Origin of the sequence: Ensifer adhaerens (assembly GCF_020035535.1) — a bacterium.
Classification (GTDB): Bacteria; Pseudomonadota; Alphaproteobacteria; order Rhizobiales; family Rhizobiaceae; genus Ensifer.
On sequence record NZ_CP083349.1, the window covers coordinates 3,271,162 to 3,383,868 of the forward strand.

At 63.5% G+C, this 112,707-nt stretch carries 109 protein-coding genes (2 of these 109 cut by a window edge); 50 read left to right on the forward strand and 59 right to left on the reverse strand.

Going from position 1 to position 112,707, the window contains the following annotated elements; all coding sequences use genetic code 11:
- Nucleotides 1–291, forward strand: the 3' portion of a protein-coding gene (gene nudI, locus LAC81_RS16055; protein ID WP_223725601.1) for a nucleoside triphosphatase NudI. It extends 147 nt beyond the left edge of the window; only the last 291 of its 438 coding nucleotides appear in the window; its start codon lies off the left edge, out of view; the stop codon is at nt 289–291.
- 67 nt (nt 292–358) lie between these two features.
- Here nudI and soxG read toward each other — a convergent pair whose 3' ends face one another.
- From soxG to LAC81_RS16075, 4 genes are read right to left on the reverse strand one after another with little or no spacing between them, the layout of a single operon-like run.
- On the reverse strand, nt 359–910 hold the full coding sequence (gene soxG / locus LAC81_RS16060; RefSeq protein WP_223725602.1) for a sarcosine oxidase subunit gamma family protein: 552 nt from the start codon (nt 908–910) through the stop codon (nt 359–361).
- Nucleotides 903–3,896 (reverse strand): sarcosine oxidase subunit alpha, encoded by a 2,994-nt coding sequence (locus tag LAC81_RS16065; protein WP_223725603.1) that lies wholly within the window; start codon nt 3,894–3,896, stop codon nt 903–905. Before LAC81_RS16065 ends, soxG begins: the two co-directional genes overlap by 8 nt.
- Nucleotides 3,893–4,228 (reverse strand): sarcosine oxidase subunit delta, encoded by a 336-nt coding sequence (locus tag LAC81_RS16070; RefSeq protein WP_034786877.1) that lies wholly within the window; start codon nt 4,226–4,228, stop codon nt 3,893–3,895. Before LAC81_RS16070 ends, LAC81_RS16065 begins: the two co-directional genes overlap by 4 nt.
- Nucleotides 4,229–4,238: 10 nt before the next feature.
- On the reverse strand, nt 4,239–5,492 hold the full coding sequence (locus LAC81_RS16075) for a sarcosine oxidase subunit beta family protein (RefSeq protein WP_113541154.1): 1,254 nt from the start codon (nt 5,490–5,492) through the stop codon (nt 4,239–4,241).
- A gap of 325 nt (nt 5,493–5,817) precedes the next feature.
- Here LAC81_RS16075 and rpsU point away from each other — a divergent pair, with 325 nt between their 5' ends.
- From rpsU to LAC81_RS16090, 3 genes are all read left to right on the forward strand, one after another.
- Nucleotides 5,818–6,030: a 30S ribosomal protein S21 gene (rpsU, locus tag LAC81_RS16080; protein ID WP_034786884.1), complete on the forward strand. Its 213-nt coding sequence runs from the start codon at nt 5,818–5,820 to the stop codon at nt 6,028–6,030.
- A gap of 366 nt (nt 6,031–6,396) precedes the next feature.
- Nucleotides 6,397–7,284 carry a tetratricopeptide repeat protein gene (locus tag LAC81_RS16085; RefSeq protein WP_113541153.1) on the forward strand — a complete coding sequence of 296 codons (888 nt, stop codon included), beginning with the start codon at nt 6,397–6,399 and terminating at the stop codon, nt 7,282–7,284.
- Between the two features lie 250 nt (nt 7,285–7,534).
- A complete protein-coding gene (locus LAC81_RS16090) occupies nt 7,535–8,011 on the forward strand; it encodes a DUF992 domain-containing protein (protein ID WP_223725604.1) in 477 nt (158 codons plus the stop codon).
- 104 nt (nt 8,012–8,115) lie between these two features.
- Here LAC81_RS16090 and LAC81_RS16095 read toward each other — a convergent pair whose 3' ends face one another.
- From LAC81_RS16095 to LAC81_RS16120, 6 genes are all read right to left on the reverse strand, one after another.
- Nucleotides 8,116–9,516, reverse strand: a complete 1,401-nt coding sequence (locus tag LAC81_RS16095; protein ID WP_223725605.1) for an NAD(P)(+) transhydrogenase (Re/Si-specific) subunit beta — start codon at nt 9,514–9,516, stop codon at nt 8,116–8,118.
- A gap of 10 nt (nt 9,517–9,526) precedes the next feature.
- Nucleotides 9,527–9,937, reverse strand: a complete 411-nt coding sequence (locus LAC81_RS16100) for an NAD(P) transhydrogenase subunit alpha (RefSeq protein WP_223725606.1) — start codon at nt 9,935–9,937, stop codon at nt 9,527–9,529.
- Complete coding sequence (locus LAC81_RS16105; RefSeq protein ID WP_223725607.1) at nt 9,937–11,082, reverse strand: Re/Si-specific NAD(P)(+) transhydrogenase subunit alpha; 1,146 nt, start codon at nt 11,080–11,082, stop codon at nt 9,937–9,939. Before LAC81_RS16105 ends, LAC81_RS16100 begins: the two co-directional genes overlap by 1 nt.
- 391 nt (nt 11,083–11,473) lie before the next feature.
- On the reverse strand, nt 11,474–11,698 hold the full coding sequence (locus LAC81_RS16110) for an aa3-type cytochrome c oxidase subunit IV (RefSeq protein WP_223725608.1): 225 nt from the start codon (nt 11,696–11,698) through the stop codon (nt 11,474–11,476).
- A gap of 234 nt (nt 11,699–11,932) precedes the next feature.
- Complete coding sequence (locus tag LAC81_RS16115) at nt 11,933–12,706, reverse strand: N-acyl amino acid synthase FeeM domain-containing protein (protein ID WP_223725609.1); 774 nt, start codon at nt 12,704–12,706, stop codon at nt 11,933–11,935.
- 229 nt (nt 12,707–12,935) lie between these two features.
- The gene (locus tag LAC81_RS16120; protein WP_223725610.1) at nt 12,936–15,245 is read right to left on the reverse strand and encodes a putative bifunctional diguanylate cyclase/phosphodiesterase; all 2,310 of its coding nucleotides are present in this window, start codon (nt 15,243–15,245) and stop codon (nt 12,936–12,938) included.
- A 431-nt stretch (nt 15,246–15,676) separates the two neighbouring features.
- On the opposite strand from LAC81_RS16120, the gene LAC81_RS16125 reads away from it, so the two are divergent.
- On the forward strand, nt 15,677–16,435 hold the full coding sequence (locus LAC81_RS16125; protein ID WP_223725611.1) for a gamma-glutamyl-gamma-aminobutyrate hydrolase family protein: 759 nt from the start codon (nt 15,677–15,679) through the stop codon (nt 16,433–16,435).
- A gap of 41 nt (nt 16,436–16,476) precedes the next feature.
- Here LAC81_RS16125 and LAC81_RS16130 read toward each other — a convergent pair whose 3' ends face one another.
- The 3 genes from LAC81_RS16130 to LAC81_RS16140 form a co-directional block, all read right to left on the reverse strand.
- Entirely contained in the window at nt 16,477–17,439 is a 963-nt protein-coding gene (locus LAC81_RS16130) for a 2-hydroxyacid dehydrogenase (RefSeq protein WP_223727842.1), read from the reverse strand.
- A 32-nt stretch (nt 17,440–17,471) separates the two neighbouring features.
- The gene (locus tag LAC81_RS16135; protein WP_057254582.1) at nt 17,472–18,494 is read right to left on the reverse strand and encodes a LacI family DNA-binding transcriptional regulator; all 1,023 of its coding nucleotides are present in this window, start codon (nt 18,492–18,494) and stop codon (nt 17,472–17,474) included.
- Between the two features lie 168 nt (nt 18,495–18,662).
- Nucleotides 18,663–19,160 carry a MarR family winged helix-turn-helix transcriptional regulator gene (locus LAC81_RS16140; protein ID WP_113541144.1) on the reverse strand — a complete coding sequence of 166 codons (498 nt, stop codon included), beginning with the start codon at nt 19,158–19,160 and terminating at the stop codon, nt 18,663–18,665.
- 114 nt (nt 19,161–19,274) lie between these two features.
- On the opposite strand from LAC81_RS16140, the gene LAC81_RS16145 reads away from it, so the two are divergent.
- The 3 genes from LAC81_RS16145 (at nt 19,275) to LAC81_RS16155 (ending at nt 22,491) form a co-directional block, all read left to right on the forward strand.
- Nucleotides 19,275–20,066 (forward strand): creatininase family protein, encoded by a 792-nt coding sequence (locus LAC81_RS16145; RefSeq protein WP_223725612.1) that lies wholly within the window; start codon nt 19,275–19,277, stop codon nt 20,064–20,066.
- A gap of 75 nt (nt 20,067–20,141) precedes the next feature.
- Nucleotides 20,142–21,545 carry a hypothetical protein gene (locus LAC81_RS16150; protein WP_223725613.1) on the forward strand — a complete coding sequence of 468 codons (1,404 nt, stop codon included), beginning with the start codon at nt 20,142–20,144 and terminating at the stop codon, nt 21,543–21,545.
- Nucleotides 21,546–21,612: 67 nt separating this feature from the next.
- Nucleotides 21,613–22,491 carry a glycosyltransferase family 2 protein gene (locus LAC81_RS16155; RefSeq protein WP_223725614.1) on the forward strand — a complete coding sequence of 293 codons (879 nt, stop codon included), beginning with the start codon at nt 21,613–21,615 and terminating at the stop codon, nt 22,489–22,491.
- 29 nt (nt 22,492–22,520) lie between these two features.
- Here the strand turns inward: LAC81_RS16155 and LAC81_RS16160 are convergent, their stop codons facing one another.
- Entirely contained in the window at nt 22,521–23,612 is a 1,092-nt protein-coding gene (locus tag LAC81_RS16160) for a glycosyltransferase family 4 protein (protein ID WP_223725615.1), read from the reverse strand.
- 188 nt (nt 23,613–23,800) lie between these two features.
- On the opposite strand from LAC81_RS16160, the gene LAC81_RS16165 reads away from it, so the two are divergent.
- From LAC81_RS16165 to cysE, 3 genes are read left to right on the forward strand one after another with little or no spacing between them, the layout of a single operon-like run.
- On the forward strand, nt 23,801–24,910 hold the full coding sequence (locus LAC81_RS16165; RefSeq protein WP_223725616.1) for a CobW family GTP-binding protein: 1,110 nt from the start codon (nt 23,801–23,803) through the stop codon (nt 24,908–24,910).
- Entirely contained in the window at nt 24,910–25,899 is a 990-nt protein-coding gene (locus tag LAC81_RS16170) for a WD40 repeat domain-containing protein (protein ID WP_113541138.1), read from the forward strand. The genes LAC81_RS16165 and LAC81_RS16170 overlap by 1 nt, the downstream gene beginning before the upstream one ends.
- Nucleotides 25,900–25,910: 11 nt before the next feature.
- A complete protein-coding gene (gene cysE / locus LAC81_RS16175; RefSeq protein WP_223725617.1) occupies nt 25,911–26,738 on the forward strand; it encodes a serine O-acetyltransferase in 828 nt (275 codons plus the stop codon).
- A 16-nt stretch (nt 26,739–26,754) separates the two neighbouring features.
- Here the strand turns inward: cysE and LAC81_RS16180 are convergent, their stop codons facing one another.
- From LAC81_RS16180 to LAC81_RS16190, 3 genes are all read right to left on the reverse strand, one after another.
- The gene (locus LAC81_RS16180) at nt 26,755–27,942 is read right to left on the reverse strand and encodes a metal transporter (RefSeq protein WP_113541136.1); all 1,188 of its coding nucleotides are present in this window, start codon (nt 27,940–27,942) and stop codon (nt 26,755–26,757) included.
- Entirely contained in the window at nt 27,939–29,066 is a 1,128-nt protein-coding gene (locus tag LAC81_RS16185) for a multicopper oxidase domain-containing protein (RefSeq protein WP_223725618.1), read from the reverse strand. Before LAC81_RS16185 ends, LAC81_RS16180 begins: the two co-directional genes overlap by 4 nt.
- 300 nt (nt 29,067–29,366) lie before the next feature.
- Nucleotides 29,367–29,813, reverse strand: coding sequence for a glyoxalase superfamily protein (locus LAC81_RS16190; RefSeq protein WP_223725619.1), 447 nt, complete (start codon nt 29,811–29,813; stop codon nt 29,367–29,369).
- A gap of 275 nt (nt 29,814–30,088) precedes the next feature.
- On the opposite strand from LAC81_RS16190, the gene LAC81_RS16195 reads away from it, so the two are divergent.
- From LAC81_RS16195 to LAC81_RS16205, 3 genes are all read left to right on the forward strand, one after another.
- On the forward strand, nt 30,089–30,724 hold the full coding sequence (locus tag LAC81_RS16195) for a LysE family translocator (RefSeq protein ID WP_223725620.1): 636 nt from the start codon (nt 30,089–30,091) through the stop codon (nt 30,722–30,724).
- A 1-nt stretch (nt 30,725) separates the two neighbouring features.
- Entirely contained in the window at nt 30,726–31,298 is a 573-nt protein-coding gene (locus LAC81_RS16200; protein ID WP_223725621.1) for a hypothetical protein, read from the forward strand.
- Between the two features lie 95 nt (nt 31,299–31,393).
- On the forward strand, nt 31,394–31,801 hold the full coding sequence (locus tag LAC81_RS16205; RefSeq protein ID WP_223725622.1) for a VOC family protein: 408 nt from the start codon (nt 31,394–31,396) through the stop codon (nt 31,799–31,801).
- A gap of 20 nt (nt 31,802–31,821) precedes the next feature.
- On the opposite strand, the gene LAC81_RS16210 is transcribed toward LAC81_RS16205, so the two are convergent.
- From LAC81_RS16210 to odc2, 3 genes are all read right to left on the reverse strand, one after another.
- On the reverse strand, nt 31,822–32,448 hold the full coding sequence (locus LAC81_RS16210; RefSeq protein ID WP_223725623.1) for a LysE family translocator: 627 nt from the start codon (nt 32,446–32,448) through the stop codon (nt 31,822–31,824).
- Nucleotides 32,449–32,644: 196 nt separating this feature from the next.
- The gene (locus tag LAC81_RS16215) at nt 32,645–33,235 is read right to left on the reverse strand and encodes a GNAT family N-acetyltransferase (RefSeq protein WP_223725624.1); all 591 of its coding nucleotides are present in this window, start codon (nt 33,233–33,235) and stop codon (nt 32,645–32,647) included.
- Between the two features lie 88 nt (nt 33,236–33,323).
- Complete coding sequence (gene odc2 / locus LAC81_RS16220) at nt 33,324–34,463, reverse strand: ornithine/lysine decarboxylase (protein ID WP_223725625.1); 1,140 nt, start codon at nt 34,461–34,463, stop codon at nt 33,324–33,326.
- Nucleotides 34,464–35,157: 694 nt separating this feature from the next.
- On the opposite strand from odc2, the gene LAC81_RS16225 reads away from it, so the two are divergent.
- From LAC81_RS16225 to LAC81_RS16235, 3 genes are all read left to right on the forward strand, one after another.
- Nucleotides 35,158–36,051 (forward strand): LysR family transcriptional regulator, encoded by an 894-nt coding sequence (locus tag LAC81_RS16225; RefSeq protein WP_113541130.1) that lies wholly within the window; start codon nt 35,158–35,160, stop codon nt 36,049–36,051.
- Nucleotides 36,052–36,177: 126 nt separating this feature from the next.
- Nucleotides 36,178–36,822 (forward strand): DUF1007 family protein, encoded by a 645-nt coding sequence (locus LAC81_RS16230; protein ID WP_223725626.1) that lies wholly within the window; start codon nt 36,178–36,180, stop codon nt 36,820–36,822.
- A complete protein-coding gene (locus LAC81_RS16235; RefSeq protein ID WP_223725627.1) occupies nt 36,816–37,856 on the forward strand; it encodes a nickel/cobalt transporter in 1,041 nt (346 codons plus the stop codon). The genes LAC81_RS16230 and LAC81_RS16235 overlap by 7 nt, the downstream gene beginning before the upstream one ends.
- A 29-nt stretch (nt 37,857–37,885) precedes the next feature.
- Here LAC81_RS16235 and LAC81_RS16240 read toward each other — a convergent pair whose 3' ends face one another.
- From LAC81_RS16240 to LAC81_RS16255, 4 genes are all read right to left on the reverse strand, one after another.
- On the reverse strand, nt 37,886–38,092 hold the full coding sequence (locus LAC81_RS16240; RefSeq protein ID WP_034786975.1) for a hypothetical protein: 207 nt from the start codon (nt 38,090–38,092) through the stop codon (nt 37,886–37,888).
- Nucleotides 38,093–38,133: 41 nt separating this feature from the next.
- A complete protein-coding gene (locus LAC81_RS16245) occupies nt 38,134–38,829 on the reverse strand; it encodes a GNAT family N-acetyltransferase (protein ID WP_223725628.1) in 696 nt (231 codons plus the stop codon).
- Nucleotides 38,830–38,950: 121 nt separating this feature from the next.
- A complete protein-coding gene (locus LAC81_RS16250) occupies nt 38,951–39,664 on the reverse strand; it encodes a tellurite resistance TerB family protein (protein WP_223725629.1) in 714 nt (237 codons plus the stop codon).
- A gap of 194 nt (nt 39,665–39,858) precedes the next feature.
- The gene (locus LAC81_RS16255) at nt 39,859–40,497 is read right to left on the reverse strand and encodes a 2-dehydro-3-deoxy-phosphogluconate aldolase (RefSeq protein WP_223725630.1); all 639 of its coding nucleotides are present in this window, start codon (nt 40,495–40,497) and stop codon (nt 39,859–39,861) included.
- A gap of 202 nt (nt 40,498–40,699) precedes the next feature.
- Here LAC81_RS16255 and LAC81_RS16260 point away from each other — a divergent pair, with 202 nt between their 5' ends.
- The 3 genes from LAC81_RS16260 (at nt 40,700) to LAC81_RS16270 (ending at nt 43,133) form a co-directional block, all read left to right on the forward strand.
- A complete protein-coding gene (locus LAC81_RS16260) occupies nt 40,700–41,173 on the forward strand; it encodes a CYTH domain-containing protein (RefSeq protein ID WP_223725631.1) in 474 nt (157 codons plus the stop codon).
- The gene (locus tag LAC81_RS16265) at nt 41,170–42,078 is read left to right on the forward strand and encodes a CHAD domain-containing protein (protein WP_223725632.1); all 909 of its coding nucleotides are present in this window, start codon (nt 41,170–41,172) and stop codon (nt 42,076–42,078) included. The genes LAC81_RS16260 and LAC81_RS16265 overlap by 4 nt, the downstream gene beginning before the upstream one ends.
- A 98-nt stretch (nt 42,079–42,176) precedes the next feature.
- Complete coding sequence (locus tag LAC81_RS16270) at nt 42,177–43,133, forward strand: rhodanese-related sulfurtransferase (protein ID WP_223725633.1); 957 nt, start codon at nt 42,177–42,179, stop codon at nt 43,131–43,133.
- Between the two features lie 244 nt (nt 43,134–43,377).
- Here LAC81_RS16270 and LAC81_RS16275 read toward each other — a convergent pair whose 3' ends face one another.
- The 4 genes from LAC81_RS16275 to LAC81_RS16290 all read right to left on the reverse strand — a co-directional run bounded on the left by LAC81_RS16275 (nt 43,378) and on the right by LAC81_RS16290 (nt 46,449).
- Nucleotides 43,378–43,785 (reverse strand): GFA family protein, encoded by a 408-nt coding sequence (locus tag LAC81_RS16275; protein ID WP_223725634.1) that lies wholly within the window; start codon nt 43,783–43,785, stop codon nt 43,378–43,380.
- 111 nt (nt 43,786–43,896) lie between these two features.
- Nucleotides 43,897–44,673 (reverse strand): MetQ/NlpA family ABC transporter substrate-binding protein, encoded by a 777-nt coding sequence (locus tag LAC81_RS16280; protein ID WP_113541121.1) that lies wholly within the window; start codon nt 44,671–44,673, stop codon nt 43,897–43,899.
- 38 nt (nt 44,674–44,711) lie between these two features.
- Nucleotides 44,712–45,377 (reverse strand): methionine ABC transporter permease, encoded by a 666-nt coding sequence (locus LAC81_RS16285; protein WP_192450810.1) that lies wholly within the window; start codon nt 45,375–45,377, stop codon nt 44,712–44,714.
- Nucleotides 45,367–46,449, reverse strand: a complete 1,083-nt coding sequence (locus LAC81_RS16290) for a methionine ABC transporter ATP-binding protein (RefSeq protein ID WP_223725635.1) — start codon at nt 46,447–46,449, stop codon at nt 45,367–45,369. The genes LAC81_RS16285 and LAC81_RS16290 overlap by 11 nt, the downstream gene beginning before the upstream one ends.
- 414 nt (nt 46,450–46,863) lie before the next feature.
- On the opposite strand from LAC81_RS16290, the gene LAC81_RS16295 reads away from it, so the two are divergent.
- The gene (locus tag LAC81_RS16295; RefSeq protein WP_223725636.1) at nt 46,864–47,736 is read left to right on the forward strand and encodes an NAD-dependent epimerase/dehydratase family protein; all 873 of its coding nucleotides are present in this window, start codon (nt 46,864–46,866) and stop codon (nt 47,734–47,736) included.
- 54 nt (nt 47,737–47,790) lie between these two features.
- Here the strand turns inward: LAC81_RS16295 and LAC81_RS16300 are convergent, their stop codons facing one another.
- From LAC81_RS16300 to xylA, 4 genes are all read right to left on the reverse strand, one after another.
- Nucleotides 47,791–49,158, reverse strand: a complete 1,368-nt coding sequence (locus tag LAC81_RS16300) for a GH1 family beta-glucosidase (protein ID WP_223725637.1) — start codon at nt 49,156–49,158, stop codon at nt 47,791–47,793.
- A gap of 149 nt (nt 49,159–49,307) precedes the next feature.
- Nucleotides 49,308–50,489 carry a Gfo/Idh/MocA family protein gene (locus LAC81_RS16305; RefSeq protein ID WP_223725638.1) on the reverse strand — a complete coding sequence of 394 codons (1,182 nt, stop codon included), beginning with the start codon at nt 50,487–50,489 and terminating at the stop codon, nt 49,308–49,310.
- A 258-nt stretch (nt 50,490–50,747) separates the two neighbouring features.
- Nucleotides 50,748–51,800: a sugar phosphate isomerase/epimerase family protein gene (locus LAC81_RS16310; RefSeq protein ID WP_223725639.1), complete on the reverse strand. Its 1,053-nt coding sequence runs from the start codon at nt 51,798–51,800 to the stop codon at nt 50,748–50,750.
- A 301-nt stretch (nt 51,801–52,101) separates the two neighbouring features.
- A complete protein-coding gene (gene xylA, locus LAC81_RS16315; protein ID WP_223725640.1) occupies nt 52,102–53,412 on the reverse strand; it encodes a xylose isomerase in 1,311 nt (436 codons plus the stop codon).
- 155 nt (nt 53,413–53,567) lie between these two features.
- Here xylA and LAC81_RS16320 point away from each other — a divergent pair, with 155 nt between their 5' ends.
- Nucleotides 53,568–53,930 (forward strand): nuclear transport factor 2 family protein, encoded by a 363-nt coding sequence (locus tag LAC81_RS16320; protein WP_223725641.1) that lies wholly within the window; start codon nt 53,568–53,570, stop codon nt 53,928–53,930.
- A 38-nt stretch (nt 53,931–53,968) separates the two neighbouring features.
- Here LAC81_RS16320 and xylB read toward each other — a convergent pair whose 3' ends face one another.
- The 5 genes from xylB to LAC81_RS16345 all read right to left on the reverse strand — a co-directional run bounded on the left by xylB (nt 53,969) and on the right by LAC81_RS16345 (nt 60,894).
- Complete coding sequence (xylB, locus tag LAC81_RS16325) at nt 53,969–55,423, reverse strand: xylulokinase (RefSeq protein ID WP_223725642.1); 1,455 nt, start codon at nt 55,421–55,423, stop codon at nt 53,969–53,971.
- Between the two features lie 61 nt (nt 55,424–55,484).
- Nucleotides 55,485–56,522, reverse strand: coding sequence for a LacI family DNA-binding transcriptional regulator (locus tag LAC81_RS16330; protein WP_223725643.1), 1,038 nt, complete (start codon nt 56,520–56,522; stop codon nt 55,485–55,487).
- A 145-nt stretch (nt 56,523–56,667) separates the two neighbouring features.
- A complete protein-coding gene (locus LAC81_RS16335) occupies nt 56,668–57,741 on the reverse strand; it encodes a metallophosphoesterase (RefSeq protein WP_223725644.1) in 1,074 nt (357 codons plus the stop codon).
- A gap of 206 nt (nt 57,742–57,947) precedes the next feature.
- The gene (locus LAC81_RS16340) at nt 57,948–59,537 is read right to left on the reverse strand and encodes a DHA2 family efflux MFS transporter permease subunit (protein ID WP_223725645.1); all 1,590 of its coding nucleotides are present in this window, start codon (nt 59,535–59,537) and stop codon (nt 57,948–57,950) included.
- 148 nt (nt 59,538–59,685) lie between these two features.
- On the reverse strand, nt 59,686–60,894 hold the full coding sequence (locus LAC81_RS16345; protein WP_223725646.1) for an HlyD family secretion protein: 1,209 nt from the start codon (nt 60,892–60,894) through the stop codon (nt 59,686–59,688).
- A gap of 158 nt (nt 60,895–61,052) precedes the next feature.
- On the opposite strand from LAC81_RS16345, the gene LAC81_RS16350 reads away from it, so the two are divergent.
- From LAC81_RS16350 to LAC81_RS16360, 3 genes are all read left to right on the forward strand, one after another.
- Nucleotides 61,053–61,751: a TetR/AcrR family transcriptional regulator gene (locus tag LAC81_RS16350; protein ID WP_223725647.1), complete on the forward strand. Its 699-nt coding sequence runs from the start codon at nt 61,053–61,055 to the stop codon at nt 61,749–61,751.
- A 111-nt stretch (nt 61,752–61,862) separates the two neighbouring features.
- Nucleotides 61,863–62,702 (forward strand): AraC family transcriptional regulator, encoded by an 840-nt coding sequence (locus LAC81_RS16355; protein WP_113536004.1) that lies wholly within the window; start codon nt 61,863–61,865, stop codon nt 62,700–62,702.
- A gap of 172 nt (nt 62,703–62,874) precedes the next feature.
- Nucleotides 62,875–63,624, forward strand: a complete 750-nt coding sequence (locus tag LAC81_RS16360) for a TerC family protein (protein ID WP_113535993.1) — start codon at nt 62,875–62,877, stop codon at nt 63,622–63,624.
- Between the two features lie 240 nt (nt 63,625–63,864).
- Here the strand turns inward: LAC81_RS16360 and LAC81_RS16365 are convergent, their stop codons facing one another.
- The gene (locus LAC81_RS16365) at nt 63,865–64,245 is read right to left on the reverse strand and encodes a VOC family protein (protein WP_223725648.1); all 381 of its coding nucleotides are present in this window, start codon (nt 64,243–64,245) and stop codon (nt 63,865–63,867) included.
- Between the two features lie 232 nt (nt 64,246–64,477).
- Entirely contained in the window at nt 64,478–64,825 is a 348-nt protein-coding gene (locus tag LAC81_RS16370) for an ArsR/SmtB family transcription factor (protein ID WP_223725649.1), read from the reverse strand.
- Between the two features lie 256 nt (nt 64,826–65,081).
- Between LAC81_RS16370 and gltX the strand changes: the two genes are divergently transcribed.
- Entirely contained in the window at nt 65,082–66,539 is a 1,458-nt protein-coding gene (gene gltX / locus LAC81_RS16375) for a glutamate--tRNA ligase (RefSeq protein WP_223725650.1), read from the forward strand.
- A 10-nt stretch (nt 66,540–66,549) separates the two neighbouring features.
- Complete coding sequence (gene lysS, locus LAC81_RS16380; protein ID WP_223725651.1) at nt 66,550–68,046, forward strand: lysine--tRNA ligase; 1,497 nt, start codon at nt 66,550–66,552, stop codon at nt 68,044–68,046.
- Between the two features lie 100 nt (nt 68,047–68,146).
- Here lysS and LAC81_RS16385 read toward each other — a convergent pair whose 3' ends face one another.
- Together LAC81_RS16385 and LAC81_RS16390 are read right to left on the reverse strand one after the other, a co-directional pair.
- Entirely contained in the window at nt 68,147–68,806 is a 660-nt protein-coding gene (locus LAC81_RS16385) for a hypothetical protein (RefSeq protein WP_223725652.1), read from the reverse strand.
- A 198-nt stretch (nt 68,807–69,004) separates the two neighbouring features.
- Nucleotides 69,005–69,322 (reverse strand): hypothetical protein, encoded by a 318-nt coding sequence (locus tag LAC81_RS16390; RefSeq protein WP_223725653.1) that lies wholly within the window; start codon nt 69,320–69,322, stop codon nt 69,005–69,007.
- Between the two features lie 208 nt (nt 69,323–69,530).
- Between LAC81_RS16390 and LAC81_RS16395 the strand changes: the two genes are divergently transcribed.
- From LAC81_RS16395 to mnhG, 11 genes are all read left to right on the forward strand, one after another.
- On the forward strand, nt 69,531–70,484 hold the full coding sequence (locus LAC81_RS16395) for a nucleoside hydrolase (protein ID WP_223725654.1): 954 nt from the start codon (nt 69,531–69,533) through the stop codon (nt 70,482–70,484).
- Between the two features lie 87 nt (nt 70,485–70,571).
- Entirely contained in the window at nt 70,572–71,582 is a 1,011-nt protein-coding gene (locus LAC81_RS16400; RefSeq protein WP_223725655.1) for a ligase-associated DNA damage response exonuclease, read from the forward strand.
- 4 nt (nt 71,583–71,586) lie between these two features.
- Entirely contained in the window at nt 71,587–73,206 is a 1,620-nt protein-coding gene (locus tag LAC81_RS16405; RefSeq protein WP_223725656.1) for a cisplatin damage response ATP-dependent DNA ligase, read from the forward strand.
- 84 nt (nt 73,207–73,290) lie between these two features.
- The gene (locus LAC81_RS16410; protein ID WP_223725657.1) at nt 73,291–73,476 is read left to right on the forward strand and encodes a DUF3008 family protein; all 186 of its coding nucleotides are present in this window, start codon (nt 73,291–73,293) and stop codon (nt 73,474–73,476) included.
- Between the two features lie 134 nt (nt 73,477–73,610).
- Nucleotides 73,611–76,250: an EAL domain-containing protein gene (locus LAC81_RS16415; protein WP_223725658.1), complete on the forward strand. Its 2,640-nt coding sequence runs from the start codon at nt 73,611–73,613 to the stop codon at nt 76,248–76,250.
- A 329-nt stretch (nt 76,251–76,579) separates the two neighbouring features.
- Nucleotides 76,580–79,480 (forward strand): monovalent cation/H+ antiporter subunit A, encoded by a 2,901-nt coding sequence (locus LAC81_RS16420; protein WP_223725659.1) that lies wholly within the window; start codon nt 76,580–76,582, stop codon nt 79,478–79,480.
- Nucleotides 79,480–79,827: a Na+/H+ antiporter subunit C gene (locus LAC81_RS16425; RefSeq protein ID WP_058326879.1), complete on the forward strand. Its 348-nt coding sequence runs from the start codon at nt 79,480–79,482 to the stop codon at nt 79,825–79,827. Before LAC81_RS16420 ends, LAC81_RS16425 begins: the two co-directional genes overlap by 1 nt.
- Nucleotides 79,820–81,436 (forward strand): monovalent cation/H+ antiporter subunit D, encoded by a 1,617-nt coding sequence (locus LAC81_RS16430; RefSeq protein ID WP_223725660.1) that lies wholly within the window; start codon nt 79,820–79,822, stop codon nt 81,434–81,436. The genes LAC81_RS16425 and LAC81_RS16430 overlap by 8 nt, the downstream gene beginning before the upstream one ends.
- A gap of 2 nt (nt 81,437–81,438) precedes the next feature.
- Complete coding sequence (locus tag LAC81_RS16435) at nt 81,439–81,924, forward strand: Na+/H+ antiporter subunit E (protein WP_223725661.1); 486 nt, start codon at nt 81,439–81,441, stop codon at nt 81,922–81,924.
- Nucleotides 81,921–82,202 (forward strand): K+/H+ antiporter subunit F, encoded by a 282-nt coding sequence (locus LAC81_RS16440; RefSeq protein WP_057254530.1) that lies wholly within the window; start codon nt 81,921–81,923, stop codon nt 82,200–82,202. The genes LAC81_RS16435 and LAC81_RS16440 overlap by 4 nt, the downstream gene beginning before the upstream one ends.
- On the forward strand, nt 82,199–82,570 hold the full coding sequence (gene mnhG / locus LAC81_RS16445) for a monovalent cation/H(+) antiporter subunit G (protein WP_223725662.1): 372 nt from the start codon (nt 82,199–82,201) through the stop codon (nt 82,568–82,570). The genes LAC81_RS16440 and mnhG overlap by 4 nt, the downstream gene beginning before the upstream one ends.
- 55 nt (nt 82,571–82,625) lie before the next feature.
- On the opposite strand, the gene cobM is transcribed toward mnhG, so the two are convergent.
- Both cobM and cbiE read right to left on the reverse strand, forming a co-directional pair.
- Nucleotides 82,626–83,387 (reverse strand): precorrin-4 C(11)-methyltransferase, encoded by a 762-nt coding sequence (gene cobM / locus LAC81_RS16450; protein ID WP_223725663.1) that lies wholly within the window; start codon nt 83,385–83,387, stop codon nt 82,626–82,628.
- A gap of 19 nt (nt 83,388–83,406) precedes the next feature.
- Nucleotides 83,407–84,648: a precorrin-6y C5,15-methyltransferase (decarboxylating) subunit CbiE gene (cbiE, locus tag LAC81_RS16455; RefSeq protein ID WP_223725664.1), complete on the reverse strand. Its 1,242-nt coding sequence runs from the start codon at nt 84,646–84,648 to the stop codon at nt 83,407–83,409.
- On the opposite strand from cbiE, the gene LAC81_RS16460 reads away from it, so the two are divergent.
- Nucleotides 84,617–85,402 (forward strand): cobalt-precorrin-6A reductase, encoded by a 786-nt coding sequence (locus LAC81_RS16460; protein ID WP_223725665.1) that lies wholly within the window; start codon nt 84,617–84,619, stop codon nt 85,400–85,402. The two genes, cbiE and LAC81_RS16460, sit on opposite strands and share 32 nt — an antisense overlap.
- On the opposite strand, the gene LAC81_RS16465 is transcribed toward LAC81_RS16460, so the two are convergent.
- The 6 genes from LAC81_RS16465 to ung form a co-directional block, all read right to left on the reverse strand.
- Nucleotides 85,381–86,145 carry a precorrin-3B C(17)-methyltransferase gene (locus LAC81_RS16465; protein WP_223725666.1) on the reverse strand — a complete coding sequence of 255 codons (765 nt, stop codon included), beginning with the start codon at nt 86,143–86,145 and terminating at the stop codon, nt 85,381–85,383. The genes LAC81_RS16460 and LAC81_RS16465 overlap by 22 nt on opposite strands.
- Nucleotides 86,142–86,879: a precorrin-2 C(20)-methyltransferase gene (locus tag LAC81_RS16470; protein ID WP_223725667.1), complete on the reverse strand. Its 738-nt coding sequence runs from the start codon at nt 86,877–86,879 to the stop codon at nt 86,142–86,144. The genes LAC81_RS16465 and LAC81_RS16470 overlap by 4 nt, the downstream gene beginning before the upstream one ends.
- On the reverse strand, nt 86,876–87,508 hold the full coding sequence (locus LAC81_RS16475; protein WP_223725668.1) for a precorrin-8X methylmutase: 633 nt from the start codon (nt 87,506–87,508) through the stop codon (nt 86,876–86,878). Before LAC81_RS16475 ends, LAC81_RS16470 begins: the two co-directional genes overlap by 4 nt.
- Nucleotides 87,509–87,510: 2 nt before the next feature.
- Nucleotides 87,511–88,878 carry a precorrin-3B synthase gene (gene cobG / locus LAC81_RS16480; RefSeq protein ID WP_223727843.1) on the reverse strand — a complete coding sequence of 456 codons (1,368 nt, stop codon included), beginning with the start codon at nt 88,876–88,878 and terminating at the stop codon, nt 87,511–87,513.
- A 170-nt stretch (nt 88,879–89,048) separates the two neighbouring features.
- A complete protein-coding gene (gene cobF, locus LAC81_RS16485) occupies nt 89,049–89,819 on the reverse strand; it encodes a precorrin-6A synthase (deacetylating) (RefSeq protein WP_223725669.1) in 771 nt (256 codons plus the stop codon).
- A gap of 101 nt (nt 89,820–89,920) precedes the next feature.
- Nucleotides 89,921–90,628 carry a uracil-DNA glycosylase gene (gene ung / locus LAC81_RS16490; RefSeq protein WP_113535971.1) on the reverse strand — a complete coding sequence of 236 codons (708 nt, stop codon included), beginning with the start codon at nt 90,626–90,628 and terminating at the stop codon, nt 89,921–89,923.
- Between the two features lie 235 nt (nt 90,629–90,863).
- Here ung and modA point away from each other — a divergent pair, with 235 nt between their 5' ends.
- The 3 genes from modA to modC all read left to right on the forward strand — a co-directional run bounded on the left by modA (nt 90,864) and on the right by modC (nt 93,593).
- Nucleotides 90,864–91,655: a molybdate ABC transporter substrate-binding protein gene (gene modA, locus LAC81_RS16495; protein ID WP_223725670.1), complete on the forward strand. Its 792-nt coding sequence runs from the start codon at nt 90,864–90,866 to the stop codon at nt 91,653–91,655.
- Nucleotides 91,656–91,821: 166 nt separating this feature from the next.
- Nucleotides 91,822–92,523 (forward strand): molybdate ABC transporter permease subunit, encoded by a 702-nt coding sequence (gene modB, locus LAC81_RS16500; protein WP_113535969.1) that lies wholly within the window; start codon nt 91,822–91,824, stop codon nt 92,521–92,523.
- Nucleotides 92,520–93,593, forward strand: coding sequence for a molybdenum ABC transporter ATP-binding protein (gene modC, locus LAC81_RS16505; protein WP_223725671.1), 1,074 nt, complete (start codon nt 92,520–92,522; stop codon nt 93,591–93,593). The genes modB and modC overlap by 4 nt, the downstream gene beginning before the upstream one ends.
- 39 nt (nt 93,594–93,632) lie before the next feature.
- Here the strand turns inward: modC and LAC81_RS16510 are convergent, their stop codons facing one another.
- Entirely contained in the window at nt 93,633–94,031 is a 399-nt protein-coding gene (locus tag LAC81_RS16510; RefSeq protein ID WP_223725672.1) for a winged helix-turn-helix domain-containing protein, read from the reverse strand.
- Nucleotides 94,032–94,216: 185 nt separating this feature from the next.
- Here LAC81_RS16510 and LAC81_RS16515 point away from each other — a divergent pair, with 185 nt between their 5' ends.
- The 6 genes from LAC81_RS16515 (at nt 94,217) to LAC81_RS16540 (ending at nt 102,225) form a co-directional block, all read left to right on the forward strand.
- Nucleotides 94,217–95,548 carry an NAD(P)/FAD-dependent oxidoreductase gene (locus tag LAC81_RS16515; protein WP_223725673.1) on the forward strand — a complete coding sequence of 444 codons (1,332 nt, stop codon included), beginning with the start codon at nt 94,217–94,219 and terminating at the stop codon, nt 95,546–95,548.
- Nucleotides 95,549–95,967: 419 nt separating this feature from the next.
- A complete protein-coding gene (locus LAC81_RS16520; protein WP_223725674.1) occupies nt 95,968–97,200 on the forward strand; it encodes a 3-methyl-2-oxobutanoate dehydrogenase (2-methylpropanoyl-transferring) subunit alpha in 1,233 nt (410 codons plus the stop codon).
- Nucleotide 97,201: 1 nt separating this feature from the next.
- On the forward strand, nt 97,202–98,215 hold the full coding sequence (locus tag LAC81_RS16525; protein ID WP_223725675.1) for an alpha-ketoacid dehydrogenase subunit beta: 1,014 nt from the start codon (nt 97,202–97,204) through the stop codon (nt 98,213–98,215).
- Between the two features lies 1 nt (nt 98,216).
- Nucleotides 98,217–99,515, forward strand: a complete 1,299-nt coding sequence (locus tag LAC81_RS16530; protein WP_223725676.1) for a dihydrolipoamide acetyltransferase family protein — start codon at nt 98,217–98,219, stop codon at nt 99,513–99,515.
- Nucleotides 99,516–99,522: 7 nt separating this feature from the next.
- Nucleotides 99,523–100,917 (forward strand): dihydrolipoyl dehydrogenase, encoded by a 1,395-nt coding sequence (gene lpdA / locus LAC81_RS16535; RefSeq protein ID WP_223725677.1) that lies wholly within the window; start codon nt 99,523–99,525, stop codon nt 100,915–100,917.
- A 126-nt stretch (nt 100,918–101,043) separates the two neighbouring features.
- Nucleotides 101,044–102,225 carry an acetyl-CoA C-acyltransferase gene (locus LAC81_RS16540; protein WP_223725678.1) on the forward strand — a complete coding sequence of 394 codons (1,182 nt, stop codon included), beginning with the start codon at nt 101,044–101,046 and terminating at the stop codon, nt 102,223–102,225.
- A 103-nt stretch (nt 102,226–102,328) separates the two neighbouring features.
- Here LAC81_RS16540 and purU read toward each other — a convergent pair whose 3' ends face one another.
- The 5 genes from purU to hmgA form a co-directional block, all read right to left on the reverse strand.
- Complete coding sequence (gene purU / locus LAC81_RS16545) at nt 102,329–103,213, reverse strand: formyltetrahydrofolate deformylase (RefSeq protein ID WP_223725679.1); 885 nt, start codon at nt 103,211–103,213, stop codon at nt 102,329–102,331.
- Nucleotides 103,214–103,378: 165 nt separating this feature from the next.
- Nucleotides 103,379–104,017 (reverse strand): maleylacetoacetate isomerase, encoded by a 639-nt coding sequence (maiA, locus tag LAC81_RS16550; protein ID WP_223725680.1) that lies wholly within the window; start codon nt 104,015–104,017, stop codon nt 103,379–103,381.
- Nucleotides 104,018–104,047: 30 nt separating this feature from the next.
- Entirely contained in the window at nt 104,048–105,064 is a 1,017-nt protein-coding gene (locus LAC81_RS16555; RefSeq protein WP_223725681.1) for a fumarylacetoacetate hydrolase family protein, read from the reverse strand.
- 55 nt (nt 105,065–105,119) lie between these two features.
- The gene (locus LAC81_RS16560) at nt 105,120–105,989 is read right to left on the reverse strand and encodes an MBL fold metallo-hydrolase (RefSeq protein ID WP_223725682.1); all 870 of its coding nucleotides are present in this window, start codon (nt 105,987–105,989) and stop codon (nt 105,120–105,122) included.
- Nucleotides 105,986–107,353, reverse strand: a complete 1,368-nt coding sequence (gene hmgA, locus LAC81_RS16565; protein ID WP_113535958.1) for a homogentisate 1,2-dioxygenase — start codon at nt 107,351–107,353, stop codon at nt 105,986–105,988. The genes LAC81_RS16560 and hmgA overlap by 4 nt, the downstream gene beginning before the upstream one ends.
- A 175-nt stretch (nt 107,354–107,528) precedes the next feature.
- Here hmgA and LAC81_RS16570 point away from each other — a divergent pair, with 175 nt between their 5' ends.
- Nucleotides 107,529–107,999 (forward strand): MarR family winged helix-turn-helix transcriptional regulator, encoded by a 471-nt coding sequence (locus tag LAC81_RS16570; protein ID WP_223725683.1) that lies wholly within the window; start codon nt 107,529–107,531, stop codon nt 107,997–107,999.
- A 4-nt stretch (nt 108,000–108,003) separates the two neighbouring features.
- Here LAC81_RS16570 and LAC81_RS16575 read toward each other — a convergent pair whose 3' ends face one another.
- A complete protein-coding gene (locus LAC81_RS16575; RefSeq protein WP_065375464.1) occupies nt 108,004–108,483 on the reverse strand; it encodes an Lrp/AsnC family transcriptional regulator in 480 nt (159 codons plus the stop codon).
- A gap of 131 nt (nt 108,484–108,614) precedes the next feature.
- Here LAC81_RS16575 and hppD point away from each other — a divergent pair, with 131 nt between their 5' ends.
- The gene (hppD, locus tag LAC81_RS16580) at nt 108,615–109,727 is read left to right on the forward strand and encodes a 4-hydroxyphenylpyruvate dioxygenase (protein WP_223725684.1); all 1,113 of its coding nucleotides are present in this window, start codon (nt 108,615–108,617) and stop codon (nt 109,725–109,727) included.
- 256 nt (nt 109,728–109,983) lie between these two features.
- On the opposite strand, the gene LAC81_RS16585 is transcribed toward hppD, so the two are convergent.
- The 3 genes in view from LAC81_RS16585 to LAC81_RS16595 are tightly spaced (at most 48 nt apart) and all read right to left on the reverse strand, a layout consistent with a single transcriptional unit that may run on beyond the window.
- On the reverse strand, nt 109,984–110,943 hold the full coding sequence (locus tag LAC81_RS16585; protein WP_223725685.1) for a glycoside hydrolase family 26 protein: 960 nt from the start codon (nt 110,941–110,943) through the stop codon (nt 109,984–109,986).
- Nucleotides 110,944–110,961: 18 nt separating this feature from the next.
- Nucleotides 110,962–111,477 carry a DUF995 domain-containing protein gene (locus LAC81_RS16590; protein ID WP_223725686.1) on the reverse strand — a complete coding sequence of 172 codons (516 nt, stop codon included), beginning with the start codon at nt 111,475–111,477 and terminating at the stop codon, nt 110,962–110,964.
- A gap of 48 nt (nt 111,478–111,525) precedes the next feature.
- Nucleotides 111,526–112,707, reverse strand: the 3' portion of a protein-coding gene (locus LAC81_RS16595) for a glycosyltransferase family 2 protein (protein WP_223725687.1). The gene runs 843 nt beyond the window's last position; 1,182 of the gene's 2,025 nt are visible here — the last part of the coding sequence; its start codon lies off the right edge, out of view; its stop codon occupies nt 111,526–111,528.

Sequence of the window (112,707 nt, forward strand, 5' to 3'; positions counted from 1 at the left end):
CTGCGCCGTGAAATACGGGAGGAACTTGGAGACCGTCTGGAGATCGCAACCATCAAGCCCTGGACCTTCCGGGACGACATCAGGACAAAGTCCTATGCCGATGGCTCAACCGAGCAGCTGCATATGATCTATCTGATTTTTGACTGCGAAGCGGAAAACCGCGAGGTCATGCTCAACGACGAGTTCGTCGAACACGCCTGGGTCGAACCCGCGCGCCTGCAGGATTACGACCTGAACGAAGCGACCCGGCGCACGCTCTGGGAAAAAGGCATCCTGTCAGCTCAGCAGTGACAGCGAGCAAGTTGAAACAGCATCTGAAAGCCGGGAAGCGCCTACGAGCACATCCCGGCTTTTTTATTCAATGCCCAGCGTCGGCAGCGCCCTCGGAAAGCAGCCCGAAGACGAAGGGCGAGAACGACCGCCAGCACTCGACCCGGAACTGATCCTCAGCCGTGCGGAAGAGGATAATCTCCGCCTTGCCGAGGATCGTGCGCGAGCAGCCACCAATCGGGAAGATCGCCAGCGACAGATCCTGCGGGCAGCCGCTGTTGATGGCGACGTCCGCGCCCGGACCGCTGACGATGATGGCGACGTTGCGATGCGAAATGTCGACCGCCGAATGCAGCGTGCCGCTCGACGCCGCGGCCGCCATAAGGTCGGCTTCGCTTTCGTCGATGACCAGCCACTCGTCCGGGCCGATCCACAGCGCATGGCGGTGGCCGGAAGAAGCCGAGGTCTTCGGCCGTGTCGGCAGCGTCACGCCGAGAGCGGCCGAGAGTGCCGGCAGCGCGTCGGCACCGGCGCGCAGCGAGATGCGGGTTGCCGCCGGCGCCGGCGTCAGGATCGCTTCGGCCGAGCCGCCGCGCGAGGTGAACGCCGCCCTGCGGCTTGCAATTGCCTGGTCAGCCATGGAGGCGGCCCCCTTCCTTGTCAAAGAACACCATGTCGCTCACTTCGACGGCGATGGTACGATCGGTCATCGGCACGTAGAGCGTCTGGCCGAGGCGCTCGCGGCCACCGGCCACCATGGCCAGCGCAATCGAGCGACCGCAGTTTGCCGACCAGTAGGACGACGTCACGTGACCGAGCATGGTCATCGGCTTCGGCTGGTTCGGGTCGGCGACGATCTGCGCGCCTTCCTCCAGCACAACCTTCGGATCCTTGGTGAGAAGGCCGACGAGCTGCTTGCGGCCGTCCTTGACGAGATCCGGACGTTTCAGGCCGCGGATGCCGACGAAGTCGGGCTTCTTCTTGGAGACGGCCCAGGAGAGGCCGGCATCGTCAGGCGTCAGCGTTCCGTCCGTGTCCTGGCCGACGATGATGTAGCCCTTCTCGGCGCGCAGCACGTGCATGGTTTCCGTGCCATAGGCGCAAGCGCCCATCGGCTCGGCCCGCGCCCAGATCGCTTCCCAGATCGCCTGGCCGTAGTCGGCCGGCACGTTGACTTCGAAGCCCAGCTCGCCGGTGAACGACATGCGGAAGAGCCGTGTCGGCACGCCGCAGATCTTGCCCTCGGCGACGCTCATGTGCGGGAAGGCTTCGTTTGAGAGGTCGATGCCTTCGACGAGCGGCGCGATGATCTCGCGCGCCTTCGGTCCCTGGACGGCGATGACCGCCCATTGCTCGGTCGTCGAGGTCAGCCAGACCTTCAGATGCGGGAACTCGGTCTGCAGATAGTCTTCCATGTGGTTCATGACGCGCGGCGCACCGCCGGTCGTCGTCGTCACGTGGAAGCGATCCTCTGCCAGGCGACCGACCACGCCGTCGTCATAGACGAAGCCGTCGTCGCGCAGCATGATGCCGTAGCGGCAGCGGCCGGGCTTCAGGTTGTCCCAGGCGTTGGTGTACATGAGATTGAGGAACTGGGCCGCATCCGGGCCGACGACCTCGATCTTGCCGAGCGTCGAGGCATCGAAGACACCCGCCACATCACGTACCGTCTTGCATTCGCGCGCGACCGCCTCGTGCATGTCTTCGCCGGCACGCGGGTAGAACCAGGCGCGCTTCCAGTTGCCGACATCCTCGAACTCGGCGCCATGCGCTTCCTCCCAGGCATGGATTGGGGTCTTGCGCGCGGGATCGAAGAGAGCGCCGCGCGAATGGTTGACGATCGTGCCGAAGGTCACCGGCGTATAGGGCTGGCGGAAGGTCGTCAGACCCACCTGCGGAATGTCCTTGCCGAGCGCTTCGGCGGCGATCGCCAGACCGTGCATGTTGGAAAGCTTGCCCTGGTCGGACGCCATGCCATTGGTGGTGAAGCGCTTGATGTGCTCGATCGAGTGCATGCCTTCGCGCACCGCGAGACGAATGTCCTTGGCACAGACGTCGTGCTGGAAGTCGATGAAGGCCTTGACGGTCGTGTCCGGACCGGCACCTTCCGCAGCGCCGATCATGCCGCCGGTCCAGCCGAAGCGGTTTTCGCCCGAAAGCGCCACCTGCGCTCCGCCTTCTGCACCGGCCGCCCGTGCGGTCAGTTCGCCGGCGGCAAGCGCCTCGTCGATCGTGGCCTGCAGATCGTCGGTGCCGTTGCAGGCGCCGATCGAAAGGCAATCCTGCAGGTAAGTGCCCGGCAGGAAGCGCTGCGTCGCCGCATCGAACTTAACCTTGCCGCGCGACTGCGAGAAGAGGTGCACCGACGGTGTCCAGCCGGCCGAGACCAAGAGCGCATCGACCGCGATCTTGCGCGCCGAGCCGCCGCCATTGCGGGCGACGCTGATCGAGTTGACCCGCAGCTTGCCGCCGGCCTTGATCACCGAATGCCCGGTCAGCACTTCGATGCCGAGCTTACGCGCTTCCGCCAGCACCGCCTCGCCCGGATTTTCGCGGCAGTCGACGATAACAGGAACCGAAACACCGGCCCGCTTCAGGTCGAAAGCCGCTTCATAGGCCGAGTCATGCGCCGTGTAGACGCCAACCTTGGAGCCGACTGCGACGCCGAAGTGATTGAGATAGGTGCGGCCGGCCGAAGCGAGCATGATGCCCGGGCGGTCGTTGTTGGCAAACACCATGTGCCGCTCGATCTGGCCGTTGGCGAGGATCACCTTCTTGGCGCGCACCTGCCAAAGCCGCTCGCGCGGCAGCGACTTGTCGAGGGCCGCCAGATGATCGGTCACGCGCTCGACGAGGCCGACGAAATTGTGGTTGTAGTAGCCGAAGCCGGTGGTGCGGGTGAGCACCGTGACGTTGTCCATGGAGGCAAGCGTCTTGGCGGTCTCCTGCGCCCAGTCCCAGCCATCCTTGCCGTCGATGGTCGTGCCGCTCTCGTGGCGAAGCGCACCACCGACTTCCGGCTGCTCGTCGCAGATGATCACCTTGGCGCCGGCCTTGGCAGCGGCAAGTGCTGCGGATAGACCGGCAACACCCGCACCGATGACAAGCACATCGCAATGCGCGTAGCGGCTGGCATAGTGATCCGGATCGGCTTCCGTCGGCGTAACGCCGAGGCCGGCAGCACGGCGGATGAAGGGTTCGTAGATCGCGTGCCAGGCGGCCTTCGGCCACATGAAGGTCTTGTAGTAGAAGCCGGCGGCGAAGAACGGTGACATCAGGTCATTGAGACCGCCGATGTCGAAGGCGAGCGACGGCCAGCGGTTCTGCGATTCCACCTTCATGCCGTCGAAGACTTCCTGCACCGTGGCGCGCACGTTCGGCTGGCGGCGGGCGGCATCCCGCGAGACGTCGAGCAGCGCGTTCGGCTCCTCGGCTCCGGCCGAAAGAATGCCGCGCGGGCGGTGGTACTTGAACGAACGGCCGACCAGATGAATGCCGTTGGCAAGCAGCGCCGAAGCGACCGTGTCGCCCTCGAGCGCCGTCAGCGTGCGGCCGTCGAAGGTGAAGCGCGCGGTCCGGGCGGGGGTCAGGCGGCCGACGCCTGGAATGCGATTGGCGCCCATCATTTCGCGGCTCCCTTATCCTGGCCGTTCTTGTCCTGCTCGCTTTGAAGAATGGTGGCGATGTCAGGCTTCGGTTCGCCAGCCTTGTAGGTGGTGTAGAAACGGTCGCTGACCGTATCGCGGGCGGCGTTGAAGAATCGGCCGCAGCCATGGATGTGGCGCCAGCGTTCGAAGATCAGACCCTTGGGGTTCTGACGCAGGAAGAAATATTCCTCAAACTGTTCGTCGGTGATGTCGGCGATGTTTTCCGGGCGGGCGATATGGGCGTCGCCGGCACCGCGGAACTCGAGCTCGGAACGCTCTTCCTCGCAATAGGGGCAGTAGATCAGAAGCATCTCGAAATCCTCAGTGCGCAACGGCGGCGGCAGCCGCTTCGTCGATGAGCCGGCCGGTGCGGAAGCGCTCCAGCGTCAGCCCTGCGGCCAGACGGTGCGGCTCGCCCTTGGCGATCAGATGGGCGAAGAGGTTCGCCGAACCCGGCGTCGCCTTGAAGCCGCCCGTACCCCAACCGGCGTTCAGGAACAGGCCGGGTACCGGCGTGACACCCTGGATCGGTGAGCGGTCCTGGGTGACGTCGACGATGCCGCCCCACTGCCGCATCATCTTCACGCGGCGGAACATCGGGAAGAGTTCGCAGATCGCATCGAGCGTATGGGTGATGATCTGCAGGCCGCCCGTCTGCGAATAGGAATTGTACTGGTCGGTGCCGGCGCCGATGACGAACTCGCCCTTGTCGGACTGCGAGATATAAGCATGCACCGAGTTCGACATGACCACGCAGGGGAAGATCGGCTTCAGCGGTTCGGAGACCAGCGCCTGCAGCGGCTGGCTCTGCAGCGGCACGCGCACATCGGCCATCTGCATCAGCACCGAAGTATGGCCGGCGGCGGAGATGCCGACCTTCTTGGCGCCGATATAGCCGCGGTTGGTGTCGACACCGACGACCCGGCCGGTTTCGTCGCGGCGAATGCCGGTCACTTCGCAGTTCTGGATGATGTGCACGCCTCGGTCGGAGGCGGCACGCGCATAGCCCCAGGCAACCGCATCGTGGCGCGCCGTGCCGCCACGGCGCTGGAGTGCCGCGCCGTTGATCGGGTAGCGCGCCGTCTTGGCGATATCGAGCGGCGGGCAATAGGCTTTGGCCTGCTCCGGCGTCAGCCACTCGTTGTCGATGCCATAGAGGCGGTTGGCATTGATGTGGCGCTTGAACGACTGCTGGTCGTGGATGTTGTGCGACAACATCATGACGCCGCGCGGCGAATACATGACATTGTAGTTCAGGTCCTGCGACAGGTTTTCCCAAAGCTTCAGCGAATGCTCGTAGATGTCCATGCTCTCTTCGTAGAGATAGTTGGACCGGATGATCGTCGTGTTGCGGCCGGTATTGCCGCCCCCGATCCATCCCTTTTCCAGCACCGCGACATTGGTGATGCCGTGTTCCTTGGCGAGATAGTAGGCAGCGCCGAGGCCGTGGCCGCCGCCGCCGATGATGATCACGTCGTATTCCTTGCGCGGCTCCGGCGAAGCCCAATGCGGGCCCCACCCCTTGTGGCCGCGCAACGCCTCGCGCGCCACGGCGAAAACTGAATATTTGCGCATCGGCCTCACTCCATGAACCCCGTTCTCATTGCCGTTAGAAATCGCAAATCCGAAGCCTGCGCAACGTTTCTTTTGCGACGCAATTGCGTGGACTTGCGCGCTGTTGCGACATGGTCGCCGATCGGTTACTTCCAGTGCGAGAACAGGCACGGCCCCGACATCCTAGGATTTTTCAGCACTTCCTCATGTCGTCACTGGACTTTTACCTGATGATCTGGTATCCGCTCCCCTAATCGTAAAGCTTCCAGCTTAGCGAATGTCATTCTTTTGCCTCCGGCACCTGACGGAGTCACAAACAACTCGAACCAAAGGAACGGGATTTCACGTGCAGGTACTTGTCCGCGATAACAATGTCGATCAGGCGCTCCGCGCTCTCAAGAAGAAGATGCAGCGCGAAGGCATTTTCCGCGAAATGAAGATGCGCGACTATTATGAAAAGCCGTCCCAGAAGCGCGCCCGCGAAAAGGCCGAAGCCGTTCGCCGCGTCCGCAAGCTGGCACGCAAGCGTGCACAGCGCGAAGGCCTCCTGGCCCGCTGATTTGTCGTTTTTTCGACGTTATCTAATGTAAGTCGTGGCGGGGGCGAAATATCGCCACCGCCTTTTTTTGGTATGGACATCTTTTCCGCCAACAGGCTAGCGTGATCGACGCTACCGGTGACGGATGGCTGGCCGGAGCGTTTGACCGGACGGTTTGCCGAGGCCCGATGAAGCCCGGCTGCGGAGCCCGCGGGGAGTTTCAGCGGCTCTACTGCATAATTCCTTGGATCGGGGTCGATTTGGGGGCAGAATTGTGCAGAAAATCAACCCGTTACAGTGACCTGAGTGCGTCCTGAAAGACGCGCGGCGCTGTAGGAACGGAAAGCCGACGGCTTTCGAGACCTTGTCGATTTGAGGGATCAACCTTTGACACTTGCTGCCATGACTGCGGACGTCTCCGGTTCTACTGTCCATGAGGCGTCTCGCCGCCACCAGCGCAAGCCAAGGCTTGCTGCCATGCTTCTCCTGGGTTCGGCCCTTCTTCTCGCAGGCTGCACGACCGACGGCCCCGACTCGATGACCAACAAGGTCGAGCGCGAACAGGGCTCGCAGGAAAACATCGCTTCGCTCTCAAGCGTGATCGCCTCGAACCCGAGCGACCCGGAAGGCTATAACGTCCGAGGTTCCGCCTATGGCCGCGCCGGCGAATATCGCCGGGCGATCGCCGATTTCGACCAGGCGATCCAGCTCAATCCGCGCTTCTACCAGGCCTATGCCAACCGGGCGCTCGTCCATCGCAACATGGGCAACACCCAGGCCGCTCTCGCCGACTACAACATGGCACTGCAGCTCAATGGCAGCTACGACGTCGCCTATATCGGCCGCGGCAACCTCTATCGCCAGGCCGGCCAGCTCGATTCCGCCTTCAACGATTTCAACAAGGCGATCCAGCTCGATACGACCGATCCCCGCGCCTACCACAATCGCGGCCTGATCTATCAGGCACGCAACCAGCACGGCCAGGCGATCGAAGATTTCTCGACGGCGATCTCGCTGTCGCCGAGCTCGCCGGAGCCCTACAACGGCCGCGGTATTTCCTACGTCGCCCAGGGCGACGACGACAACGCCTTCTCCGACTTCAACACCGCGATCAACCTCAACGGCAAGGTCGCCGAATCCTGGGCCAACCAGGCGCTGATCTACGAGCGCAAGGGCGACAAGGCCAAGGCGTCGAAGTCCTATTCGCACGCATTGCAGCTCGATCCAAAATACGAGCCGGCGCGTGCAGGCCTGGCGCGCGTCAAGGCGTCCTAACCGCCTCACCGATCATGGTTTTGGAAACGCCCGCGATTGCCTCGCGGGCGTTTTCATTTGTGCCGTTTGCCACCCTGCCCGTTCCGCCACGGCGGAACCTTCCCGGTCATCATCCGTTTGCCAAAGGCGTCACTGCCTGTTTCCATGGATCGGCTCCGAACCATGGAAAAACATGCAGCTATTCAAAGTGCTACCGCGCCTCTGGCGCGCCTTGAAGAAGGCGCAGCGCGGCAAGAACGGAGAGCAAGCAATGATCAAACGAACCCTCGTCACTGCGCTGGCACTGGCCGCGCTTGCCACGGGCCCGGCAGCCGCCGAGAACTATGTCGCGTTCGGCCGTCTCGTCTGCGGTTCGGAAGGCGGCACCGGCATGATCGTGACCTCGACCAAGAACCTGATGTGCACCTTCACGCCAACCAATGGCGGACCGAAAGCCGTCTATGCCGGCTCCATCCGAAAGATCGGCATCGACATCGGCAAGACCGGGAAGAGCACGATGGTCTGGGATGTCTTTGCCAAGACCGGAACGCCGGCCAGCGAATTCGCCCTTGCGGGCGAATACTACGGCGTCGGCGCCGATGCGAGCCTCGCGGTCGGCGGCGGTGCCAAGGTTATCGGCGGCGGCACCAACAAGGCCTTCATGCTGCAGCCGGTCAACGTCCAGGTCCAGGAGGGGCTAAACGTCGCGGTCGGCGTCGACGAACTGACGCTGGCACCGGCCGGCTAAGTCAATTCCAGGACGATGCGACAAAGCGCTTCATTGGAATACGCCCCAACGCAAAACGCCCGCCGAAAGGCGGGCGTTCCATGTCGACCAGCTCCAAGTGGCGCTTAAGCGTGCAGCGCCTTGACGATATCTTCCGTCACCTTCTTGGCGTCGCCGAGCAGCATCATCGTGCCGTCCTTGTAGAACAGCGTGTTGTCGATGCCGGCATAGCCGGAGCCAAGCGAGCGCTTGACGAAGAGGCAGGTCTTGGCCTTGTCGACGTCGAGGATCGGCATGCCATAGATCGGCGAGGACTTGTCATCGCGCGCCGCCGGGTTGGTGACGTCGTTGGCACCGATGACATAGGCGACGTCGGCCTGCGCGAACTCGGAGTTGATGTCCTCGAGTTCGAACACTTCGTCATAGGGCACATTCGCTTCCGCGAGCAGCACGTTCATGTGGCCGGGCATGCGGCCCGCGACCGGGTGGATCGCGTATTTCACCTCGACGCCCGCCGCCTTCAGCTGGTCGGCCATTTCACGCAGCGCATGCTGGGCCTGGGCGACTGCCATGCCGTAGCCCGGCACGATGATCACCTTGGAGGCGTTTGCCATCAGGAAGGCCGCGTCGTCTGCGGAACCCTGCTTGACGGTGCGCTGGACACCATCGTCGCTGCCAGCCGCCGCGGTCTCTCCGCCGAAGCCGCCGAGGATGACCGAGATGAACGAGCGGTTCATGCCCTTGCACATGATGTAGGAAAGGATCGCACCGGAGGAGCCGACGAGCGCACCGGTGATGATCAGGGCCAGGTTACCGAGCGTGAAGCCGATGCCGGCCGCAGCCCAACCCGAATAGGAGTTGAGCATCGACACCACCACCGGCATGTCCGCGCCGCCGATCGGGATGATGATCAGCACGCCAAGCGCCAGCGACAGCACGACGATCAGCCAGAACACCGTCGTGCTCTGCGTCAGCACCAGCATGATCACCAGGACGACGAGCGCGATCGCCAGGCCCGCATTGATGGCGTGACGACCCGAAAGCATGATCGGTTTGCCGGACATGCGACCATCGAGCTTCAGGAAGGCGATGACCGAGCCGGTAAAGGTGATCGCGCCGATGGCAACACCGAGCGACATTTCGACCAGCGCCTGCGCATGGATGTCGCCGACGGTGCCGATGCCGAAACTCTCGGGCGCATACATGGCGGCGGCCGCCACCATGACGGCGGCAAGACCGACCAGCGAGTGAAAGGCGGCGACGAGCTGCGGCATCGACGTCATAGCGATGCGACGGGCAATCACCGCGCCGACACCACCGCCGATCGCGAGGCCGAGCACGATCAGCATCAGGCCACCGAAGCTCGGCTTGGCGAGCAGCAGCGTCGTGACGGTGGCAATGCCCATGCCGATCATGCCGTAGGTGTTGCCCTTGCGGCTGGTGGTCGGGTGCGAGAGGCCGCGCAGCGCCATGATGAACAGGACGCCGGAGACCAGGTAGAGGAAGGCTGCGAAGTTCGCGTTCATCGGGCCGGCCTCACTTGTCTTTTTTCTTGTACATGGCGAGCATGCGCTGGGTGACAAGGAAGCCGCCGAAGATGTTGACGGAGGCAAGCACCAGCGCCACGAAGCCGAAGCCGGTCGCCAAGCCCGAGGCAGAGATGCCGACGGCGAGCAGCGCGCCGACGACGATGACCGAGGAAATCGCGTTGGTAACCGCCATCAGCGGCGTGTGCAGCGCCGGCGTCACCGACCAGACCACGTAGTAGCCGACGAAGATCGCCAGAACGAAGATCGCCAGGCGAAAGACGAAGGGATCGATCGCTCCGCCGGTGGCGCCATGGGCGATAACGCCGGCCGAATCGGGCACATATTCCGCGGCGGTGCGAACCGCTTCTACCGCCCGGTCGAGATCGGCGAGCGCCTTGTCGAGAAGTTCATTCGCCATCACTTGTCCCCCTTGCTGGCACCGAAGTTCGGATGCACGACCTCACCGCCATGGGTAAGCGCCGTCGCCTTTACGAGCTCGTCCTCCATATTGACCGCAAGCGCCTTGGTCTCCTTGGAGACCATCGTCTCCAGGAAGGTGACAAGGTTCTTGGCATAGAGGCCGGATGCGGAAGCGGCGATGCGGCCCGGTACGTTCAGATGGCCGATGACCTTGACGCCCTCGACCTCGGCAACCTTGCCGGCCTCCGCGCCCTCGACGTTGCCGCCGCGCTCAACCGCAAGGTCGACGGCGATCGAGCCCGGCTTCATGCTCTTCAGCATGTCGCAGGTAACGAGCCGCGGCGCCGGACGACCGGGGATGAGCGCCGTGGTGATGACGATGTCCTGCTTGGCGATATGCTCGGCAACGAGTGCTGCCTGTTTCGCCCGATACTCCTTGGACATTTCCTTGGCGTAGCCGCCAGCGGTTTCGGCCGCCTTGAACTCTTCGTCCTCGACAGCGATGAACTTGGCGCCAAGTGAGGCGACCTGTTCCTTGGCTGCCGGACGCACGTCCGTTGCCGAGACCACGGCACCGAGACGGCGGGCCGTCGCGATCGCCTGAAGTCCGGCAACGCCGGCACCCATGACGAAGACCTTGGCGGCAGGAACCGTACCGGCCGCCGTCATCATCATCGGCAATGCCCGATCATATTCGTAGGCCGCGTCGATCACCGCCTGATAGCCGGCGAGGTTCGCCTGGCTCGAGAGCACGTCCATCGACTGTGCACGAGTGATGCGCGGCATGAGTTCCATGGCGAAGGCGGTCAAGCCCGCCTTGGCCATCTCGGCGATTGCCGCCTCGTTGCCATAGGGATCCATGATGGCAATGACGATGGCGCCCGACTTGTAGCTACCGATTTCGGCAGTCGTCGGTCGACGGACCTTGAGCACGACATCCGCCGTCTTGGCGTCTGCGGTCGTGCCGATCCTGGCTCCGGCCTTTTCGAACTCGGCGTCCGGAATACGCGACAGAAATCCGGCGCCCGCCTCGACGACGACGTCGAAGCCGAGACCCTTCAATTTCTTCACGGCATCCGGTGATGCGGCAACGCGACCTTCGTTCGGGTCCGTTTCCTTGGCGACAAAGACGATCTCGCTCACAAGTCCCCCTCCTGGCCGCAATCGAGCCAAGGCCGGAATGCGGGCATTCTCTCCGACTGCAAAGCGGGTGGGCCTATCGGGCCGACACGCCCTCATGTGCGCGGCACACGCGTGCCCGGCGCAATCTGCTGGAGCAAGCCATCGCCTGAATGCGGGACCTTAGGCGATCCACCGGCATCGAGCCAAGATCCGGCTCTGCGGGCCTGCTGTCCACTCCTCCCTCACGCGGGTGAGGATTATCCGCCCCTGCCCTTCGATGGGCATCCGGGCTGCAAGCCATATATACGTCGAGGCCTCCAGCCGACGACATGCAGCGTCTTGCGGGCAAACGCCCGGTCGCCGAGGAAGCACGGTCAGCGCACTCCCTCAACGGTCGGTTCGGTCGCGCCGATTAGCGAAGGAAGAAGAAACCGGCGACGTTAAGCAAAACGAAGAGCACGAGCGAGGAGAAGAAGCCCATCGTCGTGAAGAAAGCGGCAGCCATGGCAATCAGCAGCGCCACGCAGAACATCGTGCCGTACTTCGATGCGCTCAGGAACATGAGGTAGGTCTTCTCGTGCTCCGGATAGTCCATCGGAGCGCCCACATCGACCGGTCCAGAATGATGCTCAGCCATCGTTCAAATTCTCCCTGAATGCCACGGCGCGAACCTTGATCGTCGCCGCCTGTAATCGAAGCATGGCTCCCGCGAAAAGTCGCGAAAACCCCTATAGCTGCCCTTACACAATGCGCGGGGTCGGTGCAACGAAAACCGGTCCTCCAGTCGTATCCGTTGGGGCGATATGTCGCGGCCGGCAGCAAGGTTGGCGCGCATACGCGCCTCACCATCACACGCCGGCGTCGACGACCATTAGCGGAAGACGGAGGTTCGATAGGAGCGACCGTAGCCGGATTGCGCCATGCGCGCGGTCGGCAGGATCGTCAGCGGCGCGAACGGGACCTCGCTGCGGTCGGCAAACATCATGCGGCGTTCGAACGGTTCGGAATCGAAGACCGGGTAGCGGTCGAGGATCGACGGCCGCTGCCCCCGCACCTGCGCCACCAGAAGCGCGCCGTCGGCGTTGTAGACACCGAGATTCTCGCGCTTGGCGACAACCGTCTCCGACGCAAAGATGCGTTTGTAGAAAGCCGCGTGGCGCGGACGGCAGGCCGTCAGGCAGCGGTCGGCAGCGAAATACTCGCAGGCCATCGCGACCGGTCGCAGCGTCAGATAGGGAAGCGCCCGCATCTCGTCGCCGATCACGTCAGGATCGACCGCCAACCGGCCGGGATCGACCAGCACCATGCCGGCATCGAGGAACGCGTCGATCTCGGGAGCGAAGATCATGCCCGACGTGCTGGCGCGATGATCCGGCGTCACATGATGAACGCGCACGGTGCTGACAAGCACTTCGTCGAGATAGAGACCGAAGACATAGGCGTGACTGTCGAAATCGAGATCGTCGATGAGCGTCGAGCCGGTCAGCTCCATCAGATTGACGGACTTGTAGGACTTGTAGCGCAGCCGCGCGATATCCTCCATATCCTCGCCGGTCTCGACCCGCCGGTATTCGACACGATCGAGCAATTGCATCAGCTTTTCAGAAAAACGCCCAGGCTCCGCCTGTTGTGCCGTCTCACCCATATTCCAAACCTCATGGTTAACAAATCGTTAACCTATTGACGGAAAATGGGGCGGCAACCGCAAAACGGAACAGTTCACCGTTAACTTTTTGTTAACCCTAAAAATTCGTAAATTTATTCGATCGACTTGGAGCTATGCGCGCCAAAGCGGGACGCATTTGCGCCACCTAATCAACGGCTTGCCGCCGGAAGGGCAGCATCAAAACAGGACGGAATCTGAGGTGTCGGCGTCAGGCGATGCGCTTGCTGCTGGGTTTTGTGCCCCGTTTTGGCACACCATTCTTGCAAAGCGTCGCAATTGCGGAAGCAGGCATGGGGGCAGCGAAGACGAACCCCTGTATCAAATCAGCACAATTATGCTCGGTGATGAGCTGTAACTGATCGGTCGTTTCGACGCCCTCGACGACGATGCGCAAGCCGAGCGCGCGGGCGAGATTTGCCGTACCGCGCAGGAGCTTGAAGCGGCGCGAGTCCTCGCGGATGTTGCGCACGAAGGAGCGATCGATCTTGATGATGTCGACCGGCAGGGCATCGAGGTAGCTGAGGCTTGAATAGCCGGTGCCAAAATCGTCGATGGCAATGGTGATGCCGAGGCCCCGCAGCTCGCGCAGGATCGCCTGCACCTTGAGCGGCTCATCCATCAGGCAGCTTTCGGTTACCTCCAGATGCAGCCGCGACGCATCAAGGCCGGTGGCCTGCAGCGCATCCGTCACCATCGTGACGATCTCGCTGCTGCGCAGGTCGAGAACCGAGAGATTGACGGAGACGGACACCTCATTCGGCCAGTCCATGCAATCCCGGCATGCGTGATCGAGCATGAAACGCGTGATCTCCGTGACCAGCCCCAACTCCTCGGCAAGCTGGATGAACACGTTCGGCGGTACGGGCCCGCGCTCCGGATGCGTCCAGCGGGCCAACGCTTCGCAGCACTCGACCCGGCCGCCGCTCGGCGCGAACATCGGTTGGTAGGAGAGTGTCAGGTTGCGGGCATTGATCGCCTCGCGCAAATCCGCCTTCAGCTTCTGACGGTCGACGTAGCGGGCATCCATCTCGACTTCGAACGCGGTGCAGCCACCCCGGTTGCGCAGCTTGGTTTCCGAAAGCGCAAGATCCGCCTTGATTTGTAGGTCTTCGAGTTTCACATCCACGTTCGGCGCGATGACGAAGCCAGCGCTCATTGTCATGTTGAAGGTGAAGCCGCCGGCAACGTAGGTGCCGCGCAGATCCGAATGGAGGCCACGCATCCGTTCTTCCAGGTCGGCCACATCGGCTGCGTTCGGAAAGAACACGACAAACTCGTCGCCCATCAGCCGCGCGGCAATCGCATCGTCGCCCACAAGCGCTTTCAGCCGGCCGGCAATCGCCTGCAGCAGCTTGTCGCCGACGATATGGCCGCGCATGTCGTTGACATGTTTGAACTCGGTGACGTCGAGAACCATCAGACCGACGAGCCGTTCCTGCTTTTCGTCGCCGCTTGCAGCGGCCACGACCAGCTCTCCGAAATAATCGCGGCTCGGCAGCTCCGTCAGCTTGTCGAACCGCACCATGTGCAGGATCTGCTTGTCCGCCTGCACACGCGCCGTCACGTCCTCGAAGATCAGCACGATATCGCCATTGTCGCGGCGGCTGGCTGAAAACTCGAGATGCAGTTCCTCGCTCACCGGGATCAACACTTGCGGGCGCTTGCCCTTGAGCAGGAGATCGAGTTGGCGCGAGATCGCCTTGGTCTTGTCGGCATCGAGCCGCATGCGCCGCGCGCCACGCCGGATCACGTCGTCAAGCAGCCAGTCCTTGAGCTCGGTCCTGTCGCCAAGCGCCAGCAACTCGCTGGCGCGCTCATTGGCCACCACCACGCGGCCGTCGCCATCCAGCATGAACAGGCCATGCGTCATGTTGTTGAGCGCGGCGTCGAACTGGCCGGCAATGGTCGCGATTTCCCGTGCGGCCAACACGTTCTCATAGAGGAAGGCGCGCACATTGTTGGCCATCATCCAGGTGGAAAGGATGAACGGCAGGATCAGCAATGCCAGCGCCAACATGAACACGTCCTGCAGCGTGATCAGGCCGATCACGATCGGCAGGCACGCCGACGAAGACAGGAGAAGTACGGCCCGCTCGGAGCCATAATTGCGCCCAACGAGCGAAATCATCGAGGCCAGCGTCACCGATATGGTGGCGAGCTCGGAAAAGGAATCCTGGCTGACGGCGATGGCATAACCGCAGGCGATGCCGCAGGTGAGCGTGACGCTGACACCGCCGACGATGTAGCGGTTCTCCCATTTTCGAACCATCGCCCGGTCGGCATTGGAGAAGTCCTGCCGGTCGAACCGCGCCATGTCGAGATTGCGCAGCGCCCAAAGCACAAAGATCACGCCGGAGCAGGCAAGGTAAAGCGGATCGCTTGTCTTCAGATAGACGAGCAGGAACGTCACGACATGCGACAACATGCCGATCAGCAACGTTTTGCGATGTTCGTAGAGCGAGCTCACGGATGACAGATACACGTCAGTCGGAAGAGCGCTCTGTCCAAGTCGCATCATGAACCAAGCTCCGGTTTACCGGATTGTTAGGGGTGATGACTTAACGAATGATTTCGTCTAACGCCCCGAAAAAAGTACCGAATCCCAGAAAAGCCACCGGGTCGTGCCGGCAGGACCGAAGAGTTCAACTCAGTAGTGCGAACCGCGCTGAACAGTACTCGGTTTCTGCAACCGAACATAGGTATCAGCACAATAAAAGGGCCCCGCTGCAACTCCAGCAATTCTACGATTGCGGCGGACGATCCCAAATTTGCGTGCGGGATGGTTACCCGAATCTAAAGAATTACCTGCAACTTCCTGCCGTTTTCTGGTCGTGTTCGCTGCCGCTCCGCCCTTGGATCGACGCAGTGATCACGTTCACTCGCTTCTCAGTTGACTTTCATCCGCAACTGAAGGCAAGGCTTTTCTGGAGCGTGTTACGGAGCCTGATGATGTCGAAGCCTGTCGTTGCCATCCCCTGCGATTTCCGCGAATTCGACGGCAATGTCTGGCATGTCGTCGCCCATCAATATGTGCGCGCCGCGGTTGAAGGCGCAGGCGTCATGCCCTTCCTCATTCCAGCGCTCGAATCCGGCAACGACGTCGACGAAATCCTCGATCGCGTCGATGGCGTGCTTGCAAGCGGCGCCCGCTCGAACGTGCACCCGTCGCTCTATGGCCAGGAGGCCAGGGACACGGATGGCCCCTTCGATCCCGGCCGCGACGCCACGAGCCTGCCGCTGATCACCCGGGCGCTGGAGCGCGGCGTGCCGTTGCTCGCCATCTGTCGCGGCATTCAGGAACTGAACGTTGCGCTCGGCGGCACGCTCGCATCCGAAATCCAGGACCAGCCTGGAATCTGGGATCATCGTAAACCCGACGTGAAGGAACTCGACGTCGCCTATGGCATCCGTCAGGACGTCATCGTCAAGGAAGGCAGCTGCCTCGCTCCGGTGCTTGGCGCCGGCCGCATCCGCGTCAACTCGCTGCATCGCCAGGCAATCGGCGCCGCAGCCCCCCGCCTCGCAGTCGAAGCTGTCGCCGATGACGGCACGATCGAAGCGGTGTCAGTGATCGGCGCCAAGGCCTTTGCCGTCGGCGTGCAATGGCATCCGGAATATTGGGTGCGAACGGACACGCCCTCGGCCAGCCTGTTCAAGGCTTTCGGCGACGCCGTGCGGACCTACGCCGCCGGCCGCTTGGCCGCCTGAGACCCTTACTGTTTCGCTGCCTAAGGTAACGACGCGAGTCGTCAGACCGCGCGACGCGTGAACGGCGTTTCCGGCACTGGCGTCAGCGCCTTCCCGGTCGCGAACCAGGCTGCGATGTTGTCGGCGACGAGATCGGCCATGGCGTTGCGTGTCACCACTGAAGCCGAGGCCACATGTGGCAGCAGCGAGACATTCGGCAGCGCCATCAGCGCATCCGGTACCTGCGGTTCGTTTTCAAAGACGTCGAGGCCCGCACCGGCAATCACCCCGCCCTGAAGCGCCGCGATCAGCGCCGGTTCGTCGACAGTGGAGCCGCGGCCGACATTGATCAGCACGCCATTGCCGCCGAGCGCCGCAAGCACCTCCGCGTTGACGGTTCGCCGCGTCGCCTCTGTTCCGGGCACGATGACAACGAGCGTATCGACTGCGGCCGCGAGGCCGGTCAGCGTCGGATGATAGACATAGGACAGGCCTTCGCGCGGACTGCGCGTGTGATAGGCAATCGAGACACCGAAGGCTTCCAGCCGTCTGGCGATCGAAAGACCGATGCGCCCGAGACCGTATAGGCCGACGCTGCGGCCACGCAGGGAAAGCGGCGACAGCGGAAACGCGCCGTCACGGCTCCAGCGCCCCTGGCGCAAGTATTCTTCTGCTCGCGGAAGCTGGCGGAGCGTGTTCAGCAGCAGGCCGATCGCAGTATCGGCCACCTCTTCAGTCAACACGTCGGGCGTATTGCTGACGGTGATGCCCTTGGCGGCGGCACGCGCGACCTCGACGCCGTCGTAGCCGACGCCGAAATTGGCGATGATCTCGAGTTGCGGCAGGACATCCATCAGCGCTCCGGGCAACCGGCCGGCAACAGCTACCGCTTTCACGTCCCGCATATCCGGCGTCACCAATACCGGGTCGGCGCTCTCGATCCTGACCACTTCGAACGCGTCAGCCAGTCGATCGATGACCCGCTGGTTGATCTTTCCGGGCACGAGAACGCGCGTGCGGTGCACAGACATGGGCAGCTCCTGTCGGGAGGAAGGTCTCAGGCGATGACGCGCAAAGGACCGGTCGATTGCCGGATGCGCATTTCCGGCTTGATCAGATGGATACCGTCGGGCTCGTGGCTACCCGAAAGCTTGTCGAGGAGCGCGCGGGCTGCACTGCGGCCGACATCGGCCTGGCCGTTCCACACGGTGGTCAGCGCCGGCGTCGCGATCGACGCCTCCTCGAGATCGTCATAGCCGGTGACCGAGATATCGACGCCGGGTACGAGGCCGGCGCGCGCGATGCCGTTCATCATGCCGATCGCCACCAGGTCGTTCCAGCAGACGACCGCGGTCGGCTTCTGTGGCAGGGAGAGCAGGTGCACTGCCGCCTCGAAGCCGCCCTGCTTCGTGCGCGGGCCGGGAATGCGCAGCTCCGGATCGACCTCGATATTGGCCTTTCGCAGCGCGTTTACATAACCCTGATAGCGATCGCGGCCGGTCGAGGTCTGGTCGGTGCCGCCAACCATAGCGATGCAACGGTGGCCAAGGCCGATCAGATGGTTGGTCGCCAGCGAAATGCCATAGGCGTCGTCGCCGCGGAAAATCGGCACGTCCACGCCCTCGATCGACCGGGCGATCAGGATCGCCGGCATGCCATTGTCCTCGGCGAGCTGGATGTCTTCCAGCGGCGTGCCGATCGCCGGCGACATGATCACGCCGTCACCGCCGAGTTGCAGCAGCGTCTCGATGAAATCGCGCTGCTTGTCGACCGAGTCGTAATGGTTGGAGAGAATGAATGTCTGCTTGTCGCGGTCGAGTTCCGCCTCGATCGCCTTCAGGATTTCCCCATAGAACGGGTTCATGATGTCGTGCACGACGACGCCGATGATGCCCGAACGGGACGTTCTGAGGCTGGCGGCGCGGCGGTTGTAGATGTAGCCGAGCGCCCGCGCCTGCTCCTTGATCTTGTCGCGGGTGACGGTCGCCACCAATGGGCTGTCACGCAGGGCCAGGGAAACCGTTGCCGTCGAAAGACCGAGTGTTTCCGCGATCGTCGAAAGCTTGACCTTTTGCGCCACGATACCCCCTGTGAGCCCTATTTTGCCCCCCGCCGCATCAGATCCGGGCGCGGGTGATGCAGCAAACCGTCCGACACCTTCGCACGCCTCAGCAGACGCACGCGTGCCATGAATTTAAATCCCTTTTAAACTGTTTAAATCGCCACGGCAATATGCGGCGAACAAGGCTCAATCCGCGGCCCGGGCGGCCTGGAGATTGCTGTCGACCGCGCGCAGCAGTTTCATCAGCGTGCGCACCTGCTTGTCGGTCAGGCCGCGTGTCGCGAGCTTTTCCGAATGCTGGCCCGCCTCTGCGATGGTCTGCAGCCGGTTGCGGCCGGGCTCGGTGAGATAAACCTTGGTGAGCCGCGCATCGTCCTCGTCCGGACGGCGCTCGAGGAAGCCCTGTGCTTCCATCCGCCCGATCGTGCGGGTCATGGTCGGCGCCTTGACCCCAAGCCTGGCCGCGAGACCACCTGCGGTCATGCCGTCGGTCTCGGCCAGCGCCAGCATCACGCCGTCCTGTCCGGCGTAGAGACCACTTTCGAGCAGATTGCGGGAGAGCACGGTGCGCATAGAGCGCGCAGCCTGGACAAGGATAGCGGGAAGATCGTGCGGCTCAATCAGGATCTCGTCCTTCTTCTTGCCGTTCTTGCCCTTCTTTTCGGCCTTGCTCTTCTTGCCCATTGGACCTCCTGCCGAATCCCCACAACGAACACTTATAACAATACAGCTTGCGATTACGAACTGTATGACTCAAATAACAATTTTACGACAATTGACGTGGAGGATCGAAGAGAAATGTCGATGCCTGAGCCGCGATGGCAGGACAATCCGACCGACCTTCCGCCCGGTGCCCGCTGCAACTGGATCGCCGTGCTCCCGCTCGGCGCCCATGAACAGCACGGACCCCATCTCCCCTTCGAAACCGATACGCTGATTGCGCAGGGCATCGTCTCCCGCACGATCGCCGCATTGCCCGCCGACCTGCCGGTAACATTCCTGCCGGTGGAACCGGTCGGCTATTCCGTCGAGCACATGGATGTCGCCGGCAGCCAGACCCTTGGCTATGACGAGGCGATCGAGCGCTGGCTCGGCATTGCCCGTGATCTTCATGGGCTGGGCATCCGCAAATTCGTGATGCTGAACGCCCATGGCGGCAACTCGCCGTTGACGACCATCGTCGCCACCGAAGCGCGTGTTTGCTTCAACATGCTGGCGGTTGCGACAAGCTGGACCCGCTTCGGCCAGCCGGAGGGCTGGATCGCACCGGAGGACAAGGCGCTGGACATCCACGGCGGCGACATCGAGACATCGGTGATGCTGGCGCTCCATCCGGACAAGGTCGAAATGGCCAAGGCCGCACACTTCTCCTCGCGCCAAGCCGAATTTGCCGCGCGCTTCAAGCATCTGCGTGCCTATGGCCCCCACGCCTTCGGCTGGAAGATGCGCGACCTGAGTAGCGATGGGGTCGCCGGCAATGCGGCCGCTGCAACGGCAGCACGCGGCGAAATCCTGATCGCCCATGCTGTCCAAGGATTTCTCGAACTTCTCGAAGACATCCGGGATTTCGATCCGGGCGACCTGGCCTGAAAAGCCGGCAAACACTTTGTTTGCGCTTTTGCGCTATCAGAACGTCTAAGCTGACAGCGTCCGACAGAGAAACCCATGGCGAAGATCATCGCGCTCGGCGCCTATTTCTACCAGGCGGTCATCGCCTTCGGCCTGCTGATCATCGTCGCCCATTGGCTGACGCCGGCGGATTACGCCAGCTATTCGCTCTTCATCTCCATCTGCCAGTTTGCCGCCATCGCCGCCTTCGAATGGGTGCGCTTCGCCTGCACCCGCTTCTATCCGGGGCCAGACCGGGAAAGTGAGGCGGCGGAACGACGGGCGATCCTGACCGAAGCCCTTGCCTGCGCCGCCCTGTGCCTGATCGCAGCGGGCGTGTCGCTGTTTTTCGGCGTGCCGCCGGTCGTGGCGCTTGTCGGCGGCCTGGTTTCGATCGCGCAAGGTGGCAGCGACCTGCATCTGACCATGCTGCGTTTCCGTCAGGATTTTCGCGCTTTCTCCGTTCTGCAGGGTTCGCGCGCCACCGTTCTGGCCGCGGGCACGCTTCTCGGCGCGCTCATCTCGCCAGGTTTCCTGTCGACCGTTACGGGTCTTCTCGCCGGCTACATCGCCTATGGGCTGCTCGCATTCCTTCTTTCCCGCCGCGCAGTCACTCGCCCTCCCGCCGCACTCGACAGTGCCCGCATCCGCAAGCATCTCGTCTATGGCAGTGTCTCGGCCGGGGCCGCCACCGCCGCCATGTTTGCGCCGCTGGCCCTGAAGGCGATCCTCACCTCGGTGCTCGGTGCGACGGGTGCTGCCGGTGCCCTCCTGGCACTCGACCTGTTGCAACGCCCGTTCGTGCTTATCGTTTCCGCGCTGCAGGCGATCCAGTATCCCGAGATCGTCGCCGCGCATGACCAGGATGAAAATCGCGCTGACCTTGCCCGCCAGCTCGGGCACTATTACGCACTGCTGACGAGTTTCGCATTGATGATGGCAGCCGGCATTTTTTCCGTCCTTCTGCCGGCCGCCTGGCTCGTCGTCAGCCCGGATCTGCAACAAGGTTTCCTCGCAACCGCGCCCGCCATCATCGTGCTTTCACTCGTTCGCACGCTGACGCAAATCATGTTGCCGACGCCGTTGCACCTGAGGCAGCGCCTTGCGCTGATCCTGCTGCTCGCCGTTGCCGACTGTGTGCTTCTGAGCCTCGGCGCGTTGGGGGCCCTCACCCTGGCCGGGGCGGACGACGCGGCACTGGCCTGGGGCAGCGCCATCGGCGCCATCCTCGCCGCCCTGGTCGGCCTGCGCCTGATGTCCTCGCTCGCCTTCGATTTTTCCTGGCCGCCTGTGCTCTTCGCCGCCGCCGGACTTGGAGCGGCCGTGCTCGCCTTCTCCCTTTCCGGCGAAAACAGCTACCTCACGATCGCTGTCGGTATTGTCGTCGGCGGTCTCCTCTGCCTGCTTGCGCTCGACCAGTTGCGACTGATGATGCGGGCGCCGAAGCCAGGCGCAGCCTAGCGAGACGCTAACAAATACTGCACGATTTTCCGGTTAGATCGCCGCCGAAACGAGCGGAGATCGTCCCATGAAAATCGTCGTCGGCATAGCGACCGCAGGCCGTCGCGAGATCCTGTCGCAGACCTTGCTGCACCTGACGCGGCAGGACCGCCGGCCCGACGCGATCTTCGTCTGCCCGAGCGCGTCCGACGATGTCGACGAAGCTTTCGCGCGCACGCTGCCAGTCCCGGTCACGATCGTTGCGGGAGAACGCGGGCTGACGAAACAACGAAACGCCATTCTCGCGTCCATCGGAACCTCCGATCTGCTCGTCTTTTTCGACGACGATTTCCTGCCGCGCAGCGATTTTCTGGCACAGGCCGAAAAGCTCTTCCGGTCGGAGCCCGATATCGTCGTCGCAACCGGCCTCGTTCTTGCCGACGGCATTCACGGCCCCGGCATATCGGTCGCGGATGGATTGGAAATCCTGCGACGCGACGGCGGGACGACGGCGGGCAGCCCGCCGACCCCGGTTTACAACGCCTACGGCTGCAACATGGTCTTCCGCTTCGGTGCCGTTCAGGCCGACGGTACGCGGTTCGACGAGCGCCTGCCGCTCTATGGCTGGCAGGAGGATGTCGATTTCTGCCGCCGCCTGAGCCAGCGTGGTCGGATCGTGAAGTCCGATGCCTTGCGCGGCGTACATCTCGGCAACAAGCGCGGCCGGACCTCCGGGCTTCGGTTCGGATACTCGCAGGTTGCCAACCCGCTCTACCTCTTCCGCAAAGGCACCGTCAGCCTGAAATGGGCGTTGCGCCTGATGGGCGGCAACATTGCCGCCAACCTCGCGGGCAGCCTCAAGCCGCAGGGCCTTGTCGACCGGCGCGGGCGCCTCAAGGGCAATGTAATCGCGTTTCTCGATCTGCTGCGCGGCCGGATGGACCCGCTGCGCATGCTGGAACTCTGAGCGTTCCCCTTGCGGTCGTCCGCACCGAACTAGGCCGCCCGGTCCGCCGCCAGCATGTTGAGCAGCACGACAGCACTTCCATCCCAGGAAAAGCGCTTGGCGTTGTCGAAACCGGCGCGCATCAGTTCGCGCCGTAAAGCCGCGTCAGCGGAAATCGTTCGCATCGCCTCGACCAGGGTGTCCGCCTTCAGCGGATCGAAGTAGTGGACCGCATCGCCGCAGGCCTCGCGCACCGGCGGGATGTCGGCGGCAAGCACCGGACAGCCTTGCGTCATCGCTTCCAGCGGCGGGATGCCGAAGCCTTCATAAAGGCTGGGAAAGACGAACGCGACGGCGCGCCGCTGCAACCCGGCGATCTCCTCGTCGGTCAGGCGTCCCGGAAAGATCAGGTTGCCCTTCGAGGTCGGCGCGATATCGCGAAACACCGTCGGATCGGTGCCGCCCACGACGACGAGCTTGTGATCGCCGCCAAGCGCCTCGAAGGCACGCACTGCAAACTCGACGTTCTTGTTGGGCTTCAGCGTGCCGACCAGCAGGAAGAACGGCGTGTCGGCAAGCCCTAGCCGTTCGATGATCCCTTCATCCGGCCGAAGCGCTGCGAAATGGTCCGTCGCATTGTAGATCACGTCGATGCCGGCTGAAGGCACACGAAAGACATCGGCCAGTTCCTTGCGCGAGAAGTTCGAGACCGTACCGATCTTCGCGCGCCGCGTGAGGAGATAGCCGAGCGTTCCATGGAACAGCCGATAGCCGCGGCCGAACGAGGCCGGATGGCGAAACAGGGTGACGTCGTGGATCACCACGACCTGGTTTCCGTGCAGCACCGGACCGCTGCCGCCGAAGCCGATGAGCCTGTCACGCCGCGCGCGCCAGTAGAGAGCGCGCTGCTCCCAGACATGGCCCGGGCCGGAGCCGAAGGCCTCGACCGAAATCGCCTTGAGGCCGAGATCGTCAGCCGCCTTGCCCGGCGCGAGCAGCCGCCAGCGCACGCCCTTCAGGGCATGCGGCACCTGGCCGGAAGCAATTCGCGCGTCCAGCGCCCGGGTCATCTCGCGGGCAAAGCGCTGCACGCCGGTAAGCGGTTGGGTCAGGAACCGGCCGTTGATGGATATCGTCTTCACGCGCGCACCCCTTCAATGTGCTCCGCACTCTCGCCGATCTTGATGAAAGGAGGGTTATCGGGATCGCAGCGATCAACGTCGCCCGACCGGCAAAATTACCCGCGCCATTTGCGCATCGTCGCCGCATCTCCTATATGAAAACCCGACTAGGATGCCTGCTCCCGCATCCGGAAATCCCAGAGGTTCCCATGACCGAAACATCCCCGCAGAAGCCGATCCCCGTTACCGTGCTCACCGGCTATCTCGGCGCCGGCAAGACGACGCTGCTCAACCGCATTCTCAGCGAGAACCACGGCCGCAAATACGCGGTCATCGTCAACGAGTTCGGCGAGATCGGCATCGACAACGACCTGATCGTGGAATCCGACGAGGAAATCTACGAGATGAACAACGGCTGCGTCTGCTGCACCGTGCGCGGCGACCTGATCCGCGTCGTCGAGGGCCTGATGCGCCGTCCCGGCCGCTTCGACGCGATCATCGTCGAGACCACCGGCCTTGCCGATCCGGTGCCGGTCGCCCAGACCTTCTTCATGGACGATGACGTGCGCGCGAAGACCGAGCTCGACGCCGTCGTCGCCCTCGTCGACGCCAAGCACCTGCCGCTGCGCCTCAAGGACAGCCGCGAGGCGGAAGACCAGATCGCCTTCGCCGACGTCGTGCTGCTCAACAAGACCGATCTCGTCACCCCCGAGGAACTGGAGCGCATCGAAGCGACCGTGCGCGTCATCAATCCGTCGGCGCGCATCTACCGCACCCAGCGTTCGGACATCGATCTGGCCAAGGTTCTCGACCAGGGCGCCTTCAACCTGGAAAGGGCGCTGGAAAACGACCCGCACTTCCTCGACCAGGACGATCATGACCATGATCACGTCTGCGGTCCGGGTTGCGACCATGACCATCACCACCATCATGATCATGATCACGATCATCACCATGATCATGACCACGATCACGACCACCATCACCATGATCACGCGCCCTCGCCGATCCATGACGTGACGGTGCAGTCGATCTCGCTGCGTGGCGGCGAGATGAACGCCGACCGCTTTTTCCCCTGGATCCAGAAGATCACCCAGACAGACGGCCCGAACATCCTGCGCCTGAAGGGCATCATCGCTTTTGCCGGCGACGCCGAGCGTTATGTCGTCCAGGGCGTGCACATGATCATCGAGGGCGATCACCAGCGTCCGTGGAAGGATGGCGAGAAGCGCGAAAGCCGCCTCGTCTTCATCGGCCGTGATCTCGACCGCGAAAAGCTCGAGCGCACCTTCAAGGCCTGCGAGGCGCAGCCGAACTGATGCCGACTGTCGCTCCTCTCGATCTCGAAGGTCACGTCGTCGGCGTGGCCTTTCTCAAAGGCGTCCCCTTCTTCGCCGAAGCCACCGGTGCCATTCACCGCCTCGACCTCGGCCACAAGACGACGGAGGTCCACGAGGGCCTGCTGTCGTTCGTCGTCGATGAAGCCAACGACACACTGCTGACCGGCGGCGAAGACGGCAAGATCATGCGCACGGCCGCCGACGGAACGACGTCGCTGGTCGCCGAAGCCCCGCGCAAGTGGATCGCGCAGGTTGCCGGCGGCCCGCAGGGCGCCGTCGCCTACGCCTATGGCAAGACCACGCACGTGCGCCTTGCGGATGGCACGACGAAGGAATTTACCGAGGAACGCACCGTCGAGGGCCTGGCCTTCGCGCCGAAGGGCCTGCGCATCGCCGCAGCCCGCTACAACGGCGTGTCGATGCACTGGGTCGCGACCGCTGGCCAGCCGATCGATCTCGACTGGAAGGGCGCCCATACCGGCGTCACCTTCTCGCCCGATGGTCGCTTCCTCGTCACCACGATGCAGGAAAACGCGCTGCACGGCTGGAAGCTCGACGCCAAGCCCGGCGCCGAAGCCCGCCACATGCGCATGACCGGCTACCCGGCCAAGGTAAAGTCTCTTTCCTGGTCGGCCAAGGGCAAGTGGCTCGCCTCATCGGGAGCGCCGGCTGCCATCGTCTGGCCCTTCCAGGGCAAGGACGGACCGATGGGCAAGGCGCCGCTGGAGCTTGGCACCCGCGCCGACATCATGGTGACATCCGTCTGCTGCCATCCGGCAGAAGACATCGTCGCCATCGGCTACCAGGACGGCATGATTCTCGGCGCCCGCTTTGCCGACAGCAAGGAAGTGCTGCTGCGCCGCCCGGGCAAGGGCGCTGTCACCGCCATGGCCTGGAACAAGGATGGCCGTCAGCTTGCCTTCGGCTCCGCCGAAGGCGACTGCGGCGTCGTCGATATCGCGGGATAACAGGCGGAACTATGACCGCAGGCGCCGAAGCTCCTCTCTACGTTGACGCCGCCGTTTCGCCACTGGCGGACGGCGAAGTCTGGGACCGTATCCGTATGGCAGCCCGTGCGCTCGCCACGCGCGAACCGGTCATGGAGCAAAGCTTGCGGCCAATCGCCGAGGCACCGTCGGATGCGGCGGTGCTTGCCGGAGTTCTCGCCTCCCATCTTTCCGTCGCCCGCGTCGATGAACAATCCTTGGCGCAACTGCTTTCGGATGTCTTCGAGGCGGACGCCGAAGCCCTCCTTGCCGCCGAGGCGGACCTTCAGGCGGTGATGGAGCGTGACCCCGCCTGTCCGGGACTGTTGCATGTCCTCCTCAACCTCAAGGGTTTCCAGGCGCTTCAGACCTATCGCGCCGCCCATCGCCTATGGAGCGATGGCCGCAGGGACGTTGCCAACTGGCTCTCCAACCTTGCTTCGCTCGTCTTCGGTCCCGATATCCATCCGGCCGCTGCCATCGGCCGCGCCGTCATGCTCGACCACGGCTCCGGCATCGTCATCGGCGAGACCTCCATCATCGAAGACCAGGTGTCGATCCTGCAGAACGTCACGCTCGGCGGCACCGGCAAGGAAACCGGCGACCGCCACCCGAAGATCCGCCGGGGCGTCATGATCGGTGCCGGCGCCAAGATCCTCGGCAACATCGAAGTGGGCGCCTACAGCAAGGTCGCCGCCGGCAGCGTCGTGCTGAAACCCGTGCCGCCGCGCACCACGGTCGCAGGCGTGCCGGCAACAGTCGTGCGCATCCACCGCGTCGACGAGGTGCCGGCAGCCGAGATGGATCAGACGATCGTCTGATCCACCTGCATCCGCATCAGATCTTCACCAGCGCGGCAGTCAGATACATGAAGGTGGCGCCAGCCGCGAGACCGGCCATGACAGGCGGCGTCAGGAAGATGTCGCCGCGGCGATCGCCCTGGCGCATGAGATAGGCGCCGACCTCGACGATCACCTGCAGGATCGCACCCGCACCGACCGCGAGCGCCAGCGCCGACCACTGGGCCGAGGTCGCAAGGCTTCCGAGCCACATGCCGATCACCGCCGGGCCGCCGGCAAGCAACGTCAGCCCGGCGAATACCCAGGCCTGCGGCCTGTGCTTCAGGATCGGCGCGGCAATGCCGATGCCCTCGGTAACGTTGTGGAGCGCAAAGCCGAGCACGAGGAACGTGCCGAGACCGGCCGACCCGGCCGCAAAGGCCGCACCGATCGCAAGCCCCTCGCCGAGATTGTGCAGGCCGATGCCGAGCGCGATGTAGGTGGATAGCGCCAGCCCTGTCGGCGCGCCGCTTCGTCGCCCGATCGCCATCAGCATGAGGAAACTGCCCACCCCCGCCAGCACCACCATCACGGGTCCCTGGAAGACCGCCGCCGCCTCGCCGGCAAGCTCCAGTGCCTCTGCACTTGCATCGACCAGCAGGAAACCGAGCAGGCCGATCGTCAGCGACAGCAGAAAGTCCATCCCTTTGCGACCGACGCCGCGCAGCACCGGGTAGAACATCAGGCCGACGGCCACCGGCACGATACCGACGATGACGCCGACCAGCGCCTGCAGTCGCAACTGGCCAGTCGTCGCCTGCGGCGTCGGCACGGCAACGGCGATGTTGTGTGCAAACGTGGCGCCGGTGCTGGTCACGACCTTTACCGCATGCGCCTCGCCCAGCATCCATGGGAATGGCAGCTTCAGCCACGCTGCCCTGCCCCGCGCGATCGGACCCGGCGGGTCCTGGGTGAATTGCCAATAGGCGTCGTCCACCTGAACCTGTGCAACCGTCATCGGTTCCGATCCGCCGGCGCGAACCAGCAGACTAAGACCGTTATCGTCGAGCACGGTCCGTTCGAAGGTCAGGTTTTCGATTGGTGGCGCGCCGTTGCGAAAGCCCGACAACGGATCGGTCGACAGAATCCAGGCAACGGCAATGGCAAAGGCGATGAGAGGCAGCGCCAGCCACACCAGGTTGGTCTTTGCCGCGCGGATAGCAGCTCTCGGCAGGGTTTCGTTCATGCCAGCGCCTCCACCACATCGAACATGCCGACCCAGCCGAGTTCGGTAAATTCCGTCTGGTGCGGGTGGAACATGTAAAGCCCAGGCTCGTGCTCGGCGAAGGTGAATTCGAGAATGCCGCGCTGCGCCTGGCACTGGGTGATGAGATCGACGGTTTTCAAGGTCGGCGTCAACGTCGTGCCCTGGTCGTAATAGTCGAAGAAATTGGCGTGCAGGTGGAACGAGTTGATCGGGTCGAACTCGATGACGTTGATCAGGTAGATGCGCACCGGCTTGTCCTTCACGATCCGGATCGGCCGCTTCATGAAGGCGTGAGCGACAGTGTTGACCGCATAGAACTCGTTTTCCGCATCGAAATTGGTGTCGAAAGCGTTCATCACCATCACCAGTTCCTGCCAGCCGGCATTTTCCGGTGTGCCGAGCAGCCTGGAGCGGGCGACCTCCGCATGTTCCGGCCGGCGCTCCGGATCCGGGTCGATGACGAAGGCGCCATACATGCCCTTGTGGATGTGCCGACGCAGCGGCATCGCATGGCAATGGTAGAGGTGGCAACCGAAGGGCTTGGCATCGAACTCGTAGACGAATTCGTCGCCGGGATCGACCATGCCGGCACCCGGCACGCCATCCATGCGCGCGGCATGGATGCCATGGAAATGGATCGAATGCGGGTGCGAAGCGTAGTTGCGAAAAACGATCCTCAAACGCTCGCCCTCCTTGGCCCGGAGCGCTGGCCCGGGCACGCGGCCGTTATACGTCCAGGCGGGAAACCTGATGCCGGGCGCGATCTCGATCTCCCGATCCTCCGCCGTCATCTCGAAGGTGCGCAGTGTCCGCCCGTCCGGCAGTGTCGAAACCGTTCCCGTATCCCAATCGGTCAGCATGTCCGTCGGGTCGAAACCGTTGACGGCGCTGTCGACGTCGCCGACCGTCATCATCGCGCCATGGCCCATACCGGGCATCGGGTCCGCGACAACAGTCCCGGCCGGAACCGCATGACCGGCATGGCTCGCCGGCTGTTGTCCCAAAGCAGCGCTGGTGCAGATGGCAGTCCCACCTGCTGCAGCCAGCCCGCCCATCAGCAAGCTCCGCCTTCGCATGAGATCCGGTCTCGTCGGCTTGTCCATCGTCGCCCCCTCATTCGATCGGATTACACGCGCCGATCCGGCGCTAGACGGCTGCAGACAGCAGGTCATGGGTCGCCTTGCGAATCATTCGCAACTGCATCAATAATGCAAATGCATCCCATTCGCAACTAGATCGCAATTCGAACGATGGTTCGAGCCCACTCGGTCCGCGACACCTCGAACATGGGTCGTGAAGAAAAAACGTCCCCGCACGCTTTCGCATCGAGGACGTCTATCGGGACCGGGCGCGCTGGCCGCGGAGTGGGCTCATCCATATCGCCAGGGCCGGCAGCGGCAATCTCACCATTCGAGTTCGAGTTGCGGAAGGCCGCTCGAGGTCTTCTCGATCGTCCGCCCGGTCTCGTCCACCGTCGCGGTGACCCGCTGACGGAAGGCAGAGAAGCTGTCGAAGGTAACGACATCCACCGGTTCGTCGAACTTCATCGTCAGGCGATAGCGCCCCGGCTGCGCCGTCAGCGCCTGCACCGACAATATCTCGCCCTCGAACGGTTGGCCGAGATATTGACCCTTCACCCTTGAGCCGAGCATCCAGGGATTGAAGGGGGGCCGGTTGCCAACAGCGGCGTGCAGCGTGTTCCAGTCGCGATAGCCGTATTGGGCGGCGATCAGTTCCAGCGAACGGGAATGGCCGATGGTTTCGCCTTCGGAAGCAAGGCGAGTGCGCAGGCGCTTGGCCTGATCCTTCAGGGCATCGAGTGAGGGAAGCGTGGTTGATCCGCGCGTCATGAGAGGGTCTCCTGCAGCGGCATGCATTTATTAGAGATGGAGCCCGCATTGCCACCGGTTCGCATGCCGTTTCGGCTGACCGTGTCTCGAAGAAGGATTTCACCAAAGCATCACGCTCGCGGACGGCAGGGACCTTCACCCTGCCGTTTCCATAGGGGATGCCGCCGGCACTGTCAAATTCGCGGGCAAACGGCGTTCGAACGGGCGCAGAAGATGATTGCACACGCGCAAAAGCTGTGGGACGACTACCGCACGAAAGACGGAAGGGGGACCTCATGACCGACATGACGATACTCGCATTCGCACTGGTTGCCTTCATCGGCATCGCGACACCAGGCCCGACGGTCCTGCTCGCGCTCAACAACGGTTCGCGCTATGGCGTGAAGCGCGCAAGTGCCGGCATGCTCGGCGCCGTGCTCTCCGATTTCGTGCTGATCGGCGCTGTCGCCCTCGGTCTCGGCGCGTTGCTTGCCGCTTCCGAATTCTGGTTCACCGTCGTCAAATGGATGGGCGCTGCCTATCTCGCCTTCCTCGGCATCATGCTGTTGCGGTCGAAAGGAACGATCCAGGTCGCAGCCGATGAGAACGGTTCCGGGGCTTCCGTTTCCTCCGCCGCGATCTTCCTCAAAAGCTTCCTGGTCGCCGTCACAAACCCCAAGGGCTACCTGTTCTTTACCGCCTTCCTGCCCCAGTTCATCGATGCGACCGCACCGCAAGCGCCGCAATATGCCATCCTGGCCTTCGTCTTCGCCTCGGTGGACTTGGTCGTGATGTTCGGCTACGCGCTGCTCGGCGCACAAGCGGCCACCTTCCTCAAACGCTCCGGCGCCGTCTGGCTCGACCGGCTCTGCGGCGGCGCGCTGCTGGCGCTCGCTGGTTCGCTCGCCCTCTACCGCCGCGCAACTGCCTGAGATGCTGTTTCGACAAGCGGTTCTCGCCGGCATCGCCGAAGGCCGCGTGAGCCTGGCCTTCCGCCGCTGGACAAGACCGACCGTCAAGCCCGGCGGCACGCTGCGCACCGCAATCGGTGTGCTTGCGATCGATGCCGTGGACGAAGTTGAGGAAGTCGCAATTACCGGCGACGACGCCCGCAAGGCCGGCTACACCAATCGCGGCGTTCTCCTGCAGGAGCTTGCGGCACGGCCAGAAGGCCGCTGCTATCGCATCGCCTTTCACCGTGAGGGCGACGATCCACGCATCGCGCTGCGTCAAGCATCCGATCTCGACAACGACGAGCGCACGGAAATCGAGCGCAAGCTTGCGGGCTTCGACCGCAGCGCGGGCATGGCCTGGACGCTTCAGGTCCTGCGACTGATCGCTGCCCGCGACGGAACGACCGCCGCCGAACTGAGTCCTGCCGTCGGCATGGAAAAACTGAAGCTCAAGGCGCGCATCCGCAAACTGAAGGAGCTCGGCCTCACGGAGAGCCTGACGGTCGGCTATCGCCTGTCCGCGCGCGGCCACGCCTATCTTGAGCACCGATAGCGGGACAAGCGCAAACGCCATAGGCAAGCACGGCGGATGTCAGCAGGAGCATCATCCGCACCTGAAGACGAACCTTAGACACGAGGACACAGGACATGATCGGCTATACGATGGTTGGGACAACGGACCTGAGGCGCGCGGAGCATTTCTACGATCCGTTGATGACGCTGATCGGCCAGGAGCGCTGTTACTGCGACGAGCAGGTTTCCTCATGGGGCCGAAAGGACGACGGAAAGGCGCCGCGTTTCTTCGCCTGCTATCCCTTCGACACGCGCCCCGCCTCGGTCGGCAACGGCGCGATGACGGCTTTCCTGGTGGAAAGCGCCGGGCTGATCGACCGGTTGTTCGAGATCGCAATGGAGCGCGGAGGTAACGAGGAGGGGAAACCCGGTTTCCGCCCGCAATACGGAGAAGGCTTTTACGCCGCCTACGTGCGTGATCCGGATGGCAACAAGCTTGCCTTCGTCTGCTACGACGCCCGGACAGCCGAGGTCCCAGCCTAGCTGGCCCTCCGTCGGCGCGCCTAACGGCGCGTCGACCAACCGAACCAGATCGCCACCGCCGCAAGCATCAGCGCCAGCACGCGCCGAACCATCCGTTCGCGTGATGGCGAGCTGAGGACCGGCTGCAATGCGCCTGCCAGAAGCACGATAGCGGCATGCACCGCAGTCGCGACGCCCACATAGACCGCCGCAAGCGTCAGGTTCTGGGGCAGCAGCGGCCGGGCATCGTCGACAAAGGTCGGCAACACGGTGACGAAAAACAGGGCCGCTTTCGGATTGAGCAGATTGGTGATCAGCCCGCGCCGGAAATAGAAGGACGCGGGCTTGCCGCTTGGACCGGCCTCTTCGCCATCGCCGTTCCAGGCGTCGAAGGCAAGATACAGCAGGAAGCCGACACCTGCCCAGCGAAGCGCTCCATAAAGCATGTTCGACTGACCGACGAACTCGGCAACCCCGAAAGAGGCGGCAAAGCCCACCAGTGCCAGGCCCAGCGCCACGCCGGCCACGGTCGCCATGCCGGGCCGCCGCCCCTCGGAGGCTGCAACCATGGCGAGGTAGGCCATGTTCGGCCCGGGTGTCAGTTCGATGATGAAGGATGTCAGCAGAAAGGGCAGCAGGGTCGCTGCCCCGAGAATGAACGGATCCATGCGGGAGATTTCCATGCACGTGCAACGAGGCCTTATCCGCAAGGACAGGTCAGCGGCGCGACGTTGTCAAGGAAGATCACGAGATCATCGGCAAAGAGCGCCCTGCTTACCGGTGTCTGCCCCTCACCGATCGCATCGGACCAGCGAGGGAGCAGCGAAAGATCCGCCCCCGCAGGGTTGGAGGCGGAAAGCGGTCTCAGGCGGCGCGGCGAACCGGCGGCATGGCAAGCTTGCGGCCGCTGGCGACGATCAGGCCGGCAGCGCCTTCAAGCCAGTTGTCGCGAAGCTCGAGCGCCAGGAACCGGTTGCGCTCGAACGGGCCAGGCATGATGAGGTGCTGGGTGCGGCTCGCAAAGAAGCCGAAGCGCTCGTAATAGGCGGCGTCTCCGACGAGCAGGACGGCCCCATGGCCACGGTTCTTGGCCTCTTCGATGGCAGCGCGCATCAGCATGGCGCCGATGCCCTTGCCCTCATGCGCCGGGTCGACGGCGAGCGGGCCGAGCAGCAGCGCCGGCACGGCATGGCCTTCGCGGCTGACGCCGGCCTCGACGTTCCAGAGGCGTACGGTGCCGATCACGTGACCGTCGATATCCCGTGCGACGAAGGCCAGGCCTTCGGCCGGCAGCCGGCCGCTGCGCAGCTTTTCCGACGACTTGCGGCGGCGCTCTGGCCCCATGGCACGGTCGAGCAGGTTCTCGCGAGCGACGACGTCGCCCGGATTTTCGGCATCGATTACAAATGTAGTGGGCGCGAAAAACGCGCGCAGGGCGTCAACAACAGCGGCCATCGGGGCCTCCCGTCATCAAAACCGCTTCAGGCGGACCGAACGAAAATTGTGAAGTGGCGCTCCCACCCGAGGGCGGGAGCTGACCGGATCAGATCACATAGGCCTTCAGTGGCTCGAAGCCGTTGAAGGCGACGGCCGAGTAGGTCGTCGTATAGGCGCCGGTGCCTTCGATCAGAACCTCGTCGCCGATCGAGAGCGTGATCGGCAGCGGATACATGTTCTTCTCATAGAGCACGTCGGCCGAATCGCAGGTCGGGCCGGCGAGCACGCAAGGCTCCATTTCGTCGGCATCGCGCGCCGTGCGGATCGGGTAGCGGATCGCCTCGTCCATGGTTTCGGCGAGACCGCCGAACTTGCCGATGTCGAGGAACACCCAGCGATGGGCGTCGTTGTCCGACTTCTTCGACACGAGCACGACTTCTGCCTTGATCACGCCGGCATTGCCGACCATGCCGCGGCCCGGCTCGATGATCGTTTCCGGAATGTGGTTGCCGAAGTGCTTCTTCAGCGCGCCGAAGATCGCCTGGCCGTAGGATTCCGCCGTCGGGACGTCCTTCAGGTACTTCGTCGGGAAGCCACCGCCCATGTTGACCATCTTGAGCTCGATGCCCTGCTTGGCCAGCTGCACGAAGACGCGCTTGGCATCGGCAAGGGCAGCGTCCCAGGCGTCGAGCTTCGTCATCTGCGAGCCGACATGGAACGAGACGCCGTAGGAGACGAGACCGTGCTGATGCGCATAGACGAGCACGTCGACGGCCATCTGCGGAACGCAGCCGAACTTGCGCGACAGCGGCCATTCGGCACCTTCGCCATCAGTCAGGACGCGGCAGAACACGCGGGCGCCGGGAGCGGCACGGGCGATCTTCTCGACTTCCTCGTGGCTGTCGACGGCAAACAGGTTGATCCCAAGCGCATGAGCGCGGGCAATGTCGCGCTCCTTCTTGATGGTGTTGCCATAGGAAATGCGGCTGGCGGTCGCACCAGCATCCAGCGCCATTTCGATTTCAGCGACGGACGCGCAATCGAAGGAGGAGCCCATGCCGGCGAGCAGGCGCAGGATTTCCGGCGCCGGGTTTGCCTTGACGGCATAGTAGATCGAGCTGTCGGGCAGCGCGTGGCGGAAGGCCTTGAAATTGTTGCGCACGACGTCGAGGTCGACAACGAGGCATGGGCCGTCGGGTCGTCGGGTATTGATGAAGTCGATGATGCGAGCCGTGGACATGGCCATATTCCCCTGATCCAAGATGCCCCGCTTTCGCGGAGGACAAAGGGCATACGCGCACATGCGATGGAACCAGCCGGTGGAGACCCCGGAACCAAGCATGCGCTCGATGCGCGAACGGTGAATCAAAGCCCGCCTAGGCTTCAATTCGGCTTTGTCTGCCATGGATTGGAGGGGGTAACCCAACCGCACTTCCGGCAATGAAGGTGTGCCTCTTCAGTAACCCCGGCTGTTGGAAAGCCGGCAGACACCAGAAAGGCCCGCACCGTCGTTGCTTCAAGATGTCCTCGCATTTCCCGGTTGGCCGGAATAGCGACTGGAGGGGTTAGTTCCAGGTACCTTACCGATACCCTCACCTAATCGAGGGTCGGCGGACACCCACAGGCACGTGCGACTTTGGGCAAGGGCGTAGGTAAGAAAAAAGCCTGTCGTAATCAAGAGTTTTTTCGCACGAGCAGTTGAATTTTTTTACAAGCGGGCAAAACTGGCGGTGTTCACAAACATTGAACGATCACAGCCGGATCGATCACCGCCGTAAATAGTTGAAAAAGCGTGATTATCTTGAGAATGCGTCGCCGCCCCTCGAAGCCGGCGCGAGAGGCGCAAGCAACGGACAATCCGCCGTCGGTATCATGGACGCAAAAGAGGCGTTCGCCGGCGAATCGCTGAACGCAATTGAGAGCACGAAAGAAAGATCGCCATGGACACACTCACCCGCATCCGCGCCTTTATCGATGTCGTGGACGCCGAGGGGTTCTCGGCCGCCGCCAGGCGCGTCGGCAAGTCGAAGGCACTGCTTTCCAAATATGTGCGCGAGCTCGAAGACGAGCTCGGTGCGCTGCTTCTCAACCGCACCACGCGGCAATTCTCGCTGACGGAAGCCGGTCACACCTATTATCGCACCGCGTCCGAAATCCTGAAGGAGATCGACAACCTCGCCGATCTCGTACGCGCGAACAACTCTGACCTGAAGGGACGGCTGCGCATCACCGCGCCGCGCACCTTCGTCGACGCCGAGATCGGTCAGTCGCTTGTGGATTTCGGCAAGCAGCACCCGGAACTCTCGCTCGAGATCGTCTCCGACGACCGCTTCGTCGATCTTGTCGAAGAAGGCTTCGACGTCGCCATCCGGATCACCCGGCTGGAAGATTCGACGCTGATCGCCCGCAAACTCGATGACTTCCAGGTGCTGATCTGCGCCGCGCCGGAGTTCCTCGAAAGATCCGGGCCGATCGAACACCCGACCGACCTGTCCAAGATCCCCTGCATTCTCGACACCAACGGCCGCTCCTATTCCAACTGGCGTTTCGTCGAGCCCGACGGCTCGGCCTTCACCGTGCCTGTCAGCGGCCCGATCGAGGTCAACAGCCCTCTTGCCGCTCTCAGGGCCGCCGTCTCCGGCATCGGCGTCTCGATCATTCCGGACTTCATCGCCCGCCCGAAGATCGCGACGGGCGAACTCGTCACGCTTTTCGACGACTTCCTGCCGCGCGACCGCGGCATCTACGCGATCTATCCGCATCGCCGCTACCTGCCGGCCAAGGTCAGGACCCTCGTCGACTTCCTGCACGCCTGGTTCCGCAAGCCGCGCTGACAGCCAAAGACCAGCCGTAGCGACCAATGGACGTGATCGGCCAAGTCCCAATTCCGTCCCATTTCCGGTACATTCCCGGAAACGAATCGCGGGGAGATCGTCCCCGTCCGAAAGGATTGCCGCCTCATGAGAATCAAGCGCCTCGTCATGGCCGGCCTTGCCACCCTGCTTGTGCCGTCGCTGGCCCTTGCCCATCCGCACATCTTTGCGGAAGCGCGCCTCGAGGTGGTTTCAGACGACAAGGCCGAAGTCAGCGAACTCCGGAACGTCTGGCGCTTCGACGAGCTGTTTTCATCCAGCGTCGTGCTCGATTTCGACAAGAACTCGAATGCGACGCTTGATCCGGATGAACTGGCGGAAGTCGGCCAGACCGTGCTGGAGTCGCTCGCGGAGTACAATTATTACACGACGATCTTCAACAACGGCAAAACCATCAAGGTGAACAAGCCGGAGAGCATCACCGTCGACTACAAGGACGGTCAGCTCCTGATGATGTTCGCCGTCAAGCCGGCCGAGCCGATGCCGCTCAAGGGCAAGCTCTCCTTCGGAGTCTACGATCCGACCATGTATACGGCGATGGATTTCCCGACCGACAACGACCTGACCGTCGTCGGCGATAAGATCAGCGCCTGCGAACACAAGGTCGTCCGCCCTGATGCCGACGAGGTTCTCGCCGAGAACAAGGACACGCTGACCGATGCCTTCTGGAGCGACCCGACCGGCACGGACATGTCGAAGCTCTTTGCAACCAGGATAGAGATCACATGCTGAACACCCGCAGGATCGGACGTCTGGTCACGGCAGCGCTCATCGTTACGGCGCTCTCCGCAACGCTCGCCGCCGCCCAATCGCCGCTCGGCATCGGCACGGCCGAGCCTTCGTTCAAGACGACCGGTTTCCTCGGCGGTTTCTTTGCCTGGGTGAACATGGAGCAACAGGGCTTCTACCGGCTGATGACCAACGCGCTGAAGGGCATGCGGGAAAACCCCTGGCAGCTCTGGTCGCTGGTCGGGCTCTCCTTCACCTATGGCGTGCTTCACGCCGCAGGCCCTGGCCATGGCAAGGCCGTCATCTCCTCCTACATGATCGCCAACGAGACGGAACTGAAGCGCGGCGTCATGCTGTCGTTCCTCTCGTCGATCCTGCAGGGCATCGTCGCGATCCTTCTGATCGGCGCCGTCTACCTGCTGCTGCGCGGCACGTCGATCAACATGACCACGGCAACGCGCTGGCTGGAAATCGCCAGCTACGCGCTGATCGCTGCTTTCGGCGGATGGCTGTTGCTGCGCAAGCTGCGCTCCATGATGCGGCCGGTCGCCGTGGCCTCGGGCGCCGGTGGCGGCCATATCCATCTGGCGCACGATCACGATCACCATCATCACCACGACCACGGTGGACACCATGGGCACAGCCATGGCCCGGGCGAAGTCTGCGCCAGCTGCGGGCATGCGCACGCCCCCGATCCATCGATGCTTCGGGGTGATCGTTTCGCGCTCCGGGAAGCCTGGTCGGCCGTTATCGCCGTCGGCCTGCGCCCCTGCTCCGGCGCGCTCATCGTGCTTTCCTTCGCGCTCCTGAACGGGCTCTATCTTGGCGGCGTACTCTCGGTCTTTGCGATGTCGATCGGTACCGCGATCACGGTCTCGATCCTCGCGACCATGGCCGTAACCGCCAAGGGCTTTGCGCTGCGCTATGCGTCAAGCGGCTCTGCCGCCGCCCGTATCTCGAACGGCATCGAGATCGCCGGTGCGGCCCTGGTTCTGTTGCTTGGATTGGTGCTGCTCGGCGCGGCGCTGCAGAGCTGAGGCTTGCCTGCCCTGAGAGGTAGCGACCGCTAAAGCCCGCGCTTGCGCTGGTAGCGAGCCCTGAGCCAGAAGAGCAGGAAGAAGCCGAGGACGAAGATCACGCCAAAGGCGGCGGCAAGCCAGGGCGAGATGTCGCCAAGCTTCAGCATGATCGACGGCAGCACGAAGAAGCCGAGACCGGCGACGACGAGAATGATCGCAGCGGCGATCGCCGGTGACTTTTCCTTGTTCTGCATGATTTCCCTGCTGTTTACTGGTGCGACGGAGCGTGCGGCGCCTATCTCGACGCCTGACGCTCCAAGTCCGCACGTATATCTTCAAGCCGCCGTTTCTGGCGACCATCCGCGTCGAAATTATCAGCTGCGAGCCAGGTTTCGAATGCGGCATTGAGCAGCGGCCATTCGCTGTCGATCATCGAGAACCACGCCGTGTCGCGGTTTTCGCCCTTGGAGATCATGTGCTGGCGGAAGATGCCCTCGAAGGTGAAGCCGAGGCGCGCCGCCGTGTTGCGGCTGGCCATGTTCTCGCTGTGGCATTTCCACTCGTAGCGGCGATAGCCGAGATCCTCGAAGACGTGTTTCGCCATCAGATAATGGACTTCGGTCGACAGCGGCGAACGCGCCATGGCGGCACCATGGGCGACGGCACCGACCTCGACGACACCGTTGGCAGGATCGGCGCGCATATAGTTGGCCATGCCGACGACGATGCCGGTCGTCTGATCGCGGAACACTTCAGTGACCCAGCCGGATTTCTCCTGTGCGGAGGTCAGCCAAACATCGAAATCCTCAATACCTTTGAAATCGGGCTGCGTGAAATACTTCAGCAGCGGATTGATCGCCATGCCGCCGAAGCCGTCCCACAGGTCCTGCAGGTGCCGATCGCGTTCATAGGCCTCCAGCTTGACGAAACGTCCTTCGAGCGCGACGCCCTTCGGTGCCGGGCATCCTTTCCAGTTCTTCAGATCACGCATCGGCCGCTCCTCCAATCCTCGCTACATCGGCATAGGCCAGAGAAACGGCCGACACAAATTCAAACTGGTTATGAACTCAGTTCAAATCGGTGATGACCCCTATCTGGGGTCGCACGGTTTGTCAGGCCGTGGCCGGCACCTTCGCAGCCGAGACCGTCGCCTCGATATGATCGACCAGTGCATCCGGAAGGCCGAGGCGGCCGGCGAGCAGGTCGAGATAGCCGCGCTCGGCGCGTGTTTCCGGCTCGATCGTCAGGCGAGAGGCGGTGTAGACCTCGACGCGCTCTTCCTCCGTCTTTGCCGCGCCGACAATCGCGTCGATATCGACAGGGTTGGCAAGCTCGCTCTCCAGGAAGGCGGCGGCATCGGCCGAAAGGCCGGAAACCGACAGCTTGTCCATGATGTGCTGACGCTCGGTCTCATCGATATGGCCGTCGGCGCGCGAAGCGGCGATCATCGCCCGCACCAGCGTCAGTGCGAAATCGTGGCTGACTGCCTCGGGAGCCGAGGCGAAGCCGGAATCGGCCGGCGGCGGCAGGAGTTCCGGTTCGCCCTTGGCGACCGTTGCGCCGCCCGGCGTGTTGCCGGCCTGATAGTTCTTGTAGGCCTGGTAACCGAGGCCCGCGATCGCAGCGAGACCGCCGAGCACAGCTGCATTGCCGGCAAGCTGGCGACCCGACTTGGTGCCGAGCAGGACGGCAGCGATGGCGCCGGTCGCCAGCGGGTTGTCCTTGGCAAGTTGCGTCGCCTGGGTCGCGCGGTCGCGCACCGTGCCGCCGGCACCGGGCACCTGCGATCCCAGAAACTGATCCAGCAATTTCTTCGCGTCGAACATCGGGTTTCGCTCCTTGTCGGTACCGGGCGGATGAAGACGAACAAAACGGCGCGCCGCCCGCGACCGCGCCGTCGAATGGAGTGAGACATAGGAACGTTGCAGCGGAAATACAAACTCGCGCGGGAGACGAACGGCCAACAAAAAAGGCCGGGCTTTGGCCCGGCCTTTAAATGAATGCGGCCGTTTCTTGCTGCTCAGCCCTTGAGCGCGAAGGCTTCGGCCGCAAGCTTTGTGATGCCGGCCCAGTCTCCCTTGGCGACCAGTTCCTTCGGCGCGACCCAGGAGCCGCCGACGCAAACGACGTTCGGCAGCGTCAGATAGTCGCGCGCGTTGGACAGTGAGATCCCGCCGGTCGGGCAAAAGAGCGTGCCGGCAAGCGGCGAGGACAACGATTTGAGATAGGCTGCACCGCCGGCCTGTTCCGCCGGAAAGAACTTCATGACCTCGTAGCCTTCTTCACGCAGACCCATGACTTCGCTGGCCGTTGCAGCGCCCGGCAGCAGCGGCACTTCGTGGTCGTTGGCGACGTCGATCAGTTCCTGCGTCGTGCCGGGGCTGACGATGAACTTCGAGCCGGCCTCGATCGCCGCTTCGAATTGCGCGGCGTTGAGGATCGTGCCGGCACCGGCAACGGCACCTTCGACTTCGTTGGCAACTGCCCTGATCGCTTCGAGTGCTGCCGGCGTGCGCAGCGTGATCTCGATCGCCCTCAACCCACCGGCAACCAGAGCGCGCGCCAGCGGCACGGCGGTCGCGACGTCGTCGATCACGAGGACCGGAACGACCGGCTGCAATTTGAGGGTGGAAAGAAGCCTGTCGGTTTTCGCGCTCATGCCGATCGTCCTTTTTAAAACGATTGAATATGCCCTCCGCATACTCCGCCGGTCACCGGTTGTCGAGACCCAAGGGCGCAAGAGTGCGGCATTCTCATGTAAGTCGAAGATAAAACATTACCTACAACAAAGAGATGACTTGAGCCTTCACACGAAAGAGTTAGTTTGATGATCGCGAGCCTATCGAAATGGCGGATCATCCATGGCGAAGGAAATAGAACGCAAGTTTCTGGTCGCTTCCGACGGGTGGCGAGAGCATGCGGACAAGGGCATAGACCTCCGGCAAGCCTATGTCGTGACCATGGACGACCGCTCGCTGCGGGTGCGTGTCCATGGCAACAAGTGGGCGCGTCTTACCATCAAGATCGGCAAGTCGGCGCTCGTCAGAAACGAATATGAATACGACGTACCGCTGGATGATGCCCGCGAGATGCTGACACAGGCGGTCGGCATCGTCATCGAAAAACGGCGCTACCGCGTGCCGCACAAGGGCTTCGTCTGGGAAGTGGACGTCTACGAGGGCGCGCTCAAGGGCCTGGTTGTCGCCGAAGTGGAGATGAAGCGCGAGACGGATATGCCGGCACTGCCCAACTGGATCGGCCGCGAAGTCACCGGCGACCGCCGCTACTCCAATCAGTCGCTTGCCACAGAGGGGCTGATGGAACCCCAATCATGACCTACGCCTTCCGGCCCGGACGGCCGTTCACCGACGACTTTCGCGCCATCGCAGCCGAGCAAATCACGCAGGCGGTCATGACCCTCGAAGACCGCCCAGGCGGCCTGCACGAGGCCGTCCATGAGGCCCGCAAGAACTTCAAGCGTCTGCGCTCGCTCTATCGATTTGTCGCCGCCGACGCGCCGCAGTTCCAGAAGCACGAAAACGCCCGCATTCGCGACATGGCCCGCAATCTCTCGATCGTCCGCGATGCCGCCGCTCTCGTCGAAAACGCCCATTATCTCAGGGCAGCAGCGTGCAACGAAGAGGAAGAACGCGCCCTCACCCATGTCTGCGAACGGCTGACGACCCGTCGCGACCGCATCGCCGCCCGCGAGACCGATATCGAGGATCGCGTCGCCGGCACCATCGTCGCCTGCGAACAGGCCCTACAGGCACTGGCGCATGTGTCGTTCGACGATCGACGCAGCAGGACCGCGGCGCGGCTGACGAAAGGCTGGCGCCGGACACTCAAGCGCGCCGCACGCGCCAAGGAGGCTTGCAGCGCGAGCACGGACGCGGATCCCTTCCACGAATTGCGCAAGCGGGCACAGGATTACCGCATGCATCTGGGGCTGATGCGCGAGACCTGGCCGTCTGCCATGCAGGCCAAGCGCAACGAGGCCAAGATGCTGGTCGACACGCTCGGCCACCTCAACGATCTCGCCGTCATGATCCAGCTGGTCAACGAAGATCCGGCGCTGGCCGGCAACAGCCAGGACCAGGCCCATCTCATCGCCGCCGTCATTGCAAGGCAGGAAACCTTGCGCGACGAAGCGTTGGCGCTGGCAGCAACGGTCTTCCAGGAGGCGCCCGACGAAGAAAGCCGGACGATCCGGCTGCTCTGGCTCGACGCCGCCCGCTGACGAAGCCGGCCCAACCTATCGATCGCAAGCGCGACAGAGTGCCCCCTCTCGCCCGCGGCGATTGCGCTTGCGCCGCGAAAGCTGTATTTGCACCGGCCATGACCGACATTTCCTCGACCCCGCGCCCTGAGACCCATGGTGAGACGCATGGCCAGTTCCTGGTTGCCGCGCTCTATCATTTCGCAAGCTTCCCGCGCTTCGCCGATTTCCGCGAACCGCTGCAGGCCGTCTGCGACGAAAACGGCGTCAAGGGCACATTGCTGCTCGCCCATGAGGGCATCAACGGCACGATCGCCGGCACCGACGCCGGCATCGCCGTGGTGCTGGCCCTCCTGCGGGCGCAGCCGGAACTCGCGGCCTTGGAGCACAAGGAAAGCCGCGCATCCTCCATGCCTTTCCTGCGCATGAAGGTGCGACTGAAGAAGGAAATCGTCACCATGGGCGTCGAGAACATCGACCCCAACAAGATCGTCGGCACCTATGTCGATGCGAAGGATTGGAACGCGCTGATCTCCGATCCCGAGACGATCGTCATCGATACGCGCAACGACTACGAGACCGCGATCGGCATCTTCAAGGGTGCGGTGGATCCGCAGACCAAGACCTTCCGCGAGTTTCCGGACTGGGTGCGCAACCACACCGGCCTGCACAACAAGCCGAAGATCGCCATGTACTGCACCGGCGGCATCCGCTGCGAGAAGGCGACCGCCTTCATGAAGGAGCAGGGCTTCGACGAGGTCTATCACCTCAAGGGCGGCATCCTGAAATATCTCGAGGAAGTGCCGCAGGAAGAAAGCCTGTGGGAGGGCGCCTGCTTCGTCTTCGACGAGCGCGTCTCGGTCACCCATGGCCTCGAGGAAGGCGAACACACGCTCTGCCACGCCTGCCGCCAGCCGCTGACCCCGGCCGACCTCCTGTCGCCGCACCACGAGGACGGCGTCTCCTGCATCCATTGCCACGAGATCCGCACGGACGAGGACCGGGAACGCTACCGCCAGCGCCAGCGCCAGATCCTGCTTGCCAAGAAGCGCGGCGAGCGCCACCTCGGAAGCTGACTTTTTTCGCCGAGAAAGCCCCTCATCGGCGCGGTGACTGAGCTACCCTCTTGCTGTGAGGGAAGCGCCCCTCATCCGCCTGCCGGCACGGCGCCGCCCCAGCCGGTGACCAAGCTCCAGTTCGCGGGATGCCTCATCAGACGGGCTCGAAGACCCGCTCGCGACGGCCGTTCGAAGGCACGTCCCCTCGCCCCGCTTGCAGGGAGAGGGCTAGGGTGAGGGTCGGTTTCACTCGCGAACGCAGTCAGCCCGGCAACGCCTCGCATTCCTCAAGTGCCAATGCACTGCGGTCCCATTCATGGCGGCTGCGGGTGAAGATCGCGTCGGTCGGGCGAAACACCGAGGGATCGTCGAGCGTTCCGGCATAGACCGACAGGCGCGGATCCTCTGGCGGACCGGAGCCGTAGACCTGGCTGCCGCAGGTTTCGCAGAAATAGCGAACGGATGGATTGCCGTTTTCGGCGCGCGTCTCATAACCGCGGCCCGCACCTGACATCGTCACATCGGCGCGATCGAAGATCATGTAGCAGCAATGGCCGGTTCCGGTCGTGCGCTGGCAGTCGCGGCAATGGCAGAAGCCGGAATAGAGAGGTTGAGACTTCAGCTCATACCGGATCGCACCGCAGAGACACCCGCCCTTCATAGCACTCATGTTCCATCCTCCTCGAAGTGGCAGGAGGATAGCCAAGCGGGTCTTGCGGTCAAAGAAAAACCGCGCGCCGGGGTGCGGCGCACGGTCGATGGTTTGCTTAGGCGGAGATGCTTACCAGCTCGGGATCAGCGCGCCCTTGAAGGTGTCGTTGATGAAGGCTCGCACCTTTTCGTCGTGGTAGGATTCGACCAGCGTCTTCACCCACGGTGCATCCTTGTCGGCCTTGCGGACGGCAATGACGTTGGCGTAGGGCGACTTCTCGCTTTCGATCGCGATTGCATCCTTCTTCGGATGCAGGCCGGCTTCCATCGCGTAGTTGGTGTTGATGACAGCCGCATCGACGTCCTGGAGCGAGCGCGGCAGCTGCGCCGCATCGAGTTCGGCGAAGGTGATGTTCTTCGGGTTTTCGGTGATGTCGGCCGGCGTCACCTTGAGGCCGACCTCTTCCTTGACCTTGATCAGGCCCTTCGACGCGAGAACGAGCAGCGCGCGGCCGCCGTTGGTCGGGTCGTTCGGGATGGCGATCGTCGCGCCGTCCTGGAGTTCGTCGAGGCTCTTCACCTTTTGCGAATAGACGCCCATCGGCGTGGTGATGGTGGTGCCGACGCTGACGATGTCGAAGCCACGATCAGCGATCTGGTTGTCGAGATAGGGCTGGTGCTGGAACGAGTTGGCGTTGAGGTCGCCATCGGCCAGAGCCTGGTTCGGAACAACGTAGTCGGAGAACTCGAGGATCTCGATGTCGAGACCCTTGGGTGCCGCGATTTCCTTCACCTTCTCCATGATCTGGGCATGTTCGCCCGGCGTTACGCCGACCTTGATGGTCTCGGCGAGCGCCGTGCCGGCGGAAAGAGCGGCAATCGCCGCTGCGATGATGAGCTTCTTCATGGATGTCTCCTTGGTTCACGTTCAGTCTTGGGAGGAATTCAGGTCTTGCGGTTCTTCTTGTCGAAGCGCCGCGCCAGCCCGTCGCCGGCGCTCTGGACGAGCTGCACCAGCACGATCAGCACGATGACGACGACGAGCATCACGTCGGGCATGAAGCGCTGGTAGCCGTAGCGGATGCCGAGGTCGCCGAGCCCGCCGCCACCGACGGCGCCGACCATGGCCGAATAGCCGATGAGGCTGACGGCAGTCATGGTGAGCGCCAGGGTCAGCGCCGGTCGCGCCTCGGCGAGCAGCACCTTGAAGACGATCTGCATCGGGGTCGCGCCCATGGCGCGCGCCGCCTCGATCAGGCCCTTGTCGATCTCGCGGATCGCCGCCTCGACCAGACGCGCGACGAAGGGGATGGTGGCGATCGTCAGCGGCACGATAGCAGCCTTCGTGCCGATCGAGGTGCCGGTCAGAAGCCGGGTGAAAGGAATGATGGCGACAACGAGGATGATGAACGGCGTCGAGCGCGTGGCGTTGACGATCAGCCCGACGATGCGGTTGAGCGTCGGCGCCGGAAAGAGCTCACCCTTGCCGCTGGTGGCGAGGAAGATACCGATCGGCCCACCGATCAACGAGCCGATCAGGCCGGCGATGGCGACCATGTAGATCGTGTCGACGGTGGCGCCGCCGATGCGCAGGAGAATATCAGGCGACATAACCGAGCACCTCCGTGACCAGACCGTTTTCGGTAAAGAAGCGTTCGGCGCGGCCGGACGTCTCGGCATCCGCGCCATAGGCGACGACCAGCGAGCCATAGGGCGCGCCGCCGATCTCGTCGATCGTGCCGGCTATGATGTTGACCTCGGCGCCGACCGATTTGATCAGTTGGGAGATCAGCGGCTTTTCGGCCGCAGCCCCGAAGAAGGTGAGCCGCACGACGGCGCGATCGCCGGCCGCCGGTGCAGGCTTCAGCGCGCGGGCGACCGCGTCTGGAAGCTTCGAGCCCGGCAGGCCCGAAAGCAGCGCCCGCGTCGTCTCGTGCTTCGGATGGGTGAAGACGTCGAAGGTGTGGCCACGCTCGACGATGCGGCCATGATCGATCACGGCCACATCGGATGTCACCGCCTTCACCACTTCCATCTCGTGAGTGATGAGCAGCACCGTCAGGCCGAGATCGGCATTGATGCGCTTCAACAACTCCAGGATCGACTGGGTCGTTTCCGGATCGAGGGCCGAGGTCGCCTCGTCGGAAAGCAGGAGCTTCGGCTCGGTCGCAAGCGCCCGGGCAATGCCAATGCGTTGCTTCTGGCCGCCCGAAAGCTCAGCCGGATAGCGCCCGTGCTTGTCGGCAAGGCCGACGAGATCGAGCAGCGGCAGCACGCGCTGTTCGATCGCGCGCTTGTCCATGCCCGCGATTTCAAGCGGCAGCGCGACGTTTCCGAACACGGTGCGCGAGGACAGCAGGTTGAAGTGCTGGAAGATCATGCCGACGGATCGGCGCAGGCTGCGCAGCGCCGCCTCGTCGAGCCCGCCGACATCGACGCCGTCCACCAGCACCTTGCCGCCCGTCGGCTTTTCGAGCCCGTTGACCAGCCGGATCAGCGTGGACTTGCCGGCGCCGGACCGGCCGATGATGCCGGTGATCGAGCCTCGATCAACAGTCAGCGAAACGGTATCGAGCGCGGTAAAGGCGCCGCTGGTGCCGGAGGCGGGAAAATGTTTGGAAACGCCGTCGAAAACGACGGCCGCGTCAGCCGATGGCGTGGCTTTCAGGGCTGAAACGCTCATCGTTCGGGTGCCCCCGAAAGAGGCGCAGTCGAAATGTGCGGATACATTAGGTGCTCTCGGGTGTTCAAATCTCGTGATCCCGGGGAAGCCGGGATGGAAAGCGTGTCCGGTCAGGCCGACATTCGACAACGCATTCGGAACAGGGAGCACTTCTCTAGCATCAAGCAACCAGTCAGTTCAACTTTTGCGCCGCATGGCCCGCATGCGACATAATCTACGGCTCTTATGGAGAACTATGGGTGGATTTCACAGGCATGATTTTCCGCAATAGGCAGAGGATTGGCAAAACCATGCTCTTTTGCTGTCCAGCGTGCCGAGATCCGGCAGATCGTCAGTTTGGATATCCTTGTTCGAACCGACTGCACCGGACCGAATTTCATGCTAACGGGCAGCAACAGGGTTACGAGGTAGGAAATGCGCATCGTCTTGACCGGGAGTTCCGGCCGTATCGGCCGGGCCATCTATAACGCACTCGCCGCTGCCGACCACGATGTCATCGGCATCGACCGCGCGCCCTTCGGCACGACGGCCATCGTCGACGATCTCGTCGATGGCGAGTTGCTGGAGCGTGTCATGGAGGGAGCAGATGCGGTGATCCATACCGCTGCCTTGCATGCGCCGCATGTGGATGCGGTTGCCGACCAGGAATTCGAGCGCGTCAACGTGATGGGCACGCATCTGGTGATCGCCGCAGCGCAGGCCGCCGGCGTCGGCCGCATCGTCTTCACCAGCACGACGGCGCTCTACGGCCATGCGGTCACCGAAGGCGGCTGCGCCTGGATCACCGAAGAAACGCCGCCGAAGCCGCATACCATCTACCATCACACCAAGCTTGCGGCCGAAGCACTGCTCGAAAACGCCGCCGATCGTGCTTTGCATGTGCGTGTGCTGCGCATGTCGCGCTCTTTCCCAGAGGCCGCCGATCGCGTCGCGGGCTACCGCCTGCACCGCGGCATCGATGTGCGTGACGTTGCCGCCGCCCATGCGGCCGCGCTCGATAATGGCGGCCCGGCCTTTCAGCGCTACATCATCTCGGGCGAGACGCCCTTCCTTCCGACCGATTGCCGCCGTCTGGCGGAGGACGCGGCGGGGCTCTTGCGTGAACGCGCGCCAAAACTGTCGCAGGCCTTCGCCGATCGCGACTGGCCGCTGCCCGCAACCATCGACCGGGTGTACGACCCGAGCGCTGCGATCGAAAAACTCGACTGGAAGCCGCGTTACGGTTTCAAGGAAGTGCTGGCCCAGCTCGACCGGCAGAGCCTCGAGGTCCTGCCGGTTCGTCGGTGAGATAGCACAGCGCCGAGGGCAACACCGGGCGGGCTGAGCCCGCCCACCAGATCGTCAGACGTGGTTGCCCTTGGGAAACTCTTCGGCCAGCGCCTGGAACCAGTGGCCGCTCTTCTTGATGGTGCGCACCTGGGTGTCGTAGTCGACATGCACGATGCCGAAGCGCATCTTGTAACCTTCGGCCCATTCGAAATTGTCCATCAGGCTCCAGGCGAAATAGCCGCGCATCGGATATCCCTCGGCGACTAGATCCGCGGTCACCGACAGGTGGTCGGCGATGTAGTCGAGCCGCGGCTGGTCATCGACGATGCCGTTCTCGACGCCCATGTTGTAGCAGGCGCCGTTCTCGGTGATGTAGCAATCGGGCAGCTCATAGGTCGCGTTCAGCGTCTTGACGAGGCTGCGGAGCGCTGGGGCATAGACTTCCCAGCCGATATCCGTCTTCACCTCGCTCACCGGCTTCGCATTGACGGTCGCCGGGTATTCTGCCCCCTTGGCCGGATCGTTGCTGACCCGCACCGGCGTGTAGTAGTTGAGCCCCCACCAGTCGAGCGGGCGGGAGATCGTCTCCATATCACCGTCTTCGATCGCCGGCATGCGGTGCCCGAGCGCGCTCATGAAGCTGTCGGGGTACTCCCCCTTGAAGATCGGGCCGAAGAAGACGCCATTGTGGAAGTCGAAGGCACGATCGGCGGCTGCCTTGTCGGCCTTGCTGTCGCTGCCCGGATAGACCGAATGGGCATTGATGACGATGCCAGCGGGCAGGTTGGCCCGCTCGGAGCGGATGGCGTCGACGCCGAGGCCATGCGCCAGATTGGTAAAGTGCAGCGCGTGCAGGGCTGCGTCCATGTTGCGCTCGCCCGGCGCATGGATGCCGTAGAGATGGCTGAGCCAAACCGAGCACCAGGGCTCGTTGAAGGTCGCGACTGCATCGAGCCGGTCGCCGAGTCGGGCGATCACGGTCTTGGCGTAGCGCTGGAAGGCATAGGCCGTCGTGCGCGCCGTCCAGCCGCCGTCGCCCATCAGCGCCAGCGGCAGGTCCCAGTGATAGAGCGTCGCGAAGGCCTTGATGTTGCGCGCCTTCAGCCCGTCGACGAGGCGGTCGTAGAAGTCGAGACCCTTTTCGTTGATCGGACCGGTCCCTTCCGGAATGATCCGCGGCCAGGCAATGGAGAACCGATAGGCATCGACCCCGAGGCTCTTGATCAGGTCCAGATCGTCTTCCAGCCTGTTGTAGTGGTCGCAGGCGATATCGCCGTTGTGCCGGCCGAAGACACGCCCCGGCATGTTGGAAAAGGCGTCCCAGATCGACGGCTTGCGACCATCGGCCTTGGTGGCGCCTTCGATCTGGAAGGAGGCGGTTGCCACCCCGAATACGAAATCGCCCGGAAAGCGCTCAGCCAGGATCTTGGGATCGGTCATCTCTTGGTCTCGTCTCGTTCCGGCCCCACCGGCAGCGGGGCCTTTTCGTTTTCAGTCTTGTCATCGGCCGACCTAGAACCATGCCGGCAAATGTCAACTCGCGAAAAAGGGCGGGAAAGCCCCGCCCTTCCGCCGGTATCGGCCTGTGGCTATACCTTTACCCATGCCCCATTTCGTTTGGATGACTGGACGCAGGCATCGACGAAGACCATGCCCTTCATGCCATCATCGATGGTCGGATAGGTGACGGCCGGATCGATCTTTTCGCCCTTGCGCTTGGCGAAGATGGCGCGGGCCGCTTCCGTGTAGATGTTGGCGAAGCCTTCGAGGTAACCTTCCGGATGGCCGGACGGAATGCGGCTGACGCGGTTTGCAGCAGCCCCGGCACCCGCACCAGCCCGGGTCAGCAACCGTTTCGGTTCGCCGAACGGCGTGTACCAGAGATAGTTCGGATCCTTCTGCGTCCACTCGAGCCCGCCCTTGGTGCCGTAAACGCGCACCATCAGGCCGTTTTCGTGACCCGGCGCCACCTGGCTGCACCAGAGCAGGCCCTTGGCGCGCTCGCCGTCCTTCGCCTTGAAGCGCATCATCACATGGGCATTGTCATCGAGCTGGCGACCGCCAACGAAGCTGTCGAGATCGGCAGCGAGTTCTTCGAGTTCGAGACCGGAGACGAAGGCGCCGAGGTTGTAGGCGTGCGTGCCGATATCGCCGGTCGAACCGCCGGCACCCGAGCGCGCCGGATCGGTGCGCCAAGCCGCCTGCTTCTGGCCTGATTGTTCGATGTTTTCGGTCAGCCAGTCCTGCGGATACTCCATCTGCACCAGCCGCACCGCACCGATCTCGCCATTGGCAACCATCTCGCGCGCCTGCCGCACCATCGGATAGCCGGTGTAGTTGTGCGTCAGCACGAACAGCGCATCGCTCTCGTCCGCCGCCTTCTTCAGCTTCTTGGCATCGCCAAGCGTCGAGGTCAGCGGCTTGTCGCAGATTACATGGATGCCGCGCTTCAGGAATTCCTTGGCCGCGGCGTAGTGCACGTGGTTCGGCGTGACGATCGCTACCGCCTCGATGCCGTCCTTCAGCTTCGCCTCGCGGATCGCCATCTGCTTGAAGTCGGAATAGACCCGCGACGGGTCGAGCCCGAGCTCGCGGCCGGAGTTTTCCGCCTTCTCCGGCGTCGACGACAGCGCGCCGGCCACCAACTCATAGTGATCGTCGAGCCGGGCTGCGATGCGGTGCACCGCGCCGATGAAGGCGCCGGAGCCGCCGCCCACCATACCAAGCCGGATGCGGCGCTCGCGCTTCTCGCTCGTTCCTTCGATTGCCATCGTCTTCTCCCCTGTTTCCGTTCCGTGTCGTGTTGTTGTCGCGGCTTTCGCCCCGCACCGTGAGCGTCTACCCCTCATCCGCCTGCCGGCACCTTCTCCCCGCTTGGCGGGGAGAAGGGAGATGCCGCACCCGCTCGCCACACAGACCTTGGCAACATCAACGTAGGAGCAACGGGCCAGCGGTCGTGCAAGTCCCCTCTCCCTGCGTGCGGAGAGAGGGTTAGTCCTCGGGTGAAACCCGAGGAGAGGGGCCATTTTTCAAATCCCCAACATCCGCCGGTTGGCGGCATCGTCCGTGCCTGCACCGGCGAAATCGTCGAAGGCCTTCTCGGTCACGCGGATGATGTGGTGCTTGACGAAGTCGGCCCCCTCGCGCGCGCCGTCTTCGGGATGTTTCAGCGCGCATTCCCATTCGACCACCGCCCAGCCGGCGAAATCATTGGCGGCCATCTTCGAAAACACCGCGCCGAAATCGACCTGGCCGTCACCGAGCGAACGGAAACGGCCGGCGCGGTTGACCCAGCCCTGATAGCCACCATAGACGCCCTGGCGTCCGGTCGGGTTGAACTCCGCATCCTTGACGTGGAACATGCGGATGCGTTCCTTGTAGATGTCGATGTTGTCGAGATAGTCGAGGCACTGCAGCACGTAGTGCGAGGGATCGTAGAGCATGCAGGCGCGGGCATGGTTACCGGTGCGCTCCAGGAACATCTCGTAGGTGATGCCGTCGTGCAGGTCCTCGCCCGGATGGATCTCGTAGCAGATGTCGACGCCGTTTTCCTCGGCATGGTCGAGGATCGGCTTCCAGCGCTTTGCCAGCTCATCGAAGGCGGCCTCGACGAGACCGGCCGGGCGCTGCGGCCAGGGATAGACAAAAGGCCAGGCAAGCGCGCCGGAGAAGCTCGCCATCGCATTCAGGCCGAGGTTCTTCGAGGCGGTCAGCGCCAGCTTCACCTGTTCCACCGCCCAGGCCTGGCGCGCTTTCGGGTTGCCGCGCACTTCCGGTGCTGCAAAGCCGTCGAAGGCCTCGTCATAGGCCGGGTGCACGGCGACCAGCTGGCCCTGCAGATGGGTCGAAAGCTCGGTCACCTCGACGCCGTTGTCGCGCGCCGTGCCGAGAAACTCGTCGCAATAGGTCTTCGAGGTCGCGGCTTTCTTAAGATCGATCAGCCGTGCGTCCCAGCTCGGCACCTGCACGCCCTTGTAGCCGCAATCGGCCGCCCATTTGGTGATCGCGTCCCAGGAATTGAACGGTGCCGCATCGCCGGCAAATTGCGCAAGAAAGAGCCCTGGCCCCTTGATGGTTTTCATCCCGATTTTCCTCCCAATGGAACGACTATCGACCCATGCGACCAGTCAGCAAAGAATGCGCTAAGCGCCCTATTCCCGCGACAGCCGATGGACCTGAAACGTTGCAGGCGCCGAAGCTAACAGATTTTCAGCACGGAGCAACAGGCGGCGGCGTAGTTTAACCGAAGAATTGTAATCGATTTCATTTTCAGTCGTGGGTTCGCACGAGTGGTGGATTTCTGCGCAGGAATGCGAACCCGCGAGTTGCGACGAAAGAACAAAGGCGGCCGGGGACTTCCCGGCCGCCTTCCGATCACACGGTTTATACGTAGCGGTTGACGACGTTTTCGAGCAGCTCCTGCTTGCCCGATTTCGGCTGCGGGTTGAGGTCCGATTTCAGCACCCAGGCTTCGATCTCTTCGAGCGAGAAACCGCCGTCGAGCATCTTCTTGGCTTCCGGCACCTGCCAGCCGGCATAGCGGCTTTCGAGCGGTGCGGAGAGTGCCTTGTCCTCGATCATCTTCGCCGCTGCCTTGAGGCCGCGGGCGCAGCAATCCATGCCACCGATATGGCCGATCAGCAGGTCTTCCGGGTCGATCGACTGACGGCGCAGCTTGGCGTCGAAATTGGTGCCGCCGGTCGTAAAGCCGCCGCCTGCGAGAACCTGGTAATAGGCCAGCGCCATTTCCGGCACGTTGTTGGGGAACTGGTCGGTATCCCAACCGGACTGATAGTCGTTGCGGTTCATGTCGATCGAACCGAAAATGCCGAGCGCGTTGGCAAGCGCCAACTCGTGCTCGAAGGAATGGCCGGCGAGGATCGCGTGGCCCTGCTCGATATTGACCTTGACCTCATTCTCGAGGCCGTAGTTCTTGAGGAAGCCGTAGACCGTTGCGACATCGTAGTCGTACTGGTGCTTGGTCGGCTCCTGCGGCTTCGGCTCGATCAGGACCGCGCCCTTGAAGCCGATCTTGTGCTTGTATTCGACGACGAGGTTGACGAAGCGGCCGAGCTGGTCGAGCTCGCGCTTCATGTCGGTGTTGAGCAGCGTTTCATAGCCTTCACGACCGCCCCAGAGCACATAGTTCTGGCCGCCGAGGCGCTTCGTGGCGTCGAGGCAGGTCTTCACCGTTGCGGCCGCGAAAGCGAAGACATCCGGATCCGGATTGGTCGCCGCACCCGACATGTAGCGCCGGTTGGAGAAGAGGTTCGCCGTGCCCCAGAGCAGGTTGACGCCGGTCTCGGCCTGCTTCTTTTCGAAGTGATCGACGATTTCGTTCAGGTTCTTCGTGTTCTCGACGAAGCTTTTGCCTTCCGGGCGCACGTCGGCATCGTGGAAGCAGTAGAAGGGCACGCCGAGCAGATCGAAGAATTCGAAGGCGACATCGGCCTTCAGCTTCGCCGCGTCCATGCTGTCCTTAAACCAGGGACGTTCGAAGGTCTGGCCGCCGAAGGGGTCGCCGCCCGGCCAGACGAACGTGTGCCAATAGGCGACCGCGAAGCGCAGGTGGTCTTCCATGCGCTTGCCGAGCACGACCTCGTCCTTGTTGTAGTGGCGGAAGGCAAGCGGATTGCTGCTCTCCGGTCCCTCATATTTGATCTTGGCGATATCGCCGAAAAATCCTGTGCTCACGGGTTTGGCTCCTCTGAAAGATGGGATGGATATGGATGGTTTCGGCCGACATGGCCCATGCGATAGGCGCGGCCATTACCTGGAAGGTAATTGGTTTCATTCCCTCGTCCGGCGATACCGGAAGCATCGAAACGCCAAACGGAAGGAACACTTCGATGCACGACTTCAACGCCATCGCCGACGCCTACATGACCGCCTGGAACGCCACCGACGCTGCTGAGCGCGCCGCCCTGATCGAGAAGGCCTTCACCGCCGACGTCGCCTACCGTGACCCGATCATGCAGGGCGACAGTCATGCCGGCATCGATGCGCTCATTGCCGGTGTGCAGGGACAATTTCCCGGCTTCCGCTTCACGCTGAAGGGTGCGGCGGACGGCTATGCCGACACGATCCGCTTTTCCTGGGCGCTCGGTCCGGAGGGCGTTCCCTCGGTTATCGAAGGCACCGATGTCTGCGAGATCGAGAAGGGCCGTCTGAAGACGGTCACCGGCTTTCTCGACAAGGTTCCGGCCCGCTGAACGCACAGCACCCGAATGAGGCTTTGGGCGCCGTATCATCACGACGCGGCGCCCTTGATCGCCGGATAGAGACGGCGATAGCGCTGATAGCTCTCCTCATAGGCCGAAACCAGCGACGCTTCCGGCGCGATCGTCTCGGCCGTGCGTGGGGCGTAGCAGGTGGCAACGGGATCGGCGCCGGTTGCCGCGATCAGCCCCAGGCGGGCCGCCCCGAAGGCAGCACCGAAATCGCCATCGGCGGGCAGATCTACGGGAAGGTTGAGCGCCGTCGCGATCGATTTCAGCCAATAGCGCGAGCGCGAACCGCCGCCGATCGCGGTCACCCGCGAGAGCGTCGTACCGGCGGCGCGAAGCGCTTCCAGGCTGTCGCGGATGGCGAAGGACACGCCTTCCATCACCGCCTGGGTCAGAACCACACGGCTGCTTTCATGACCGAGCCCGACAAAGGCGCCACGGATCGCCGCGTCATTGTGCGGCGTGCGCTCGCCCGAGAGATAGGGCAGGAAGGTGACGCCCGAGGGTGCCTTGATGGTGTCGCCGAGTTCGGCGCTCAACTCCGCGGCGCTGCGGCCGGCGATGCCCGAATACCAGTTCAGCGCATCGGTCGCCGACAGGATCACGCCCATCTGGTGCCAGGTATTCGGCAGCGCGTGGCAGAAGGCATGAACGGCACTTTCCGGGTTGGGCAAATAGCTCACATTCGCTGCGAAGAGCACGCCCGAAGTGCCAAGCGAGACGAAGGCATGCCCCTCGCCGACCGTGCCCATGCCGCAGGCAGAGGCCGCATTGTCGCCGGCACCGCCAGCAACCACGACGTCACCGGAAATGCCCCAGCGCGCGCCCAATTCCGAACGCAGCTTCCCGGCCGCATCGGTTCCCTCGACCACGCTCGGCATCTGCTTTTCGTCCATGTCGGTGGCGGCAAGCAGGCTTTCCGACCAGCGCCTCCTTCCGGTGTCGAGCCAGGCAGTGCCGGCGCTGTCGGACATTTCCGACAGGTGCTCGCCGGTCAGCCACAGACGCAGATAGTCCTTCGGCAACAGCACCCAGCGCACCTTCGCAAAAATCTCGGGCTCGTTGGCCCGCACCCAGGCAAGCTTCGGCGCCGTGAAGCCTGGGAACACGATATTGCCGGTGATCGCGCGAAACTGCGGGTCCGCATCGAGGGCCGCCGCCTCGCGGAAACTCCGGGTGTCGTTCCAGAGAATGCAGGGCCGAAGCACCCGGTCTTCGGCGTCGAGCAGCGTCGCGCCGTGCATCTGGCCCGAGAGCCCGATGCCTCTGACGGCCGCAAGTTCCTTGGGATGCGCCGCCTTCAGCCTGGCAATCGCCTCTTCGGTGGCGCGCACCCAATCGGCCGGGTCCTGTTCCGACCAGCCGGGATGCGGCCGCGAAACGTCGAGCGCGCCGGAGGCCGAACCGATGATGCGCTGGTCGCCATCGATCAGCATTGCCTTGACGCCCGAGGTGCCGAGATCCAGTCCGAGATACATGCTTGCCTCCAATGAGCAATTCCAGCCGGCTTCCCGTCTGGAACCGCACAGCTTCAAATCGTTACGCCGGATCGACCGGCAGGTTGTCTTTCAGGAAAATCTCGATGCGGATGCGCTCCTGCGCCCCGATCACGGCGAGGCCATCGGCACGGGCCTTCAGCACGCGGATGGCGCTGCGAACCTCATGGCCGGCATCCTGGTTCAGGAGCGCGTCCAGGGTGCCGGACGAGAGTGCCGCGCGGCTATGCGGCGTCAGCTCATGCGCGATGGCGCAGACATCGGCCTGACGCCCGGCCTTTTCGAGCGCCGTGATCAGGCCGCGATTGCCGGCGCCGAGGCTGTAGATGCCGGCGAGATCCGCATGATCGGCAATGAGACCAGACACGAGCTGCTCGACCTCGGCGGGGTCGTCATGGCCTTCGACGACGGGAAGAAGCCGGCGGCCCGGGGCGCTTTCGGCCATCGCCGCGCTGAAGCCCTCAAGACGATCGCTGTGATCGCGCACCAGCATCGAGCCGGCGACGATCGCGACCGGCCCTTCGCGACCACTGAGAAAACGCCCCATCAGGGTGCCGGCGGTGCGGCCGGCGGCAACGTTGTCGACGCCGGCAAAGTGATCGCGCGACGATCCCGGCAGATCGGAAACCAGCGTCACCACGGCAATGCCATCTTCACGCAGCCGATCGACCGCCGCAACGACCTCCGGCGCATCGATCGCAACCACGGCGACCCCTGCGGGAGCGAGTGCCCGTGCCTTTTCCAGTGCAGCAGCAAGGGCCGCTTTGTCGAAGGCCGGCACAGTGAGCACAGTAATGGCGGTGCGCTCGACCGCAGAGCGCAGCTTTGCCGCCTCCACCTCGGCCACGAGGCCGCGCATGAAGGTGTTGTCGCCCTCGGGCAGGATGAAGATCAGCGGGTAGGTGCGGCTCTTGGCGAGATTGGCGGCAGCGACGTCGCGCACATAGCCGAGCGTCGTGATCGCGCGCTCGACCTTCTCGCGGGTGACGCCGCGCACGCCCGGGCGATTGTTCAAAACCCGGTCGACGGTCGCGAGGCTGACCCCCGCTTCGGCAGCGATATCGTGAACGGTCGGGCGCATGTTTTCCTCCGGGCTTTGCCTTTAGAGGATTTTTTGATGTACGTAAATCAAGAATCTGCAGAACGCGAAAAACAGAGCCCCGCACCGCCACCTGCAGACGGCGAAAAACGAGATTTAAGACATTGATTAATTTTAATTTTCAGACTTAACCGAGGCGTTTGCTGAAGGCCGCGGTGAAGGTGACCTCTCCATGAACCTGGCCGGCCTCGGCCAGCACGACGTCCATGAAGCCATCGGTGACACGCACGATGGCAAAGCCGCCCATATAGGCCGCTTTCGGCTTGATGAGGTCGAGCCCGTTCTGCCGGTAGATCATCGCCGTTTCGTGCTGATGTCCGTGGAACAGGCCGATAACGTTGCTGCCTTTGACGGTGTCGAGCAGCGCCTGACGCTGAGCGATGCTCCACCAGTGCGCGCTGCCGTCGCCGTTGTCGTCGAAGGTCTTCAACTTCGTATCCCAGACCTCGGTCGAGAAGGCATCCCAGCCATAGTGCTGGAACAGGATCACCGGCCGGCCGTCGCCGGCATAGGTCGCAAGATCCTGCTTCAGCCACGGCAGCGCGTTCACGGCTCCCTTGGACTCGTCGCCGCCGAAGCGCTGCAATTGCACGAGATGCAGTCCGCCCCAGTCCCAGGAATAGCAATCCGAGAGCGGGTCGTAGTTGGTCACCGGCACCGGCGGCTTGTAGAACACCGTCTGGCGATGATTGAGTTCGACATAGTCGCGCAGTTCGCGGCGATACCAGTCGACATGCGGCGGCGGCCCATCCTGGTCGAGGTCGTGATTGCCGAGCCCGACAAAGACGGGCATGTGAACACGGTCGCTCCCCGCCCCTTCCTGATAACGACTGGAGAACTGCTGCAGCTGCCGGCCCTCGCGCGGCTGGCGCACCTGACCGCCGCCGTCGTCGGTAAGGTCGCCGCCAAGCACCAGGCCGAGCGGCTTGCCGATCTGCCGTCCGGCGCTCGCAAGACCGCTCGGCTTGTCCGCGACCGTTTCCGGCCAACGCATGGCATGCACCGCGTTGAGCACCGCCACGTGGCGCAGCAGGTTGGCGTCGGTCTTGCCCTCCGCCGCGCAGTTCGGCGCAAGCCCTTCGATCGAGACGAGGCAGGCGTGGACGTCGTTTGAGAACAGGAACGTCGCATCGATGGCCGGAGCGGCTGCGCGGCTGCGGGAGGCCGCAAGCCCTAGCCCCAGTCCGGCAAGACCCGTCATGAAATTCCGCCGTGAGATAGCCGCCGAAACCAGTCCCTTCATGCCGCAGCCCTCGATAGTCGTGGGCGGAACTGTGCCGCAACGCTCGCCTCGCGTAAACCGTGCACGCTGTCTCGGAACGGAAATGAAGAAGGCGGGCACACGCCCGCCTGGCTTTCTCTTTGGGAGAGGAGGACGGGCCGGCTCGCCCCATCCTCCATATTGTTTTAGTGGCCGCCGCCGCTCGGACCGACGCCCTTGGGCTTGCTGATCATCATCACGCCGAGGATCAGCGACAGGAACAGCACCGTCAGCAGCACGAAGATATCGCTGAAGGACAGGATGATCGCCTGCCTCTGCGCCAGGGCGGCAAGCTGCTTGATGGCGATCGTCGTGCCGTCCAGACCATGGGCGTTGAAGTTCGCGGCCATGTTGTTGAACCGCTCCATCGCTTCCGGATTGCCCCACTGCACGTGCTCGGCAAGACGCGCATAGTGGAAGTCCTGGCGTTGGGTCAGGATCGTGTTGATGATCGCGAGCCCTACCGCACCGCCAAGGTTTCGGGTCAGGTTGAACAGACCAGAGGCGCCGCGCATGCGCGCCGGCGGCATCGTCCCGAGCGCAATGTTGTTGATCGGAACCATGCAGAGCATCAACCCGACGCCACGCAGGATCTGCGGGATAAACAGCTCGTAGAAGTCCCAGTCGGCCGTCAGGTGCCCCATGATCCAGGTGCCGCCGGCGAAGCTGGTGAAGCCGATCGTCATCAGCACACGCGGATCGAGCTTGCCCGAGAGGAAGCCGGCAACCGGCGCCGTGAAGAACATGGCAAGACCCGAGACGAACATCGTCTCGCCGATCATCAGCGAATCGTAGCCGCGGATGCGCCCGAGATAGAGCGGATAGAGATAGGTAAGGCCGTAGAGACCGATGCCCATCACGAAGGAGAACATCGAACCGAAAGCGAAGTTCCGGTTGGAGAATGCCCTCAAGTCGACCACCGGGAATTCCACCTTGAAGGCCCGATAGAAGAAGATCACCGCAGCAATCACGGCCGCAATGGCACCCATGACGATATGATCGTCGTTGAACCAGTCGTTGGCGTTACCCTCTTCCAGCACATATTCGAGCGAGCCGAGGAAGATCGCCATCGAGGCCAGACCCCACCAGTCGAACTTCTTGAAGAGGCCGAGTTCCGGCTTGTCGAAATCGATGAAGGTCCAGGTGAGCGTCGCGACGATGATGCCGGGAATGACGTTGACGAGGAACAGCCAGTGCCAGGAGAAGGCATGGCTGAGATAGCCGCCAACCGTCGGGCCGATGGTCGGCGCAAGCGTGGCGATCAGTCCGATGATCGGCGAGACGATGTTGCGCTTCGACGGCGGGAAGATGGTGAAGGCAGCGGCAAACACCGACGGGATCATGCCGCCGCCGATGAAGCCCTGGATCGCGCGATAGACGATCATCTGGTCGATGTTCGTCGCGGTCGCGGCAAGCGCGCTCGCCGCGGTGAAGCCGGCGGCCGACACCGAAAACAGCACGCGCGTCGAGACGATGCGCGCCAGCGTACCCGACAGCGGGATCATGATGACTTCGGCAATGAGGTAGGAGGTCTGCACCCAGCCGATCTCGTCCGAACCGGCGGACAGGCCGGCCTGGATTTCGGCAAGCGAGGCCGAGACGATCTGGATGTCGAGGATGGCCATGAACATGCCGACGACCATGGCGAAGAAGGCGATCAGCCTCCTTGGATCCATATGTTCCTCGACCTTCGGTGCGGCGGCCGCCACCGAACCTGCTGTTGCCGTTGCGGCCATCTCAGCCACTCCTTGCATGGGCGCGCCTGGCGCCTGCGTTCTGGACATGCGCGTTTCGCCGCGCCGGCGTTGCGGACTGCCCCTCGCTTCATGGCGCCGGGGCCTCGACAAGACGGCGCGCCCAAGGGCGCGCCGGTATCTCGTCCGCTTACTTCGTTGCCGCGACCTTGGTCGCATCCGGCGCCGTGCGGGTGTCGACATCAACGACGACGCTCAAGCCCGCACGCAGGTGTCCTTCGGCCAGCACGTCGGCCGGCAAGGTGATGCGAACCGGCACGCGCTGGATCACCTTGGTGAAGTTGCCGGTGGCGTTTTCGGCCGGCAGCAACGAGAAGACCGAGCCCGAGGCCGGCGAGATCGAGGCGACAGTGCCTTCGATCGCGTGATCCTCATAGGCGTCGACATGGACCTTCACCTTGGAGCCCGGCACCAGATGGGCGATCTGGGTCTCCTTGAAGTTGGCGTCGATATAGAGCTGGTCGACCGGAACGAGTGCTGCGAGCCGCTGGCCGGCCGAGACGAGGTCGCCGACCTGGACGGCGACGTTGCCGACGATGCCGTCATAGGGCGCCTTCAGCACGGTGAAGCCGAGGTCGCGGTTGGCCTTGTCGCGCGCAAGCTCCAGCGAGCGGATCTCGCTTTCGGCTTCCGTGCGCTGGGCATCGAGAACGGTGATGCTGGCATTGGCAGCGGCGATATTGGCGTCGGCACCGGCAAGGTTTGCCCGCGCCTGGTCGAGCGCCACATCGGCGTTGTCAAGCGAAGCGACGGTGCCAACGGCCTTGGACTGGAGGTCGCTCGCGCGCTTCTGCGCGAGTTCGGCGCCGCGCACCGTCGCTTCGAGAGCTTTCTTCTGCGCTTGCGCCTGGGCAAGGCTCGCCTTGGCTCCGGCGATCTGCGCGTCGAAACGGCTGAGCGCCAGCTTCTGCGTGGCGATCTTCGCTTCGGCCTGCTCGGCGGCAATGCGGTAGTCGCCGTCGTCGAGGGTGACGAGCGGGTCGCCGGCCTTTACCTTCTGGTTGGCAACGACGTCGACCTTGGCGACATAGCCGGAAACCTTGGGCGAGATCGTCGCGATGTCCCCTTCGATATACGCGTCATCGGTCGAGACCATGAAGCGGCCGTTGGTCCACCAGTCGTAGCCGAACCAGGCGCTGGCAGCCAGAAGCGCCAGACCGAGTACGGGAAGGATGGGCTTGCGCGTCTTCTTCGGCGGCTGCACCGCTTCAGCGGGAGCCTGGACAGCGGCCTGCTCCGCAGCAGGCGCCTTTGCCTCAAGCGCGGTTTCCTGCTGCACTTCAAAATTCTCGTCGACGGGACGGACGCGAGCAGCGCTGGATGTGTTGGATGCGGACATTGGGCACCGGCCTGGTTAAAGATTGCTGAACGAACTGAACCGTTCGGTTCGATCGGAGCTTGACATAAGCCCTTTCTGGTCGCATATCAAGAGGAAATCGAACCACGCGGTTCGATGGATCAAATTTAATACGAGCAGGACGGAAACAAGCGACCATCATGAGTACGGCGAAGACCGGGAAACAGGACATCGTGCAGCCGGTGGCCGGCATGGAAGAAGATCTCTGTCCGGGTGGCGGTCGCCACGCCGCTGGCGAGGACCCGGCCAAGCGCGAACAGATCCTCGAAGGCGCGAGGCGTGCCTTTCTGAGCCAGGGCTTCGACGCCGCCAGCATGAACGACATCACGCGCGAAGCCGGGGTCTCCAAGGGCACGCTCTACGTCTATTTCGAAAACAAGGAAGACCTTTTCAAGGCGCTGATCATCAAGGGCAAGACCCGCGTGGTCCAGACCGCCAAGCACGCGCTCAACGATCACGACGACGTCGAGGAATCGCTCTACGATTTCGGCGTGACGCTGACGACGAGCATGACGGCCGAAGAGACGATCCGCTCCATGCGTATGGTGATCGGCGTGATCGATCGCATGCCGCACCTGGCCGAGCGCTTCTTCAGCGAGGCGCCGGAAAACGGCTACACCGTGCTCAAGTCCTATCTCGACCGCCAGGTCCCCACCGGCACGCTCGACATCGAAAACACCGAGATGGCCGCCCGCCAGTTCATCGAGATGGCGCAGGCCGGGCTCTTCAAGCACCGCCTGTTCGGCGGCATGTGCTCAGCACCGCCCAAGGAACAGATCGAAGCGACGGTGACCGCCGCCGTGCGCGTCTTCATGGCCGCCTACGGACCCAAGAAATAGGCCGGCTGCGGTCGAACCCTTCCGACCGTCCGGGCGTTACAATCCAGCAATTGCGATCAAGCGCGCCTTGCGGCAACACCCTATCAACAGGGCGTTGCCAAGGGAGTGATGATGAGTGCCATCGGAAGGGCGGTCTGGTTCATAGAGAGCCACTTCGCAAAGGACATATCGCTGGATGAAATCGCCGGGGCCGCGGGCCTTTCGCGCTTTCATCTGTCGCGCGTTTTCGGGTTGGTCACCGGCCGCTCGATCAGCGCCTATATTCGCGGTCGGCGGCTCAGCGACGCCGCGCAAACCCTCGCCGATGGCTCTCTCAGCATTCTTTCGGTAGCCCTCGAGGCGGGCTATGGCTCGCACGAGGCTTTCACCCGCGCCTTTCGCGACCAGTTCGGCGTAACGCCCGAGACGGTGCGCAAGCAAAGGCACGTTCGAAACATCGAACTGATGGAGCCTTTAAGGATGGACGATACCCGCCTTCTCAAGATCGACCCGCCGCGCTTCGAAGATAGCCCGCCTTTGCTGTTGGCGGGCCTTTCGGAAACCTATGCCTATAGCCGCACCGAGGGCATTCCGTCGCTCTGGCAGCGGTTCAACCGCCACTTCGGCAACATACCCGGCCAGACGGGCAACATTGCCTACGGCGTCTGCACGCAAAGCAACGGCGAGGCCGGCACCTTCCTCTACATGGCAGCGGCAGAAGTCAGCGAAGCCGACCAACTGCCCGAGGGATTTACGACGCTGAAACTGCCGAAGCAGCGCTATGCCGTCTTCCTGCACCGCGGCCACATCTCGGCGATCGCCAAGACCGCCAACTATGTCTTCGGCACCTGGCTGCCGGAATCCGGACTTCAGCATGGGGAGACGCCGGATCTCATCGAACGCTACGACGAGCGCTTCGACCCGCATTCCGGCATGGGCGTCGTCGAATTGTGGATTCCGGTCAAATCGTAAACGGTAAAGCGCCGCCGCAAACGGGCGGCGGCGCTTGTCACGTCCGCAATGTTTCTTAAATACTTTCGGCGATTCTTGCGCGACGACGCGCCATCCCCACAGCGCCGCACGTCCGTCAGACGCGCCAAGGCTGCTGTGGAACTTTTGAAGTACTGAAAGAGAAAGATCGCCGATGCAGGACCTCCTGTTGCTTGCCCAAGACCCCGCCGCCTGGGTCGCCCTTATCACCCTCGTGGTCATGGAGGTGGTTCTCGGCATCGACAACCTGATCTTCATCTCGATCCTCACCAACAAGCTGCCACCGGAGCATCGCGAAAAGGCGCGCCGCATCGGCATCGGTCTCGCGCTCGTCATGCGCCTTGCCCTGCTCGGCACCGTCGCCTGGATCGTCAAGCTGACGACGCCGGTCTTCGAGACCTTCGGCCAAGGCTTCTCCTGGAAGGACATGATCCTGATTGCCGGCGGCCTGTTCCTCGTCTGGAAGGCGACCAAGGAAATCCACCACAATGTCGATCCGGCCGATCATGGCGAGGACTTCATCGCCTCTTCGGCGATCAACAGCTTCGGCGCCGCGATCGCCCAGATCCTGCTGCTGGACCTCGTCTTCTCCGTCGACAGCATCATCACCGCCGTCGGCATGACGCCGCACCTGCCGATCATGGTCATCGCCGTGGTTGCCGCCGTCACGGTCATGCTCGTAGCCGCCAATCCGCTTGCCAACTTCATCGAGAAGAACCCGACGATCGTCATGCTGGCGCTCGCCTTCCTCCTGATGATCGGCACGACACTGATTGCCGAAGGCATGGGCCTGCATGTGCCGAAGGGCTACATCTACGCCGCCATGGCCTTCTCGGCCCTCGTCGAAATCCTCAACATGGTCGCGCGCAATGCGCGGCTGAGGAAAGCAGGCAAGCTCGACTGACGAGCCGGTCACGACCAACGGTCTCGATACGAAAAGGCCCGCATCGGCGATGCGGGCCTTTTGCTTGCGGGAGTTCACGAAGACGCGGAGCCGAACCGACCGGCCGTCAACCGCGAGCCATCAGCGAAAAACAGGATTGCTCCTCCTCTTCCGCTTAGCCATGCCGGTGGCCCGGCCCCGCGCCCTCTGGTTGGAAAACGCACCCCCTCCGGAAACGTTCCGCCGACCTTCGGGTCAGGTTCACGCGTCGGCGCGATGACCGACTTCGACCAGAATGTTGCCCGGAATGACCGCGTAGAAGACATAGGCGCCGTGGCGCTCCTCCGGCGCGATCACCTGGACGCCGGATCCGGTCATTCGGCGATAGGCCTCGTCGACCTCGGTGCGCTCCGGCAACAGGAAACCGATGTGATAGGTCTGGGCGCGAAGGTTCACCTGATCGCCGCCGCCGAGCGCCGTGATCGGCGGGCTGACGACGAGGACCAGGCCGGAGCCGTCCGACAATCGGTAGAAGGCGTCCTTGCCGCGCTTTTCGACCAGTGTCAGGTCGAAGTGATTGATGAGGAAGGAAGCCGTTTCGGCAACGACGGGGCTATAGAGGTCGATATGGTTCAGTCGCATGTTCACAGTCTCCGTGTTCGAGAAACGCGGCGGACTGCGTCGATTGCATACACCCCGCCGCGGACCGATGCGATTGCATCGGAACCACGTCGCGGGTTCGAACGGGACGTTCGAGCAGAGCTTCGCGCGCCGCTAAGCGCTGCGAAGGGACCGGGCTTACCTTATCCGGTCCTGCCTTTTTCGACCTGACCTGAATATAGGAGATTGGTTGCCGACGGAAGATGGGGCGGGATCAGTTCTTCCCGGCGCCCGGGTCGATGTACTGGAGCTCCTGCAGATAGGCGTCGAGACGATCAAACTTCTGCTCCCAGAAGCGACGGTAGCCGTCGAGCCAGCTGTTGACGTCCTTCAGCGGCGCAGCCTCGAGCCGGCACGGGCGCCACTGCGCTTCGCGGCCGCGGCTGATCAGCCCGGCGCGTTCGAGAACCTTAAGATGCTTGGAGACTGCCGGCAGGCTCATTTCGAAGGGTTCTGCCAGTTCGCCGACCGAGGCCTCTCCGAGAGCGAGGCGGGCGAGGATCGCCCTTCGCGTTGGGTCGGCCAGGGCGGAGAGCGTTGTCGACAAGCGATCTTCCGGCATTTTCTAAAAAACCTTTCAGTTAAATAACCTTCTGGTTCATTACCGCTCAGGGCAGACGGTGTCAACAAAAACCGGCGTGATCCGGTTTCCGTTGACATGACAGGCGTTCTATGGTCTCACGCGAGCCTATTGGAATAGCCTGCCGATACCGTTGTCGCGGCACCCTTGCGGGCCTTTCCTTCCCATAAAATGCGCGCCCGACGGCCGGATTTCTTCTCCGGCAAGGGGCGAGAAGCACGTCAGACGGGCAAAGACCATGGCAAATTCAGCAGTCCGGGTACGCATCGCACCCTCCCCCACCGGCGAGCCGCATGTCGGCACGGCCTATATCGCTCTGTTCAACTACCTCTTCGCAAAGAAGCACGGTGGCGAGTTCATCCTGCGCATCGAAGATACCGATGCGACCCGCTCGACGCCGGAGTTCGAACAGAAGGTGCTGGACGCGCTGAAATGGTGCGGGCTCGAATGGTCGGAAGGTCCTGATATCGGCGGTCCCTATGGCCCGTACCGGCAGAGCGACCGCAAGGACATGTACCGCCCATATGTCGAGAAGATCGTTGACAACGGCCACGGCTTCCGCTGCTTCTGCACGCCCGAGCGGCTCGAGCAGATGCGCGAGAGCCAGCGCGCCGCCGGCAAGCCCTCAAAGTATGACGGCCTGTGCCTCAACCTTTCGGCCGAGGAAGTGACGTCGCGCGTTGCAGCCGGCGAGCCGCACGTCGTGCGCATGAAGATCCCGACCGAGGGCTCGTGCAAGTTTAACGACGGCGTCTACGGCGACGTCGAAATTCCGTGGGATGCCGTCGACATGCAGGTCCTCTTGAAGGCCGACGGCATGCCGACATACCACATGGCAAACGTCGTCGACGACCACCTGATGAAGATCACCCACGTCGCCCGCGGCGAGGAGTGGCTGGCTTCCGTGCCGAAGCACATCCTGATCTATCTGTATCTCGGCCTTGAGCCGCCGAAGTTCATGCACCTGTCGCTGATGCGCAATGCCGACAAGTCGAAACTGTCGAAGCGCAAGAACCCGACGTCGATCTCCTACTACACGGCACTCGGCTACCTGCCGGAAGCCCTGATGAACTTCCTCGGCCTGTTCTTCATCCAGATCGCAGAAGGCGAGGAACTTCTGACGATCGACGAACTGGCAGCCAAGTTCGATCCGGAGAACCTGTCCAAGGCCGGCGCGATCTTCGACATCCAGAAGCTCGACTGGCTGAACGCCCGCTGGATCCGCGAGAAGCTTTCGGAAGAAGAGTTCGCCGCCCGCGTTCTTGCCTGGGCCATGGAAAACGATCGTCTGAACCAGGGCCTGAAGCTCAGCCAGTCGCGCATTTCGAAGTTCGGCGAACTGCCGGATCTCGCGAGCTTCCTGTTCAAGTCCGACCTCGGCCTGCAGCCGGCAGCCTTCGCTGGCGTCAAGTCGACGCCCGAGGAACTGCTCGAGGTCCTCAACACCGTTCAGCCGGATCTCGAAAAGATCCTCGAATGGAACAAGGAGTCGATCGAAGCGGAACTGCGTGCGGTCGCCGAGCGCATGGGCAAGAAGCTGAAGGTCATCGTGGCGCCGCTGTTCGTCGCGGTTTCCGGATCGCAGCGCTCGCTGCCGCTGTTCGACAGCATGGAAATCCTGGGCCGCGCCGTGGTACGCCAGCGCCTGAAGGTCGCGTCTCAGGTGGTCGCCTCCATGGTCGGCAGCGGAAAGTAAGGAGAGCACGATGAACGACAAGACCGAGACCACTGGCCTCTCCTCCGACGCAACGGAAGTGCGCGCACAGAAGCTGAAGCTGCTGCGCGAGCAGATCGGCGACGTCTATCCGGCGCATTTCCACCGGACGATGACCAATGCCGAACTCATCGCCAAGTACGAGGGCCTGGAACCGGACACCGAGACGCAGGACGTCGTGACCGTCGCCGGCCGCGTCTATTCCTCGCGCAACTCCGGCATGTTCATGGACATCCATGACGCCTCCGGCAAGATCCAGATCTTCAGCCACAAGGACGTGACCAGCGAAGAAGCCCGCGGCCTGCTGCCGATGATCGACATTGGCGACATCATCGGCGTCACCGGCGTCGTGCGCCGCACCAAGCGCGGCGAGCTGACGATCAACGCGCAGACGATCACCATGCTGACGAAGTCGCTGCTGCCGATGCCCGAGAAGTGGCATGGCCTGTCCGACATCGAACTGCGTTACCGCAAGCGCCACCTCGACATCATGACCAACGAGGAATCGAAGCTGCGCTTCCAGCAGCGCAGCAAGATCGTCTCCGGCATCCGCCGCTTCATGGAAAACGACGGCTTCATGGAAGTCGAGACGCCGATGCTGCATTCGGTCTATGGCGGCGCCACCGCCGAGCCGTTCAAGACGCATCACAACACGCTGAAGCTCGACATGTTCCTGCGCATCGCGCCGGAACTGTATCTGAAGCGCACGCTGGTCTCGGGCCTCACCGACAAGGTCTTCGAGATCAACCGCAACTTCCGCAACGAAGGCGTCTCCACCCGGCACAATCCGGAATTCACCATGATGGAGTGCTACTGGGCCTATGCCGACTACGAGGACATCATGGACCTCGTCGAGCGGCTGTTCGGTGAGCTGGCCATGGCGATCCACGGCTCGACCGAGTTCGCCTATGGCGACAAGGAAATCTCCTTCAAGGGTCCGTTCCGCCGCGTGCCGATGCCTGACGCCGTCAAGGAAGCGACCGGTATCGACTTCCTGGCGATGAAGACCGACGAAGAGGCCCGCGCTGCCGCCAAGGCTGCCGGCTTCGAGGTCGAGAAGGACTGGACCTGGGGTGAATGCCTCGCCTTCATCTTCGAAGAGAAGGTCGAAGGCACGCTGATCCAGCCGGCGCACGTCACGCATTTCCCGAAGGACATCTCGCCCTTTGCCAAGGAAGTGCCGGGCGAGCCACGCCTCGTCGAACGTTTCGAGACCTATTGCAACGCCTGGGAACTCGGCAACGCCTTCTCCGAACTCAACGATCCGGAAGAACAGCGCGCCCGCATGGTCGAGCAGCTGGAGCAGGCCCACGCCCGCGGCGAAAAGGCCAAGCAGCTCGACGACGAGTTCCTGGATGCCATCGACCAGGGCATGCCGCCAGCCGGTGGCCTCGGCATCGGCGTCGACCGCCTGATCATGCTGCTCACCAACGCGCCGTCGATCCGCGACGTCATCCTGTTCCCGGCACGCCGGCAGAAGGCTGACTGATCAAGGTCGCATACGCCCACGAATACGAAGGCCCGCCGCACGCGCGACGGGCCTTTTTGATTTTCTGAAAGATGTCCGAGGTCTCGGACGCAGCGCGGTCTCAGTGACCCGCCGGCGCTTCGGCGGCTTCTTCCGGCTTGGCCTCGTGCTCGGCGCCGCCGGCTTCGGCCGTCTTGGCCTCGGTTGGATCCGCTGACGGATCGATGCACGACGAATGGTCGTCCATCACCGCCATCATCGTGCGGATTTCGTCCATAGACAGATCGACCGTCTTGCCATGGAAGACACCGGCGGAATTGGCCGCGCCGGCATTGTAGGAAGCGCGGAATGTTTCGCTCATTCCTGGCACGCTCTGCGGACCGGGCGCGAAGAGCACTTCCGCCCCGATTGCAGCCCCGCGAACCTGCGCCCGATCTTCCGGGCCGGCCGCATCGAGCACGACGACCTGATAGAGATCGGCTCTCTCGGCCTTTGCCAGCGCTCCGACGACGCGGAGCGCCGTGCGCATGCGTGTCTCGCCATCGGCGCGATCGGTCTTGACGTGCATGCGGATCCAGCGCTGGCCGTTATGGTTGAGCTTGAGGGTGCGCAGCATCGTGCATTCGAGACCGGATGTGTTCGGCTTGGAAAGCCCCGCCATCAGTGCGTCCCGGCTGACATAGACAGCGGCTCCGCCGGATGCGGCCGAAACACCGAAGGCGGCGGCGAGGATGACGAGCAGTCTCTTCGATGGCCGAAACTTGCCGAGAATAGCCTTCACGAGGGGGACTCCGCCATCATATCCAGAAATTGCAGAAAAGCCCGAAAGGGCGCGCCTCAACATAAGGCGCGCCACCTTTCGGAAAGTTTAAGCTGCTGCGGAGATGGCCCGCGGATCCGGCCGGAAAAACCTTCTAAATTGGCACGGCGGCGCACACACGGTCGCACGCTTGCACGCCGCTGTTGCGCTTTGGCTTGATCAATCGATCGCGATGTCCACGCGGTTGCGGCATTCGCGGTAGGGCGAGACGTGGACGGCACCCGACGCATCCACCCACCGCCGGTTTTCAACGCAATAGGCTCCCGATTTCGTGAGGATCACCTTCGGACGGCCGCGGTTGTAGTTGTCGTTGCCATGCGTAAAGGAGCCGATGCCGGGATACCAGTCGCTGCTGTCGGAAGAGCCGTGCCCACTGCCGCCGCGGCCCTTGCCGCCGGCGCTTTGGGCAAGGGAGGGAGCGGCAAACACGGTCGCCGCGGTGATGACGATCATGGAAACGAGTACCAGCCTGTGCATGACATTACCTCCCGGTCGACACTGGATGAGCCGTTCCCATCCATGCGAGGGAGCTTGCCATGTCCGCCGGCGCAACGATGTTCCCGCGGAAACCTGCCGCGAACCCGCAGTGTCCCCGTCCAGGCGCCCGGGAGGGAGATTGACTTTCACAGCCATCTTGCCTCCATTGCGGGCCGTCAAACACAAGAACAAGAAAAGAAGAACGAAAATGCACAAAGTCATATTTGATACGGACCCGGGCATAGACGATGCGATGGCGCTGCTGTTCCTGCATCGTCACCCGGCTATCGACCTGATCGGCATCACCACCGTCTTCGGCAATGCCTCGGTCGAAACCACCACCCGCAATGCGCTATTCCTGAAGCGTGAGTGGGGTATCGATGCGCCCGTCGCCAAGGGGCTCGACAAGACCTTCAATCCCGACCGCCCGCATGTCGGTTGGCCGACCTTCATCCACGGTGATGACGGCCTCGGCAACATCGACGTCCCAGAGACGGTCGATCTGCCGGTCGACCCGCGCCCCGCACACCGCTTCATCATCGACACCGTCCGCGCCCATCCCGGCGAAGTGACGCTCATCGCGGTTGGCCGCATGACCAACCTGGCGCTGGCACTGCGCGAGGATCCGGATTTTGCCGCACTGGTGCGCGAAGTCGTCATCATGGGTGGCGCTTTCGACGTCAACGGCAACATCACGCCGGCAGCGGAAGCCAATATCCACGGCGACCCGGAAGCCGCCGACGTGGTGATGACGGGCCCGTGGCCGGTCACCGTCGTCGGCCTCGACGTCACCACCAAGACCGTGATGACCAAGGCGATGATCGCCGACATCGCCGAGCGCGGCGGCGAAGCCGGCAAGCTGCTCGCCGATATCTCGAAGTTCTACGTGACCTTTTACGAGCAGCATGTGCCCGACGGCATGGTCGTGCATGACAGCTGCGCCTGCGCCTATGTCGTTGCACCCGACCTCTTCACCGTCAGGAGCGGATCGATCCGCGTCGTCTGCGGCGGCATCGCCGACGGCCAGACGATCCAAAGTCCCGACAACAGGCTCTTCCCGCCGAGCCCATGGGACGATCTGCCGAGCCAGAAGGCCTGCGTCGACATCGATGCCGCGCGCACGCTGAAGCTCATCAGCGACACGCTGGTCCTGAACGGCTGATCCCGATCGAGGCGCCGCAAATCTGCGCCTTGAAAAACTTGAACAAGACGGCTGGCGGACGCGCGTTCGCCGGCTATCTTTGTGTCCATGAAACCGGACGCCCTGCTCTATCCCGCCCCCAAAGGTCTCTATTGCCAGATTGGCGATTTCTACATCGACCCGGTGCAGCCGGTCGAAAGGGCGCTCATTACCCATGGCCATTCCGACCATGCCCGCGCCGGCCACGGCCAGGTGCTCGCCACCCGCGAAACCCTCGACATCATGCGCATTCGCTACGGCGATGATTTCTGCGGCACGAGCCAGGCGGTCGAACTCGGGGAAAGGCTGACGCTTGATGGCGTCGCGGTGGGCTTCCATCCTGCGGGCCACGTGCTCGGCTCGGCGCAGATCTCGGTCCATGCCAACGGCACCCGTATCGTCGTCTCCGGCGACTACAAGCGGCGGCGGGATCCGACCTGCGCCGGCTTCGAACCCGTCGCCTGCGATGTCTTCATCACCGAAGCCACCTTCGGCCTGCCGGTCTTCCACCACCCGGACGATCTGGCCGAGACCCGCAAGCTGCTCACTTCGCTTGCCCAGTTTCCCGAGCGGACCCACGTCGTCGGCGCCTATGCGCTCGGCAAGGCGCAGCGGGTCATCGCGCTCCTGCGCGAAGAGGGCTACCATCAGCCGATCTTCATCCATGGCGCCCTGCAACGGCTCTGCGACTACTACGAGAGCCAGGGTATCGACCTCGGCGAACTGCGCCCAGCAACGCTTGCCGCCGACGAGAAGCAGGATTTCAGGGGCACGATCGTGATCGGCCCGCCCGCTGCCTTCGCCGACCGCTGGTCGCGGCGCTTCTCCGACCCGATTGCCGTCTTCGCCTCGGGCTGGATGCTGATCCGGCAAAGGGCGAAGCAGCGCGGCGTCGAACTGCCACTCGTCATCTCCGACCATTGCGATTGGGCCGAACTGACGGCGACGATCAAAGAGATCGCACCGGGCGAAGTCTGGGTCACGCATGGGCGCGAGGAAGCGCTGGTGCGCTGGTGCGAGCTTCAGGGCATCGCCGCGCGTCCGCTGCATCTCGTCGGCTACGACGACGAGGGAGAGTGACGGGATGCGCGCCTTCGCCGAACTGCTTGATCGTCTCGTTCTGAGCCCGCAACGCAACGCCAAGATCCGGCTGCTCGCCGATTACTTCCGCACGACGCCGGATCCGAGCCGCGGCTACGCGCTAGCGGCCATCGCCGGCACGCTGTCGCTGAACACGGTCAAGCCGGCGATGATCCGCGACCTGCTGCTCGAACGCATGGACGCCGTGCTCTTCCAGTATTCCTACGACTATGTCGGCGACCTCGCCGAGACGGTATCGCTCGTCTGGGAGCCACCCGTCGGCACCGTTCAATCGGACATCCCGCTGGGTGCCGCCATCGAGCGCCTGCAGATGACCGGACGCGCCGACGTGCGCAGCGTGGTGCGCGACATGCTGGACCACTTGGACACGTCGGCGCGTTTCGCCTTCCTCAAACTGGTGACCGGGGGCCTGCGCATCGGCGTTTCGGCGAAGCTTGCCAAGCAGGCGCTTGCCGACATGGGCGGCAAGGATGTGGCCGAGATCGAGACGCTCTGGCACGGCCTGTCGCCACCCTATCTGCCGCTCTTCCGCTGGCTTTCGGGAGAAGCGGAGAAACCCGAACTTTCGACCCCGGCGGTCTTTCATTCGGTCATGCTCGCCAACCCCGTCGGTGACGGCGATCTCGACGCACTCGACCCCAGGGATTTCGCGGCCGAATGGAAGTGGGATGGCATCCGCGTGCAGCTTGCCAATATCGGCGGCGTCCGGCGCCTCTATTCCCGCAGCGGCGACGAGATCTCCGGCGCCTTTCCCGACGTGCTGGAAGCAGCCGACTTTACCGGCGTCATCGACGGCGAACTGCTCGTCGGCGGCACCGCACGCACCAACCGCGCAACCCGAACCTTTGCGGACCTGCAACAGCGCCTGAACCGCAAGACCGTCAGCCACAAGCTCATCGACGCCTACCCCGCCTTCATCCGCGCCTATGACATTCTCTTTTCAGGCGAAGAAGACGTCCGTCCTCAGGGCTTCGTCGCGAGAAGAGCAATGCTCGCCGATCTCGTCGAACAAGCCTCACCGCAGCATTTCGACCTGTCGCCGCTGGTGCCGTTCTCGTCCTGGGAGGAGCTTGATCGGCTGCGCGCCGACCCGCCCGATCCGGTCATCGAAGGCATCATGTTGAAACGGCTCGATTCGCCCTACACGCCCGGCCGTATCAAAGGGCCGTGGTTCAAGTGGAAGCGTGCGCCCTTCAACATCGACGCGGTGCTGATGTACGCGCAGCGCGGCCACGGCAAGCGCTCCAGCTACTATTCCGATTACACCTTCGGCGTCTGGACCGTGATCGACGGGAAGGAAACGCTCGTTCCGGTCGGCAAAGCCTATTTCGGCTTTACCGACGCCGAACTGGAAATCCTCGACCGCTTCGTCCGGGACAACACGACCGAGCGCTTCGGACCGGTCCGGGCCGTGCGGGCCGAGCCCGATTTCGGTTTCGTCGTCGAGGTCGCCTTCGAGGGTATCAACCGCTCGACCCGGCACAAATCGGGCGTTGCCATGCGCTTCCCGCGCATTGCCCGCCTGAGGCAGGACAAGCTGCCGCGCGACGCCGACCGCCTGGAAACGCTGCAGGCCATGATCGAGGCGCGCGAAAGCACGTAGCATTGCGACCTTCGGGTGGAAAATCCGGGAACACCGGCGATGGCTGCGCGTTGGGAAGGGCTATCAACCGAAAGGTGGTGTTCCATGCCAGCCAAGTCGAAGGCTCAGCAACAGGCGGCCGGTGCGGCTCTTGCCGCAAAACGCGGCGAGATCAAGAAGTCCAGCCTCAAGGGCGCGTCCCGCGGGATGGAGAAATCCATGACCGAAGGCGAACTCAAGGAACTCGCCGAAACCAAGCGCAAGAAGCTACCAGAGCACAAGGGCGACTGAGTGCGTAACTTCGAATAAAAGAGCCGCCTAAAACAAGAATTATTAAGACCCTTTTGGGATTATCCCGTCGATACAAAGCCATTCGCGTGCCGCCGGGGTGATCTGTGCCTGCCAGACATGCTTTCAACCTCGGAATGAAGAGGCTCTCCAGGATTTTAACGCCAAGCTACCTTCCGGCGGTCATCGCGGCTTTCGTGGTCCTGGTCGCCGGCATCCTTGCGGACAATCAGAACCAGGTGGTGGCCGAGGCGCGCCTGCGTGCACGGGTCGCCGAAGAGCTCAACCCGATCCGTTCCAAGCTCGAAGCCAACGTCAACGGCAATGTCCAGCTCGTGCGCGGCCTGATCGGCACGCTCGTCACCGAGCCGGGCATGGATCAGAAGCGCTTCGCCGCCCTCTCGCGCGGCATTTTCAACGAACGCTCTCAATTGCGCAGCATAGCCGGCGCACCGAACCTCATCGTTTCTCTCGTCTACCCCGTCAAAGGAAATGAGAAGGCCGTCGGGCTCGATTACCGCAAGAACGAATTGCAGCGCGCGGCCGTCCTGCGCGTCAAGGACACCGGCCAGATGGTCCTTGCCGGCCCGGTGGACCTCGTCCAGGGCGGTCGCGGGCTGATCGGCCGTTTCCCGGTATCGATCGACGCCGGCGGCGGCAGCAATCGTTTCTGGGGTATCGTCTCTGCCATCATCGACATCGACCGCCTCTATCGTGACAGCGGTCTCCTTTCCGAACAGTCCGGCATCGATATCGCCATAGCCGGGCGCGACGGCACCGGCGCGGCAGGGCCGGTCTTCTTCGGCGACCCCGCGATCTTCAAGCATTCGCCGGTCGAGATGACCGTACTGCTGCCGGGCGGCTCCTGGCACATCGCAGCCGTTCCCAAGGGCGGCTGGCCGACGTCAGCTGGCAATGCATGGCTCATCCGCGGGCTGATCGTCCTCGGCGGCCTGATGATTCTCCTGCCGATGATTTTGACCGGTCGCCTGATGAGCGAGCGGCAGATGAACATCCGCGCGCTGAGGCACAGCAAGGCGCAGCTGCAGGAACTTTCCCACCGCCTGAAGATCGCACTCGACTCCTCCCAGATCGGCATTTGGGAGCTGGACATCGCGAGCGGCAAACTGCTCTGGGACGACCGGATGCGCGAACTCTACGGTCGCTTGGGCTCCGCCCGCGAGACCTATGAGGACTGGAGAAGTGCGCTCTATTCCGAAGATCTCCAGCGCGCCGAAGCCGAGTTCAGAGAAGCGCTGGAAACGGGCGACGCCTACAACTCGGACTTCCGCATCTGTCTCGCAGACGGCAGTTTGCGCCACATACGTGCAATCGGCTCCGCCTATATCGGGGCCGATGGCATGCGGAAGGTCGTCGGGGTCAATTGGGACGTCACCGCCGACTTCGAGACCCGCGAGACCCTGTTCGAAGCCAAGCGCATGGCCGAGGCGCACAGTGTCGAACTCGAGGCGGCGCGCCATCGCATGGAATTCAATGCCCTGCACGATCCGCTGACCGGCCTGCCGAACCGCCGTTTCCTCGACCAGGTGCTCGCCGAGCGCCACAGGCATTTCGCGCCGGAGGCCCGGCTCAGCATCTTCCACATGGATCTCGACCGGTTCAAGCAGATCAACGATACGCTCGGCCACGCCGCCGGCGACGAGATCCTGCGCCATGCCGCAGAGCTCCTCCGCGCCAATGCGGATGGCAGGGACTTCGTCGCCCGCATCGGCGGCGACGAATTCGTCATCGTGCGCCAGGATGGCGGACTGGAGACGGACGCCGCCCTTGCATCGCGCATCATCGAGGCGATGAGCGTTCCCGTCCGCTACAAGGACCAGGAGTGCCGCATTGGTGTCAGCATCGGCATTGCTGCCCAGGCCAAGGCAACGGACGACCTGACACACGTGCTCGTCAATGCCGATATCGCGCTCTACGAGGCCAAGCGTCGCGGCCGCAACCGGCACGAAACTTTCACCGGCGAGCTGAAGACGGCTGTTTTCAAGACCAAGCAGACGGCCGACGAGATCCTCCGCGGGCTGGAACACAACGAGTTCATCGCCCATTTCCAGCCGCAGTTCTGCCCGCGCACACTTGATATCATCGGTGTCGAGGCGCTGGCGCGCTGGGACCATCCGTCCAAGGGACTGCTCGGTCCCCATACCTTCCTGAAGACGGCCGAAGACATCAACGTCGTCGCTTCGATCGACCAGGCGATCCTGGAGCAGGCGCTGTTCCAGATCTACCGCTGGGAGGCCAATGGCATCCACATTCCCAAGGTCTCGGTCAACCTCTCCTACGCCCGGCTCCACGATGAGAACCTGATCGACCGCCTCGAACAGTTGAAGATCCCGGCAGGCCGCCTGTCCTTCGAACTCCTGGAGTCGATTTCCTTCGACGAGAGCGACGTGACCGTGCTTTCCAACATCCGCCGGATCAAGGAGCTCGGCATCGACATCGAAATCGACGACTTCGGCACCGGCTATGCCTCGATCCTGAGCCTTCTGAAGCTGACCCCGCGGCGGCTGAAGATCGACCGTCAGCTCGTTCTGCCGATCCTCGAGTCGCCCGCCGAAAAACGCCTCGTCGAATCGATCATCGATATCGGCACATCGCTCGGCATCGAAGTCATTGCCGAAGGCGTCGAGACGCTGGAACACGCCCATATCCTGAAGGAACTCGGCTGCCACGGGCTGCAGGGTTATGCCTTCGCGCGGCCGATGAACGCCAACGACCTCGCGACCTTCGCCTTCGAGCGCCGCTGGCTCGCAGCCTGAGAAGCGCGCCAGCCCGCAGCAAAAATCACGCTGCGTGCATTTTTCGCACCCGTAAGGCTTGGCAGCCTTGCCGCGAATCGCCATAAAAACAATTGCCTGCCTCCACTTCCTGGGATCGGCGGCATCACCTGCGGCAGTCGCTGATGCGACCGCCCTTTCGGGCCTCTAGAGTGTCCCGCTTCAAGTGGAACCACTGAAAGCGGAAAAGATGCTCTAGAATCAAAATCCTGGTGCGTCCCTTGTGCATTCGTTTGAAAGCACGGCGCTCCGGTGCCCGCTCTCCATGAAACCCGAACGAAGGGAACGGTACGATCGAATACGCGGGAAAATTGCTTTCTGTCTTCATTCTCGCCCCATTTGCGGGAAGCCTCCTTGCAATCTTCTTTCCGCCCGATCAGCGCGGTGCGACAGCCTGGTTCGCCGGAGCGATCGCGCTCCTGTGTTTCCTCGTCGCAGCCAGCCTCTATCCCTTCGTCACCTCAGGCGGCGTACTGCGCTACGATATCGCCTGGCTCCCTGAACTCGGCCTCAATTTCACCCTCCGGATGGATGGCTTCGCCTGGCTCTTCACGGTGCTGGTGACGGCCATCGGCGTGCTCGTCGTGCTCTATGCGCGCTATTACATGGCCGCAGAGGATCCGGTGCCGCGCTTCCTGGCGCTGTTTCTTGCCTTCATGGGCTCGATGCTCGGCGTCGTGCTTTCAGGCAATCTCATCCTGCTTGCGGTCTTCTGGGAGCTGACGAGCATCGTCTCCTTCCTCTTGATCGGCTATTGGCATCACAATGCCCATGCCCGCGATGGCGCCCGCATGGCGCTGACGGTTACCGGCACCGGCGGTCTCTGCATGCTCGTCGGGCTCCTGCTGATGGGCCGCATCGTCGGCAGCTACGACCTCGATGTCGTGCTCGCCTCCGGCGACATGATCCGCAACTCGTCGCTCTATATGCCGGTGCTGATCCTGGTGCTGCTCGGCGCGCTGACGAAGAGTGCGCAGTTCCCTTTCCATTTCTGGCTGCCGCAGGCCATGGCGGCGCCCACACCGGTCTCGGCCTACCTGCACTCGGCAACGATGGTGAAGGCCGGCGTCTTCCTGCTCGTGCGCCTGTGGCCGGTCATGGCCGGCACCGAGGCCTGGTTCTGGATCGTCGGCCTCGCCGGGCTTTCCACCCTGCTGCTCGGCGCCTATTTCGCCATCTTCCAGCAGGACCTCAAAGGCCTGCTCGCCTATTCCACCATCAGCCATCTCGGCCTCATCACGGTGCTCCTGAGCCTCGGAAGCCCGCTTGCCGCAGTCGCCGCGGTCTTCCACATCGTCAACCACGCCACCTTCAAGGCATCGCTGTTCATGGCGGCCGGCATCATCGACCACGAGACCGGGACGCGCGACATGCGCAAGCTCGGCGGGCTGATCCGCTACATGCCGGGAACGGCAGTCCTCGCCATGGTCGCAAGTGCTGCCATGGCCGGCGTGCCGCTCTTGAACGGCTTCATCTCCAAGGAGATGTTCTTCGCCGAGGCAATCGAAACGCACCAGGCCAACATCCTCGACACGATGACGCCCTATGTCGCGACGCTCGCCGGCATGTTTGCCGTCACCTATTCGCTGCGCTTCATCCATAGCGTCTTCTTCGGCAAGGCGCCGGAGGACCTGCCGAAGGTACCGCACGAGCCGCCGCGCTGGATGCGCGTGCCGATCGAGTTCCTGGTACTCGCCTGCCTGGTTGTCGGCATCATCCCGGCGATCACCATCGGCCCGTTCCTGCACACGGCGGTCGTATCGATCCTCGGCGCCACCACGCCCTATTACAGCCTTTCCGTCTGGCATGGCTGGAACCTGCCGCTGATCATGAGCTTCGTCGCGCTTGCGGGAGGCGTCGGCCTCTATTTCCTGATGCGCAACTACCTCGCGACCAGCGTCGAAGGGCCGCCGATCTTCCGCCTCCTGCACGGCCAGCGCATCTTCGAGCGCGTGCTGGTGACGCTCTCCTGGAAATGGGCGCGTTCGCTCGAGCAGCGCCTCGGCACCCGGCGCCTACAGCCGCAGATGCGTTTCCTGGTCTTCATCGCCGTTGCGGCCGGCGCCCTGCCGCTGCTTCTTTCCCAATACGAGCTGCCGCCGCTTCTCGTTCGCAGCATCGATCCAGCCTTCGCCCTGCTCTGGGCCGTCGGCATCGCCTGCGCGATCGGTGCGGCGATCCTCGCAAAATTCCACCGGCTGGCTGCACTCGTGCTGCTCGGCGGCGCCGGTCTCACCACCTGCCTGACCTTCGTCTGGCTTTCGGCGCCCGACCTTGCCGTGACCCAGTTGCTGGTCGAGATCGTCACGACCGTCCTCATCCTGCTCGGCCTTCGCTGGCTGCCTAAGCGCATCGAAGACACGCAGGAATCCGAACTGCTTTCGCTCAGGGTCCGCTTCCGCCGCCTGCGCGACTTCCTGCTGGCGGTCACCGCCGGCGGCGGCGTGGCGCTCATCGCCTATACGATGATGACCCGTCCACTGCCGGACACGATCGCCAGCTACTTCCTCGAGCGCGCCTACAAGGAAGGCGGCGGCACCAACGTCGTCAACGTCATCCTCGTCGATTTCCGCGGCTTCGACACGCTCGGCGAAATCGCCGTTCTGGCGATCGTCGCGCTCACGGTCTTCGCTCTGCTCCTGCGCTTCCGCCCGCAGGCCGACAGCCTGGAGGCGCCGGAACAGCAGCGCGTCCAGAACGCCTTCGACGACGATCATCCGGATCGCAGCAAAGGCGACAGCGTTGCCGAGTACCTGTTCGTACCGTCGGTCATCATGCGCTGGATGTTCCCGGTCATCGGCATGCTGGCGGCCTACCTGTTCCTGCGCGGCCATGACCTGCCGGGTGGCGGCTTTGCGGCCGGTATCGCCATGTCCATCGGCTTCATCCTGCAGTACATGTCCGGAGGCACCCGCTGGGTCGAAGAACGGCTGCGCATCCACCCGCTTCGCTGGATGAGCATCGGGCTGCTGGTCGCCGCGACCACCGGCATCGGTTCATGGCTCTTCGGCTATCCGTTCCTGACCTCGCATGCGCAATACGTCACACTGCCGATCGTCGGGAAGTTTCCGCTGGCGAGCGCGTTATTCTTCGATCTCGGCGTCTTCTCGCTGGTGCTCGGCGCAACGGTGCTGATCCTCATCGCGCTGGCCCACCAGTCGATCCGCGCGCCGCGTGCTCATGCACGCGCCATGCGAAAGGAGGCACGCTAATGGAGATCATTCTCTCTGTTGCTATCGGCGTGCTGACGGCTTCCGGCGTCTACCTGCTGCTGCGCCCGCGCACCTATCAGGTGATCATCGGCCTTTCTCTGCTCTCCTATGCGGTCAACCTCTTCATCTTCGGCATGGGGCGCCTTCGCGTGAACGCGCCGCCGGTGCTAGAGCCCGGTGGCGTGGGCGATCTCAGCCGCTTCACCGATCCGGTGCCACAGGCGCTCGTGCTGACTGCGATCGTCATCGGCTTCGCCATGACCGCGCTCTTCCTCGTCGTGCTGCTCGCCTCGCGCGGCTTTACCGGCACCGACCATGTCGACGGCAGGGAGCAGCGCCATGACTAACTGGATGCACCACCTGCTGATCCTGCCGATCCTGCTGCCGCTGATGGTCGGGGCCGCGATGATCCCGATCGACGAGCGCAACCGCATGATGAAGGGCGTGATGGGCTTCGTCTCGACGCTCGCGCTTTTCGTGCTTTCGATGGTGCTGATGCGCATTGCCTCGATGGAAGGGGCGCCGGCCGGCAACGGCGTCTACCAGCTCGGCAACTGGCCGGCACCCTTCGGCATCGTTCTGGTGCTCGATCGTCTGTCGGCGCTGATGCTCTGCCTCACGAGCGGACTGGCGCTTGCCGCCCAGGCCTATTCCATCGCCCGCTGGCACACGTCGGGTCATCACTTCCATTCGCTGTTCCAGCTGCTGATCGCCGGTCTCAACGGTTCATTCCTCACCGGTGACCTGTTCAACCTCTTCGTCTTCTTCGAGATGATGCTGGCGGCGTCCTACGGCCTGCTCCTGCATGGTTCCGGGCCGCTACGCGTCAAGGCAGGTCTGCACTACGTCGCGATCAACCTCGCCGCCTCGTCGCTCTTCCTCATCGGCGTCAGCCTGATCTACGGTGCGACCGGTACGCTCAACATGGCCGATCTCTCGATCAAGCTGGCGACGCTCTCGCCGGACGATCGCCAGATGGTCGAGGTCGGCGCCGGCGTGCTCGGTGTCGCCTTCCTGGTCAAAGCCGGCATGTGGCCCTTGAGCTTCTGGCTGCCGACGGCCTATTCGGCCGCAACGCCTCCCGTCGCCGCCGTATTTGCGATCCTGACCAAGGTCGGCATCTACGTCATCCTCAGGCTTTCGCTGCTGGTCTTCGGCGCAAGCGCCGGGGCCTCCGCAGGCTTCGGCCAGCCGATCCTTATTGCAGGCGGACTGCTGACAATCGCCTTTGGCGCGATCGGCGTGCTCGCTTCGCAGGCGATGGGTCGCCTTGCGGCCTATTCGGTACTCGTTTCCTCCGGCACCTTGCTCGCGGCCATCGGCCTCGGCCACCCGAGCATGATTGCCGGGGCGCTCTTCTACCTCGTCAGCTCGACGCTGACGATCGCCGCCTTCTTCCTCCTGATCGAACTGGTCGAACGCGGCCGTGACGCCGGCGCCGACGTTCTGGCGGTGACGATGGAGGCCTATGGCGATGCCGACGAGGACGAGGAGGAAGAAGAGGTCGGCGCCGCGATCCCCGGCACCATGGCGATCCTCGGCCTCTGCTTCTGCCTTTGCGCCCTGCTGCTGGCCGGCCTGCCGCCGCTCTCGGGCTTCGTCGCCAAGTTCGCGATCCTCAGCGGTCTCTTCGGCCTGTCGGGAACGGAAGCTGCGCCGGCGATTTCCGCAGCCGACTGGACCTATGTCACGCTGCTGATCGTCTCCGGTCTTGCGGCGATGATCGCCATGAACCGCGTGGGCATCCGCACCTTCTGGGCATCGATCGAAAACACCGTGCCGCGGGTGGTCGTCATCGAGATCACCCCCGTCGTCGTGCTGCTCGCCACCTGCATCTTCCTGAGCGTGCAGGCCGGCCCAACGATGCGTTACATGCAGGCGACCGCGGATTCGCTGTTCGATCCCGCCGGCTATACGGAACGCGTGCTCACGGCACCCCGGGCGGGAGGGCAATAACGATGCGCATCTGGCTCCCCTATCCTTTGCTGTCGATTGCCCTGCTCATCATCTGGGTGCTGCTCAATCAATCGGTCGCCCCTGGCACCCTGGTCATGGGCACGATCCTGGCGACTGGCCTCAGCTGGGTGACGCTGAAGCTCAGCCCGGTCCGCTCGCACCCGCACCGGATCCTCTTGATACTGCGCTTCGGCTTTGCCGTGGCACTCGACGTCATACGATCCAACCTTGCCGTCGTCGGAGTCATCCTGCGTGGCCGGCGCCGTCCGCCGAGCTCAGGCTTCCTGACGGTCGATATCGATCTCGAAGACGAAAATGCCCTGGCGCTGCTCGCCTGCGTGATGACGGCAACACCCGGAACGGCCTGGCTCGAATACGATCGCGGGCGCAAGTCCCTGCTCTTCCACGTGCTCGACATGGAGAACGAGGACGTCTGGCTCGATACGGTCAAGCGCTACGAAGCCGCATTGAAGGAGATATTCGGATGATGGAACTTACGATCATCTGGTCGATCCTGATTGCCCAGATCATGCTCGGCCTGGCGATGGCCTTCGCCTTCTACCGCATGGTGAGAGGGCCGCGCGCCCAGGATCGCATCCTCGGTCTCGACACGCTTTACATCAACGCGATGCTGATGCTGCTCACCTTCGGCATCCGCACCGCGAACTCGATCTATTTCGAATCGGCACTGATCGTCGCGCTGATCGGCTTCGTCTCGTCGATCGCCTTCGGCAAGTTCCTCATGCGTGGGGAGATCATCGAATGAACCATCTCACCGACCTCCCTGTCTGGGCGGCAGTTCTCGTCTGTGGGCTTACCGTTCTCGGCGCCGCGGTGGCGCTGATCGGCTCGGTCGGCCTGCTCAGGTTCACCAGTTTCTACGAACGCCTGCATGCGCCGACACTGGCGACCAGCGGCGGCGTGCTGATGATCTGCACCGCCTCGATCATCTGCTTCGCGGTGCTGCAAAGCCGTTGGGTGTTCCACGAAATCCTGATCATCGTCTTCGTCGTCGTCACCACACCAGTGACGCTGATGCTGCTCGGGCAGGCAGCGCTCTACCGCGACCGTGTCGAAGAAAAGCGGGGCGTCCCGCTGAAACAGCGGCCGTCCCGCGAAGAACCGGCGGAATAGGTTTCAAACCGCTTCTAGACAGGAAACTCAGGACTGCATCCCATGGGAGCGCGGCCTATTCTCCGCGCCCTCTGAAGCGCCGCTGATAGGCGGGATCATAAAGCGAGCTTTCACGGAAGTCGGAGGCTTCGAGCCCGGGGCCGACGAAGATCAGCGCCGTGCGCTCGATCGGCTCTTCGGCCACCTTGGCGCCGATATCGGCAAGCGTGCCGCGCACCACCCGCTCGTCCGGCCAGGAAGCCTTGACGACGATGGCGACCGGGCAGTCGGCGCCGTAGAGCGGCGTCAGTTCCTCGACCACCTGCTGGAGCGCGTGTATGGCGAGATGGATCGCCAGCGTCGATCCCGTGGCGCCGAAGGCCGAAAGCGTTTCGCTGTTCGGCATCGGCGAGGCGCGGCCCGAAACACGGGTCAGCACCAGGCTCTGGGCAACCGCTGGAATGGTGAGCTCGCGCCCCAGCGCCGCGGCGGCCGCCGCAAAGGACGGAACGCCCGGCGTCATCGTATAGGCGATGCCGTGCTTCTCCAGCCGACGGATCTGCTCGGCCACAGCGCTCCAGACCGAGAGGTCGCCGGAATGCAGCCGCGCCACATCCAGTCCGTCAGCCTCCGCCCTCAGATATTCCGCCTCGATCTCGTCGAGCGACATCGGTGCCGTGTCGACGATCCGGGCGCCCGGCGGGCAGTACTGCAGGAGCTCAGGCGAAACGATCGATCCGGCATAGAGGCAGACCGGGCAGCGCCCGATCAGGTCGCGCCCGCGCACCGTAATCAGATCCGCCGCGCCCGGGCCTGCTCCGATGAAATGTACCGTCATAGAAGATTACTCCAAGAATTTAGCGCTTCGTCCACGCCCATTGAGTGACCGGCATGGCCGGCTTCCAGCCGGTCATCGCACCCACCGGGCCGGCCCGCGCGATATCGATGCGGATCAGCGAACCGCCAAGCCGCGCGTGATGATCGAGCAGCACTACTTCCATGTCCGTCGTCACCGCATTGGCGACCAATCGTCCGCCGGGGCCAAGTGCGGCGATTGCCGCGGCCATCACGCCGTCTTCGCTGCCGCCGCCACCGATGAAGATCGCGTCCGGCTGTGGCAGACCGGCAAGCGCCGCCGGCGCCTCGCCTTCGACCACCGTCAATCCGGGCACGCCGAACATCGTTGCATTGCGGCCGATGCGCGCTGCCCGCTCCGGCTCCACCTCGATGGTGATCGCCTGCATCGTCGGATCGGCCAGCATCCATTCGATGCCGATCGAGCCAGAGCCGCCGCCGATGTCCCAGAGCAGTTCGCCTTTGCGCGGCGCGAGGGCCGACAGCGTCAGCGCCCGCACCTCCCGCTTGGTGATCTGCCCGTCATGTTCAAACAGCGCGTCGTCACGGCCGGCCGCCAGCGGCAGGATGCGTGCGCCCTCGTCGGCCGCGACCTCGATCGCGCAGACGTTCAACGGATGCACGAGGCCGAGCATGAAGCGCGCGGCAATCTGCGTCGTCACCCGTTCGCCGGCGCCGCCAAGCGCTTCGAGCACGGTCAGCCGCGACTGACCGAAACCACTTGCGACCAGAAGCTCGGCAAGATCCCGCGGCCCCGCCCCGTCCGATGTCAGAGTCAGGACACGCGCGCCCGGATGTAGGTGCGGCCGCACCAGATCGAGTGGCCGCCCATGCACGGAAACGAGCGTCGCATCCTGCAGCGCCCAGCCGAGACGCGACGCGGCAAGGCTGATCGACGACGGTGCCGGAAGCGTGCGGATTTCGGCTGACGCGATCCTGCGCGCCAGCGTCACGCCGACGCCGAAGAAGAACGGGTCGCCGGAGGCGAGCACCACGACCGGCGTGTCGCGGCGCGCGACGATCTCCACGACCGAACGTTCGAGCGGGCTTAGCCAATTGTGCGCTTCGCCGGTGATGAGGGAAGCGGCGAGCTCCAGGTGGCGATGGCCGCCATAGACGACGGGTGCTTCGGCGATCAGCCGCTTGGCCTCGTCGCCAAGACCCGCTACACCATCTTCACCGATACCGATGACGGTCAGCCAGGGGGAGACGATGGCGGGTTCGCTGTTCGACACGTCAGCCATGGAAAAACCTCGCATTCTGATTTTGGGTGGCACCACCGAGGCGCGCGAGCTCGCGAGCCGGTTGGCCGAAGATGTCCGCTACGACACCGCAATCTCGCTGGCCGGCCGCACTGCGGACCCGCGGCCGCAGCCGGTGAAGACGCGCATCGGCGGCTTCGGCGGCGCCGATGGACTGGCGCATTTCCTGCACGATGAGAATATCGCGCTGCTGGTCGATGCGACGCACCCCTTTGCTGCGCGTATTTCGCACAATGCCGCGGACGCAGCGCAAAGAACCGGCGTTCCGCTGCTTGCCCTCCGAAGGCCGGAATGGCAACCGCTGCCTGGCGATCGCTGGAACACGGTCGACAGCGTTGTCGAGGCCGTGAACGCACTTGGCGATCGTCCACGCCGCGTCTTCCTCGCCATCGGTAGGCAGGAAGCCTTCCATTTCCAAGCCGCGCCGCAGCACAGCTACATTATCCGCAGCGTCGATCCAGTCACTCCGCCTCTCGATCTGCCCGACCAGGAAGCGATCCTGGCGACCGGCCCCTTTGCGGAGGCCGACGAAGCCGAGCTGCTCAAGGGCCGGCAGATCGACGTGATCGTCACCAAGAACAGCGGCGGCAGCGCCACCTACGGCAAGATCGCCGCAGCGCGCCGGCTCGGCATCGAGGTGATCATGGTCGAGCGGCGCAAGCCCGCGGACGTGCCGACGGCGGGCAGTTGCGACGAGGCGCTCGACCGCATCGCTCACTGGTTCGCTCCAGCGTAGAAGCGCGGCGTATAGACGAGATCCGGCTGGCCGTCGCGCTCGACGATGCGCGTCTCCGGCGAGCCGATGATCACGCATGTCGCCATGTCGGCGCGGTTGGCATCGGCCTTGCCGAGCGGCATCACGGCGATCCGCTCGTCCGGCCGACCGGCCGCGCGACCGAAGATGATCGGCACCGTTGCCGGCAGAACGCCGCGCAGAAGCTCGAAGGCCTCGCCGAGCTGCCATGGCCGCGCCTTGCTGATCGGATTGTAGAGCGCAATGACGAAGCCCGCCTCCGCCGCCAGCCTGAGCCGTCGGGTGATCACTTCCCAGGGCTTCAGATTGTCGGAAAGCGAGATCGCGCAGAAATCATGACCAAGCGGCGCACCGATGCGGGCGGCAACGGCGAGCATCGCGGTCACGCCGGGCGTGATCACCAGTTCAACCGACTTCCACTCCGCCGGCCCCTTGTCGATCGCCTCGCAGACGGCGGCCGCCATGGCAAAGACGCCGGGATCGCCGCCGGAAACCATGCAGACCTTCACGCCTGCCGCAGCCCGCGTCAACGCGACCTGCGCCCGATCGAGCTCCTCGCGATTGTCCGAGGCGACACGCACTTGATCAGGGCGGAGGTTCAGCCGATCGAGATAGGGAAAGTAGCCGTAGAATTCCTCAGCGGCGGCAACGGCTTCCGCCGTTTCCGGCGTCATCTGCTTGGCGCTCCCTGGGCCGGTACCGACGACGTAGAGCGTGCCGGTCATGGCCTGTCCTTCCAGCCGGGAACGAGCACCAGCGAGAAATAGGGCGCATCGTCGTCTGCCTTCTCGGCGAGCGCGGTCATCGCCGCGTTCTTCATCGTGCCACGCTCGACATAGACGGCCTGAGCGAGGCGACCGGATGCGGCGAGCGCCCGGCGGATCTTCGGCAGGTTGCGCCCGACCTTCATGATGACAGCGGCTTCCGTATCCTTCAGCCGCCGGCCGAGTTCGGCCTCGGCCATGGTGCCCGGAAGCACGGAGAGCACGTCATCGCCCTGCACCAGCGGAAGGCCGGCAAGCGACCAGCAGCCGGACATGGCGGTAATGCCGGGGATCACCTCGACCGGGAAACGGTTGGCGAGCCGCACATGCAGGTGCATGTAGGAGCCATAAAACAGCGGATCGCCTTCGCTGAGCACCGCGACCGTACGCCCGGCGGCAAGATGCGCTGCCACAGCCTCGGCCGACGCGTTGTAGAAATCGGTGATCTGGCTCTTGTAGGCGCCGTCATCCTTGTCGATCTCGGTTGTCACCGGATAGTAGAGCGGCAGTTCGACGAGGTCGGGCTTCAGCAGTCCCTCAACGACCGCGCGACCGTTGCCGCTGCGCCCGGCCTTGGCGAAATAGGCAAGCACATCGGCTTGCCCGAGCGCCTTCACGGCCTTGACCGTCAAAAGCTCCGGATCGCCCGGGCCGGTTCCAACGCCGATCAGGCGCCCCACGCCGACGCCGCTCACAGGCCCGGCCTCGCGAGCGAGTTGAGCGCTGCTGCCGTCATGGCGCTACCGCCGAGACGACCGCGCACGATGGCGAAGGGAACGCCATAGGAATTCTCGGCCAGCGCATCCTTCGATTCCGCTGCACCGACGAAACCGACGGGCATGCCGAGGATCGCTGCCGGCTTCGGCGCGCCATCGCGTAGCATTTCGAGCAGGAAGAACAGCGCCGTCGGCGCGTTGCCGATCGCGACCACCGAACCGGCCAGACGCTCGCTCCAGAGCTTCAGCGCGGCGGCGGAACGGGTGTTGCCGATCTCGGCGGCAATCTCGGGCGTGCGCGGATCGCGCAACGTGCAGATCACCTCGTTGCCGGCCGGCAGCCGTGCGCGGGTGACACCGTGCGCAACCATCTCGGCATCGCAAAGGATCGGCGCACCGGCTTTCAGCGCCGCGCGGGCCGAGCTTACAAAATCGGGAGAGAAGACGAACTGCCTGGTCGCCTCAACGGAACCACAGGCATGCACCATGCGCACGGCCAGATCCGCTTCCTCTTCGGAAAAGCCCGAGAGATCGGCCTCGGCGCGGATGATGGCGAAGGAACGCTCGTAGATGGCGTTGCCATCGCGAATGTAATCATACTCAGGCATGTCTATCCCTGTTCGAACGCTGCCGAGACGCGCGCAGCTCCGAGCCGTGTAAGACAGGACTGCGCCGATTCGCCAGCGTCTTTGTTTTGCCGCACCAGCCGGTCGAGCCGGGCAAGCGCGGATTCTATTTCATTCTCATCGGTGTAGGCGCTTGGAGCGCCGTTGGCAGCCCCATTTACGACAAGGCCGTATCCTGATGGCGCACCGACGAGTGTCAACTCTGACGACCTCGGTCGCGCACAGCCTTTGGCGCAGCCGGAGAGATGCACGATCAGCGATCCATCAAGCAACTCAGGCGCCGTCTGAACGACACGCTCTGCCATGGCCTTGGTTTCCATCCGCCCTGACGCACAGCCTTTGCTGCCCGCACACGTGGCGATCGCGTTTCGCGGATCCTGTTCCGCAATGCGAAAGCCGTGCGCCGCTGCCAGGCTCTGCGCCACCACCGCGGTCTCACGCATCAGGCCGAGCACGAAGAACGCATGCCCCGGCGCAAGCCGGAGCGCATGAGCGCCAAGCTCCTGCGCCTGGTGGACGAAGGTCGCCAGTGCGACGGCATCCACTTGGGCAAAGGCAAGACCGAGACCAAGAACGGTGCCGACGTTATCCAGCTCATGAATGCCGGGTATCGGGACGGAACTCGGAACCGCCGGGCCCCCGGACAATGCTTGGGCGCGACAGAGGGAGCGGATTTCCGCCGGATCCAGATCGCGCCCGCGCGCCGTCGTGCCGAGGCTCGCCAGTTTATCGAGAATGGTGATCACGGCCGGTACGACCGCACCTCCGGTCAACGCTCCGACAACAGCTCCCTTCGCCGCGGTACCACCGAGCGACAGCAGCCATCGGGCGCCAGCGGCTGTCGAAAGCGCCTGAAGGCGAATGTCGGCAACCACTGCATCAAGACCGAAACGGCCGCCACCGTCGATGACGACGGAAAGCTTTGGGGCGAGCTTCAAGGGCACGCGACGCGCTCCCAACGCCTCACGAAGCTCAGCGGAGATCGGTCGCGGATCGACGATTTCTGCCGGGTCGATCCCGGCCAAAGGCGGCATCTCGATAGCGAGGCCTTCGGTGATCGTGATTTCAGCATCACCGATGGCCTGCGCCAGCGCCGGCACGGACGCCTCGCTCAGGCCGCGAAGCTGCAGGTTTCCCCGTGCCGTGATCTCGATGATGCCATTGCCGAAGCGCCCCGCAGCGGCGGCAAGCGCGATTACCTTCGGCAGCGTCAGGCTGTCATCCGTTGGCCTTAGCCGCACGAGCAGGCCATCGCCGGTCTGCATGGGCGCCGCCAGCGACGGGCAGGCGCCGCGCCGCATCGAGGCGCTGGCGGCGGCTTCTCCGGTCGATGGAATGGCACAACTGGTCATCAAATCCGTCATCAAAGGCCCTCCTCCCTGAGGGCGCCTCGATCCCAAACATCAAGCGCGGGGTGCGAGCGGAAAGCCGAACACGCTTATCCTCATCCCGCTCTAGAGACGCTATAACACAGCCTCAATCCTTGAGTGAGATCAATCAAGAGACGGCTGTGGCCGCGCCGTCACCCCTCGAAATCGGCGCCCTTGCGCAGCAAGTAGATATCCATGATCCACCCCATCTTCGCCCGCGCTGCCGCCCGCGTTTCCAGGATCTGGGCTTTCACATCGGCCAGACGGCCGGAAATGACGATCTCGTCCCGTGTGCCGAGATAGGCACCCCAATAGATTTCAGCGTCTGGATCATCGATGCGCTGGAATGCTTGCTCGCCGTCGAGCATGACGACGGAGGTCTGGCTCGTTTCGGGGAAGCTTTCGTGCAGCCGGCGCCCCGTGGTGATCTCCACCGGCTTGCCGACGAGGTTCAGCGGGATGCGATGGCTGGCGCAGAGCGCCTGCAGGCTGGTGATCCCCGGAATGACCTCATAGTCGAAGGCAACGTTCCCGCGCGCCTTGACCCGCTCGACGATGCGAATGGTGCTGTCGTAGAGCATCGGGTCACCCCAGACCAGGAATGCACCGGTCCCGTCGCTGCTCAATTCATCGGCAAGCAGCCCCTCGTAGATCGCGGCGATCTGGGCGTGCCAGTCATCGACGCTGCCGTCATAGCTGACACCTTCGGTCCGGCGCACCGGCACCGCGAATTCGACAGTGCGGCTGTCGGGGCGCGTCACATAGCGCGCGCAGATGTCGCGGCGCACCTCCGCGAGATCGGTCTTCTTTGAGCCCTTGGTTGGGATGAAGAGCACGTCGGCCCGGTTCAGTGCGTTGATCGCCTGCACCGTCATATGCTCGGGGTTGCCCGAACCGATGCCGATGATCAGAATTTTGCGCATGCCCGTCTCCGCCATTCCTATCCTGGCGTCTTAGGCGCATCACTGCCGTCGGCGCAAGCTCTTCGCGCGACAGTGAACCCGCCAGCAGCGTCAACGCAGCCTCAGTTGATCTCGACGGCAACGGGATTGTCGGGCAAGCGCCAGTCGATCGGGTCGAAACCCTTCGATTCCAGGAAGGCGTTGGCCTGGGAGAAATGCCGGCAGCCGAGGAAACCGGAATGGGCCGAGAGCGGCGACGGATGCGGCGCCCGGAGCACCAGATGGCGCGAGCGATCGACGAAGGCCGCCTTCTTTTGTGCATAGGAACCCCAGAGCATGAAGACGACCGGATGCTCAGCCTCGTTGACCGCGCGAATGATCGCATCGGTAAACCGCTCCCAGCCCCGCCCCTGATGCGAGGCGGCCAAGCCACGCTCGACGGTCAGCACGCTGTTCAGGAGCAGCACACCCTGCTTCGCCCAGCTTTCGAGAAAGCCGTGGCGCGCCGGCGGAATGCCGAGGTCGGTGTTCAGTTCCTTGTAGATGTTGACGAGCGACGGCGGCGTCCTGACACCGGGGCGCACGCTGAAGCAAAGCCCGTGCGCTTGGCCATCGCCGTGGTAGGGATCCTGGCCAAGAATGACGACGCGAACCTTGTCGAGCGGCGTCAGGTCGAGGGCGCGAAAATATTCAGGCCCGCGCGGGAAGATCTGGCGGCCTTCATTTTTCTGGACCAGCAGGAACTGCTTGAGGTCGGCCATGTAGGCGCTGGAAAATTCCGGCGCGAGCGCTGCCTTCCAGCTCTCTTCGAGCTTTACCGCCGTTTCCATTGCACCTCCGGTCCATCTGTTGGCTTCGAGGTCCGCAATTTAGGCCCACCCACAGCCATCGCAAGACCTGTCACCCGCTTCCACCGGATGTTGCACGGGTTTTGCCAGTCGCCGCTGCTTTGCGGGCAATGCGCTAACCTAATTCAACAGCATTGTATTTCAAAGAATACAACGGTAATCAGGAGGCGATATCGTTGTATCCTGAGAGATATCACGCATCGTTGGAGGGAAATCGATGATCAAGAGAAGAGACTGGCTGAAGGGCCTGGTGCTGACACTCGGCCTCGCCTGGGTCGGCGCAAACGTTCTGCCGACAGCCGCGCAGGCTGAAGAGAAGGTAACGGTCTTTGCCGCCGCGAGCCTGAAGAACGCGCTCGATGCAATTAATGCCGAGTGGCAGAAGGAAAGCGGCAAGGAAACGACCGTCTCCTACGCGGCCAGCTCTGCACTCGCCAAGCAGGTGGAACAGGGCGCACCTGCCGATGTCTTCATCTCTGCTGACCTCGCCTGGATGGACTATCTCGCCGAGAAGAAGCTGATCAAGGACGACACCCGCGCAAACCTGCTCGGCAACCGCATCGTGCTCGTCTCCGGCAAGCAGGACGCTGCCCCGGTCGAGATCAAGAAGGGCTTCGATCTCGCAGCCATCCTCGGTGACGGTCGCCTCGCCATGGGTGCCGTCGATTCCGTTCCGGCCGGCAAATACGGCAAGGCTGCACTCGAAAAGCTCGACGCATGGAAGGCCGTAGAACCCAAGGTCGCCGGCGCCGAAAGCGTTCGCGCCGCCCTCCTGCTCGTCTCGCGCGGTGAAGCGCCCTACGGCGTCGTCTACCAGACCGACGCTGCGGCAGACCCGGGCGTGAAAGTCGTCGGCACCTTCCCGGAAGACAGCCACCCGCCGATCATCTATCCGATCGCGATCACCACCGAGAGCAAGAGCCCCGATGCGGCCGCTTATGTCGACTTCGTCAAGTCGGCCAAGGCTGCGGAACTCTTTGAAAAGCAGGGCTTCACGGTCCTGAAATAATTGACCTGAAACGACGGCGGATCTCGGCTGTCCAGAGACAGGCGAAGCATCTATCGTCACGCGTCGCCCGCGCCCAAACGCGGGCGACGCAATCTTTTGTCAGAGGCAGTAGCGACTGAGGCGGACAGTCACGTCCCACCGGCCGCGTATCGGGGAGCGATATCCGTTGGACTGGCTTGCAGTGAGCGATGCGGAATGGACGGCGATCCTGCTGAGCCTGCGCGTCGCAACCGTCGCGATGATCTGCAGCCTTCCCTTCGCGCTCGCGGTTGCCATGCTGCTCGCCCGCGGGCGTTTCTGGGGCAAGACTATCCTGAACGGTCTGGTACACATGCCGCTCATCCTGCCGCCCGTCGTTACCGGCTTTCTGCTTCTCCTGCTCTTCGGCCGCCGCGGACCGCTCGGCGCCTTCTTCGCCGATTATTTCGGCCTCGTCTTTTCCTTCCGGTGGACGGGTGCAGCACTTGCCTGTGGCGTCATGGCCTTTCCGCTGATGGTTCGCAGCATCCGCCTGTCGATCGAGGCGGTCGACCGCAAGCTCGAAGATGCAGCGACCACGCTCGGCGCCAGTCCGGTCTGGGTCTTCGCCACGATCACGCTGCCGCTGATCATTCCCGGCATCATCGCCGGCATGATCCTCGCCTTCGCCAAGGCCATGGGCGAGTTCGGCGCGACGATCACCTTCGTCTCCAATATCCCCGGCGAAACGCAAACGCTGTCGGCCGCCATCTACACCTTCACCCAGGTGCCCGGCGGCGATGCCGGCGCCATGCGGCTGACGATCATTTCGATCGTCATCTCCATGGCCGCACTCATTTTCTCCGAATTGCTGGCCGCCTTCGCCGCACGCCGGGTGGCCGCCCAATGAGCCTCACCGTCGAAACCCATCATCAACTCGGCAATTTCTCGCTCGACGCCGCCTTCACCTCGGATGGCGGCGTGACGGCACTGTTCGGCCGATCCGGCTCGGGCAAAACCTCGCTCATCAATATCATCGCCGGCCTGCTGAAACCGCAAAGCGGCCGCGTCCTGCTCGATGGCGACGTCATCGCCGACAGCGAGAACAGGGTCTTCACACCGGTGCATCGCCGCCGCTTCGGCTATGTTTTTCAGGAGGCGCGGCTCTTCCCGCATTTGAGCGTCAGCCGCAACCTTGCCTATGGCCGCTGGTTTGCCGGCAAGAGCGGCAGCGGTGGCGACTTCGCACGCATCGTCGAGATGCTCGGCATCGGCCATCTGCTTGAACGCAACTCCTCGGCACTGTCAGGCGGCGAAAGGCAGCGCGTCGCAATCGGCCGGGCCTTGCTCGCGGCACCGCGCCTGTTGCTGATGGATGAACCGCTCGCCGCCCTCGACGAGGCGCGCAAGGCCGAGATCCTGCCCTATCTCGAACGGTTGCGCGACGACGCCGGGATCCCGATCGTCTATGTCAGCCATTCCGTCGGCGAGGTCACCCGGCTCGCCCGGCGCGTCGTGGTGCTCGAAAACGGCAGGGTCACCGCATCGGGTGCGGCGGCCGAAGTGTTGAGCGCGCCCGCCGCCACGCTTGCCACCGGCCGGCGCGAGGCCGGTGTTCTGCTGGAAGGCGAGGTCGAGGGAACCGATCCGTCCCACGAGCTGACGACCGTCCGGGTCGGGCGGCAACGGCTGCGCATTGCTGGTGTCAGCGCCACACCCGGCAGCAAGCTTCGCCTGCACATCGCCGCGCGTGACGTCATGCTGGCGACTGCGAGACCGGTGGAGATCAGCGCACTCAACGTGCTCGAAGGGCGCATCCTGGCGATCGCGACGGAGGAAGACGGCAGCGTCGATGTCCGGGTCAATTGCGGTGATGCGACGATTGCCGCCCGCATCACCCGCTTTTCGCGCGACGCGCTGCAGCTCGTTCCCGGCAGGACCGTCTATGCTGTCATCAAGTCGGTGGCGATCGATCACTAGAGCACCACCCTGCATTTGCCCGCTCGAAGGCGACATGCACTAGGCGTCGTCTGAAACGACCTCGTCCGTGCCGAACGGTGAATCGCCGCCGCGCATGGACTCGAGCCAGGCGAGATCTTCGGCGATCGCGGCCTGTACCCGTTCTTCCATCTGCCTGTAGCGACGGATCAGCTCCTCGCCGAACGGCGTCACCAATGCGCCGCCACCCTGTTTGCCGCCGCGCTGTGATTCTACCGAAGGTTCGCTGAACATCCGGTTCAGGGCATCGACCAGCAGCCAGGCACGGCGATAGGACATGTCCATCGCCCGCCCCGCGGCGGAGATGGAACCGGTGTCGCGTATCAGTTCGAGCAGCAGGATCTTGCCGCGACCGAGCCGGTCGGCGGGCGGAAAATCGATGCGCAGGACGGGGCGAAGATCGGGGCGGCTCTCACTCATGCGGGCGAGCATAGAAGTACGCGCAGGAATCCGAAAGGCCGTCTCGCGGCGAACCGGACCGGTTCACGATAAAAGATTGCCGGCAACCGGGCGCCTGCCGCCGACTGCCAGATTGCAGGTCTTGATCTCGCGCCTTCGACATGTACCGATGATCCCGACAAGCCCCTGCCCGAAAGTACCTTCCCATGCCAGGTCCGACACTCGATCCCATCGCCACCGATACCGGCCTGCCCGCCAAGGCCGACGTCGTCATCGTCGGCGGTGGCATCATCGGCGTGAGCACCGCTCTCTTTCTGGCCGAACGCGGCATCGATGTCGTGCTCTGCGAGAAGGGCACGCCCGGAGCGGAACAGTCGAGCCGCAACTGGGGCTGGGTGCGGGTCATGGGCCGCGACGAGCGCGAGATTCCGCTGGCGATCGAGGCGCTGAAGATCTGGGGCACGCTCGACGCCCGCGTCGATGGCGAGACCGGCTTTCGCCGCAGCGGCATCCTCTACATCTCCGAGAACGAGCGCGACGTCGCCAACCGCGACGCCTGGCTCGCCCTGGCAAAACCCTACGGCGTGGATAGCGTGCAACTCAGCTCCGACACGACAGAAGCGATGATGCCGGGCGCCGCCGTCCGCTACGAAGGCGGGCTCTTCACGCCGAGCGACGGCCGGGCCGAACCGCAGAAGGCCGTGCCCGCGATCGTCGCCGGTGCCCGCCGCGCCGGTGCCCGTATCCTCACCGGCTGCGCCGTGCGCGGCGTCGAGAAGGCGGCCGGGCGGATTTCCGCCGTCGTGACCGAAAGAGGCCGCATCGAGACATCGACGGTCATCGTTGCCGGCGGCGCCTGGTCGAGGCTGTTCCTCAAAGGCCTCGGCATAAGGCTGCCGCAGCTGAAGGTGCGCAACACGGTGTTGAGAACCGGGCCAGTCTCCGGCGGGCCGGAAGGGGCCGGCGCAACCGCGACCTATGCCTATCGCAAACGCCTCGACGGCGGCTACACCATCGCCGATGGCGCTGCCAATCTGCACGCGATCGTGCCTGACAGCTTCGCCTTCTTCCGTGATTTCCAGCCGGCGCGAAAGGCGGAGGGCGACGCTGTTCAACTCGGCATCAGCGCCCAGAGCTGGAACGAACTGTTCGAGATCGGCGCCGTACCGCTCGACCGGCCGGGCGCCTTCGAACGCCATCGCGTGCTCGATCCCAATCCGGATTCGCGCCGCGCCTTGCATGCGCTCGATGCCGCCGCAAAGGCCTTGCCCTTGCTGCGCGAAACCAAGGTGCAGCAGATCTGGGCCGGGCTGATCGACGTGACGCCCGATGCCGTCCCCGTCATCTCGCCCGCCGAAAGCCTTCCGGGCCTCATCATCGCGACGGGCTTTTCTGGCCACGGTTTCGGCATCGGGCCGGGCGCCGGACACCTCGTCGCCGACCTCGTGACCGGCGCAAAACCGATCGTCGATCCGGCGCCGTTCCGGCTCTCGCGCTACTTCGATGGCACGCCTATCACGCTTGCCCCGCCGGTTTGACGCCATCCGCGCCGAACGGCCGCGAAAGAAAATTACAAGCAACGACCGGCAGGAATATGCGCAACACAACGCGTGGGCGCACTCCCGGCAGGATTCTATCTTTCTTTGCTTGCCCCTGCCCCGCAACGCCGAAAGACCTTCATAAGCCCCGGAACTCGTGGCAGTCTGTGAGCATTCCCGTCGGGAGAGCGGGGGCTTTTAGGAGGAGTCTGTGCAGACCTTAGGCGGAGGAGCCTTGCCGGTCACATTGCACGTCCTCGTACACCTCAGGCCCATCATTATCCCGACCCAGAGCATTTCCAGCATAGGTCCTAGCGCCTTTGCGTCCGGAAATGCGTGAGAACAGACATGAAGAGCGGTTCGACTGGAACCGCTCTTGATTTGGTGCACTGCGCACTCCGGAGGAGGCCGGAAACCGCATGAGCGATCTCGATCGACTTAGTCTGCATGTCCCCGAACCTGCCGTTCGGCCCGGTGGTCAGCCGGATTTCTCCAACGTCAAGATCCCGAAGGCCGGCTCCGTGCCGCGCCCGGAAGTGGACGTCGCGCCGGAAGAGATGCGCGACCTCGCCTATTCGATCATCCGCGTGCTTAACCGCGACGGCGAGGCGGTCGGTCCCTGGGCCGGGCTGCTTTCGGATGATGAACTGCTCTCAGGCCTCAGGCATATGATGCTGCTGCGCGCCTTCGACGCGCGCATGGTCATGGCGCAGCGCCAGGGCAAGACCTCCTTCTACATGCAGCACCTGGGCGAAGAGGCCGTCAGCTGCGCCTTCCGCAAGGCGCTGGTGAAGGGCGACATGAACTTCCCGACCTATCGACAGGCCGGTCTTCTGATCGCCGACGGCTACCCCATGGTCGAGATGATGAACCAGATCTTCTCGAATGAGAGCGACCCCTTGCGCGGTCGCCAGCTGCCGATCATGTATTCCTCCAAGGAACATGGCTTCTTCACCATCTCCGGGAACCTCGCGACCCAATATGTGCAGGCGGTCGGCTGGGCGATGGCTTCGGCCATCAAGCGCGACACCAAGATCGCCGCCGCCTGGATCGGCGACGGCTCGACAGCGGAATCGGACTTCCACTCGGCCCTTGTCTTTGCCTCCACCTACAAGGCGCCGGTCATCCTCAACATCGTCAACAATCAGTGGGCGATCTCGACCTTCCAGGGCATCGCCCGTGGCGGTTCCGGCACCTTTGCCGCCCGCGGCCTCGGCTTCGGCATCCCGGCGCTGCGCGTCGACGGCAACGACTATCTCGCCGTCTTTGCGGTCGCCAAATGGGCGGCCGAGCGCGCCCGTCGCAACCTCGGCCCAACGCTGATCGAATACGTCACCTACCGCGTCGGCGCCCATTCGACCTCCGACGATCCGAGCGCTTATCGCCCGAAAACGGAATCGGAGGCCTGGCCGCTCGGCGACCCGGTTCTTCGGTTGAAGAAGCACCTGATCCTGCGCGGCGCCTGGTCGGAAGAACGCCACACCCAGGCGGAAGCCGAGATCCTTGACGAAGTGATCCAGGCGCAGAAGCAGGCCGAAGGCCACGGCACGCTGCATGCCGGAGGCAAGCCCTCGGTGCGCGATATCTTCGAGGGCGTCTATGCCGAGATGCCGCCGCACATTCGCCGCCAGCGGCAGAAGGCAGGTTACTGATATGGCCAGAATGACAATGATCGAAGCCGTGCGCAGCGCCATGGACGTTTCCATGGAGCGCGACGACAATGTCGTCGTCTTCGGCGAGGACGTCGGCTATTTCGGCGGCGTCTTCCGCTGCACCCAAGGCCTCCAGGCGAAATACGGCAAGACCCGCTGTTTCGACGCGCCGATCAGCGAAAGCGGCATCGTCGGCACGGCAATCGGCATGGCCGCCTATGGCCTGAAGCCCTGCGTCGAGATCCAGTTCGCCGACTACATGTACCCGGCCTACGACCAGATTACCCAGGAAGCCGCCCGCATCCGCTACCGGTCCAACGGCGATTTCACCTGTCCGATCGTGCTGCGCATGCCGACCGGCGGCGGCATCTTCGGCGGCCAGACCCACAGCCAGAGCCCGGAAGCGCTCTTCACCCATGTCTGTGGCCTGAAGGTCGTCGTGCCCTCCAACCCCTATGACGCCAAGGGCCTGCTGATCGCCTCGATCGAAGATCCGGATCCGGTCATGTTCCTGGAACCGAAGCGGCTCTATAACGGCCCCTTCGACGGCCATCATGACCGCCCGGTCATTCCCTGGTCGAAACACGATCTCGGCGAGGTACCGGAGGGCCATTACACGATCCCGATCGGCAAGGCGGAAATCCGCCGCCAGGGCTCCGCCGTCACCGTCGTCGCCTATGGCACCATGGTGCACGTGGCGCTCGCGGCAGCCGAGGAAACCGGCATCGACGCCGAGGTGATCGACCTGCGCAGCCTGTTACCGCTCGACCTCGATACCATCGTCAAGTCGGTGGAAAAGACCGGGCGCTGTGTCGTCGTGCACGAAGCGACGCTGACGTCGGGCTTTGGCGGCGAAGTGGCCGCCCTCGTGCAGGAACATTGCTTCTACCATCTCGAAGCCCCTGTCGTGCGCGTCGCCGGCTGGGACACGCCCTACCCGCACGCCCAGGAATGGGACTATTTCCCCGGCCCCGCGCGCGTCGGACGCGCGCTCGTCGAAGTGATGGAGGCCTGACATGGGCGAATTCGTAATCAAGATGCCCGATGTCGGCGAAGGTGTGGCCGAGGCCGAACTCGTCGAATGGCATGTGAAGCCCGGCGATCCCGTGCGCGAGGACATGGTGCTCGCGGCCGTGATGACCGACAAGGCGACCGTCGAAATCCCCTCGCCCGTCACCGGCACGGTGCTCTGGCTCGGCGCAGAGGTGGGTGACACCGTTGCGGTGAAGGCGCCATTGGTGCGCATCGAAATCGCTGGCGAAGGCGAAGCCGCGGCATCGGCCGACGACAAGCGAGCCACCAAGGCGGAAGAAAAGCCCGCAGTGAAGGCTGAGGCGCCCGCGCCGGTCGCCAAGGCGACCCAGCCCGCGAAGGTCGAGGTGAAGGCACCGGCCACGAACGGCGCCCACGCCAACGGCGTTCACCAGCCGGGCGACCGGCTGGAAAAGGCGCTGGCGTCACCGGCCGTGCGCCTGCGTGCCAAGGAAAGCGGCGTCGACCTGCGCCAGGTGACGGGGTCCGGCCCGGCCGGCCGCATCACCCATGATGATCTCGACCAGTTTATCGCCCGCGGCGCCCAGCCGGCGCTGGCGCCCGCAGGCCTGCAGCGCAAGACCGCCGTCGACGAGATCAAGGTGACCGGCCTTCGTCGCCGCATCGCGGAAAAGATGTCGCTCTCCACGTCGCGCATTCCCCACATCACCTACGTGGAAGAAGTCGACATGACCGCGGTGGAAGACTTGCGCGCGACCATGAACCGCGACCGCAAGCCGGACCAGCCGAAGCTGACGATCCTGCCCTACCTGATGCGCGCGCTGGTACGCACCATTGCCGAGCAGCCGGCCGTCAACGCGATATTCGACGACGGTCCCGGCATCATCCATCGCCACCACGCCGTCCATATCGGCATCGCAACGCAGACGCCGGCCGGTCTCACCGTTCCGGTCGTGCGCCATGCCGAAGCGCGCGGTATCTGGGATTGCGCCAACGAACTCAATCGCCTGGCGGAAGCCGCACGCACCGGCACGGCCACCCGCGACGAACTCACAGGCTCGACGATCACGATTTCCTCGCTCGGCGCACTCGGCGGCATCGCCTCCACGCCCGTAATCAACCATCCGGAAGTGGCGATCGTCGGCGTCAACAAGCTCGCGATCCGCCCGGTCTGGGACGGCACGCAATTCGTGCCGCGCAAGATCATGAACCTGTCCTCGAGCTTCGATCACCGCGTCATCGACGGCTGGGATGCGGCCGTGTTCGTGCAGCGGCTGAAGACGCTGCTCGAAACGCCGGCGCTTATTTTCGTGGAGGCCTGAGGCGATCATGAAGGAAATCTCCTGTAAGCTGCTCGTGATCGGCGCCGGCCCCGGCGGTTACATCGCAGCCATCCGCGCCGGTCAACTCGGCATCGACACCGTCATCGTCGAAAAGGCCAAGGCCGGCGGCACCTGCCTCAATGTCGGCTGCATCCCCTCCAAGGCGCTCATTCACGCGGCCGAAGAGTTTCATAAACTGCGTGCGGCCGCTTCCGGCCGCAGCCCGCTCGGCCTGTCGCTAGCCAACCCCTCGATCGATCTCGCCCATACCATCGCCTGGAAGGACGGTATCGTCGGCCGGCTGAACGGCGGGGTGATCGGCCTCCTGAAGAAAGCCGGCGTCAAGGCAGTGGTCGGCGCGGCCCGCTTCATCGATGGCAAGACCGTCGATGTCGAGACCGAAACAGGGCTGCAGCGCATCCGCGCCGAAGCGATCGTGATCGCCACCGGTTCCGCGCCGGTCGAGCTGCCGGACCTGCCCTTCGGCGGGCCGATCATTTCCTCGACCGAGGCCCTGTCGCTAAAGAGCGTGCCGAAGAGCCTCGCCGTCATCGGCGGCGGCTATATCGGCCTCGAACTCGGCACCGCCTTTGCCAAGCTCGGTAGCCATGTCACCGTGCTCGAGGCGCAGCCGCGTATCCTGCCACTCTATGACGCCGATCTGACGAAGCCGATCGGCAAGCGCCTTGGCGAACTCGGCATCGAAGTCTTCACCCAGACGGTCGCCAAGGCCTACTCTGCCGAGACCGGCAGCCTGCAAGCCGAGCACAACGGCCGCCCCATCGATGTCGCCGCCGAAAAGGTGCTCGTCACCGTCGGCCGCCGGCCGGTGACCGAGGGCTTCGGCCTGGAGGAGATCGACCTCGACCGCACCGGCCGCTTCATCCGTGTCGATGACCAGTGCCGCACTTCGATGCGCGGCATCTACGCGATCGGCGACGTCACCGGAGAGCCGATGCTGGCACACCGCGCCATGGCGCAAGGGGAAATGGTCGCGGAGATCGTCGCCGGCCACAAGCGCAGCTGGGACAAGCGCTGCATCCCCGCCGTCTGCTTCACCGACCCGGAGATCGTTACCGCCGGCCTGTCGCCCGACGAAGCGCGCGCAGGCGGCATCGAGATCAAGATCGGCCAGTTCCCCTTCCAGGCGAACGGCCGCGCCATGACGACACTTGCCGAAGACGGTTTCGTGCGCATCGTCGCCCGCGCCGACAACCACCTGGTGCTCGGCATCCAGGCAGTCGGCCATGGGGTCTCGGAACTCTCGGCAAGCTTCAGCCTGGCGATCGAAATGGGCGCGCGCCTCGAAGATATCGCCGGCACGATCCATGCGCATCCGACGCAGTCCGAGGCTTTCCAGGAATCCGCGCTGAAGGCGTTGGGGCACGCACTGCATATCTGATGCCTCGCGTAGTAGAATGGCCCCTCGTCCGGCCTACCGGCCACCGTCTCCCCGCCAAGCGGGGAGACGGACACATGTGGCGCCCACCCGCTTCAACAATTGCCTTTTGTCGTATGGGAGAAAGACATGAGCAGAACTGACCCGATCGTCATCGTTTCGGCGGCCCGTACCCCGATGGGCGCATTTCAGGGCAGCCTCAAAGATTTGACCGCGCCCGAAATCGGCGCCATCGCGCTGAAGGCAGCACTCGATCGCGCCGGCCTTGGCGCTGTCGACGAGGTGCTGATGGGCAATGTGCTGCCGGCCGGCGTCGGCCAGAACCCGGCGCGCCAGGCAGCCCTTGGCGCAGGCCTCGGCAAGGAGACACCGTCGACGACCATCTCCAAGGTCTGCGGCTCCGGCATGAAGGCGCTGATGCTTGGTCATGACGCGCTGCTTTCGGGCAGCGCATCGGTGCTTGCTGTCGGCGGTATGGAGTCGATGACCAACGCCCCCTATCTGCTGCCAAAGGCGCGCGGCGGCTTCCGCCTGGGCCATGGCGAAGTCAAGGACCATATGTTCCTCGACGGCCTCGAAGACGCCTATTCCGGCCGGCTGATGGGCACCTATGCCGAGGATACAGCGGAACACTACCAGTTCTCGCGCGCTGATCAGGACGCCTTCGCGCTGCGCTCGCTCGATCGCGCCATCCGTGCGGCTGAGGATGGTTCCTTCGCCGAGGAGACGGTGGCGGTCAGCGGCGCTGGAAAGCGACAGACCGCCAACCTTGATCGCGACGAGCAGCCGACCAAATCCGATCCGGCAAAGATCCCGAAGCTGAAACCCGCCTTCCGCGACGGCGGCAGCGTGACGGCGGCCAACTCGTCGTCGATCTCCGACGGGGCCGCAGCACTGATCCTGATGCGCGCGAGCGAGGCGGAAAAGCGCGGACTGACGCCACTTGCGATCGTCGCCGGTCATGCCGGCCATGCGCAGGAACCAGCCTGGTTCACCACCGCGCCGATCGGCGCCATCGACAAGCTGATGACCAAGCTTGCCTGGGAAAAGGGTAGCGTCGGCCTCTACGAAATCAACGAGGCTTTCGCCGTGGTGGCGATGGCGGCGATCCGCGATCTGGGGCTTTCCGACGATATCGTCAACATCAATGGCGGCGCCTGCGCGCTCGGCCACCCGATCGGCGCCTCCGGCGCCCGCATCATCGTGACCTTGCTGCACGCCATGCGCGCCAAGAACGTCAAGCGCGGCATCGCCTCGCTCTGCATCGGCGGCGGCGAAGCGACGGCGGTCGGGCTGGAGCTCTTGCAATAGCACAGAGCGTCCTTCCGGCAGCCTCGCGCTTCAATCTATGGAAAACGCCGCCGGTGGAGCCGGCGGCGTCTCTGTTTTTCAGCGGGGGGTTTGCCCTCGCGGCTCAGCCCATGCGCTCGGAAGCGTAGGAACCCGGGCTCGGCGGGAAGACGACGACGCGGTTGCCGTTGATGAAGCAACGGTTGTGGATATGCGCGTGCACGGCGCGGGCAAGCACCTGGCTTTCGACGTCGCGGCCGATCGACACGTAGTCTTCCGCACTCTGAGCATGGGTGATGCGGGCGATGTCCTGCTCGATGATCGGGCCTTCGTCGAGGTCTGCGGTGACGTAGTGCGCCGTCGCACCAATCAGCTTCACGCCGCGCTCATAGGCCTGCTTGTATGGGTTTGCGCCCTTGAACGACGGCAGGAACGAGTGGTGGATGTTGATGATCCGGCCCGACATCTTCTTGCAGAGCGCATCCGACAGGACCTGCATGTAGCGGGCAAGCACGATCAGTTCGGCGCCGGTCTGGTCGACGAGCTCGAGCAGCTGGGCCTCGGCCTTCGGCTTGTTCTCCTTCGTCACCTTGATGCAGTAGAAGGGGATGTCATGGTTGACGACCACCTTCTGGTAGTCGAAGTGATTGGAGACGACGCCGACGATGTCGATCGGCAGCGCGCCGATCTTCCAGCGATAGAGCAGGTCGTTGAGGCAATGGCCGAAACGCGACACCATCAGCAGCACCTTCATGCGCTCTTCACTGTCGCGGATTTCAGCATTCATATCGAAGCGCTTGACCACCGGTTCGAAGCCGGCCTTCAGCTCGTCGAGCGTCACGCCTTCCTGGCTGATGAAGGTAAGCCGCATGAAGAACAGGCCGGTTTCGAGGTCATCGAACTGCGAACTGTCTGAAATGTAACAGCCCTTTTCGGCGAGATAGCCGGTGATGGCGGCGACTATGCCACGGGTGGTCTTGCAGCTGACGTTCAGCACATAGCTTTTCATCGGTAGGTCTCTCGCTCCAGAGGTTTTTCCGGCCCCCCTTATACGGCCAGTCACACAAAAACTAGCGCGGCCTTTTCGCCGCCGTCGATCCATTCGCGACATTCGCTTGACGGAACTGGCCAGACGGCGCCGGCGGCACGATATGGGTTCTCAGGCCCCGCGGCTCTAGCGCGGCGTGCGGTCCGGGTGCGCGCGGGCGAAAGCCTCGATCTCCGCGCAATTCTGATCGATTGCCACAACCCGCGGGCAAGCGGTGAGATCCACGTCCCAGCGGCGGGCATTGTAGACCTGAGGCACCAGGCAGAAATCCGCCATGGTCGGGCTGTCGCCATGACAGAAACGGCCGGTCGCGGAATGATCGAGCAGTCGTTCGAAGGCAGCGAGCCCCTCACCGATGAACTTGCGCATCCAATTGCGCCGCGCCGCCTCGCCGTCCTCCGCATTGGCCATGACATAGGAAACCACGCCGAGATTGCAGACCGGATGGATGTCCATCGCAACCGCATAGGACAGCATGCGCACCCGCTGACGACCGATGGCATCATCCGCCAGGAAGCCGGACGCCACTCGCGTCTCGGCAAGATATTCGATGATGGCGAGCGATTGCGTGAAACGCTCGCCATCGATGTCGAGGGCAGGCACGAGCCCCTGCGGGTTGCGGGCCAGATGCTCCGGCGCCTTGTGCGCCTTGGCAAGCAGGTCGACCGGCACCGAACGATAGCTTTCGCCGAGGCTATTGAGCGCGATACGCACCCGATAGCTCGCCGACGAACGCCAGTAATCGTAGAGGACGGTCTCGCTCATGCCTTTGCCCGTTCTTGTAGGTCGGCCGTATCAGGCCCGGTTGTAGGCTTCGACGGTCTGCTCGATCGCGCCGAAGATCGAATGACCGGTCTTGTCCTTCATCTCGATGCGCACGACATCGCCGACGCGGAGGAACTGGGTCTTCGGCGCGCCGCCGGCGATCGTCTCGATCATCCGGACTTCCGCGATGCAGGAGTAACCGGCACCGCCCTCGGCAACCGGCTTGCCCGGGCCGCCATCGAGCTTGTTGGAAACAGTGCCCGAGCCGATGATCGTGCCGGCGCAAAGCGGCCGGGTCTTGGCCGCGTGGGCAACCAGTTGCGCAAAATCGAAGGTCATGTCGACGCCGGCATTGGCGCGGCCGAAGGGCTTGCCGTTCAGGTCGACGCAAAGCGGCAGATGCAGCTTGCCGCCGTCCCAGGCATCACCCAGCTCATCCGGCGAAACGGCGACCGGCGAGAAAGCAGACGACGGCTTCGACTGGAAGAAGCCGAAGCCCTTGGCGAGCTCGGCCGGGATCAGGCCGCGCAACGACACGTCGTTGACCAGCATGATGAAACGAATTGCCGCCCGCGCCTCTTCGATCGTTGCAGCCATCGGCACATCGTCGACGATGACGGCAACCTCGCCCTCCATGTCGACGCCCCAGCTTTCGTCGGCAAGCGGGATCCGATCGCGCGGTGCGATGAAGCTGTCGGAGCCGCCCTGGTACATCAGCGGATCGGTCCAGAAGCTCGAAGGCATCTCGGCATTGCGGGCCTTGCGCACCAGCTCGACGTGATTGACGTAGGCCGAACCGTCGGCCCATTGGTAAGCGCGTGGCAATGGCGACAGGGCGTCGTGCTCGTGAAAGCGGATCGTCGGCTGCGAGCCGGTCTCGATTCCCTCCGCCACGCGCGCAAGCCGCGGACCGGCATGCGCCCAATCGTCGAGCGCTGCCTGCAGCGAGCGGGCGATGTGCCCCACTTCCGAGCAGCGGGTAAGATCGCGAGAGACGACCACGAGCTTTCCGTCGCGCGTACTGTCCTTGAGTGTCGCCAGTTTCATGCAGTCCTCCCTCTCAATCTTTTCATTGTTCACGCAGTTTCGGACGAAACCGCGCTTAGGCGGACGAATCGTCCGCAATCTTCACAACAAGGCCGTCGGCGGCGATCGTCAAGGCGCCCGCCCAGTTTTTGCGGGTCGCCGCGATCCAGTCCGTTTCCGAAATCTCGGGATCGTCGGCAGGGATCAGATGGTGCAGCACCAGCCGGCCGACGCCCGCGGCCGTTGCGATCGCGGCCGCTTCTCCGGCAAAGCTGTGGCTCGCCAGCAGATGCTCCTTCAACCGTGCGCCATTGCCGGTGCGCGCCACCAGCCGGTCGACGCCTTCGGCAAGCATCGCCTCATGCACGAGAATGTCGGCCCCTTTGGCGAAATCGGCAAGCGGCGGGAAATAGGCGGTATCGGACGAGAACACGACAGAACCTTCCGCATGGTCGAACCGAAGCGCAAAACAATCGGTAACCGGCGGATGGTCGACGCGCAGCGCCGAGAGCGTCAGGCCACTCTCCGACAAGATTTCGCCTTCGGAGAACTCTATGACCTCGACCAACGCGCGCAGATCCGGCCGGCCCTCATCGACGATGCGGATGTCGATATCGAAGGCCATCGATTGCAGGAAGCCCTGCCAGTAGGCGCGGGTGCCGGCGGGGCCGAAGACGCGCACCGGCTGCGATAGCCCCGCGGTCCAAGCCGTGTGAATGAGCGGCCCGAGCTCGAGCACATGGTCCGAATGCAGATGGGTAATGACGATCAGGTCCAGCGTCTTCAGCGCGACACTGGCATTGGTCAGCCCGCGGGTGACGCCGAGAGCGCAATCGACGACAACAGTCCGGCCGCCGATTTGAAGCAGAGACGACGTCGGCCACGGGCCGCCCGGCCGGATCGCCGGACCACCCTTGCTGCCGAGCAAAACCAGGCGTGAACTCAAGACCAATCGCCTTCCGGCGTCCCGTTGAACCGCTTCTTGAGATCGCTCCAGCAGTCAATGTAGTTGTCCTGCAACGTCTCCAGTTCGGCGGCGAAGCGGGTCAGCTGCTGCGGGAAGCGGGTCTCGAACATGAAGGCCATCGTATGGTCGAGCTTCACCGGTTTCAACTCGCTATTCGTTGCCTTGTCGTAACCTGATGCATCCGGCCCGTGCGCCAGCATCATGTTGTGCAGGCTCATGCCGCCAGGCACGAAGCCTTCCTCCTTGGCATCATAGCGGCCATAGATCAGCCCCATGAATTCGCTCATGATGTTGCGGTGATACCAGGGCGGCCGGAAGGTGTGTTCCGCCACCATCCAGCGCGGCGGGAAGATCACGAAATCGATGTTCGCCGTGCCCTCCTCGCCAGAGGGTGCCGTCAGCACCGTGAAAATCGACGGATCCGGATGGTCGAAGAGAATGGCGCCGACCGGCGAATAGGTCTTGAGGTCATATTTATAGGGCGCGTAGTTCCCATGCCAGGCGACGACGTCGAGCGGCGAGTGACCGATCTCGGTCACGTGGAAGCCGCCGCACCATTTCACATGCACGCGGCAGGGCGTTTCCTTCTCCTCGAAGGCGGCGACCGGCGTCTTGAAATCGCGCGGGTTTGCAAGGCAGTTGGCGCCAATCGGGCCGCGATCCGGCATCGTAAACTTGGCGCCGTAATTTTCGCAGATGTATCCGCGCCAGACCTTCTCCTCACCACGCCGTGTCACCTTGAACATGGTGCCGCGCGGCACGATGCAGATCTCCGAGGGCTCCACATTCATCTTGCCGAGTTCGGTGAAGACCTGGATCGCGCCCGTTTCCGGAACGATCAAGAGCTCGCCGTCCGCATTGAAGAAGTAGTCGTCCACCATGTCGGCGTTGAAGGCATACGCATGCGCCGCCATGCCGGTCTGCGTCGGCGCGTCGCCCGCCGTCGTCATCGTGCGGATGCCCTCAAGGAAATTCAGTTTCTCCGCCGGCACCGGCAGCGGGTTCCAGCGCAACTGGCCGAGCGCCAGCGAATGCTCGGCCACATGCGGCGCCGTCTTCCAGTGCGGGTAGTCGATCTTGCTGAAGCGACCGGTGTGACGGACGCTCGGGCGGATGCGGTAGAGCCAGGACCGCTCGTTCGTGCCGCGCGGGGCAGTGAAGGGCGATCCGGAAAGCTGCTCGGCATAGAGCCCGTAAGCGCATTTCTGCGGGCTGTTCTGCCCCTGCGGCAGGGCACCCGGAAGGCTTTCGGTCTCAAAATCGTTGCCGAAGCCGGGCATGTAGTTGAGCGCCTCCTCAGCCCTCACCTGCGCCTCGGCCTGTTTTCCTGCCTTGTCCAGCATCATCGATCCTCCTCCTCATGGCGCCTCACTTCGGGTTCTCGAAGCGACCTGCGAAAGGTCCGGCGCAATCCCAAATACCGCAGCGACGACCTTTTCCCAGGTGGACGAAATTGCCGCGTTCGGCATATTAGTTGCAATCGTAACTATCGATTTTGTAACTATCAAGGACGCCAAAATGGCCGCCGATGGCTTCGAGCTCAATGCCTTCCTGCCCTATCGCCTGAACCGCGCGGCGGAATTTGTCGCATTGCGCTTTGCCGCCCAATACAAGGCGCGCTACCAGCTCACCCGCCCGGAATGGCGCACGCTCGCGGCCCTCGGCAGCACTGGTCGTCCGATGACGGCAACCGAAGTCGCGGGCCACTCGGCCATGCACAAGACCAAGGTCAGCCGCGCCGTCGCCGCGCTCGAAAAGCGCCGCTGGCTCACTCGCCGTGAAGACGAGGGCGACCGCCGCATAGAGCATCTTGAACTGACGAAGATGGGCATTCGGGCCTATGCCGAGCTAACCGAGCTTGCCGCCCGCTATCAGGCCGAGCTGGATATGCTGATCGGCCCAGCCGGCATGCGGGCGCTCGCCACTGGTCTGGAAGCGGTGGAAACGGCTATAGGTAAGGCTGAGAGCAACTCTGTCGCCGACGATTGACGCTTCAGCCCTTCATCCGCTCCGGGATCGGCACGCCCTCGAAACTCTTGAGGGTTTCGAGCACAATGGACGTCTTCACATGCTGCACGCTGTCGTGCGGCAGAAGCACGTCGTTGACGAAGCGCGAGAGCCCCGCGAGGTCAGGGGTCACCACGCGCAGGTGGTAGTCCATCTCGCCCGTCAGCGCATAGGCCTCCAGCACCTCCGGCAGACTGGAGACAAGCTTGCCGAACCGCTTGGCATTGTCGCGATTGTGGGTGGCGAGCGTCACTGAGATCACCACCATCAGATCGAGGCCGAGTTTCTGCCTGTCGATCTGCGCCTGATAGCCGGTGATGTAGCCTTCCGCTTCGAGCCGGGTGCGCCGCCGCGAGCATTGTGACGGCGAGAGCGCGATGCGTTCGGACAGTTCGTTGTTGGTCAGATGCCCGTCGCGCTGCAATTCGCTGAGGATCTTGAGATCGAACCCGTCAAGCTGCTCCATTCGTGCATCCTAATACGCAATATTGCATGTTTCGTGCACCATTCTGTCTAAACCGTGCAAGAATACAAGCATTGTGCATGAGAATTGCGTCATACTCCGGCTAAGTTTGGAAGAATAAGAGGAGACTTCCGATGGGCCCCTTCCCGCATGATGCCCCGCCGGCAACGATTACCGCTGATAACCCCGCCGGCACCGACGGATTCGAATTCGTCGAATTCGCCCATCCGGAACCGGAAAAGCTTGCCGAGCTCTTTACCCGCATGGGCTACAGCCCGGTCGCCAGGCACAAGACCAAGAACATCACGGTCTGGCGCCAGGGCGACATCAACTACATCCTGAATGCCGAGCCGGGCTCGCATGCCATGCGCTTCGTCGACGAGCACGGCCCCTGTGCCCCGTCGATGGCCTGGCGCGTCGTCGATGCCAAGCACGCCTTCGAGCATGCAGTCTCGAAGGGCGCGATCCCCTACGAAGGCAAGGACAAGTGTCTCGATGTCCCGGCGATCGTCGGCATCGGCGGTTCGCTGCTCTATTTCGTCGAGACTTACGGTGCCAAGGGCTCGGCCTATGAGGCCGAATTCGAGTGGACCGGGGAGCGCAATCCGAAGCCCGAGGGCGTCGGTTTCTATTATCTCGACCACCTGACCCATAACGTCTATCGCGGCAACATGGACAAGTGGTGGGCCTTCTACCGCGAACTCTTCAACTTCACGCAGATCCACTTCTTCGACATCGACGGTCGCATCACCGGCCTCGTCAGCCGGGCGATCACCTCGCCCTGCGGCAAGATCCGTATCCCCTTGAACGAATCCAAGGACGACACGAGCCAGATCGAGGAATATCTGCGCAAGTACAAGGGCGAAGGCATCCAGCACATCGCCGTCGGCACCGAAGGCATCTACGATGCCACCGACAAGCTGTCGGACAATGGTCTGAAGTTCATGCCAGGCCCGCCGGAAACCTATTACAACATGTCGCACGACCGCGTTCACGGCCATGACGAGCCGATCGAGCGGATGAAGAAGCACGGCATCCTCATCGACGGCGAAGGCGTGGTGAACGGCGGCATGACGAAGATCCTCTTGCAGATCTTCTCGAAGACCGTGATCGGCCCAATTTTCTTCGAATTCATCCAGCGCAAGGGTGACGAAGGCTTTGGCGAGGGTAACTTCCGCGCCCTGTTCGAATCGATCGAAGCCGATCAGATTCGCCGCGGCGAACTGGGGCCGCAGGCGGCAGAGTAAGCCGCTCCAAATACCGCGTTGCATCGAGCCTCTCGCCTCCCGGCGAGGGGCCTACCGGCGGCCATGGGGCCAGTGAACAATACGGTGCGGGCGTCTCAATCCCTCGGTGCCGGTGGTCGATGATCCTTTCCGATCCTCCGGCACGAGGCTGCGCCTGCCATCCCTGGACTGAATACAAGACAGGGATAAATATCCAATAGATCAAAATATTTGCGGTTCAGCGCGCCCGTGCCGGCGCGTGTCACCGTTCGCAATCTCAGTTCGTGACCTCGTTGACGACGCGCCAGTTCGGTCGACCGAGGTCATGCGGCCAATTGATCACGTCACGATCGTTGAAGTAGACGACTTCCGCCAGATTGGGGAACTGCGGATCCGGTTGCGTCGCTGCGTTCATCCATGGCTGCATGTAGGTTTCACTGCCTTGCCATCCGAGCTCGGCCACCCAGATCGGCTTCTTGTACTTGGCCACCAGATCGTAGCCGGGCTTCAGCGCCTCGGCGAAGGTCTTCGGCGCTCCGTATTCGATCTTGTCGAAAGCTTCGAACCCGAAGACCGACAACCCGACGAGATCGACATATTTGTCACCCGGATAATAGGCTTCGAGGTTCGGCAGTCCTTTCGGCGACCACATGATCTGCGCCTTCGGGGCCTTCTTGCGCACGATGTCCATCGCGTGCCTGTAGGCCTTGATCCAGTCCTGGGGCTCCCAGCCAGCCCAGGAGAAGCGGCCGGAGGTGTCTTCCATTTCCTGGCCCCAGCGCACGATGACCGGGCTCTTCAGTTCGGCGATCGCCTTGGCGATCGCTTCCATGTTGGGGTCATACTCGCCCCTGAGCATACGGTCGCGAAGCTGCGTTGGTGTCAGTTTCCAGTCGAGCGACCAGGACCAGGGCTCGATGGTGATCAGCAGATTGCGATTGCGCTGAAGGGCGTATTCGTCAGCGGTCTGCAAGGATGCGAGATCGACGTCCTCCCAGGGCAGGAACAGGGCTTCGGTCGTCACATCGCTTTGGGCGCCGAAATCCCCATGCGGATCGTAGGCGCCGAATTTCGTTCCGCCAGGGTGCATGACGGGACGTTTGTCGATCATCGTCTCGGTCTGCCCGGCATTGCCCGCAGGATTGGCTTGCTCCTGCGCCAATGCTGATACCAAGCTGCCGAAGTCCAGCTGTAGAGCTAGGGCAGTGCATAGGGCGAACGCCAATTTGCGTTTCATTTCATCCTCCTGCGGCGTCTATTTCTTGGCCAGGAACTGTTCCTTCAAATTCAACGCCTTTGCTGTGATGTCGTCCTGGGCGACGAGGCTGTAGTAGGCATCATTGGGCTTGGGCTTTGCATGCCTGAAGACATACCACTCGCCGTTTGGCACCTTTCGCTGATAGATCGTGTCGCCGATCCTGGCGTGGCCGAAGCAGGTCCGTGCGTCGCCGGCATTGGCCGCGGTCGTCCAGATGGCCTGCATGCACATCATGCCGAGGTCGCTGACGTACCAGTTGCCTTCGGCAAAGGACCGGTTGCCGTTGCCCTTGTCCACAAAGGCCACGAGCTTGCGGTCATGCGCGGTGAAGCGTGCCCCGCCGGTCGACCATTGCCAGGTCTTGTTGCGATAGAGGGAGTAGACCTCATAAGCGCTGAGCGGCGTCGGCTTGACTTCCATCTTCGCCTTGACCGGCTGGGCGCCCAGATAGACCGCAGCGGCTGCAAGCGGCAGCAACAGCGGAACAACCATGACTTTTATGGACCCTTTCATTGCCTTTCTCCTCACATTGGAGATTACAAACTCGACGGCGCGCCGCCGTCATGACGGCACGTAGTATCGGCTGACCTTCTTGGTGGTCCTCGTTTCCCCGACCCGCGTTTCCCCGACGCTCATCCGGCTTCCAATCGTTGCACTGATGCTCCTTCTCTCGACACTGTTTGGGGTGGTTCGTGATACGACAGGTTCGATCCGCGCCCCGCTCTCGGGCGGCTGCGAAAAGCCTTTCCACCGCAGATGGAAACGAACGATCCTGAGGTTCGTGCCATGCCCGGCGCCGGCAACCGTGTACTTCGCCTCGGTGAAGGTCACGAAACCCAGGCCATGCGACAGGGCCTCCGTTGCCTCGGCGCCGTGGCGCACGGCCGATTGGGCCGAGAGCACCGAGACCAGCACCAGAGAACCTGCCGTTATCGCCGTCATCGTCGAACGCGGCATGAGCGGCAGCCCGTTCTCGCGGGCGTGTCGAACATGGATCACCACCACGAGCCCGGCATAGATTAGGGCGTTGATCTCGGCAAAGACGTAGAAACCCCGCGCCGTTCCGGCATCGGAAACGAGCCAGACCGCGAGCGCCGACATCAGGGAAAGCACGAGATAGGGCGTCAGCACCCGAAGCGGCAGAGGAGCCGCCGCGCCGCCGCCCTTCGGCGTGATGCGAAAATCGACGAACGTGCGGGTCAGATGGTCGCGCACCGCTGCCAGGCAGCCGAGCAGCGACCACGGCCAGCGCGCGAACAGGAACAGGACTGTCTCCCAGCTCAGCACCCGCGCATCATGCGGCCGGAACGTACCGGTCGAACGCCAGAAATAGGCGAGCACGACCAGAACCAGCGACAGGGGCGCGAAATGCAGCAGAAAATCGGGATAATCGACCTCGACGAAGGCCCGCCCCATCAACAGCGCCGCGATCGGCATCAGGAACATCAACGCCATGAAGAACGAAAACAGCGGGTACCAGAACTGCGAAAACAGGAACTGGAACTGCAGCCGCGCCGGCAACTTCGGCACATAGGCCGGCGAGTACTTCAGCAGGATCGCGACGAGGCTGCGCGACCATTGGAACTCCTGAACCACAAGATCGGCAAAGTTCGCCGGTCCGTCGCCGTGGGCTATGGCGTTGTGGGCATGGACGCCACGCCAACCATGAGCGTTCATCATCAGCGTCGTCGAATGATCTTCGGCGAGTTCCGGCCCCAATCCGCCGATCTGCTTCAAGGCCTT

Coding starts and splice junctions, on each gene's coding strand:
- soxG (WP_223725602.1), bottom strand. CDS start 910: ATGGCTGACCAGGCAATTGCAAGCCGCAGGGCGGCGTTCACCTCGCGC.
- LAC81_RS16065 (WP_223725603.1), bottom strand. CDS start 3,896: ATGATGGGCGCCAATCGCATTCCAGGCGTCGGCCGCCTGACCCCCGCC.
- LAC81_RS16070 (WP_034786877.1), bottom strand. CDS start 4,228: ATGCTTCTGATCTACTGCCCCTATTGCGAGGAAGAGCGTTCCGAGCTC.
- LAC81_RS16075 (WP_113541154.1), bottom strand. CDS start 5,492: ATGCGCAAATATTCAGTTTTCGCCGTGGCGCGCGAGGCGTTGCGCGGC.
- LAC81_RS16090 (WP_223725604.1), top strand. CDS start 7,535: ATGATCAAACGAACCCTCGTCACTGCGCTGGCACTGGCCGCGCTTGCC.
- LAC81_RS16095 (WP_223725605.1), bottom strand. CDS start 9,516: ATGAACGCGAACTTCGCAGCCTTCCTCTACCTGGTCTCCGGCGTCCTG.
- LAC81_RS16100 (WP_223725606.1), bottom strand. CDS start 9,937: ATGGCGAATGAACTTCTCGACAAGGCGCTCGCCGATCTCGACCGGGCG.
- LAC81_RS16110 (WP_223725608.1), bottom strand. CDS start 11,698: ATGGCTGAGCATCATTCTGGACCGGTCGATGTGGGCGCTCCGATGGAC.
- LAC81_RS16115 (WP_223725609.1), bottom strand. CDS start 12,706: ATGGGTGAGACGGCACAACAGGCGGAGCCTGGGCGTTTTTCTGAAAAG.
- LAC81_RS16120 (WP_223725610.1), bottom strand. CDS start 15,245: ATGATGCGACTTGGACAGAGCGCTCTTCCGACTGACGTGTATCTGTCA.
- LAC81_RS16125 (WP_223725611.1), top strand. CDS start 15,677: ATGTCGAAGCCTGTCGTTGCCATCCCCTGCGATTTCCGCGAATTCGAC.
- LAC81_RS16140 (WP_113541144.1), bottom strand. CDS start 19,160: ATGGGCAAGAAGAGCAAGGCCGAAAAGAAGGGCAAGAACGGCAAGAAG.
- LAC81_RS16145 (WP_223725612.1), top strand. CDS start 19,275: ATGTCGATGCCTGAGCCGCGATGGCAGGACAATCCGACCGACCTTCCG.
- LAC81_RS16150 (WP_223725613.1), top strand. CDS start 20,142: ATGGCGAAGATCATCGCGCTCGGCGCCTATTTCTACCAGGCGGTCATC.
- LAC81_RS16155 (WP_223725614.1), top strand. CDS start 21,613: ATGAAAATCGTCGTCGGCATAGCGACCGCAGGCCGTCGCGAGATCCTG.
- LAC81_RS16165 (WP_223725616.1), top strand. CDS start 23,801: ATGACCGAAACATCCCCGCAGAAGCCGATCCCCGTTACCGTGCTCACC.
- LAC81_RS16170 (WP_113541138.1), top strand. CDS start 24,910: ATGCCGACTGTCGCTCCTCTCGATCTCGAAGGTCACGTCGTCGGCGTG.
- cysE (WP_223725617.1), top strand. CDS start 25,911: ATGACCGCAGGCGCCGAAGCTCCTCTCTACGTTGACGCCGCCGTTTCG.
- LAC81_RS16180 (WP_113541136.1), bottom strand. CDS start 27,942: ATGAACGAAACCCTGCCGAGAGCTGCTATCCGCGCGGCAAAGACCAAC.
- LAC81_RS16185 (WP_223725618.1), bottom strand. CDS start 29,066: ATGGACAAGCCGACGAGACCGGATCTCATGCGAAGGCGGAGCTTGCTG.
- LAC81_RS16190 (WP_223725619.1), bottom strand. CDS start 29,813: ATGACGCGCGGATCAACCACGCTTCCCTCACTCGATGCCCTGAAGGAT.
- LAC81_RS16195 (WP_223725620.1), top strand. CDS start 30,089: ATGACCGACATGACGATACTCGCATTCGCACTGGTTGCCTTCATCGGC.
- LAC81_RS16200 (WP_223725621.1), top strand. CDS start 30,726: ATGCTGTTTCGACAAGCGGTTCTCGCCGGCATCGCCGAAGGCCGCGTG.
- LAC81_RS16205 (WP_223725622.1), top strand. CDS start 31,394: ATGATCGGCTATACGATGGTTGGGACAACGGACCTGAGGCGCGCGGAG.
- LAC81_RS16210 (WP_223725623.1), bottom strand. CDS start 32,448: ATGGATCCGTTCATTCTCGGGGCAGCGACCCTGCTGCCCTTTCTGCTG.
- LAC81_RS16215 (WP_223725624.1), bottom strand. CDS start 33,235: ATGGCCGCTGTTGTTGACGCCCTGCGCGCGTTTTTCGCGCCCACTACA.
- odc2 (WP_223725625.1), bottom strand. CDS start 34,463: ATGGCCATGTCCACGGCTCGCATCATCGACTTCATCAATACCCGACGA.
- LAC81_RS16225 (WP_113541130.1), top strand. CDS start 35,158: ATGGACACACTCACCCGCATCCGCGCCTTTATCGATGTCGTGGACGCC.
- LAC81_RS16230 (WP_223725626.1), top strand. CDS start 36,178: ATGAGAATCAAGCGCCTCGTCATGGCCGGCCTTGCCACCCTGCTTGTG.
- LAC81_RS16235 (WP_223725627.1), top strand. CDS start 36,816: ATGCTGAACACCCGCAGGATCGGACGTCTGGTCACGGCAGCGCTCATC.
- LAC81_RS16240 (WP_034786975.1), bottom strand. CDS start 38,092: ATGCAGAACAAGGAAAAGTCACCGGCGATCGCCGCTGCGATCATTCTC.
- LAC81_RS16245 (WP_223725628.1), bottom strand. CDS start 38,829: ATGCGTGATCTGAAGAACTGGAAAGGATGCCCGGCACCGAAGGGCGTC.
- LAC81_RS16250 (WP_223725629.1), bottom strand. CDS start 39,664: ATGTTCGACGCGAAGAAATTGCTGGATCAGTTTCTGGGATCGCAGGTG.
- LAC81_RS16255 (WP_223725630.1), bottom strand. CDS start 40,497: ATGAGCGCGAAAACCGACAGGCTTCTTTCCACCCTCAAATTGCAGCCG.
- LAC81_RS16260 (WP_223725631.1), top strand. CDS start 40,700: ATGGCGAAGGAAATAGAACGCAAGTTTCTGGTCGCTTCCGACGGGTGG.
- LAC81_RS16265 (WP_223725632.1), top strand. CDS start 41,170: ATGACCTACGCCTTCCGGCCCGGACGGCCGTTCACCGACGACTTTCGC.
- LAC81_RS16270 (WP_223725633.1), top strand. CDS start 42,177: ATGACCGACATTTCCTCGACCCCGCGCCCTGAGACCCATGGTGAGACG.
- LAC81_RS16275 (WP_223725634.1), bottom strand. CDS start 43,785: ATGAGTGCTATGAAGGGCGGGTGTCTCTGCGGTGCGATCCGGTATGAG.
- LAC81_RS16280 (WP_113541121.1), bottom strand. CDS start 44,673: ATGAAGAAGCTCATCATCGCAGCGGCGATTGCCGCTCTTTCCGCCGGC.
- LAC81_RS16285 (WP_192450810.1), bottom strand. CDS start 45,377: ATGTCGCCTGATATTCTCCTGCGCATCGGCGGCGCCACCGTCGACACG.
- LAC81_RS16290 (WP_223725635.1), bottom strand. CDS start 46,449: ATGAGCGTTTCAGCCCTGAAAGCCACGCCATCGGCTGACGCGGCCGTC.
- LAC81_RS16295 (WP_223725636.1), top strand. CDS start 46,864: ATGCGCATCGTCTTGACCGGGAGTTCCGGCCGTATCGGCCGGGCCATC.
- LAC81_RS16300 (WP_223725637.1), bottom strand. CDS start 49,158: ATGACCGATCCCAAGATCCTGGCTGAGCGCTTTCCGGGCGATTTCGTA.
- LAC81_RS16305 (WP_223725638.1), bottom strand. CDS start 50,489: ATGGCAATCGAAGGAACGAGCGAGAAGCGCGAGCGCCGCATCCGGCTT.
- LAC81_RS16310 (WP_223725639.1), bottom strand. CDS start 51,800: ATGAAAACCATCAAGGGGCCAGGGCTCTTTCTTGCGCAATTTGCCGGC.
- LAC81_RS16320 (WP_223725641.1), top strand. CDS start 53,568: ATGCACGACTTCAACGCCATCGCCGACGCCTACATGACCGCCTGGAAC.
- xylB (WP_223725642.1), bottom strand. CDS start 55,423: ATGTATCTCGGACTGGATCTCGGCACCTCGGGCGTCAAGGCAATGCTG.
- LAC81_RS16330 (WP_223725643.1), bottom strand. CDS start 56,522: ATGCGCCCGACCGTTCACGATATCGCTGCCGAAGCGGGGGTCAGCCTC.
- LAC81_RS16335 (WP_223725644.1), bottom strand. CDS start 57,741: ATGACGGGTCTTGCCGGACTGGGGCTAGGGCTTGCGGCCTCCCGCAGC.
- LAC81_RS16340 (WP_223725645.1), bottom strand. CDS start 59,537: ATGGCCGCAACGGCAACAGCAGGTTCGGTGGCGGCCGCCGCACCGAAG.
- LAC81_RS16345 (WP_223725646.1), bottom strand. CDS start 60,894: ATGTCCGCATCCAACACATCCAGCGCTGCTCGCGTCCGTCCCGTCGAC.
- LAC81_RS16350 (WP_223725647.1), top strand. CDS start 61,053: ATGAGTACGGCGAAGACCGGGAAACAGGACATCGTGCAGCCGGTGGCC.
- LAC81_RS16355 (WP_113536004.1), top strand. CDS start 61,863: ATGAGTGCCATCGGAAGGGCGGTCTGGTTCATAGAGAGCCACTTCGCA.
- LAC81_RS16360 (WP_113535993.1), top strand. CDS start 62,875: ATGCAGGACCTCCTGTTGCTTGCCCAAGACCCCGCCGCCTGGGTCGCC.
- LAC81_RS16365 (WP_223725648.1), bottom strand. CDS start 64,245: ATGCGACTGAACCATATCGACCTCTATAGCCCCGTCGTTGCCGAAACG.
- LAC81_RS16370 (WP_223725649.1), bottom strand. CDS start 64,825: ATGCCGGAAGATCGCTTGTCGACAACGCTCTCCGCCCTGGCCGACCCA.
- gltX (WP_223725650.1), top strand. CDS start 65,082: ATGGCAAATTCAGCAGTCCGGGTACGCATCGCACCCTCCCCCACCGGC.
- lysS (WP_223725651.1), top strand. CDS start 66,550: ATGAACGACAAGACCGAGACCACTGGCCTCTCCTCCGACGCAACGGAA.
- LAC81_RS16390 (WP_223725653.1), bottom strand. CDS start 69,322: ATGCACAGGCTGGTACTCGTTTCCATGATCGTCATCACCGCGGCGACC.
- LAC81_RS16395 (WP_223725654.1), top strand. CDS start 69,531: ATGCACAAAGTCATATTTGATACGGACCCGGGCATAGACGATGCGATG.
- LAC81_RS16400 (WP_223725655.1), top strand. CDS start 70,572: ATGAAACCGGACGCCCTGCTCTATCCCGCCCCCAAAGGTCTCTATTGC.
- LAC81_RS16405 (WP_223725656.1), top strand. CDS start 71,587: ATGCGCGCCTTCGCCGAACTGCTTGATCGTCTCGTTCTGAGCCCGCAA.
- LAC81_RS16410 (WP_223725657.1), top strand. CDS start 73,291: ATGCCAGCCAAGTCGAAGGCTCAGCAACAGGCGGCCGGTGCGGCTCTT.
- LAC81_RS16415 (WP_223725658.1), top strand. CDS start 73,611: ATGAAGAGGCTCTCCAGGATTTTAACGCCAAGCTACCTTCCGGCGGTC.
- LAC81_RS16425 (WP_058326879.1), top strand. CDS start 79,480: ATGGAGATCATTCTCTCTGTTGCTATCGGCGTGCTGACGGCTTCCGGC.
- LAC81_RS16430 (WP_223725660.1), top strand. CDS start 79,820: ATGACTAACTGGATGCACCACCTGCTGATCCTGCCGATCCTGCTGCCG.
- LAC81_RS16435 (WP_223725661.1), top strand. CDS start 81,439: ATGCGCATCTGGCTCCCCTATCCTTTGCTGTCGATTGCCCTGCTCATC.
- LAC81_RS16440 (WP_057254530.1), top strand. CDS start 81,921: ATGATGGAACTTACGATCATCTGGTCGATCCTGATTGCCCAGATCATG.
- mnhG (WP_223725662.1), top strand. CDS start 82,199: ATGAACCATCTCACCGACCTCCCTGTCTGGGCGGCAGTTCTCGTCTGT.
- cobM (WP_223725663.1), bottom strand. CDS start 83,387: ATGACGGTACATTTCATCGGAGCAGGCCCGGGCGCGGCGGATCTGATT.
- LAC81_RS16460 (WP_223725665.1), top strand. CDS start 84,617: ATGGCGGGTTCGCTGTTCGACACGTCAGCCATGGAAAAACCTCGCATT.
- cbiE (WP_223725664.1), bottom strand. CDS start 84,648: ATGGCTGACGTGTCGAACAGCGAACCCGCCATCGTCTCCCCCTGGCTG.
- LAC81_RS16465 (WP_223725666.1), bottom strand. CDS start 86,145: ATGACCGGCACGCTCTACGTCGTCGGTACCGGCCCAGGGAGCGCCAAG.
- LAC81_RS16475 (WP_223725668.1), bottom strand. CDS start 87,508: ATGCCTGAGTATGATTACATTCGCGATGGCAACGCCATCTACGAGCGT.
- cobG (WP_223727843.1), bottom strand. CDS start 88,878: ATGACCAGTTGTGCCATTCCATCGACCGGAGAAGCCGCCGCCAGCGCC.
- cobF (WP_223725669.1), bottom strand. CDS start 89,819: ATGCGCAAAATTCTGATCATCGGCATCGGTTCGGGCAACCCCGAGCAT.
- ung (WP_113535971.1), bottom strand. CDS start 90,628: ATGGAAACGGCGGTAAAGCTCGAAGAGAGCTGGAAGGCAGCGCTCGCG.
- modA (WP_223725670.1), top strand. CDS start 90,864: ATGATCAAGAGAAGAGACTGGCTGAAGGGCCTGGTGCTGACACTCGGC.
- modC (WP_223725671.1), top strand. CDS start 92,520: ATGAGCCTCACCGTCGAAACCCATCATCAACTCGGCAATTTCTCGCTC.
- LAC81_RS16510 (WP_223725672.1), bottom strand. CDS start 94,031: ATGAGTGAGAGCCGCCCCGATCTTCGCCCCGTCCTGCGCATCGATTTT.
- LAC81_RS16515 (WP_223725673.1), top strand. CDS start 94,217: ATGCCAGGTCCGACACTCGATCCCATCGCCACCGATACCGGCCTGCCC.
- LAC81_RS16520 (WP_223725674.1), top strand. CDS start 95,968: ATGAGCGATCTCGATCGACTTAGTCTGCATGTCCCCGAACCTGCCGTT.
- LAC81_RS16525 (WP_223725675.1), top strand. CDS start 97,202: ATGGCCAGAATGACAATGATCGAAGCCGTGCGCAGCGCCATGGACGTT.
- LAC81_RS16530 (WP_223725676.1), top strand. CDS start 98,217: ATGGGCGAATTCGTAATCAAGATGCCCGATGTCGGCGAAGGTGTGGCC.
- lpdA (WP_223725677.1), top strand. CDS start 99,523: ATGAAGGAAATCTCCTGTAAGCTGCTCGTGATCGGCGCCGGCCCCGGC.
- LAC81_RS16540 (WP_223725678.1), top strand. CDS start 101,044: ATGAGCAGAACTGACCCGATCGTCATCGTTTCGGCGGCCCGTACCCCG.
- purU (WP_223725679.1), bottom strand. CDS start 103,213: ATGAAAAGCTATGTGCTGAACGTCAGCTGCAAGACCACCCGTGGCATA.
- maiA (WP_223725680.1), bottom strand. CDS start 104,017: ATGAGCGAGACCGTCCTCTACGATTACTGGCGTTCGTCGGCGAGCTAT.
- LAC81_RS16555 (WP_223725681.1), bottom strand. CDS start 105,064: ATGAAACTGGCGACACTCAAGGACAGTACGCGCGACGGAAAGCTCGTG.
- hmgA (WP_113535958.1), bottom strand. CDS start 107,353: ATGCTGGACAAGGCAGGAAAACAGGCCGAGGCGCAGGTGAGGGCTGAG.
- LAC81_RS16570 (WP_223725683.1), top strand. CDS start 107,529: ATGGCCGCCGATGGCTTCGAGCTCAATGCCTTCCTGCCCTATCGCCTG.
- LAC81_RS16575 (WP_065375464.1), bottom strand. CDS start 108,483: ATGGAGCAGCTTGACGGGTTCGATCTCAAGATCCTCAGCGAATTGCAG.
- hppD (WP_223725684.1), top strand. CDS start 108,615: ATGGGCCCCTTCCCGCATGATGCCCCGCCGGCAACGATTACCGCTGAT.
- LAC81_RS16585 (WP_223725685.1), bottom strand. CDS start 110,943: ATGAAACGCAAATTGGCGTTCGCCCTATGCACTGCCCTAGCTCTACAG.
- LAC81_RS16590 (WP_223725686.1), bottom strand. CDS start 111,477: ATGAAAGGGTCCATAAAAGTCATGGTTGTTCCGCTGTTGCTGCCGCTT.